Origin of the sequence: Flavobacterium undicola (assembly GCF_009909155.2) — a bacterium.
Classification (GTDB): domain Bacteria; phylum Bacteroidota; class Bacteroidia; order Flavobacteriales; family Flavobacteriaceae; genus Flavobacterium; species Flavobacterium undicola.
The window spans coordinates 1-115343 of sequence record NZ_JAAAPM020000005.1; the positions used below are offsets into that span (position 1 = coordinate 1).

The following is a 115343-nucleotide window of genomic DNA, read 5'->3' on the forward strand; positions in this document are numbered from 1 at the left end:
ATCTGGGGCTACAAGTTCCACTTATTTGCCACCTGCTGGATTAACGACAACAACAAGCTATCAGCGTTATGCGAAAGACGGAACCTGTAATACCACACCAACGGTATCAACAGGAACTTGGACAGTTACAGTACGTTCAGTTTTTACATCAGGTACAATCACTACCACGGGGGAAACGATATGTAACGGTGGTACACCGGTAACTACTATAGGAAGTGCCACAGCATCCAGTGGTGGAGATAATACTATTACTTATAAATGGCAAGCCAATGGAGTTGATATTGCAAGTTCGAATTCGGCTACTTATGATCCGCCAACAGGATTGACAGCTAATACAACTTATACACGATATGCTAAGGACAATACTTGTAATACAACATTCACGGTGTCTTCAGGAAGTTGGTTAGTAACAGTTGATCCTGCATCAGTTGGAGGAAGTATTGCTGGTAGTACTTCTGTGTGTACGGGTACAAATAGCACAACGTTAACTTTAAGTGGTTATACAGGTTCTATTACTAAATGGCAATCATCACCATCGGGTACTTTTGCTTCATCTGTAACTGATATTGCTAATACAACGACGACATTAACAGCTACTAATCTAACTGCAACTACTTATTACAGAGCTGTTGTAACCAGTGGGACATGTAGTGCTTCGAATAGTACAACAGGGACTATAACAGTCAATCCAAACTTAGCTGCTTCGGTAAGTGTTTCAGCTTTTCCTTCAGGAGCAATTTGTTCAGGAACATCTGTGACGTTTACAGCTACTCCAACTTATGGAGGTACAACACCGAGTTATCAATGGAAATTAAACGGTGGAAATGTTGGTTCGGATTCGAGTACTTACACAAATGCAGCATTGGTCAATGGGGATGTTGTTACTTGTGAGATGACATCAAATGCGACTCCTTGTTCAACTGGTTCGCCTGCAATTTCAAATAGCAGTATAATAATGGTTAATTCTTTGCCGTCAACTCCAACTGCAGGAGCTCCAACTAATCCTAATTGTGTTGTGCCAACAGGAAGTGTATTATTAAGTGGTCTGCCAGCTAATGGAACAATTATTCAAACTGGAAGTCATAATGATACTGTTATTATTATTGGTGGAGGAACACAAACAATAACAGGACTTCTTCCTGGGAATTATAATTTCACTATTTCTAATGGAGATTGTACTTCTGCTTCTGTAGATGTTACTATCATTAGTTCAGTTACAAATACTTGGTCATCTGGTTCTTGGAGTAATGGCACTCCAACAATTAATCAAAGATTAGTTTTTGCTTCGGATTATTCAAATTTGAATGATGTTAATCTCGAAGGTTGTTCTTGTCAGGTTACAGGAACAGCAGCTGTTACCATAAAATCAGGACGTACTTTGAAGATTGAAAATGGTGTTGATATAGCTAGTACAGGTTCTCTTATTTTTGAAAACAATGCAAGTTTGGTTCAAATTAATGATGCAGCTATCAATTCAGGAAACATAAACTACAAACGCTATACTAATTATGTAAAACGCTATGATTTTACCTATTGGTCATCTCCAGTAGTGGGGCAAACTTTATATAATTTGTCGCCAAATACACTTTATGATAAATACTATAGTTATAATAATGGATGGGTAATTTCATATTATGGATTAGCTACTATGGTAGCAGGTAATGGATATCTTATCAGAGCTCCGCAGACATTTAGCGTTACTGATGCGGCAATTGATACGAGTCCTGTGTTTATTGGTAAACCGAATAATGGTGTGGTGACTTTGTCATCATTAGTAGGAAATAAATCATATCTTCTAGGGAATCCTTATCCATCAGCTATTAATGCGGATGCGTTTTTGGAAGCCAATTCGGCTGTGTTAGAAGGAACACTTTATTTTTGGACTCATAATACATCTCCAATTAACGCCATTGCTACTAATGCTTATAAGTATAACACAAATGATTATATTACTTATAATAATACAGGAGGTGTTGGTGCTACAGGAATGATTGCTGCGGGTCAAGGTTTTTTTGCGCCAACAAAGGCTGCCGGTAATGTAGTGTTTAATAATAGTATGCGAATTGTAGGAGGGACTTCAGGTGTGAATAATTCGCAGTTTTTTAAATTAAGTACAACTTCTAAATCTATTACTGCTGCTACAACCGAAAAAAGTCGTATTTGGTTGAACTTAACCAATAAGGAAGGAGCTTATAAGCAGATGTTAATAGGTTATATCACTGGAGCAACGAATAATTATGATGCTGGTTTTGATGGAGTTACTTATGATGGAAATCAATATGTTGATTTTTATAGTATAAATAATGCGGTAAATCTATCTATTCAAGGGCGTGCATTACCTTTTGTAAAAAAAGACAGCGTAGCTTTAGGATATAAATCAACGATAAAGGGCGATTTCCAAATTAGCATCGACCATACTGATGGAGAATTAACATCACAAACAATATTTTTAGAAGATACAGTACTGAAGGTTCTTCATGATTTGACTAAATCATCTTATATTTTTAGTACTGAGATAGGAAGGTTTAATACTCGTTTTGTGTTAAGATATGTAGATAAAAATGCTGTTCAGCCGGTGGTTGATACACCACAAGTGGTTGAAACGGTATTTGTTTCAGTAAATAACAATGAAATTGGTGTAAGTTCTATTGAAGATTTGATATCAAAGATTATTATTTATGATATTTCAGGAAATATTCTTTATCAAAAAGAGGGTGTTTCTGCCAATGATTATGTGGTTCAGCATTTGTTATCTAGTCAACAAGTACTTTTTGTAAATGTAGTTTTGGCAAATGGAAAAATAACTTCCACAAAAATAATTTATTAGTACAGAGTCACTAACTAAGTTTTGGATTTATAATTATCCCGATTGCGAAAGTAATCGGGATTTTTTGTCTGTCTCGTTCTGAAAAAAGTTGACTGTAATTATACCATTTAGAATTATAAAACAGTTTTTTGTTTACCTTACCCCAACTCCAAAGGAGAGGGAGTCGGAAAATCGGATTATTTTATATTTCTAAATGGTATAAAGTCTAGGTAAAAGCTCAGGCTTTTTTAAATAAAAAATCCATTAGATTAAGAGCCTGTTTAAATTTATTTTAAAAAAATAAATTTTCTTTTCCCCGTCCCTAAAGGGCGGAAAATTTCTTGAAAATTCATCAAAATTACACCCTTTAGGGATTGGGGAAGTTAATTTTGATGAATTTTAAACAGGCTCTAAGTTTCTAATGGATTTTTTTATGTTTTAAGAATGGTTATTTTCCTTTAACTGATGCTTCTATATTACGCTCAATTGTGTGTCCCGGACGAGACCATTTTGGTTTTTCGCCTAAAGGGGCAAATTGAGAATCGGCTGCTTCAACAGTTTGTGGTTGTGAAACTTTAGTAAATGGTTTTTGCGGATTCAAGCCTAACATTTCAAACATTTTCATGTCTTCGTTAACATCAGGGTTTGGAGTTGTTAGTAGTTTGTCACCAGCAAAAATCGAATTGGCACCAGCAAAAAAGCACATGGCTTGTCCTTCACGACTCATATTAGTTCTTCCTGCAGACAAACGTACTTGAGTTTCTGGCATAACAATACGAGTAGTGGCTACCATTCGAATCATTTCCCAGATTTCAACAGGTTTTTCTTCTTCCATTGGAGTTCCTTCAACGGCAACTAAAGCATTGATAGGTACTGATTCTGGTTGTGGGTTTAAAGTTGAAAGTGCTACCAGCATTCCTGCACGGTCTTCGATGCTTTCTCCCATTCCAATAATTCCTCCGCTACAAACAGTAACATTTGTTTTACGAACATTTTCTATAGTTTCTAAACGGTCTTCAAATCCTCTTGTCGAAATAACATCTTTATAATATTCTTCAGAAGTATCTAAATTGTGATTATAGGCATACAAACCAGCTTCGGCTAAACGGTGAGCCTGATTTTCGGTAATCATACCCAGAGTACAACATACTTCCATATCTAGTTTATTGATGGTACGAACCATCTCTAAAACCTGGTCAAATTCAGGGCCGTCTTTTACGTTTCTCCAAGCAGCTCCCATACAAACACGGGAAGAACCTGTAGATTTTGCACGTAAAGCTTGTGCTTTAACTTGGCTAACACTCATTAAATCGTTTCCTTCAACACCTGTGTTATAACGTGCTGCTTGAGGACAATAGCCACAATCTTCTGGACAACCTCCTGTTTTTATAGATAATAAAGTAGATACTTGAACCACATTTGGATCGTGGTGTTCTCTATGAATAGATGCTGCTTCAAAAAGCAAATCCATCATAGGTTTATTATATATGGCGATAATCTCTTCTTTTGTCCAATCGTGTTTTGTAATACTCATTGTATTGTCTTTTTTGATGGGTCAAAAGTAGTCAAAATGTTCAAAATGGCAATGCGATAGCTTTAAAAAGGAATGGTAACCAAAGAACAGTTGAATTATTAATCAGATGAAAATTGATTATTCCAATACAACATTAATAAAAGAGTGACAATTACTGATGAAGCAATGCCTTCAAACAATAATGATAAAGAGTAGGCATCAATGGTAGGATTGCCCCCAAAAAGGAAAGTTTCTGATAAAGAGGCTACAAATGCATCCCCGCCTTGTAAATAGCTGTAAATAACAAGACCAATGATGCTTAAAACAACACCAATTATTGAGGTTAACATGGCAGAAACTGCATTTGAGACAAACTTTTTTTGGTTTTCTTTTAGATTCATCTGAATGGTTCTATTGACTCCATAAAAAACAAAAAGTACATTTAAAAAGCGTAAATAAAACAAATGAGCCAGATTTAAAGTTTCCATCAAAAGAAAGTAAATACTAATAGCTATGAAAATAATAAATCCGTTTATAATTTCTTTAGATGGTTTCATTTTGGCTGAATTGAAATTAAAAGATGAATTTTAAGATGGTAGGTTTTAGTCTGACGGATATTTTTTCTTCCAATACAACATTAGAGAAAAAGTTACAATTACCGCCGAAACAATTCCTTCAAAAAGTAAAGAAATGTTATAGGTCATTACAGAAGGACTTCCTACAAACAATAATGATTCTGATAATGTTTTAATGTATTCGTCTCCTCCTTTAGCATAGATATAGGCTACTAAGCCCATAATGCTAAAAAGCACACCGGCTAATGCAGTTAATAATGCTGAAATGGCATTATCAGCAAAATCAGTTTTGCCTTCGTTAAAATTAGATTTTAAAGTTCTATTAACACCATAATAGATAAATACAATGTTGAATAGTCTTAAGAAAAATAAATTAGAAAGGTGCAAAACCTCCATTAGCAAAAAATAAAGAGCAATACCTATAAAAATAATAACTCCGTTGTATAATTCTTTTGGCAGTTTCATACGCTTAATTTTTTAAGGTTGATAAAAAATACTTCTTTGATAAATAGGGTATTGTCTATCAAATTTACGTAAAAAACAGGAGTTTGTTTAATAAAATGGACGTTTTTTTATTTGATTCTAAAGTTCTTTGATGTAAGAAAGTGTTTGGATTTTGTCTTTCTCAATTTGGTCTTTCAATAAAGTTATAGAGTCAAATTTTTCTTCTCCACGAATGCGTTTTAAAATCGAAACAGTAATTTTTTGATCGTATAAATCGGCATCAAAGTCTAGATAATGAATTTCTACTGACAGCTGTTCGCCGCCAACAGTTGGGTTGAGGCCAATATTCATCATACCGTACACTTTTTGTCCGTTGATTTGACTGCTTACAATATAAACTCCTTTTAGCGGAATAAGTTTGTAATTTTCCTCTATGTTAAGATTGGCAGTTGGAAAACCGATGGTTCTTCCCAGTTGTTTGCCTTTGATTATGGTTCCGGTTAAAAAATAGTCGTAACCCAGATATTTGTTAGCCAGAAGCATGTTTCCTTCTTGGATAGCATTTCTAATCTTTGTTGAACTTACTGAAATGTCATTGATTTCTTGTGCCGATATTTGTTCTACTTCAAAACCGTATTTTTTGCCAAATTCAATTAAATTATTGATGTCGGCAGTTCTGTTTCTTCCAAATCGATGGTCGTAACCAATGATTATTTTGTGAATTTTAAATTGTTCAACAAGTACCGTTTTTACGAATTCTTCGGCAGTTAATCTTGAAAAACTTTCATCAAAAGGATGGATAACAAGATTTTGTATTCCTAATTGTTCTAGTAGGTTTACCTTTTCAGGAATGGTATTCAGAAGCTTTATTTCTGAACGTTCCTGTAAAATCATTCTTGGATGTGGAAAAAAAGTAAGAACAAGACTTTCGTGTTTTTCGTCAAGAGTGTTTTGAATTACTTTTTCCAGTATTTTTTTATGTCCAATATGTACCCCATCAAAGGTGCCTAAAGTAAGGATTGTTTTTTTTGGAGAACTGAAATCTTTTATAGAATGAAAAATCTTCAAAGCAAATATTTTATAGTAGTGCAAATTTATACTATCTAATTTAAATTTAATGATATGCCGATTCTATTTTTGAAGTATTTCTGTCGAATCTAACAAAAATGAAATCATATTGTGTGAATGAGTTTGTTTTTTAGGTTTAATTAAAAATACATGCTGTTGAATATATTTTGATTTAAATGCTTTATTTTTGAGACATAAAATATAAGCTAGTCATGAAAATAAATAGTGTATTCGTATTTCTTTTGTTGTGGTTTTCAGTTATTCATGCTCAAGATAAAGATCCATGGAAAAGAATAAATCCGTCCGCTACTCAGGCCACAGCCAAATTGTTAGGGAAATTAGAGACGAATGATCCAATTTTATTTCAACTTGATGAAGAGACTTTAAAAGCCAAACTTGAGAAGGTTCAGGATAAGATCCTTTTAAATAATACTATCCAAATTACGGTGCCTAATGTTAAAGGTGGTTTAGAAAAATTTGTTATTCGTGAGGATTCAAATTTCGAACCTGAACTTCAGGCAAAATATCCGGAAATCAGGTCTTATTCGGGAACAGGTATTACAGATCCTACTGCTGTTTTGAATTTTAGTATGTCTCCATTGGGAATACAAACGATGATTATCAGGAAAGGAAATCAGATGGAATTTATTGAAAAAGACACGGGAAATAATGATTTGTATGTGGTTTTTGATTCTAAAGATAAATTAAAAGAGCGTTTGCCTTTTAGTTGTACTACTGCCGATGAATCTGGTTTGAGTAAAAAAACAGCGAATCAAAGTGCTAAATTGGTGTCAAGTGATAAAAAATTCAGGACTTTAAGATTGGCTTTATCTTGTACGGGAGAATACGCTAAATATCATAGTGGCACTGCTACTCCTACTGTAGCTGTGGCTTTGTCGGCTATGAATGCTACAATTACCAGAGTTAATGGAATTTTTAATAGAGATTTGGCCGTGAAATTACTGATTATAGCTAATAATAATCTTATTGTTTATACTGATGCTACTACTGATCCTTATTCTGCAGCAAGTATAGGGGTAGGTGATGAGAATACTGATGGGACTTGGAGTGCTGAACTTCAAAATAATTTGACAAGCGTTATAGGTAGTGCTAATTATGACATTGGTCACTTATTTGGTGCAACTGGTGGTGGTGGTAATGCTGGTTGTATCGGTTGTGTTTGTAATGCCGGAAAAGGAAGTGCTTATACTTCGCCTTCTAATGGAATTCCTAAAGGAGATACTTTTGATATTGATTTTGTGGCTCATGAAATGGGGCATCAATTAGGGGCTAATCATACTTTTTCTTATGATATAGAAGGAGCGGGAGTAAGTATTGAGCCGGGGAGTGGTTCTACAGTGATGGGATATGCAGGGATTACTACTGATTATGATGTGGAGCTGCATTCAAATGATTATTTTTCTTTTGTAAGTATTAGTCAAATTCAGAATAACTTAGCGACTAAAACTTGTCCTGTAACGACTACTATTAGTGCTAGTGCACCAACGGTAAACGCGGGAGCTGATTATACGATCCCAAAAGGAACAGCCTTTGTTTTGAAAGGAACGGGAAGTTCATCAACAGCTGTTACTTATGCCTGGGAAGAAAATGATTCCGCAACTACAGCAAGTGGCGATTTAAGTCTTGCATTGAGTACTAAAACCAATGGGCCACTTTTTAGGTCTTTTCCTCCGGTAAGCACTCCTGTTAGGTACATGCCAGGTTTTGATAATGTTTCAGCAGGAAGATTGACTAGCAAATGGGAGTCGGTGTCTGCAGTTGCCAGGACGCTTCATTTTGTTTTAACTGCCAGAGATAATGCTGCCGAGGGATTAGCTCAAACTCTTTCAGATGAAATGGTGGTTAATGTGAGTGGAACGGCAGGGCCATTTGAAGTGACTTCTCAAAATATTGACAATTTAAGTTGGTTTCAAAATACGAATCAAATCATTACCTGGAATGTAAATGGAACGGATGTTTTGGCTGGTTCTTCAAAAGTTAATATTAAACTTTCTACTGATAATGGAGTTAGCTTTTCAACTGTTCTGGCTTCGGCTGTTGCCAATGATGGTTCCGAAACGATTATTGTGCCTAATGTTTCGTCACAATATTGTAGAATTTTAATAGAGCCAACGGATAATATTTATTACGCTGTCAATAGTAAGACCTTTGCAATTGGATATACGGTTGAGTCAAGTTGTCAAACGTATACTATTTTAACAACTCCGTTTAATATACCTGAACAAGGAAATTTTGTTTCTAAGACAACAACTGTTCCTGCTACCTCTTCTACTATACTTGATGTGAATGTAAATGTTGATATTTCGCATACTTATTTTTCAGATGTACAGATGGAACTTGTGAGTCCGCAAGGAACTGTTGTAAAGTTGTTTTATAATGGATGTGGTACTACTAATGGTCATTTGTTGTTGAATTATGATGATGCTGGAGGGGATTTGTCTTGTGGAAACACTGTTTTGCAAACTGTTGCTCCTTTGGGAGTTTTAGGTGATTTTAATGGCGAAAATCCACAAGGAATCTGGTCATTGCGTATTCGGGATATTTTTACCAATGATACAGGGGTTTTAAATTCGGCTTCGGTTGCTATTTGTACGCAGAACTATACTTTAGTGCCTTATGAAGAAATAACTACGGATTTAAGAGTAAGTTCTAATCCTAACGATGGTAATTTCAATGTAAAATACATTAGTACTTCTTCTAATAATACGATTGAAATTTTGGTTTATAATGTTTCTGGGAAAAGGATATTCGATAAAAAATATCCTAATAATGGTGGTTTTGATGAAGATATTCAGTTACCAAATAAGCCTCAAGCGGGAATTTACTTTGTAACGTTGATGGATGGAGACACCAAAAAAACAACCAAAATGATTGTTAATTAGGGGTTGTGATTTATAGTGGAAAAAGGCTGGAAATCTGTATTTCCAGCCTTTTTTTATTTTCCATTAAATGATGTCATTGTGTTTTCTAGACCAGCAGTTCCAAAAGATTTAATGATTTCAGAAGCTACTTCCAGTCGTTCTGGGAGTGCTTCGTTTTCGGCGGCATTCCATTCTCCTAGTACATAATCTACTTGTCTTCCTTTTTTGAATTCGTCACTTATTCCGAAACGAAAACGGGTATATTGATTGGTGTTTAATACCAGATTGATGCTTTTTAAACCGTTGTGGCCACCATCACTGCCTTTGGGTTTGATTCGGATGGTTCCAAAAGAGAGATTTAAATCGTCAGTAATAACAAAAATATTCTCTAGTGGGATATTTTCTTTTTCCATCCAATATTGAACTGCTTTTCCGCTTAAATTCATGTAGGTATTGGGTTTTAAAAGAAAAAAACTTCTTCCTTTGAATTTGTATTCGGCTAAAGAACCTAATTTCACGGTCTGGAAATCAAGATTCTCTTTTTTAGCGAAATAATCCAATACTTTAAATCCAATATTGTGACGTGTGTTTACATATTCGGCACCTATATTTCCTAATCCTACAATTAAATATTTATTACTCACTTTTTTATACTTTTTTCTGGTGTTCGTGAACCTTTGGTTTCATATTGCTTGTGTTCTCTTCTTTTGATGGTGAAAATAACTGGTTTATCCATTTTAACATTTTGCAAAAGTAAGCTAATTTGTTAATCCAGAAATTTGATGCAAGAAAAATTTGGAGTGAATTTTGGAATTATCTAGGAATGTTTTTTGTAGTTGTTGTTTTAAAAAAAATTAATTAGATATGTATTGGTTTAATATATCAATTAATTTTATTTTGGATATAGGTTTGATAATGTAATCAGAAACTGAGCTTATGTTTTTTGCTCTTTCAACATCATGTGGAGAAATAGATGAAGTACAGATGTAAATTGTTATTTTTTCTAAATGATTTGATTTTACTTCAGTAAATTCATTTAGAAACTGCCATCCATCCATTATTGGCATGAATAAATCAAGAAATAAGATATTTGGTAAGATGTTTTCCTCTTTTGAATGTTGTTTTAGGTACGTTAATGCTTCTAGTCCATTCATAAAAGTATTTATCTGTTCTACATTTTGTTGTTGTTCTAAGATCTTTTTTGTTATGAAGAGATAGGTTGCGTCGTCATCAACCAATAATATTTTTACTTTTTTCATCTTTTTGATTGTTAATTTTTATAAAGAAAGTTGATCCTATTTGTTCTTGGCTCTCTACCCAAATCTCTCCATCCATAGCGTCAATTTGAGTTTTTGTCATAAATAGCCCAAGTCCCTTAGCATCGGGATGTTTATGAAATGTTCTCCGTATTTTAAATATAGAGTCTTTGTGTCTTTTTAGGTTTATGCCTAAGCCGTTATCTTCTATTGAAAGGTGTATGTCATTGTTGATTTGTTTTGTTTTGATTTTTACGACTAAATTTCTATCAGGTGATCTGTATTTTATTGCATTACTTATTAAATTAGAGAAGATGCTATCTAAGTATTTTTCGGGATAATAGACTGTTGGGGCTTCGCTGCAATCTATTTCTGTAGTTATATTGTACTCCTTAATTTGTGTTTGAAAATCTATTAGTGATTTTTCGATACATTTTCTAAAATCTAATTCTTTCGATAGTATTTCTAAATCTTGCTTTACTTGCAATGATTCTACTAATTTGTTGAATATTTCATTGATATGATTGACAACTGGGCCTATTTTTTGAAAAGCTTCTTCTTTTTCATCTTCCTTTTCGGTTTCTTCCATGAAATCTAATAGCATAGAAATGTTTACTAATGGGGCTCTAAGATTATGAGAAATAATGTTGCAAAAATCTATTAGCTGTTTGTTTTGGTATTCAGCTTTGATAAGCATTTTTTTAATTTCTTCTTCTCCCTTTTTTTTATCTGTGATATCAGATCTAATAGCAACATATTGATATGGTTTTCCATATTGATCTAAGAATGGAATAATTGTGGTGTCAACCCAATAGAAAGTGCTGTCTTTGGCTTTGTTTTTTAATTCCCCTTTCCATATTTTACCGTTAGCAATTGTTGTCCATATCTCTCTAATAAATTCCTTAGAATGATGTCCAGAATTGATAATTCGATGATCCTGCCCTAATAATTCTTCTTTAGAATATTTAGATATCTTGCAAAAGTTCTCATTTACATGAGTGATAATTCCTTTTTGGTTTGTTATTGCAACAATAGAAGATTGGTCAAGTGCGTGCTTGTAGTAAGGAAGTTCATTATCTCCTTGTTGTGTTTTTTTTGCTGTACCCATGATTTTTTTCCGTGTTGTCTAATTAGGTTTAGGTTATGGTGTTTAATCAAAAGTCAGAATTGTTATTATTTTGATATGTCAAAAAAGTAGTATAAATATATTAATAAAAATTAATTAATATGTTTTTTTTTGGTAAAATAATAGTAGTTAGATTACATTTTTTTTCTTGCTAAGAATTCAGGTTTTATAATGGATGGGTTCTTTTTGATATTGTTATTTCAGAATGGGGTATAGTAAAAACCAAAAAAAAGCACCAGTTGAAAAACTGATGCTTTTAAATATGATTGAAAAAAGATTATTTTTTCTTTCCTTTTGCAGGTGCTTTTGCAGCTTTTGCAGCCTCTTGAGCCGCTTTCATAGCAGCACGAGAAATCTTCACTTGACAAATTACTGTGTTGTCTGGGTGCATGATTTTGAAGCTTGGAGTTGGAACTTTAGTAACGTATAATTTGTTACCCATGTCCAAAGGTGTAATGTCAGCTTCAACGAAATCTGGAAGATTTGCTGGTAAAGCTCTTACTTTTAATTTACGGTTGTTTAAACGTAAATCTCCCCCTGCCATAACTCCTTTAGAGTTACCAATGATTTTTACAGGAACTTCAATAGTGATTTCTTTGTCATCATACAATTGAAAGAAGTCAATGTGTAAGATTCTGTCAGAAACTGGGTGAACTTGAATGTCTTGCAAAATTGCATTGAATGATTTTCCGTTACCCAATTCAATCACAACTGTGTGAGCGTTTGGAGTGTAAACCAAGTTTTTGAATGCTTTTTCTTCTGCTGAAAAATGAACTGGTTGATCTCCTCCGTATAACACGCAAGGAACCGCTCCAGCATTACGTAAGGCTTTAGTAGCAACTTTGCCTACGCTTTCTCTTTCTGATCCTTTAATTGTAATCGATTTCATTTTAAAAAATATATAGTTATTAATAATACTCTCTTTTTAAGCGGCCTAAGCTGCTTTTTTGTAATAACTCTTGGTTATTACATTATAAATTTTCCGCTGATGGAATTGTTGTGTTGTACCATTTGCATTACTTCTGCAAAAAGTGGTGCACAACTCACTACTCTAATTTTCTTTGATTCTTTCTTTAAAGGAATAGAATCGGTAACTATTAATTCGCTTAATTTTGAATTTTCTATTTTCTCGTAGGCTCCTCCTGATAAAATAGCGTGAGTACAAATGGCTCTTACACTAAGTGCTCCTCTTTCCATCATTAAGTCAGCGGCTTTTGCCAATGTCCCTCCAGTGTCAATCATGTCGTCCACTAAGATTACATTTTTTCCTTTTACTTCACCAATTAATTCCATGGTGTCGATAATGTTAGCTTCTTTTCTTTGTTTGTAACAAATAACTACATCAGATTCCAGGAATTTTGAATACGCATAAGCTCTTTTAGAACCTCCCATGTCAGGTGAAGCTATAGTTAGATTGTCTAATTTAAGGCTTTCTACATAAGGCAGGAATATGGTAGAAGCAAAAAGATGATCTACTGGTTTTTCAAAGAACCCTTGGATTTGATCTGCGTGTAAATCCATGGTCATGATTCTTGTTGCTCCAGCTGCTTCTAATAATTTAGCTGTTAGCTTAGCTCCAATTGGAACTCTAGGTTTGTCTTTTCTGTCTTGTCTTGCCCAACCGAAGTATGGCATAACCGCAGTAATATGTCTTGCAGAAGCGCGTTTTGCAGCGTCAATCATTAATAATAACTCCATTAAATTATCCGCATTTGGAAAAGTAGAGCAAACAATAAATACGCGTAAACCTCTGATAGATTCTTCGTAAGAAGGTTGGAATTCTCCGTCACTGTAGTGTGACATAGAAACTTTACCTAATGGAATACCGTATTTCTCAGCTATTTTTTCTGCAAGATAGACACTTTGTGAACAAGCAAAAATTTTAGCTTCTGGTTCTAGGTGTGACATTTAATATGTTTTTTTATTCCGCTGCGCTCCATACAATTCGGCTTTGTCTTTTTTTTAAAGCCTGATTATGTATAAATGCCTCGGGTGGAGTTAGTTAGTATATTCCGTTTTTACGAGCTGCAAATTTAGAAAATTAATTTGACTGTGAAAGTAAAATTTTAAGAATTTTTCTTAGAATCTTTAAGAATATTTTTTACATTTGCAGCGTGTTAAAGGAAAAGATGTTTGACTACCATTAAATATCTCTTTATTGCGTTGAGACAATTGTTTTTGTCTCTGTCTGCTAAAGCCCGGATGGCGGAATTGGTAGACGCGCTGGTCTCAAACACCTGTGGGAAACCGTGCCGGTTCGACTCCGGCTCCGGGTACAAAAGCCTCTTCGAAAGAAGGGGCTTTTTGTTTTCTGTGTTTATTGCTTGTATTTATGAGCGTGACGCTCGTTGGGGGCAACAAGAAAAAAAATCCAGTTGAAGTTTTGTGGTTTTATAGATTAGTTGAGTGGCTTAATTTTGCGGGCACGGTTTGCAAAACCGCGTTATCGTTGCGACAACATATCAAGGACGTTCAGAGTTAATTTTTTTATTTAAAACCCAATAGCGCTGATTTATCGTTGGAGGTATGGATTATCCGTGCTATTGGATTATACAAACTAGGGATATTTATTCATTTCTAAAATAATGTTATTTCTTGTAAATTCCAGTATCTTTAAGTTTTCCAAAATATTTTTCATATTGTTGAATTGCAAAAATATCCATCATGCCTCCAATATAATCTAATACTGTTCTTTCCCAATTATCTTCATCTCTATAATCAGCAGGAAGCAATATTAAGCTCTTATTATATGATTTGTCCATATACATTTCAAATAAATTCTGTAAAATATGCTTTCCTAAATTTTCATATTCTATTATACTTGTATTTCTTTTAATTGCATGGAATGTTAATTTCTTAAGTCCCTTAGCTAAATTTTCAAGTTTTTTATAGCCAATATAATATTCTCCTTTTTCATCTTGGACTAACTCTACATCATTTATTAGAGAATTTATAATCCCTGAAGTTAGCTCCTTTCTTAGTAAAATACTATATTCTTCAGAAGAATCATAAGTATGTGATTTGCTTGCAAATTTTTGAGCAATTTCAACAAGATTTTTTAAATCGTCATAAGCATCTTTAAATTTACTATTTTTAAATTCATGCAAAAGCTCTCCAACAGTAAAGTATTTTAATTTCAATGCGTCTTCAAGGTCATGTGCTGCATAAGCAATCTCATCAGCAATGTCCATTATTTCACAATCAATAGTTTTCAATTTTATACCGTAATCATCAGACCATTTTTTTACTTTTTGATAATCCTCATCATAGAGAAATTTGTCTTTATTTTGTTGATGATTATTAAAATATTTTATTGTACCAAGTAATGTCCTTAGAGTTAAATTCAGTCCATTATATTGATAATGCTTTTCCTCTAGATGTGTTAGTATTCTGAATGACTGAGCATTTCCTTCATATGGAAAATGAGTATACTCACTTAAAAACACTTCACCTGCATGACCAAAAGGAGGATTTCCTAAATCATGAGCTAGTGAACAAGTTTGAACGGTTAATGTGTCTTTGAGTCTAAATTTCTGTGCAATAATCTTAGATATTTGAGAAACCTCTAAACTATGTGTTAATCTATTTCTATAAAAAACGTTGTCCTTAGGGATAAATAACTGCATTTTACCTTGTAGTCTTCTAGCAGAAGACGAGTATAAAACCCTAGCATAATCTACATCTGCATCGTTTCTATAATATAATGTAGACGCAGGAAAAGCATGTTCTCTTATATTGCTAATTTTTTCTACTTCTGCCTCTTTTTGAGCTACATAATCATTTAGTGTCATAATATGTTAATTCTTTAATTATAAATTATAAGAAATGATACCAAGGAGGTATTTAAATTTAGATTGCCAAAGTAGGATTTATTTTAGCTAAATACAAGTGCGGTATTGTATTTACAAGATTTTTCGCTCATTGACTGTCTCGTTTTTGAGATGACCTCTTTTTTTTTGATTCTTTTTTATTGTCGTTTTTGAAGTGATTTTAGGGGTCAAAACAACACTTCTTTAGGTTTCATTTTTATAAAGAGTATTCAATAGTTTATGGTTTGTTTTTAAAAGGCTTTTGTCTAAATTATTGGGATAAAGGCTGTTTTTAAGCTATTAATATTGATATACCCCTTCTATTGTATTGTAATACCCCTCTTGTCTTTTGAGTTGTTATCTAAATTTGTAATCTAGATTTTGTCATTCCTTATTTTGTGTTGGCTGTTTTTATTTTTTGGTTAATAATTAGGATGGTCTTTTTAATGTGGTGCATTAAGCTAATTTGGAATGACAATTTTCTGTTTTGTTTTAGAATTAAAATTTAGATAATCAAAAATAGTTAGATGAAGAATATTGTTTTAGCACTTGCTTTGTTTTTAAGCTCACAAATTAATTTTGCTCAGACGAATGAATGGGAAAACCCTCAAATTGTAGATAGAGGAAAAGAAGCGGGTAGAAGCTCCTTTCTTTTATTTAGTAATGAAGGGGAATTGAAAGAAAATAATCCCCAAAAATCAACATTGTATCAAAGTCTGAATGGGAATTGGAAATTCAATATTGTAAAAAATCCAACACAAAGGCCGATGGATTTTTTCGCAGCAAGTCTGGATGATACCAATTGGAAAAACATTCAAGTGCCATCCAACTGGGAACTGCAAGGTTATGATATTCCAATTTATACTAATATTACGTATCCATTTCCTAAAAATCCTCCATTTATAGGTGGCGATTATAATCCTGTGGCAACTTACAGACGTAGTTTTGCAGTGGCTGATTCTTGGAAAGACAAAGAAATTATTCTTCATTTTGCCTCTATTTCTGGCTATGCCAGAGTTTTTCTGAATGGAAAAGAGGTAGGGATGACTAAGGCTGCTAAAACTCCTGCGGAATTTAATATTACTTCTTTTTTGAAAAAAGGAGACAATTTAATTGCGGTACAAGTATTCCGTTGGCATGATGGAAGTTATTTAGAAGATCAGGATTTTTGGAGATTAAGTGGTATCGAACGTGATGTTTATTTGCAGGCGATGCCTAAAACTACCGTTTGGGATTATTTTGTAAAGAGTGAATTAGACGGTCAATATAAAAATGGAATTTTTAATCTTGATGTTACTTTAAAATCTTTCGAAAACAATAAAATAAAAAATCCTGCTGTAAAAGTGGAATTGTTTGACAATGAAGGAAAAGTTGTTTTTTCGGAAAGCAAAAAAGTAAGTCCAAAAGAACAAAAAATCAGCTTCGACAAAACAATTGAAAATGTAAAACAATGGAATGCCGAAACGCCTAATTTGTACCGATATACTATTACTTTGCTTGATAATAAAGGGAAAGCATTAGAGGTTATTTCTAAAAAAACAGGTTTTAGAAAAGTTGAAATCAAAGATGCCCGATTGTTAGTTAATGGTAAGGTTGTTATGGTAAAAGGGGTAAATATTCATGAGCATGATGATGTAAATGGGCATGTGCCAAATAAGGAATTAACCATGAAAGACCTTCAGTTAATGAAGGAATATAATGTTAACGCTATTAGAATGAGTCATTATCCGCATGATACCCATATCTATGATTTGTGTGATGAATACGGTTTTTATGTAGTTGATGAAGCTAATATCGAAAGCCATGGAATGGGAGCAGAATGGCAAAATTGGTTTGATAAAACAAAACATCCGGCGTTTTTACCGGAATGGGCGCCAGCTCATTTGGATCGTATCAAAAGAATGTTTGCAGTAGATAAGAATCATCCTTCGATTATCATCTGGTCTTTAGGAAATGAATGTGGAAACGGTCCTGTTTTTTTTGATGCTTACGATTGGTTAAAACAAGTAGATTCTACGCGTCCGGTTCAGTTTGAACAGGCTGGGGAAAATAGTAATACCGATATTGTAGCGCCGATGTATCCGAGTATTAAGAGTATGAAAGCTTACGCCAACTCTGATAAAAAACGTCCTTATATTATGTGTGAGTATGCACACGCTATGGGGAATAGTAGTGGAAATTTCCAGGAATATTGGGATATTATCAATAGCAGTAAACTTATGCAAGGTGGATTTATTTGGGACTGGGTTGATCAGGGAATAAAAACTAAAAATGAAAAAGGAGTAGAGTTTTGGGCTTATGGAGGCGATTTAGGAGCTGCTCATTTGCAAAATGATGAGAATGGTTGTGCTGATGGACTTATATTTTCGAACAGAACTCCAAAACCGGCATTGAATGAAGTAAAGAAAGTATATCAAAATATTCAATTTCAGTTCAATAATGAAGCTGGTTTAGTGGTGACGAATCATTTTAATTTCACCAATCTTTCTAATTATGCCTTCAAATGGGAATTGATTAAAAACGGATTAACAACCAAGTCAGGAGAATTTAATTTGGATGTAAATCCAGAAGAAAGTAAGAAAGTCACTTTAGATTTAGGTTCGATTGATGCGGATTCAGAATATTTTCTAAATGTTTTTGCAGTTTCAAAATACGATACTCCTTTGGTTGCTAAAGGATATGAATTTGCCAGAGAGCAATTTGTAATAGGAAAAGGCAATTATTTTAAAGATAATTCCATGGCTTCAAAAAGTCCGTCTAAATTGAAGTATGTGGTTAAAAACAATGTGCTTTCTTTTGAGACCGAAAGTATTACAGGTGAATTTGATTTGAAAAAAGGCGAAATTTTAAAATATACATCGAAAAATGATGCTGATACAGTGATTTCAAATTTTCCAACGCCTTATTTCTGGCGTGCGCCAACGGATAATGATTTTGGAAGCGGGATGCCAAATAAATTAGTAATTTGGAAAGAAGCATCAAAAAATCCAGCTGTTGTAAGTGTGAATTTGGATAAAAAATCTTCAGAAGGTTTGCTGATAAAAGTGGCTTATCAATTAGCTCAAGCAGATGTTCCTTATACTGTAGATTATTTGATTCAAAATAATGGTTCGATAAAAGTTACTGCAGCTATTGATGTGACTGATAAAAAATTGCCTGAATTACCTCGTTTTGGGATGCGTTTAAAACTAAACGGAGCGTATGATAATTTGAGTTATTATGGAAGAGGGCCTTGGGAAAATTATTCCGACAGAAATACGGCTGCGTTTGTTGGAACTTATTCAGATAAAGTGATGAATCAATATTCTCGAAATTATATTCGTCCTCAAGAATCAGGTTATAAAACAGATGTTCGTTGGTTAAGTTTAAAAAATGCTAAAGGACAAGGTTTGAAAATAGAAGGAATTCAGCCTATTGGTTTTAGTGCGTTGAATATTCCAATAGAGGATTTAGATCCTGGAAAGAACAAATCACAACGCCATCCATCTGATTTGGATTTGAATTCTAAAGATGCAGTTTACTTGCATTTAGATTACAAACAAAGAGGTCTTGGTGGTGATGATAGTTGGGGAAGTTTGCCTCATGAGGCGTATCGATTATTAGATAAACAATACAGTTATTCTTACGTAATTTCATTAGTTAATTAATTTAGTGGTTTTTTGTGTGTTTCTTTAGGAGAACCTGTGATGTTTATTCATGGGTTTTTCTAATTTTAGGGATTGAAGCACTCCCGTGTTTTTTATTAGAATAATTTGATGGCTTATGAATAGTTGGTTTAAATACTATCTTAGCTATTTTAGATTTGATGAATAAATTTGATTAAAAAAAGTTTATACCTAACCTCCAAAAGCATAATGTGTTTTGAGAAATAAAATTCTGTTGTTTTTAACGTTTCTGGTTTTTTTTACGGCTCAATCGCAAGATGTTACGGGCTTGTCTATGTCAAATTATCTCAAGGAAAAATATGATATTGGCTATTTAGGTATCGAAAACGGATTGGCGAATAATGCGGTGACTTCTGTTTACAAAGACAAACGCGGCTTAATGTGGTTTGGAACTTATGATGGAATAAGTAGGTATGATGGATATAATTTTTTGAATTATAGGAATGAACCTCATGATGCTAATTCGTTAATTAATAATAGAGTTGTAAGTATTTGTGGGACTCAAAATGAAGTTTGGATTGGTACAAAAACAGGAATAAGTGTTTATAGTTATTTGACAAATCGGTTTAGTACACGATATTATGTGAATCCTAAAACGGGTAAGAATGAGTTAATAGGAATTGTTATAAACAAGGTTAAAGATTATAAAAGAAGAATGTACATCGCTACCGCTGGTAGAGGATTGCTTTATTGTTCCGAAAAGGGAGGGGAAATAGGTTGTATTCCGCTTTATGAAAATGGAAAATTGCAATGGGATTATCATATTCAAGGAATTGATTTTGATCAATCGGGTAGATTGTGGGGGTTTGTTCAAGGTATGGGGATTGTAACGATGGGGGCAAAAGAAAAAAAACTCTCGGTAGTATTTTCTGAAATTTTAAAAGGAGATTGTGTTTTTTATGATGGCTTTTCAAATGTTTGGGTTGCTATTGATGGAGGTTTGTTAAAATACAATACCGTTGATAAAACGCATCGTATTTATAATAATCAGGAAATACAATATCCTATTGCCGATTTGATGTATAAGCCCGATATGAAGGAGCTTTGGATAGCTACAAATGGGAATGGTGTTGTGAAATATAATTTTACTTCGGATACTTTTTCGTTATTAAATACAAGCTTAAATGATGAAAAGTTAAATAGTAATGCTATTTCGTCTTTGTATTTAGATACTGGAAATCGAGTTTGGATTGGAACTCTAAGAGGCGGTGTCAATAGAATTGAAAAAAAGAAAAGTCCTTTTACTACTATTTCAAAAAATGAGAAGTTAAAAAATACACTACCCAGTGATTTTATTCTTTCGTTATGCGAACAAGACAGTAATCACCTTTGGATAGGTACTGATGGTGGTGGTGCAAGTTTATGGGATAAAAAGAATAATACGTTTACAAATTATTCTTATAGTTTGAACAATCCGAATTCGCTGGCTAATAATTTTGTAACAACAATTGCAAAAGATGCTAAAGGAACTTGGTTTGGAACTTATGGAGGAGGAGTTTGCCTTTTTAATTCTCAGACCCAAAGTTTTAAAAGATACCGACTTTTTAACCTTAAATACAATATAGTTGAAAAGAATATCTGGGTTTTGTTTCGTAGTAGAGACGGTGTTCTGTGGGCAGCTTCTCCTGATGAAGAAGGATTGTACCGTTATAATAATGCTATTGATCAATTTGATTTTGTGGATGCAAAAATTAGAGGCATTATTTCAATGACAGAGGATTTGCAGGGAAATCTTTGGTTGGGGAATTTTACCAAACTGATTAAACTTAACCCAAAGACAATGAAACATCAGGAAATTGATGTAAAATACCCTGTGCGATCTATTGTTTCGATTTCTAATACAAAAATGCTTGTTGGTACCGAAGGAGGAGGACTGATGATTTTTAATCCTCAAACTTCAGCAAAAAAAATCCTGACTCAAAAGGATGGAATTTCTAATAATTCGGTTCTAAATATTATTCGGGATAATCAAGGAGCTTATTGGTGTAGTACCTATAATGGTATTTTTGTATATAATGTTGGGAACGAAAAAATCTCAAGTTATCATGATGCTGATGGGCTGCAAAGCAATCAGTTTAATTACAATGCGGCTCTTAAACTTTCAACAGGAGAAATAGTTTTTGGAGGGATTAAAGGCTTTAATGTTATTGATACAAAAGTAAATAGCCTAATTCATGATTTTCCAAAACTGATAATTACGTCTATAAAAGTAAATAATAAAGCTTTAGAACAATCAGGATTAACCCCTTTTGCAATCGATAAATTAAGACTTCCATACGATGAGTCGATGTTAAACATAGAATATGCGGCTTTAGAGTATAGCTTGCCTGAGAAGATATCCTATGCTTATTTTTTAGAAGGTTGGGATTCTCAATGGCATTATGTCGATAATGTAAGAAGTGCCAACTATTCAAGGTTAACAGAAGGTGATTATACTTTAAAAATTAAATCTACAAATGCTGAAGGAATTTGGAATTCTAAAACCATCTCATTGCCTATTACCATATTGCCACCTTGGTACAGAAGTTCTTTGGCATATTTTCTGTATGTTTTAGCTATTGGTTTTGTGATTTATGTTGTGGATAAATACCAAAGAAAACAGGCTCAGCTTAAGTATGAGGTTCAGCTTTCTCAAAATTTAGCCAAACAGGAAAAAGAATTAAATGAAAAGAAATTAACTTTTTTTACCAATATCTCTCATGAGTTTAGGTCTCCTTTAACGATGATTATTAATCCTCTTAAAGATATCATTTATGGGGATAGTCAAAAAATAGAGCCGGGAGCCATAGAAATGGTGTATAGTAATTCCCGAAGATTATTGAGTTTAGTAGATCAGTTGCTGCTTTTTAGAAAAACAGAAACCGAGACGGGGAAACTTAAAATTGCAAAAATTGATATTGTTGAACTTTGTAAAGAGGTGTTTAGCTGTTTTGTACATCATGCCAAAACTAAAAAAATAGACTATAGTTTTAGTATTTCAGAAGAAAGTATCTACGTTTATGCAGATCGGGAAAAAATAGAAATGGCGTTGTTTAATTTGATTTCGAATGCCTTAAAATTTACCGAAAAAGAAAATGGTGTGGTTGCAGTTCATTTGCGCTCTGTTGGTAATGAGGTTGTTGTAAATGTTGTTGATAATGGCGAAGGAGTTCCAGATGCTGATAAAGACAAAATATTCAATCTTTTTTATCAATCGAATAAAAACATCAAAAACAATCGCAAAGGATTTGGTATTGGTCTTTATTTAGTGAAACAATTTGTTAGTCAGCATCATGGTAAGGTAATCTGTTCTGATAATGAAAAAGGAGGAGCAACATTTGAAATTAGATTGCCTTTAGGACGAGAACATTTTGGAGATATAGAAATACGGGAAGATTTAAGCGATAGAACCTTGTTCTTAGAAGAATTTTTAGAAGACAAAGTGTTAGAAGAAGATATTTTAGAGAAGAAGGAAGAATCAGAAATTGTAGAAGAGTTAATTAAAGATGCAAAAAGTATTTTAATCGTGGACGATAATCCTCAAATAAGAAATTATCTGAAGAAAATATTAGCGCCTAAATACAGTATTACTGCTGCCGAAAGTGCTGAAAAGGCATTGGAAATAATTAGAAAGGTACAGCCTGATTTAATTATCTCTGATGTGGTTATGGGAGATATGAATGGTGTTGCCTTTTGTAAGCATATCAAGTCCGATGAAGAGTTAAAACATATTCCTGTAATATTGCTTACAGGCGGAACTTCGGAAGATGTAAAACTTAAAGGAGCCGAAGTAGGAGCCGATGATTATATTACAAAACCATTTGATAATGATTATTTGTTAGCGCGAATTAACGGAATCCTGACCCGACGTGATAGTGAGCAGAATTATTTGCTTAATTCGGTTACAAAAAAGGTTGTGAGTCCAAAATTATCGGATGAAGACAAAAAACTTTTGGATAAAATTGTCGAAGTTATTGATTCGAATTTGGATGTTGAAAGTTTTAATGTGCAAGATTTAGCAATTGAGTTGGGGATGAGCCATTCTTTGGTTTATAAAAAAATCAAAAAAATAACAGGCAAGTCGGTTTCTGAATTTACACGAAATGTGCGTTTAAGAAAAGTAGCCACCTTATTGATTACAACTGATTTGCAGATTAGTCAGGCGGCTTCCATAGCAGGTTTTGGTGATATTAAATATTTCAGAAAGCAATTCCAGCAATTTTATAATATGAATCCTTCGGAATTTAAGAAGAAGTACCAAAATGTAAAAGATAACAAATACATATTGAATGAAAGTTTTTGGAAATCTACTGAATAGAGTTTTGTATTGTCCAATTTCTTGTTTGAAAATCTATTAATAAATCAAATCATCTTATGAATAATTACCTGAAAAAGGTCTTCTTATTAGGAGCCGTTTTTTTTGTGTCGATAAATAATTTATGTGCGCAGTCTAAAAAGTTACAAAAAGATTCACCGGCAAAAGTTCGAGAGTTTTTCGTGTCTTCTTTGATTAAAATTGGTGATCCGGTTTTAACAGCTTTGAGCAAAAATCAATTAAAAGAACTAATGCCTGTAGAAAAATCTCCTGGAGCTTGGGATGAAAGAACGCATGTGACTTATCTGGAGGCTTTTGGTCGATTATTGTCCGGAATGGCTCCTTGGTTGGAATTAGGAGCAGATGCAACTGCTGAAGGAAAACTGAGGGCAAAGTATATTGATTTGGCTCAAAAATGCATTCATAATGCGACCGATCCGAATGCTCCAGATTTTATGAATTTTGTAAAAGATAAACAGCCTTTGGTTGACGCGGCTTTTTTTGCCCAGGCTTTGCTTCGTGCGCCAAAACAACTTTGGGAACCATTGGATGCTATAACTAAAGAAAATGTAATTAAAGCATTGAAATCATCCAGGGTAATCAAGCCGTATCAAAGTAATTGGTTGCTTTTTGCCAGTATGGTAGAAACGGCAATACTTAAATTTGATAAAGAAGAAGATAAAGAGCGATTGAATAATGCTTTAGAAGAACATAAAAAATGGTATTTAGGTGATGGAACTTTTGGTGATGGTCCTGATTTTCATTGGGATTATTATAATAGTTTTGTGATTCATCCAATGCAGTTAGATATTTTAAAAACACTGAACGAAAAAAATGACAACCATAAAGAAGGATTTAAAACGGAGATAGATCGAGCCAGACGTTATGCCGCTATCCAGGAAAGATTAATTTCTCCTGATGGAACTTATCCTCCTATTGGGAGATCATTGGCGTATCGTTTTGGAGCTTTTCAATTGTTGTCACAAATTGCGCTTTGGAAAGAATTACCAAAAGAAATTACTCCTGCCCAAGTTCGTTCGGCATTATATACAATGATTCATAATCAAATGAATGTCTCAGGAACTTTTAATAAAAACGGTTGGCTTCAAATTGGCTTATACGGACATCAACCTAATATTGGTGAAGGCTATATCTCAACAGGAAGTTTGTATTTGTGCGCTCAAGCTTTTTTAGTGCTGGGTTTACCAGCAACCGATTCGTTTTGGAGTGATGGCTACCAACCTTGGACACAAAAGAAAATTTGGTCAGGACAGGAAATAGCAATTGACCATGCATCGAAATAATTAAACACCTAATCTAACTATATATTTATGAATTTTAAAAACTCATTTTTTATTCTAATGGCTGCTGTTGCTGCAGCAGTTGTTAGTTGTAAAAGTACAGCAGTAAAACAAGGAGTAGCAATAAAGGAATCTAAAGCAGAAGTATTTGCTATTATTGATAACGTTAACAGTCGTTGGCAAAATACGCATCCTGAATTGGGTAACGCATTTTGGAATGTTGCCGCTTATCATACCGGGAATATGGAAGCTTATAAGGTAACTAAAAACAAGAAATATCTGGATTATTCTATGGCTTGGGCTGAGAAAAATCAGTGGATGGGAGCCAAATCGAATGACAAATCGGAGTGGAAATACAATTATGGAGAAACCGATAAGCATGTGCTGTTTGGAGACTGGCAAATTTGTTTTCAAACGTATATCGATTTATACAATTTTACAGGGAAAAAGGATGCTCATAAAATAGCCCGTGCCCGTGAAGTAATGGAGTATGAAATGAGTACTGCAGCAAATGATTATTGGTGGTGGGTAGATGGTTTGTATATGGTTATGCCAGTAATGACTAAGTTGTATAAGATTACTGGGAACGAAATGTATTTAGAAAAGTTGCATACTTATTTAACACATGCAAATGGTATTATGTATGACGAAGAAGCAAAATTGTATTTCCGAGATGCAAAATATGTGTATCCTAAGCACAAAAGCGCTAATGGGAAAAAAGACTTTTGGGCCAGAGGTGATGGGTGGATTTTTGCAGGCTACGCCAAAATTATTCAAGATTTACCGAAAAATGCTAAACACAAACAAGAATACATCAACCGTTTTAAAGATATGGCTAAGGTCTTGGCAAATGCCCAACAAAAAGAGGGTTATTGGACAAGAAGTATCTTAGATGCAGAACATGCACCAGGACCAGAAACCAGCGGAACCGCATTTTTTACTTACGGATATTTATGGGGGATTAACAATGGAATTTTAGATAAAGCAACCTATTTGCCTGTAGTTGAAAAATCATGGGATTATTTAACCCATTTTGCTCTTCAGGCTGATGGTACGGTTGGATATGTACAGCCTATCGGAGAAAAAGCCATTCCGGGACAAGTAGTCGATAAAAACTCTACTGCCGATTTTGGTGTGGGTGCTTTTTTATTGGCAGCGTCAGAAATGTCTCGTTTTGTAAAATGATCTAACAGATTTTTTTAAATTTTTTTAAAATGCGATTGAGTTTTTAAATATAAAACACGATCGCATTTTTTAATGATCTAAAGAACAATAATAAATAATTGCGGTGCCGTTATCAGGTTAATTTGTTTTTTAATCCATTGATTATTAGGTCTTTTTGCTCTTATTTTTTTATTGTGAGTTGAAAATAGTATGTCTTTTTTCAATTAATGCCAATTTACCCCTCTTTTTACTCCAAAACATCCCTCTTTGTGCTAGAAAGCTTGTATTAGATTTGTAGTCATAATATAGATAAGTGAGAGATACTCGTCTTTTTTTGTAAGTGTTAAATAAACATTTATCATTAACTAAACCAAAACCAATAAAATAACCAAATTCATGAAAAAAATTACAATTTCAATTGTGATTCTGTTGCTCTATGGATTCAATCTTAATGCGCAAATTAGCGCAAGTGCTAACTTAGTAGCACAACCGATTCCAGACAGAACAGTATCTTTTAGTGTTTCAGCTTCAGGAGATTATAAGCCTATTGAGTGGGGGTTAGACTTAGCTTGGCTTTCGGATGTAAATATTCGTAGAGGGATTGCTTTTATGGGAGCTGATCGGATAGATGTAGTAAGATCCTCATTTATGCCTACCAATCCATTATTGAATGGTACTCAATTACAAGGCGATGCACTTACAAATACTAATTTAAGAATCAATATTATAAAGCAGTATTTGGGTACAAACTCGAAAGTGGTACTTAATAGTGATCATCCAAAAGTTGATGCTTATTTTTATAGTAATGCCGTTAATTGGGCGAAATTGATTGATATAACTACAAAGCTTCATCAAGATCAAGGACTTACAGTCACTTCCGTTTCTCCTTTTAATGAGCCTGATTATAGTGCTACAGGGCAAGGTACTGTCAACGATTTTTATAATATTGCCGGAGAGCTTAGAAAAAATTCTCGATTTGATAACATTCGTATTTGTGGTGGTAATACCTTAAATAATGATCAGGCCTCGGTTTGGTACAATCAATTAAAGAGTAGATTGGATGAAGGGAATACCCATCAACTTGCAGGTAGTTTTGATAATTATGCTAATTTTTATCAAACGGTGCGAGCCAACGGTCATCATGCTACCAATGATGAATTACATAATGTTATGGAAGCAATGGTTGGTGTAGAATATGGATTGCAAACAGGGATTTGGTGGGGTACAGCGGAACTGGCAAGAGGAGAGTTTGTTAAGGCTAGTGATGGTGTACGATTAGGTTATGCTGAGCATCGACCTAATTGGACTGCAGCTTCAGTTTATAGAAATCTTGATGGTAAAGTGCAACTTTTTGGTGGTACATCAGAACGGCAATCAGCTACGACAACGTATCGATTTGTTTCAAAAGAAAGAGACGTATATTATGATGGTTATGGGCCACAACGCGAATATACTATGGTATTACCTGGTGGTACTGGCTATCAACAAGGACAAACTAATGCCGAGCAAATGGTAAAAGTGAGTTGGGGAGATGATATTCAGCCTGCAATCAACGGTCGTTACGTATTGGTAAACCGTAACAGCGGTAAAGTGATGGAAGTGGCGGGTGGTTCTATAGATAAAGGGGTCAATGTTCAACAGGGTACATATTCAGGTGCTACTTATCAACAATGGGATGTAACTCCAGTTGACTCAAGAGTGGGTGGTGATTTTAGTTATTTCACCCTTTCTTCGGCATACAGTGGAAAATCACCGGATATTAGTAATTTTTCATTGGATAATGGTGGCAATATTATTGTATGGGATAATGTTAAAAGTAGCAACCAACAATGGTTCTTTGATTATGCCGAAGATGGCTGGTTTTATATTCGCAGCCGCCACAGTGCAAAATGCATGGATGTAGATAATGCCAGTATTGCTGACGGAGGAAAGATTCAACAATGGGAAAAAAATGGAGGATCCAATCAACAATGGCGTTTGTTGCCTGTAGGAGCGCCTATTGAATTTGTTTCCCCAAGTGCCCCAAGTAATTTGGTTGCTACGGCAAAAGCCGAATCTATCCGATTGGATTGGTCAGTAAGCCCGGAATCTGATGTAGCTGGATATACTGTTTTTCGTTCAGAATCAGCGGCAGGGCCTTACAATACAATAGCTCGTAACATAACATCTAATGCTTTCGTTGATAATACCGCCACCACTAGTGGATCTTATTTTTATAAAATTAAAGCGGTGGACAAATCCTTGAATCGCTCCGCTTACTCAAATGGAGTTACTGCAACTACTACTGGCAGCAATGATCTTGTAGCTCAGTTGCAATTTGAAGGAAATACCCTAGATCAATCTGTTAACCTGAATCACGGTGCTACATTAGGAGGAGCCACATTCGTTAACGGTGTAAGTAACAATTCCAAAGCAATAGCATTAAACGGTACAAATGCCTTCGTACAAATGCCTTCTACTTTGGTAAATCAGCAAGAGATTACAGTTGCAACTTGGGTTAACTGGCAAGGAGGAGCTAATTGGCAGCGAATCTTCGATTTTGGAAACGGTGAGACAGAGTATATGTTTTTAACACCTAAATCAGGAACGAATCAACTGTATTTTGGTATTAAAAATGGTAGTGCAGAGCAAGGTTTGAATGCACCGTCACTACCTACAGGCAAATGGTCACATGTTGCGGTAACACTAGGAGCAACTGGGGCGCGAATGTATATAAATGGTAAGCTAGTGTCTGAATCACAAACGGTCACCATTAAGCCATTGGATTTTAAACCTGTATTGAATTACATTGGTCGTAGTCAATACACTGATCCATTATTTAATGGTAGTATAGATGATTTCAGAGTGTATAATTACGCATTGTCTGCCAACGAAATTGCTCAGATTTCAAATATTGCCCCAATAGCAGTAACCGAACAAATTATTATTAAGGAAAAAGGTGGTACATCGAATACTTTAGTAGGTGATGCAACCAATGTACTGGCTAATGATACAGATGTAAATAATGATGTATTGACAGCTATTTTAGTGTCAAATGTGACCAATGGTACATTGATATTGAATAGTAATGGAACTTTTAGTTACACTCATAATGGTTCTGAAACGACACTAGATAGTTTTACTTATAAAGCTAATGATGGAACTATTGATGGCAATACCGTTACAGTCAATATAATTATTACTCCGTTTAATCTTCCATACAATAATTTCTCAATTGAAACTAAATCAGAAACCTGTGCGAATAAAAACAATGGGGAAATTATTATTAACGCAAAAGAGACCTATAATTATACCGCTACTATAAATAATGCAAACTATAATTTTGTAAATAATAGTTTAAGTATTCCTAATTTGGCTCCTGGGACTTATGCTGTTTGTATTGGTGTTTCAGGGAAAATATTTCAACAATGTTATACCGTTACAATAGCCAAAGGAGGAACTATAACGGCTAAATCAACAACTGTTTCTTCTAACAAAGTTGCAGTTGAAATAACTGAAGGAACTGCTCCGTTTGAAATTATTATTAATGGTACATCGCAATTTGAAACAAGTGATGTAAGCTTTTTAATAGATGTACAAAAAGGGGATTTACTTGAAGTAAAAACGGCAAAGCCTTGTGAGGGTATTTATGCAAAAAGTATCGAAAGAGAATTGGAAGGGGAAACCGGGATTGTAAGTTATCCAAATCCAACTGCTGGATTGTTTGAAATCACTATACCTGATTCAAAGAAAGAGGTATATGTCGAAATATATTCTTTGAGAGGACAGTTGATTTCAAAAGGGAATTATGCAGTTTTTGATAATAGAGTACAGCTAGATGTTCAAAAAGAAGCAGAGGGGGTTTATATAGCAAAAGTATATTTAGATCCAGTTGTAAGTCTAACTATAATTAAAAAACAATGATGAAAAATATATTTTATAGCCTTATAATGGGTGCGGTTTTATTTTCTTGTAGTAAGGGAGGTGATGATGAAGAATCACAAAATACAGCTCCAACTATTCCAGTATTAGTTTCGCCAACTAATAATAAATTATGTATTGATAATGTAATTAGTTTTCAATGGAATGTTTCAACAGATGCTGAAAAAAATTCAATTAAATATCAACTTCAGGTGGCTACAGATAATCAGTTTACGCAAATAGTTTCTACCAAAGAAGTTACTGATAATAATCAATCGGTGATTTTAGAAAAGGCTAAGGCATATTATTGGAGAGTAAAAGCTATAGATAGTGATAATCTTTCAAGTAGCTATTCTTTGACATACAGTTTTTATACAGAAGGAATAGCGCAATCAAATCATTTACCATTTTTACCACAATTAGTTATACCGGATTATGGCTCAACTGTTTCGTCTACAGCTGTTGTTTTAAAATGGTCAGCAAGTGATTCTGATACAGCTGATAAGCTTTCTTATGACATATATTTGAGTACAACCAATCCGCCAACAACAAAAATTGCAAATACAGTTACTGAGACTTCTTTAAATGTGAACTCTATAGAAATAGCCAAGACTTATTATTGGAAAATTGTTGTAAAAGATGATAAAGGAGGTGAGACTATTGGTCAGGTTTGGAGTTTTAAGTCTAATTAAGATTTAAATAGTTTTTAATTTAGGAAATAGATCTTGTTTATAGAGTAAGTTTTCTTTGAATGTAATCTTAATTTAATGACAAACAGCAATTTCAATTTATTTATTAAAAGGGATTAGATTCTTTTTTTTTGATATTCCAAAAAATAGATAAAAAAGACAGCTCAGATTCTAGAAAAGGAGTCTTTCGTTATAGGTTCAATAAAGACAAGTTTGACAAGTTTATTGCTGAGGGGTATATTTTTTATATTTGGTGTTTTCTTAATATTTCAATATTTGTGTGTTTTATTTTATTAGAAGGAAGTCGTTTCAAAACTGAGATGACTTCCTTCTTTTTTTTGTCTTTTTAGATAAAAAAACAATTGATTAATTATTTAAGGCTTGTGTTTGGGTTCTTAATTAATTGAGTATTGTGTAATTTTATTCTTATTATTTTATTTTGGATACAAAAAACAGTCTGTTTTATGTCGAATAATGCCGATTTGACCCTTTTTTAATGTTGTAATTACCCCCTCTGGACTATTAGTGTTCCGTTAGATTTGTAATGTGAATTATATGTTAATATTAGATATGTTAACCTTAACGGATATTTAAAATAGCTTTTGAGGTGATTATAATTATATCTGGTATTGCTATAGTTTACAATCTAACAAACTATTAATTAATCAAAAATTACAACCAAAGATGACAAATTTTATTAGGATGAAGAAGGTTCCTGATTACGTATCTGGATTTGATTTTAAAAAGAAACTTACCCTATTTTGTGTGTTAATTTCTTTATCTCAAGTGCATGCATACACTATTAGTTTTGCAAGTGCAACAGGGGTACAAAAAGTACAGCAACAAAAAAGCATAAGCGGGCAAGTTAATGATGAAAATGGTATGCCACTTCCAGGTGCATCTGTTTTGATAAAAGGAACTAAAATAGGGACTATAACCGATTTTGATGGAAAATTCACTTTAAAAGCTGATGAAGATTCAGTGTTGATAATTTCTTATATAGGTTATGCAAATAAAGAAGTTGCATTAAACGGGAAAACTACTGTTAACGTAAAAATGCAAAACGATGCAGCTTCATTAGAGGAAGTTGTTGTGGTAGGTTACGGTAAAATGAAAAAAACGGATTTAACGGGTTCAGTTGTACAGGTTAAACCAGATAATTTAGCAAATCAGAATCCACAAACAGTTCAGGATGTATTGCGAGGTGTTCCCGGTTTAAAAGTTGGGTATTCATCTGATGCAAAAGGAGGAGGTTCTTTACAAGTTCGTGGGCAAAATTCGGTTTACAATCCCAATAATGATGGTGTGCATAATTCACCACTTATAATTCTAGACGGAATGCAGTTCTATGGTGAACTTTCAGAAATCAATCCTGGTGATGTTGGCCAGATAGATATTTTGAAAGATGCTTCGGCAACAGCGGTATATGGTTCTAAAGCAGCAGCTGGAGTAATTATTATTACTACAAAAAAGGGTAAAAATGGTAAGCCAGTTATTAGTGTTACATCAAACATGACAGTTAATACTAAAAGTGCCTATAGAGATGTGTATTCACCGGAAGGTTACATAAAATATCGTGAAGATTGGGAAACAGCTAAAACTTATGGTGTCAATACCGCAACTGGACAATACGAAGCTTATGTTGCGGCTCAGGCAGGTCAGCTGGGTTATTTTTCAAATCCAAATGATTTAGCGAAATATGGTATCACTCAGGCGCAATGGTTAGCTTATCAGCCAAGTTCTCAAACGCAGGGTAAAAGTTTGACCGAAGTATGGGGTCTTCGTTTAGGCTTACAAAACGGGCTTATATTAAATAATTTCATAGCCGGGAAAACACACGATTGGTATAATAGTACCTTTAGAACAGGATTTAATCAGGATCATAATGTAAATATTTCCGGGGCTAGCGATAAAGTAAATTATTATATGTCTTTGGGTTATTTAAATGCAGAAGGAGCTATTCAGGGTAATGATTATTCGGCAGTACGAGCTAATATGAAAGTTAATGGTCACGTTGCAGATTGGCTTGAATTTGGAGCAAACGTTAATTTTCAAGATCGTACAGATGGAGATATTATGGTTGGTACAGGTACTAATTATTATGATGCCAATATGTTAAGAAATAGTCCGTTTTCTAATTTTAGAGATGCAAATGGTGACTATGAGAGACAGCCTATGGGGGCAACTATTGGAGGCTATAATTATTACTATAATCGTCAATTTTTGGAACTTGAAAAGGGTTATACTGTATTGAATACCATTTTTAATACAAAAGTAACTTTGCCTTTAGGAATTACTTACTCATTAAATGTTTCGCCAAGATATGAATTTTACTATAATCGTTATTTTGAATCATCGGGCAATAAAGGCTTGAATGCTGCTAACATCGGTGTAGATAGAGATCACAGTAAAAAGTTTGATTGGAACCTGAATAATACATTAGCATGGGATTATACATTTAATGATAAACACCATATTGTAGTCACTTTTGTTCAGGAAGTTGAAGAGCGTCGTTCATGGGCAGATGAGATTAATGCACGTAATATTCAGCCTTCAGATGCCTTAGGTTTTCATAATACTTCTAATGCAACATTGGCAAATAGTTCGTTTTCAACAACAGACACACATCAAACAGCCGATGCATTAATGGCAAGACTTTTTTATTCGTTTGATAATCGTTATATGCTTACAGCGACTGTTCGTCGTGATGGATATTCAGCATTTGGGGCTTCTAATCCTTATGCCACTTTTCCTTCTGTTGCATTGGGGTGGAATTTTTCTAAAGAAAACTGGTTTAATTGGGATGCTATGAGTTCCGGTAAACTGCGTGTATCCTGGGGTAAAAATGGAAATAGATCACTTGCTGATCCTTATATTTCTTTAGCTAACCTAGGGTCAGGTACAGGAGCAACTATGGGTTATATTGATTCTTCAGGGAATGTTGTTGATATGAAGTATTTGGTGATTGATCGTTTGGCAAATCCAAATCTGCAATGGGAAAAAACAGCGTCAACAAATATTGGTCTTGATTTTGGTTTCTTAAATGACCGTATTTCGGGTACTGTAGATGTATATAGATCCATTACCAAGGATATGATTATGAGTCAACGTTTGCCTGGTTTCTCTGGATTTGGATCCATTGCAACTAACCTTGGAGAGGTAGAAAATAGAGGTTTCGAATTGAGTATTAATACTGTCAATATGAAACAGCCTAATTTTGAATGGCGTACTAGTGTTGCATTTTCCTATAATAAGAATATGATTAACAAATTATATGGTAATATGGAAAATATTTTGGACGCTAATGGTAATGTTATTGGTCAAAAAGAGTCTGATGATAAGAGTAATAAATGGTTTATAGGTAAGCCTATCTCTGAAATTTGGGATTATAGGGTAACTGGTATTTGGCAAAAAGATGAAGTAGCAGAGGCTAAAATTTATGGACAACGTCCTGGAGATCCAAAAATAGCAAATAATTATACAGGGGACGATGTTAATGGTACGCCAGTTTATAATGATAAAGACAAAGAGTTCTTAGGACAGACAGCTCCTCCAGTTAACTGGTCATTGCGTAATGAATTTACGATTTATAAAAATTGGGATTTAGCAATTAATATGTATTCGTACATGGGGCACAAATCGCTTGATGGGAATTATATGAACAATTACAATACGGGTAGTTTGTATTCAAACAATTACAATCCATTTGTAAATCCATACTGGACAATTGATAACCCAACTAATGACTGGGCTCGACTTGATGCCAGAGGGCCTTCAAATGCTGGAACTGATAGATTATACAATCGTAATTTTATTCGTTTAGACCATATTTCGATAGCATATAAATTCCCTAAAGATTTGACAGAGCGTTTGAAGATGAGTAATGTAAAGATTTATGCTTCGGTTCGTAATGTGGCAACCTGGTCTGCTGATAAAAATTGGAAGTATTTTGGAGATCCTGAAACTGGAGGTTTAGCTACCAGGATGTTTAATTTAGGTTTTAATTTAACGCTTTAAAAATTAATCAAAATGAAAAGATATATAAAAAATAAAATTTCAAAACTGGTTCCCTTAGTTGTGGTAGGGGCTTTGTTTGCTTCTTGTTCGAAAGATTTCCTTGAACCGGATCCGCTTTCTTTTTACATACCTGAAAGTACATTCTCTACTGAGTCTGGTTTGCAGGCTACTTTGGCAATTGCAGATAAGGGTTTGAGAAATAATTATATCCATTTTAGTTATGCTAATAATAGTGTGCCTATTGGTACTGAGTATGTTTTTTCTGATATGGCAAAGTATGGAAAAACCGATGCAAGTACTACAGCTGCTGATTATGCTAATATTATTACGCCTACAGGTTCTTTTGCGAGGGATCCAAATGATGGTATTTACCTTGGTTTTTTCTGGGATGAGGCTTATAGCGGTATTAAATCTGCTAACACAGTATTGACCTATATTGATAAAATTCAGAATTTAACACAAGATGTTAAGAATAAATACATAGGACAGGCTTATTTTCATAGAGCTTATCGTTATCTGAATTTGGTGTATCAATTTGGAGACATACCATTGGTAACTAAAATTTTAGAAGCACCTAAGCAAAATTATTATTCGACTAAAAAAGAAGCTATCATCGAAATGATTACAGCCGATATGGAGAAGGCTGTTCAATGGGTGCCGGAGCAATCACAATTACCGTATAAAGGGCTGGTAAGCAAAGGTGCTTGCCGTCAGTTGTTGATTAAATGTTATTTGGCATCGGGAAGATTTGCAGAAGCTGAGGCGCAAGCCAATATTTTGATTAATCAGTCTGGCTATTCTTTAATGAAAAATACTTTTGGAACTTTTGATCCCGGAGGAAAACCACAAACATGGACAATTACCAGAAATGTTATCTGGGATTTACACAGACCGGAGAATAAGGTGATTGCTGCCAATACCGAAGCCATTATGATTATGCCTAATAGCGGTGCGCAGTCATTTTTAGGTTTTGCTTCGATGCGTATTTTTGGTCCGCTTTGGTCTTCGGGTAATCTGAGGACTCCGGATGGTAAACAAGCAGGATTGCGTATCGCTTCCAATAATGCTAATTACAATCCGTTGTATGATTATAATAAAGCATTTGGGCGTGGAATTGCCACTATTAGTGCTTCGTATTATTCACAAGTTCCTATGTGGGTAGTAAATGGTGTTGAGGATAAACAAGATTTAAGACACAATAGTACGATGGGTAACTGGGTAAATATGGAAGATTTTAAATATAATGACAAAACTTCTACATTTTTTGGTCAGAATTTTAGAATGAAACAAGGTACTACGTTGTTAGCAAAAGATACCATTCGTGATTATTTTGATTTTCCTTTGTATAAAATTTATATACATGATGTAGTACAGGAAGCTAATCCAAGTTCGACTGATTTTCAAGGTGCTACTACTGGAAGTGTGGCTCACATGTATTTGTACCGTTTGGCCGAGACCTATTTGTTACGTGCTGAAGCCCGTTTTTATCAGGGTAATGTTGCCGGGGCAACTCAGGATGTCAATGTTATTCGTCAAAGAGCAGGAGCTGCACAAATGTATAATACTGTAACTATTGGTGATATTTGTGCCGAGAGAGGAAGAGAGCTTTATCTGGAAGAATGGCGAAATGTAGAGTTAAAACGTATTTCTCACTGTTTAGCTATGAGTGGAAAGCCTGACGAATGGGGGAATACCTATAGTCTTAGCAACTGGGATAAACAAGCTGGAATAGATAATGCAGGAGGTAGTTATTGGTGGCAACGTATTGTTCATTATTCACTTTACAATAAGTATCCAAATGGAATTGTTGTTCCAAATGGTACTAAGATTTATAGCATGAATAAGCGTAATAATTATTGGCCAATACCTAACAGTGCTATAACGGCAAATATTAAAGGCAAATTAAGTCAGAACTTTGGTTATGATGGTTATGATGCGAATGTTAAGGTTTGGGATAAATGGCAGGATGCTGTTGCAGACGAAGATAAAACAGAATAATCTGTTTTTGGATTTAGCGTAATAGAAGCGGGGTGTAAATTAATTTTATATCCCGCTTTTAGATTAATTGGGTATACCAAATTAATTGTCAAAGTTGTAGTTGTTCTTTATTGGCAGTATTTGAGAGGTATCGATAGTAGATGATTTGTTTAATTTTTTTAAGGATCCTAAATCGGCTGTATTTCATCTTGAAATACAGCCGATTTTTTAACTTATATTTACGAATACAGCCATTTTTACTTGTTTAAGTCTTTTAATTTAGGTTTTTAAATAATTGAGTATTATTGAATTTTATTCTAATTTTTTTATCATAGATATAAAAATAAGCTAGATTTTAGCTGATATTGCTGATTAGCCCCTCTTTTTTTGTCAAAATACCCCTCTTTTAACAAGGGTACTTATGTTAGATTTGTAATGTGAATTATATGTTAATATTGCTGAAATTCATCTAATAGAACATTGAAATAGTTTGAAAATATTTTAAACTATATATAGGATGTTTTTTTGGATGGATTAATAGGTGTTGTGGAAAAACATTTAGGGAGTCGCACACCTTTTTTTGCAAGTGTTAAATAAACATTTATTTAGTTAACTATTGATATATTTTTACAGACACACTAACTAATTCTAATCTTAAATTATCAATTATATGAAATAGCCTTTTAAAAACTCTAAAACTTTATCTACAAAGAGTATTTGTAGTAGATGATAATAATTTAACTAACCATTAAAAATTAAAACCACACATGACAAACTTTATTAAAATAAAGAAAAAGACTCATAGCGTTTTAGAATTTGATTTAAAAATGAAACTTACTACAATGTTGATATTGGTTTCGTTATCTCAAATTCAAGCACATGTATTGAATGTTACGAGTGTAACAAAACAAAAAATAGAACAACAACAAAGAACCATTAGTGGGCAAGTAACCGATGAGAATGGAATGCCACTTCCTGGAGCAACGGTTTTTGTTAAAGGGACTAAAAATTCAGTCATGACTGATTTTGATGGAAAATTCTCTTTGAAAATTAACGAAGGAGATAAGCTATTGGTAGTGTCTTTTGTTGGTTATGAACCTACAGAAGTAGCAATACAAAATAAATCAATTTTTGAAATAAGTGTAAAACCAAGTTCAGAAGGATTAAAAGAAGTAGTAGTGGTAGGTTTTGGAACTCAGAAAAAAGCAAGTATGGTGAGTTCTATTACAACGATTAATCCAAAAGAGTTGAAAGGGCCTACAAGTAATTTAACCAATATGTTAGCTGGAAGGGTTTCGGGTATGATTGCTTACCAAAGAAGTGGAGAGCCTGGGCAAGATAATGCGAATTTCTTTATTCGTGGTTTAGGAACTTTTGGTTCAGGAGCCTCTAATCCATTAATTTTAATTGATGGTATTGAATCTACTACAACCGATATGGCAAGAGTGCAGCCAGATGATATTGAAAGTTTTTCGGTATTGAAAGATGCTGCTGCTGCTGCTGTGTATGGTGCTCGTGGAGCTAATGGAGTGGTGTTGATTACTACTAAGATGGGTAAAGACGGAGTTACTAAATTTAATTTTAGAACAGAAACCAGAATGTCTTCTAATACTAGAAATTTTGATTTTGCTGATAACATTGCTTATATGAAATTAGCTAATGAGGCTAGAAGAACTCGTAATTCTCAGCTAGGAGATCTTTATAATCAAAATAAAATTGATAGAACAGCAGCAGGCGATGATCCTTATTTGTATCCAAGTAATAATTGGATTGACGAATTAATTAAAGATTATACTGTTAATGAAGGTTATAACTTGAGTGTAAGTGGAGGTGGACAAAAAGCCAGGTATTATGTAGCGGGTACTTACAATATTGATAATGGGGTTTTAAAAGTAGATGGTTTGAATAATTTTAATAATAATATCAAATTAAGAAATTATTCTTTAAGATCAAATGTAGATATGACACTGACTCCTACTACAAAAGCGATTGTTCGTCTTTATGGTCAATTTGATGATTATAATGGTCCCACGGGAGGATATGATACTAATGGAAATTGGGTAGGCGGAGGAGCGCGTATTTTTAATCTTACGATGTGGTCTAATCCAGTTGCATTTGCTAAAGTATATCCTTCTAGTTATTTGCCATTTATCGATCATCCTTTATTTGGAGGCGCATTGGCAGGTGGAACTACTGGGGCAATTTTGGTTAATCCTTATGCTGAGATGGTTCGAGGTTACGAATCGTCTAAAGCATCAACGATACAAACTCAGGTTGAGTTACAACAAGATTTAAAAGCAATAACTCCAGGGCTTAGTGCTCGTGCAATGGGGTATGTAAGAAGATATTCTTATTTTAACGTTACTAGAAAATATAATCCATTTTATTATCAGTCTTTTATTAGTCCTGTAACTGGAGAGCTTGAGTTAAAAGTACTGAATGATGGAGGTCCAAGTTCTGTAACTACTGATCCATTTATTGTAGGAAGAGAATTTTTAGATTATTCCCAAGGGAGAAAAGACTTGGATTCTCGAATTTATTTAGAAACTGCTATTAATTATAATAGAACTTTTAATGAAAAACATGCGGTAACTGGTATGTTGATTAATTTGTTATCCAGTTATGAACAAGGTAATTCAGGAACTGTAGCAAGCTCTTTGCCTGCAAGAAATCAAGGTGTTTCAGGTAGGTTTACTTATGGTTTTGATAATAGATACCTTGCTGAATTTAATTTTGGATACAATGGTTCTGAACGTTTTGCTCAAGGTCATCGTTATGGATTCTTCCCTTCATTTGGTTTAGCTTATAATATTTCTAATGAGAAATTTTGGGAGCCTATTAAAGATGTAATAACAAATTTTAAAGTACGTTCGACATACGGTTTGGTTGGTAATGATAAAATTGGAAATAATTCAGATCGTTTCTTTTACTTATCAGATGTAACTATTGGTAATTTTAATTATGGGTCTACTTTTGGAGAGCAATATGGTTATTTTCAGCCTGGAGTATCTGTTGGTCGTTATGCTAATGAAAATATTGGATGGGAAAAATCAAAACAAATCAATTTAGGTTTAGATTTAGAATTGTATAAATCATTGAATTTTGTAGTAGATATCTACAAACAAAATCGTACAAATATCCTTCAAACCAGAACTAATATTGGTTCAACAATGGGGCTTACCGCAACTCCTGCCGCTAATTTTGGAGAAATAGAGAGTAAAGGTATGGATATTGCAGTTACTTATAATAAACAATTCAATAACAATTGGTACACACAGTTAAGAGGTAATTTTACTTATGCGACTAATAAAGTATTGGTATATGATGAGATTAATTATCCTGATAATATGGCTTATCGTTCAAGAATTGGTGAAAGTTTCAATCAACAATACGGTTTAATAGCCGAACGTTTGTTTGTGGATCAAAATGAAACTGAAAATTCAGCATTTCAATATGGTGGGCCAGGGGCTGGAATTGTAAGGGCTTATACAGGAGGAGATATTAAATACCGTGATGTTAATGGAGATGGTCAAATTTCTGATGCAGATATGGTACCAATAGGACATCCTACTATTCCTGAAATAGTGTATGGTTTTGGAGGTACAGTAGGTTATAAGAAATTTGATTTTAGTATTTTCTTTCAAGGAGTGGCACGTACATCATTTTTTATTAATCCACAAAATATAGCGCCATTTGTATTAAATGGTCCGTACCAAAATAATTTATTAAATGTTGTAGCACAGGATCACTGGTCTGAAGATAATAGAAATTTATATGCTTTTTGGCCAAGATTAAGTGATACGTTTGTTGATAACAATAATAAAGTATCAACTTGGTGGATGCGTGACGGTGCTTTTTTGAGATTGAAATCGATAGAAGTAGGGTACAATGCTCCTGAAGAATTTATATCAAAAATAGGAGTTAAAGGTTTGAGAGTCTATTTTAGTGGGAATAATCTAGCCGTTTGGAGTAAGTTTAAACTATGGGATCCAGAAATGGGAGGTAGTGGTTTAGGATATCCAATCCAATCCGTTTACAATTTGGGATTAAAAGTCGATTTTTAAAAAATAGAAAGTATGAAAACTAAAAATAGAATTATAGAAAACATGAACTTACAAAAACTGCGAAAAGTTTTTGGGGCATCAATGGTAGTACTTTGTTTATTAGGTTTGGAATCATGTGAAAATAGTTTTTTGGATGTGGTTCCTGATAATGTATCGACATTAGAAAATGCCTTTAAATTAAGAAACGAAGCTCAAAAATATTTATTTACCTGTTATGCTTACATTCCTAAAAATGGAGATGCAGTATATAATATAGGGATGTTAGCTGGTGATGAAACATGGGTAGCAGCCAATCGTGCAGCCGTAACAAGTTATGCGTTTAATATTGCAACGGGTACACAAAGAAAAGCACAGCCTTACATGAATGCATGGGAAGGTTATTATCAGGCAGCAGGTCCTGGAGATCGTTACCCAATTTTTGATGGAATAAGACATTGTAATGTTTTCTTAGAAAATGTTGAAGATAGAGCCAAAGTGCCAGATCTAACTGAAGGAGAACGTTTGAGATGGATAGCAGAAGCTAAATTTCTAAAAGCATATTACCATTATTATTTAATGCGTATGTACGGTCCTATTCCTGTTATTAGAGTTAATCTTCCTATAGATGCTCCTGAGGATCAAATTCAGGTAGCTAGAGAGCCTATTGACCAAACAGTTGATTATTTAGTAAGTTTGTTAGATGAAGCATCAGTGGCATTGCCTCCACAAATTGCAGATACTCAAAATGAGTTGGGTAGAATTACAAAACCGATAGCTTTAAGTATTAAAGCCGAATTGTTGCTTATGGCTGCAAGTCCATTGTTTAATGGAAATGCAGATATGGTAGGTTTTAATGCTAAAGATGGAACGCCTTTATTTAATACGGTTTATGATGCTACCAAGTGGAAAAGAGCAGCAGATGCTGCTAAAGCAGCTATTGATGCAGCTGAAGCTAATGGAAACAAAATATTCTATAAAAATGATGTTGCCTTTACCATTTCTCAAACTGCCAAAACGAAACTAAATATTACACAAGCAGTAACTGAACGTTGGAATAGTGAGTTGATATGGGCAAATCCTAATAGTCGTACGTATGAGTTGCAACGTATTTGTATGATGCCTTTGAATGCTACAGTATCACATTCGCAAGCAAGAAAAATTCTTTCGCCTACTTTAGAATCGGCTATGAATTTTTATACTAAAAATGGGGTGCCTATTGAGGAAGATAAGACCTTGACTTTTGGGGATATTACCGAGTTGAAAGTAGCTACTGCAGCAGATAAATTTGATATTAAAGAGGGATATCGAACCTCAATTATAAACTTTAATCGTGAGCCTCGTTTTTATGCCGATTTAGGTTTTGATGGTGCTATTTTCTATAAATATGATAGTGGTTCTGATGAAACAAAAGAAGTTATAAGAGCTAAATACCAAGATTATGCAGGAAGTTCAGATGCTTTTGATTTTAATGTAACAGGATATTATATCAAAAAACTCATTAACTGGGAGCAACATTTTGGTGGAGGTACCTTATACAAAGAATATGCTTGGCCTGAAATGCGTTTAGCCGATTTGTATTTGATGTATGCTGAAGCACTTAATGAAGTTGACGGAAGATCTACAGCCGAAGTGTTACAATATGTAGATGCTATTCGTACACGTGCGGGGTTAAAAGGAGTTGTAGAGTCTTGGACTAATTTTTCTAGTAATCCAACTAAATATACAACCAAAGAAGGTTTACGTGAAATTATTCGCAGAGAGCGTAGTATTGAAATGGCTTTTGAAGGAAAGAATTATTGGGATATCAGACGCTGGAAAACAGCAACTCAAGAGTTTAATGAGGCTGTAAAGGGGTGGAATGTTTTTGGTGGTTCAGAGAGTAGCTATTATCAAGTAGTAACTTTAAATCAACAACGTTTTGTGTCTCCTAGAGATTATTTCTGGCCTATTGACGAAACAACACTTATTCAAAATCCGAACTTGATTCAAAATCCAGGTTGGTAATAATCATAAAAAACGAAAATTATGAAACGAATTATAATTACATCCATAAGGATATTTATGTTATCTCTACTTGCGATTTTTGTTGCTTGTAGTGAAGATCAAGGTCCTCAACCTTTGGAGCACAATTCAACTCCACCAGCTGAAGTAACAAATGTTACAGTGCAAAATCTACCGGGCAAGGCAAAGATTACTTATACTTTGCCGTCTGACAAAGATTTACTGTATGTTGTTGCCCGTTACAAATTGGAAAATGGAACTGCTATGGAGGTTAAAGCTTCTTATTATTCTAACTCCTTGCTTTTAGAAGGCTTTGCAGGGCAATCTAATAATGAAGTTAAAATTTATGCAGTAAATAGAAGTGAGACTGAGTCTAAGCCTGTTACTGTAACAGTAGCTCCTCTGAAAGCTCCAATTTATGATATATATAAGTCATTAGTTGCTCAGCCTGATTTTGGGGGTATTCGCATCACCGCTGATAACCCTACCAAAGAAGAAATAGGTATTTTAGTAATGCAAAAAAACATTCAAGGAGACTGGGTACCTCTTCGTACAAGTATTTATACTTCTGTTGATCAAATCAAACAAAGTTTAAGAGGTTTTGCGCCAGTAGATCAGGAATTTGCAATTGTTGTTAGGGATCATTGGTTGAATTATACCGATACTTTAGAAATTACAATAAAACCAATATTTGAGCAATTGATGCCTAAATCGGCTTTTGTAGGGGTTCATCTTGCTAATGATGCAAAAACTATAAATAATGCTTATCCAGTTTCAAATTTGTGGGACGGTCAATTTTTAGAATATTGGGGTTCTTATTTTACTGACAGAACTATTGATGTAGGAAATCATTTAGTGACTTTTGATGTTGGAAAAATAACTAAATTAAGTCGTTTGAGACTTTGGCAGTTTTCAGAACCTATAGGTGGACAAAGGATGTACTACTATTTAGGAGCTATGAAAAAGTTTAGGATATGGGGAAGCAATACCTTGAATGATGGTACGCTTAATAGTAATTGGACCTTGTTGGGTGAATATGAAATCAAGAAACCTTCAGGTCTTCCTTATGGTCAGGAAAACAATGATGATCTCATAGCTGCCAGAGATGGTGCCGATTATGAAATAGCTTTAGATAAACCAGCAGTTCGTTACCTTAGAATTGAATGTTTAGAAAACTGGATTGGAGGTAAGTTTATGGCTGTTTCAGAGGTACATGTATATGGTAATCCTAATTTTTAATATTAAATAATAAACAATGAAAAATTTAAGGAATATTTTAGTAACAGCTTTTGTTGTGGTGTTAGTTCTTGTAATACATTCTTGTACAGGAGCTGATGAGTATTTGAAATTTACTGAAGGCGGGGAGATTTCTTACACCGGAAAGATTGATTCTTTAAAGTTCTTCCCAGGAAGGAATAGAGTAAAGATTGAGGGACTTATTATCTCTGATCCTAAGGTTAATCAATTGAGAGTATATTGGAACTCTAAAAAGGATTCTGTTGTAATACCAATAAATAGGACTGCAGGAATAGATGTTGTTTCAAAAATTATAGAAAATCTTCCTGAAAACATCTATAATTTCGAAGTAAAGACTTTCGATGCTAAAGGAAATAGTTCTATTTCTCAAAATGTCACAGCTCAAACTTATGGAGCACGTTACCAAGCAAGTTTAACCAATAGAAAGATTATTGCTAGCACTTTGTCTATTAAAAAATCTCTTACAATTGATTTTGCAACTATGGACTTAACATCTGGTGCTTATACTACTGAAGTGATTTATACAGACAATTCGAATGTGGAGAAAACTGTAACAGTCCCGGTTGCTACTAGCCAGGTAGTTATTCCAAATTTTAAAGAAGGAAGTAAGTTTAAACACCGTTCTTTATTTTTGCCAACTAAGACATGTATTGATATTTTTTATACAGATTATGTTGAAGTTGGACCAATTATTTATCAAGGATGTAATTTCTATGCCCCTACGCAATCAGGGACAAATATAGTTGCTAACCCAACATTTGCAGGTACTTTTGCTCAGGCTACGGGTTGGACTAGAGAGTGGACTAATTTTGATCCAAAATCTACTGAGAACTTTTGCGTTGATAATACAGACGATACAAGTGGAAGTGTGTACTTAAAAGGTAGTTGCTATCCTAATGGAGGTGTTTTGAAATATACTTCAGGTGTCGCTATCATACCTAATCACAGGTATCAAATCAAAGCGATGATTAAAAACCCAACAGCTGGAGATGGTGCTTTTAATTTTGTATTGCCTAACTCGGTATGGAAAAATGTTGATAACGATAATAGTGGTAATAGCCAATATCTTGTAAGTATTCCAAATAGTACAGGTTGGGTTCAATTTAGCAAAATAATTACAGCTGGTGCAGGTGCTAGTGGGACATTACAATTTCTTTTCATGTCTTGTGATGGTTTTGTAAACTCTACTATTTCTAATTTAATTTATTTGGATAATTTTGAGATATACGATTTAGGTTTATAATTAAATTGCAAACAATAATAGGTTCAATTATAGAACTTAAATATCAGTATGGGAATTAACAAAACCCAAATCTGATGCTGGTCAATTTTTTGCAATATGATTTCATTTGAATTAGTTGTTTAATAAATAATTTTTTTGTAAAAAAGACCGTTCGAAAAATTACTTTTCGGACGGTCTTTTTTTTTATAAAATGATTTACGATTCTATTCGTACATAGTAAAAAATCAGGGATATTTATTTAGCTGCTTTAATTTATAGTAAAAGCAGTTTTTTGATTTCGTTTGTTTTTTATGTAATGTAAAAAAATAAAGCTATTTTTTTATTAAATACCAATAAGACCCTTTTAATATATTGTAATTACCCCCTTTTTGCTTAAAGTGATACGTTAGATTTGTATTGGATGATTTGTTATTAGTAAGGTTTTTATGGATAGTTGGTGCATTGTTATCCTTGTTAAAATCCTAATTAATAAGAGTTGTGTGTTTTAAAAATTATTAATCTAAATTAATTTTGTATGAAGAAAAAATACTTTTTTTTATTATTAATGTTATCAGTCTTTGCATGCCAAATATATGCACAGGCTCCAAATCTACCTGTTAAAGCAGGTCTGGTCACAACATTGAGTGGTTCTAAAATTTTTAATAGCAGTACGAGTTCAGATATCGTAACCTTTCCCCTGTCTAATCCAAATGAATTTACCTTAGAGGTCATAGCTAAAATAAATGCAGCTCAGGGTAGAGGTTTAGATGTTGAGGTTAAAAATGCGTCTGGACTTGGGATAAGAACCTCACTGGATAAAACTACGTTTAATAATTCAACAGTTTTATCGTCAATTAGTAATTTAAGTACTTCTGTTGATAACGGACAGGAACAAACGTATCGATATGCTGTGAAAGACGGTATGGCACATATTTATCAAGATGGGCATTATTTAACCTCTAAAGCATTTGATTTAGTGGGTGATGCTAATGCTGGCGCCCAACCAATAGTATATGGGGCGGATAATATGCTTGGTAAATGGGCTGGAATTGTGGGAAATAATTCAGGAAAACCTACTGATTACGGATGGGCTAATACCTATGCGAGTTTACCATGGAATACTGCGAATTCTACAAGTGGTGTCAGATATATAGATGTAACTTCGGGACATACACTTGAATCAGATAATTCGGTTTATAAAGGAAGAATAATGTATATACGTTGGGACGGTAGCGCCTATTCTGCATCTACTTATAGCTATCCGGTGAAATTGGAAAAAGGGTTGCAGTATGAGTTTTCATGGTTGTATGAATATGTAGCTAATGCTGCTGCAGGTGCTAAAATGAATGTTTCAATTACATCTGCTCCTAATGGTACTGGTGGGGTAGTAACTTCAAAAACATTTGTAACAGGGAGTGCTAATAAATTAAGAAAAGGGGATTTCTCCTTTGTGTCTTCGTTAGAAGGGACTTATTATTTGACAATAACTGGGGATTATGCACTTTTTGGAATTGCTAATCTTAAGCTTAAATCGACTAACTTAATTAATCCCTGGGATGGTTTAGCTGAGAATAACGCTGGAAAACCATCGGATTATGGTTGGATTAATCCTAGTGCTGTTACTCTTTTTAATACGGCAAATTCTACTAGCGGTGTAAGATATGTGGATGTGACTTCTGGACATACTTTCGAATCAGATGGGACAAATTATTCGGGAAGACTTATGTATATTAGATGGGATAGCAGTGTTGTTGAAAATTCAACTTATTCTTTTCCGGTACAGTTAGAAGCTTCCAGAGATTATCAGTTTTCATGGATTTATGATTACATTTCAAATGGAGCTCCTAATGATAAAATAAAAGTGTCAATTAGTACTTCTGCTGACGGTACAGGAACTGTTCTTTCGTCAAAAACATTTACTTCAGGAGCTATTAATAAATTGAGAAAAGGGGATTTGTCTTTCCAGTCTCAAACGGCAGGTACTTATTATATTAATATAACAGGGGATAAGGCGCTTTTTGGGATAGGAGATTTAAAAGTTGCATTAGAAAGTGTTCCAAAGATTGTAATTGGAAAGAACTATGCTAATGGAGCTGTGGATATGGTAGTGAGTTCGGTAACTTATGAAGATGCTGCTTATGCTCCGGAAAAGAGTATCGCTCCTCCAACGCAAATTTTAGAAACTACAACGAATTTGAATGTTGGTGCTTTTTCTAAGTCAAAAGTAGTTTTAAAATCCTCGGCTTCCTTGTATTTAAATAATGCATACAATCCTTTGATTAATTCAATAGTAGATTTGAATTCAACGGATGCCCGTGTGTATTTTGAGAATGTTAAACCATCGGGAGTTATAGGTTCATACCTAAACTTAATATCAATAAACGGTGTTGCTGCAAGCAATAATGCCAATGTGTTTGTCACAACTTATGGAAACGGAGCAGTGGTTGTTCCTCATTCATCAGACTATCAGCCCCTGGAAGTGTTTTCGGGAGAAAATTATGGAGGAGATGCTAAACAGTACAACATAGTTACTCCTTATACTAACTTAGGTGCTTTTGATAATACTATAAAATCCTTTAAGTTGAAAAAAGGTTATATGGCAACCTTTGCCTCTAATTCGAATGGAACAGGTTATAGCAGGGTTTATGTAGCCGAAAGCCAGGATTTAATGGTGCCAGTTTTGCCGCCTTATTTAAATGGAACGATCTCTTTTATTAGAACGATGAGGTGGAATGAAGTTACTAAAAAAGGATTAGCAGGTGGTAGTCAAGCGGCTCAGGATGCTTCGAATATTTCTTGGTATTACAACTGGAATACAGGTGGAAATACAACGCCTAATATCGAATATGTTCCTATACGACAAACCCTTTATTGGCCGGATTTTGGACCTGCAAATACTAAAGCAGGTTATACTCACTTTTTAGGATATAATGAACCAGATCGTCCTGATCAGTCCAATATGACAGTTGATCAGGCTATTGGTGGTTGGCCGGGTCTGATGCAATCAGGTTTAAGATTAGGTTCGCCAGTTACATCTGATCCTTTTAATCCTTGGATGGCTAGTTTTATGACCGAGGCAGAGAAACGCAATTATCGTGTAGATTATGTTGTGCTTCATTGTTATTGGTACAAAACTGCTGCTCAATGGGCGAGTGATTTACAAAACATTTATAATAAATATAAAAGACCAATATGGATAACGGAGTGGAATATAGGAGCCAATTGGACAGGGAATTCTTTTCCTGATGGACCTGTTATGCTGACTGATGCCAATGCGACCAAACATAAAAATGATTTAATTTCGGTGTTGAATGTATTGGAAACCGCCGATTATGTTGAGCGTTATTCTATATATAACTGGGTGCAGGATTCCAGAGCTATGTATGTTACTATTGACGATGCTTTTAAAACAAGAAACCCTAACTGGGCTAATTATGCCTGGTTGCAAACAGCTCCAGTAATTGCAAAATCAGGAAATGATAATATCGTTTTGACTCCGGCGGGTGAGTATTATGCTAAAAATGCGTCTAAAAAAGCCTATACTCCAGCCAGAGAATTTGTTAGTGTGTGGAAACCTTTGGTTGAAACCTTAAGTTATAAGTTATCGTCAGATTATAAAAATATCACGATTAATTGGACAGGTGTTAATCAGGATTTAATAAACAGATATGTTGTTGAAAGAAGGTTAGAAGGAGAGACTGATTTCTCCGTTTTTTACGATTCAACTAATCCTACTGTTCTTAGTGTAAATGACGAGGTGCATTCTAAAGCAGAATACCGTATGAAAGTAGTAGGTAAAGATAATACTGAAACGGCCTATTCCCCTGTAATTACATTTACCCAGGCTGTTATTGCGGATACTCCTACCGGTTTAAGTGGTGAAGCAATATCTACTACAATTATTAATTTAAACTGGCCTGCTGTAGATAGGGCTGAAGCTTATAATCTTTGGAGAGCAAACAGTATTGATGGTAGCTATGAGCTTATTGCTTCTTATCTAACCGGAACCAGTTTTCAGGATACCGGATTGGTTAAAAATACCTCATATAATTATGCAATAACGGCTTTAAACTCTGGAGGAGAAAGCGCAAAATCTACTCCGTTCACTGTAAGTACTTTAGATTTAGTGATTCCTAGAAAAGTTTCGAATATTGTTTTGGCTTCTGGTGATGCCAAGGTGAAATTAGAATGGAGCAATATGTATGATGCTAAGTTTTATGTTAAGCGTTCCATTTCTGAATTAGGTTCGTTTACAACCATTGCAATAGCTGAATCAGGAAATTATGTTGATTTAACAGCTCTAAATGGGGTAACTTATTATTATAAAGTTGTTGCGTTTAATGAAATAGGAGAAGGAGCTGAGTCAGAGGTAATTGTCTCCAGACCTAATTTAGGACAACATGCTTATTATGATTTTAGTGAGAATACAGGTTTAAATGCTCATGATCAGTGGGGTAATTATGATGGAACTTTAGCTGACACTACAACTTGGACAGTGGGTAAGGCAGGAAGAGGAGTTGGTTTTAACGGAAGTTCAACTTCTTATATCCAGCTTAAAGAAGGAGTTGTAGAAGGATTGAATGATTTTACAATATCTACATGGGTCAACTTAAATAGTTTATCGAATTGGTCAAGGATTTTTGATTTTGGAGATAGTACGGGAAGTTGGATGGCTTTAGAAGCGGCTAATGGAAGCGGAAAGTTAAGCTATGAGATAGTTACAAGCGGTCAGACTAAAAATACTTTAAGTTCACAATATACTATGCCTCTTAACCGATGGGTACATTTAGCTTATGTACAAGAAGGAAATATTGGTAAAATTATCGTTGATGGAGTGGAAGTAGCAAGTGGGACAGTTACTATTAAGCCTTCTGCATTAGGAAAAACAAAGTTAAATGAACTAGGAAAATCTAAATATGCAGATCCTTATTTAAATGCTTCAATGGATGAGTTTAAGATTTACAACAGAGCATTAAGTGTGGCAGAGATTGCTGAAAGTGCTAAATTAAGTCAAAGTATAACACTTAGCCCGGTTGTTCAAAAAGAAATGGGCGATGCCGATTTTTCTCCTGCAACAGCCACTTCAGGACTTGCTATAGCTTATAGCAGTTCGGATGAATCAGTTGTCAATATTGTTGATGGGAAGCTACACATTCTTGCAGCTGGTACAACAACAATTACTGCGACTCAGGCAGGTAATGCCGATTATAGTACTGCAGCTCCTCAGACACAGTTAGTAACGGTTGTGAAAAAGAATCAGACTATTGATTTTGCTTCAATTGAAACAAAAATGATTGGAGATCCAGATTTTAATCCGGCTGCGACAGCTATTTCAGGACTTGCTGTTACTTATAGTAGTTCAGACGAATCGGTGGCTAGTATTGTTAATGGTCAAATTCATATTGTAAGTGCTGGTTCTTGTGAAATTAGTGCTTCACAACCTGGTGATAATGTCTATAGTTCTGCACCAGTTGTTAAACAACAACTAATAGTTAATAAGGAATTCTATTTTGATGGAGATCATGATGGATTTGGATCTTCTATTGTAGCTTTATTGCCGGTAAACGAGACACCTGAAGGTTATGCGACAAACAATACTGATTGTGATGATAGCGATGCGAATGTTCACGAACCAATTCAATACTATGTAGATGCAGACAAAGACGGTTTTGGATCAACTGCAACTGAAATGTTATGTTCGTCTGTTGCTCCGGAAGGTTATGCTACCAACAATACAGATTGTAATGACGGTGATGTCACTGTTCATGAGCCTATTCTTTATTATGTAGATACAGATAAGGATGGATTTGGATCGACAGCAACTGAAATGTTATGTTCGTCTGTTGTTCCGGAAGGTTATGCTACTAACAAGACTGACTGTAATGATAATGACAGAACCGTTCATGAGCCTATTCTTTATTATGTTGATGCAGATAAAGACGGATTTGGATCGAATGTAACAGCAATGTTGTGCGCATCAGTTGCACCTCAAGGATATGCGACAAACAACACCGATTGTAATGATAGCGATACCACTGTTCATGAGCCTATTCTTTATTATGTGGATGCTGATCATGACGGATTTGGATCGACTGCAACAGCAATGTTATGTTCGTCTATTGCTCCAGAAGGTTATGCTACTAACAGTACCGATTGTAACGACAGTAAATTTTTATATGCTGATAATGATGGTGATGGTTTAGGTGCTGGTTCAGTTGTAGCCTGTGGTGTAGAAAATAATGATGATTGTGATGATACCAATGCGGTACAATTGACAGCAAGGATTCCAGCTGTTTATGCACTTAATGCTGCAGTAGATGAGAAAAACACCATTTATATTGGCTACGCATCATCATCTCTTAATGTTAGTGTGGCGCCAGCAGGAGGAACAGCGCCTTATGCCTATGTTTGGAATACAAACCAAAATACGCAAAGTGTTTCAGTATCAGCTGCTGGAACTTATACAGTATTGGTAACAGACGCTAAAGGTTGCCAGACTTCGGCTTCTATTGTGATTAATGCAATAAATGTACAGTGTGGTAATTCTAATGATAAAGTTGTAGTTTGTCATAATGGTAAAGAAATTTGTGTAAGTCCTAATGCTGTTCAAACACATTTGAATCACGGAGATAAACTGGGTTCTTGTAATAGAACAGTTAGTAGAAACAATGCAGCGGATAAAACTTTAATTGTTAATGAAGATACAGATGTAACGGCGTATCCTAACCCAGTTGTAAGTGAAGTGAATGTAAAAGTAAGTGAGGTGCATACTGGTGCAAAACTTGTATTATACAATGTTTTAGGTGTAAAGATGAAGTCTATTTCTTTGACAAGTACTTTACAACTGATGTCTTTAGAAGGATTGCCTTCAGGAAACTATTTGTTATATATTTTTAACGGGAATGATATTACTGTGAAGAATATTATCAAGCAATAGGTGAAAAAAAAGGATTAAAAGAGCCGGCTCCAGTCTAAAAATTGGAGTCGGCTTTAAATATTTTAGGGGGATTTTTTAAAAATGTATTTAAAATGAAAATTTTCACTTTCAAATTTTTGGTTTTAGGAATAGTATTAATACTCATTTCGGGTTTTGTGTCAAACAAGGAAAAATTTTCTAAGTATAAGGAGTATCGGTTAGTTTGGAGTGATGAATTTAATGTTAATGGTGCTCCGGATAAAAAGAATTGGAATTACGAAACAGGTTTTGTGAGAAATCTGGAAAGTCAGTGGTATCAAAAAGAAAATGCCTATTGTGCAGCTGGTTTTTTAATTATTGAAGCCAAGAAAGAAAGTAGAGCTAATCCAAATTTTGTGTCTAAAAATCATCACGATTGGGTCAAAAATAGAGATTCTATAAAGGTAACTTCTTCCTGCTTAATTACCCGGGGAAAACATTCCTGGCAATACGGTCGATTTGAAATGAGAGCTAAAATTCCAGTTGCAAAAGGAATGTGGCCAGCATTTTGGACTTTGGGTGTAAAAGGAAATTGGCCTGCTAATGGTGAGATTGATATTATGGAATATTATACAGGAAAAATATTAGCTAATGTTGCATGGAAATCAAATAAGCCAGATACAGAATGGGATAGTGCGACGGTGATGTTGAGTGATTTTAAAGAGGATTCCTGGGCTGATAAATTCCATGTTTGGAGAATGGATTGGGATGCTTATTCGATTAAATTATATGTTGATGACCAATTGTTAAATGAAACTAGTGTGAAAGAGATAGTTCAAAGAGTCGATCAAAAGATAATTCCATTTCAACAACCCCATTATTTATTAGTGAATCTGGCAGTAGGAGGGATTAATGGCGGCGATTTTACAGCTGCTAGTTTTCCATCAAAATACATGATAGATTATATCAGAGTTTATCAAAAAAAGCAGTAAAATGAAATTAATAAATTCTATAGTTTTAAGTTTAGTATGTTCTTTGGTTTTCAGTCAGAACAATTCTTTCATTCCCGGAAAACAATGGAAAGACACTAATGGAGTGCATATTAATGCTCATGGAGGAGGTGTCACTTTTGTTGATGGGGTTTATTACTGGTACGGAGAGTATAAAACTGCTGGTCGTGGCGGAAATACATCCTTGCAAGGTGTCAGCTGTTATTCGTCAAAAGATTTATACAATTGGACTAATGAAGGTATCGTTTTAAAGGTTGAAAATAATCTTAGTTCGGAGATAACAAAAGGCTGTATTATAGAACGTCCGAAAGTAATTTTTAATAAGAAAACGGGCAAATATGTAATGTGGTTTCATTTGGAATTAAAAGGCCAAGGTTACGATGCCGCCAGAGCAGCTGTTGCTGTAAGCGATAATCCAAGAGGACCTTTTCAATTTAAAAAATCATACCGACCGAATAAAGGAGTTTGGCCAATGAATTTTGATGATAAATTCAAATCAGCATTAATTGGTGAGAATAAATTAAAATCTTGGACTTCCGAATGGTTGACGGCAATCAAAATCGGAATGCTTGTTCGTCGGGATTTCGAAAAAGGACAAATGTCTCGAGATATGACTGTATTTGTGGATGACAACGATAAAGCTTATTTGATACACGCTTCAGAAGATAATTTGACGCTTCACATATCAGAACTTACAGATGATTATTTAGATTTCACAGAAAAATGGACCAGAATGGCACCAGCAGGTCATAATGAAGGACCTGCAATTTTTAAAAAAGATGGTGTTTATTATATGATTACTTCAGGATGCACAGGTTGGGATCCGAATGAGGCACGATCGTTTAGTTCAAAATCAATTTGGGGACCGTGGAAACCTCTAGGAAATCCGTGTGTTGGGAAAGACGCTTCGCTTACATTTCATTCACAGAGCACTTGTGTTTTGCCTGTGCAAGGAAAAAAAGATCAATTTATTTTTATGGCTGATCGATGGAAACCGGATAACCCGATTGATGGGAGTTATGTTTGGTTGCCAATCGAAATGATTAACGGTAAGCCTGTTTTAAAATGGCAAGACAAATGGAATTTAGAATTTTTTATAAAATAAATCAAAATGATAAATATGAAATTTAGATTAAATACGATTTACTTCAAATCATTGATGATGTCAATAGTAGTAATTTGCTCTTGCTCTTCTGCTGGTACATCTGAGGCTACTGTTATTGAGGAGCCAGTAAATGACATTAAATTAGCAAGTTTACAAACAAATGAAGCTCTGGATGTAACTGGAGTACTCGCTACGGTATGGGGTAAGATAAATGATAATGGTGGAAGCAGCGTTTTTGAGCGAGGTGTTTGCTATGGAACAACTGAAAATCCTGTATATGAAGGGACGAAGAAAAAAGCTAGTTCTGCAACAGGTTCAGGTGATTTTAAAACAGAACTTTCGGAGCTCCAATCAGAGACAGTGTATTATGCAAGAGCTTATGCTGTAAATAATAAAGGGGTTGCTTATGGCAATCAAATAAGTTTCAAAACTTTAAAATTAGCTTCTCCATTTCTGGTGATAGGTGAGATAAAAATTGCTGGTGCTCAAGATCTTTTTTTGGATGTAACATTGAAAGAACATGGAGACTTAAAAATTCAAGAAATAGGTTTGGCTTACAATACTGTTACGAAACCAACAATAGCTAATAACAAAATAGCTAGAAGCAAGGTAGAAGATAAGTTCAAAGAACGTATTCGTAATTTAAAGCCAGAAACATTATATTATGTTAGGCCTTATGCGCTAACGTCAGAAGGTGTTTTGTATGGAGAAGAAATAGTGATAAGTACTATAAAAAAAGGAAATTTCACTTTTACGTTGAATGAAGATTCTAATGCAGATGCCAATACTAAGGCTGCTTATGTTAGAATTAGAGCGGCTTTTGATGGAGCAACTGCATACTACAATAATTTTACTTCGATAGTAAAACATATAACCGTAAACTATTCACCAGGGACACCAACGGCCGATGCGAATTTCGCAGGAAATGTGAGAGTTGGGTCAGATTCGAGATACCAACAAATAGGAACAGCCATGCATGAAATGGCTCATTCTGTAGGCGTGGGACAGCATTCGAAATATTGGGAATTGATGGTAAACGGGAAATGGAACGGGAAACGTGCTAATGAAATTTTACAGATGATGACAAATGATCCTGCTGCTTTTGTAAAAGGAGATAGTCAACACTTTTGGCCTAATGGTATTAACGGATATTGGGAAGACACAGGTTCGGAAGATTTGTATATTTTGCACGCCTTAATATTACAAGGAATGAAAGCCGATGGATTGCCAAGTAATTAATATAGAATAAGATAATAATAGGGTGTGTGTAAACAAGGCATAAATGGAGTAATTCATTTATGCTTTGTTTTTATCTAGTAGTTTCATAGTTTATTAAGATGATTATCAAAAAAATACTTGTAATGAAAATTCAAAATACAATAAATATCTTTTGCAGCCTAATAGTAATTTACTGTTGTGCGACTTCTTGTGATTTTAAGAAACCTAACAAACAAAAAATCATTGATCAATATGGATTGGAGGTTATTAATTATTTTTATGAAACGGCTTTTCATCAAGACACAAGTAAGGATGTTTTAAACAATGTTTACAAATGGAAAGATGATATTAAGGTTTCTTTACAAGGTAATTTGTTGAAAAATGATTCTTTATTTGTAAAAGAAGCACTCGCTAAAATAAATGCTCTTAATATCCCTATTTCAATAAATCTTGTTACAGATTCCAAGAAAAGTAACTTAAGAATAATTTTTGGAAATTTTAAAACCCTAGAAGATTCTCTAAAATTTAAACTTGAACCTAAACTCTTAGGTGTAGGTTATATAAAAAACAATACTAAGCATCTTACATCTGGAATAATAGGTATTCGAAACGACCCAAAAGTTGATGCTCTTGATACTAATGAGTCTTCCTATTTAATGAGAAAAAAAATGATTTTAGAAGAAATAACTCAAGCTTTGGGGGTAATTGGAGATAGCTATACCTTTTATGAAAGCCTCTTTTTTGAAGCTAATAATAATATTGCGGATTTATCTCATATAGATAAAAAAACAATAGAATTTTTGTACGATAAAAATGTATTTAAAGACTATGAAATTAAAAGAAAAGATTTTGAAAAAATGTTTTCTAATGAACTTTATTCCTCTTTGAGTACTAATAAACTTTACAATTTAGCTGATGAATATGGTTTAGATAATAGTGATCTCTATAGTTTGAAAAAAATAATCTTTAGCGTTAAAAGTAAAGAAAAGGATGTTTTTACAAAATTTGCTAGAAAAAATTTTTTAAAAATTTATGGAGATTCAACAAAAGATCAACTCGATTTTTGTAAAGCTTTTGCTGTAGAGTTAAGTAGTTTTTCACCCTATTTTCAATTAGAATATGCAGAAAAAACTACAGCGTTTAATAAGATCCCTCCTATTGTTATAAATTATAAAGAAGGCGAAGAATATAAAGGAGGAGTTACGGTTGGGTCAGATTATCACACAAGTAAAAATATGATTTTTCCTTACAAAATAACAGGAGGAATATTTGTTAATTATTGTAACCCAAATAAAGAAATAATGACATATTCAAGAGTAACGTTAGTGCATAATCTAAGTATTGTTGCTTCAATTTTTAATATGTTAGGGCTAAATTTCTCTAAAGAATCATTACTTGATAAAAAATTAAATTTAAAGATTAGCAATAAGCAAAAAAGTTATTTCAAGCTTGTTTACGACCCTCGTTTCCCGAGTCGCATTACCAAATTAGATTATGAAAAGTTATTAAGAAAAGTTAAATAACATGAAAGTAGTAATATTACCTTGTACAAACAATATACATTCCAGAGTTATACATTTTACATTTATGCTTTATTTTTTATCTAGTGGCTTCATTTGAAAAACTGGTAGGAACTGGTATTGAAAATTGGATTTAATACATAGATTTGAATTTAACATTATAGAACTACTATTCTAATTTATATATTTAATGAAATTCTTTAAATTAATCTTCTTCTTATTTCTGGCTGTGCCTAGTTTTCTTTTTGGTGCAGATATCCAAATCACGAATCTTAAGGTAGAAAATGCCGTAACTCCTATAGGTCTTGATGTGCCTCAGCCCGTTTTTAGTTGGCAAATGGAAACATCAAGTAAAAACAGAGGTTATTATCAAAATGCCTATCAAATTATTGTAAGCAATAATCTGGGGCAAGAGATGTGGAATACAGGCAAAGTGAAAAGTGGAGCATCCATTAATATTAAATATAAAGGTAAAGACTTTAAGCCCACAACGTTGTACAATTGGACGGTAAACGTTTGGGATCAAAAAGGGAAAAAATATTCCGCAAAGTCGTGGTTTGAAACCGGTTTGTTGAACCACAAAATGGTAACGAATATAGATTCAGATAAAGAAATAACGGCTTGGTCTGGAGCAAAATGGATTGGTGGTAATGCCAATGATATGGTTTTGTATTCCCAATATCTTCCTGTTTTTATTATCAATAGTACGATACAGCTTGATCAAAAGTCACATTCGACCAAAGCGTCTTTAATTTATGGCGCTAACGATCAGCGTTTAATGGATCGAAATAAAAACCAGTACAAACTGGAGAACAAGAATGGTGAGAGTTACATTCAGATTGAATTAGATATTCCCTCTTTAAATTCGGATGCAAATGCAAAGCTGAATATTTATAGAGTAGGTTATCATCCAAATGATAAAAAAGAAATTCCTTTTAAAAGTTTTTCTATTCCGAATTCGATTATTAATAAAGACAACAAGTACAATCTGCATACTGTAAGTGTTCGAAGCTGTTTGGGAGTTACTAAAATTTATATTGATGGAAATTCAAAAGAAAATCTGGTGGCTAATCTCAATTTAAATCCGTTAGGAGCTGGAGGTGATTTTATAGCTTTTCCTGTAGTAGGCGATATTGGTTTTTCAGTACCTAAAGGAGAAAAAGCACAGTTTTCTAAAATTGAAATTAAAAATTACCGAAGTCCTTCGAATGTGATTTTTTCTGATAATGGTAATACTTCAGGTATATTCTCGTCATTTAAAGAAGTAACTGTTGAAAATCATAGTTACGCTGTAAAGGGAGGAAATAATGGAGCTATTATTCTGGCTAATCCAAGTCAGAATTCCATGCCGATGTTGCGTACCGTTTTTGGAATCGATTCACCTAAAATAAGTAAAGCGAGATTGTATGTTACGGCACGTGGTATTTATGATGTTTATTTAAATGGTAAAAAAATAGGAGACGATTATTTTAATCCGGGGCTAACACAATACAATAAAACCCATTTGTATCAAATCTATGATGTAACGGCAAATATCCAGGAAGGAAATAATGTTTTGGGAGCCATTCTAGGAGAAGGCTGGTGGAGTGGCGGCAGCACATTTGTTGGCGAAAACTGGAATTTTTTTGGTGATCGTCAATCGATGCTGGCTAAACTGGTAGTTACTTATGCTGATGGAAGCGAAAAAATTATCACAACTAATCCTGAAACATGGATCTATTTTAATGACGGATCTGTAAAGTATAGTAGTTTTTTTCAGGGTGAAGTTTATGATGCTACAAAAGAAAAAGCAATTGAAGGCTGGAGTACTGCAATATATGATGCGTCCCGTTGGCATCAGGCGGTAGCTATAGGAACTAATGGAGTTGTAAGTTCGGAAGGAACGGCTAATTTGCCCAACTTTAATAATTTTAACGATGCTCAATTAGTGGGGCAGTTTGGTGCCACTGTTAAACCCATCAAAGAATTAACGGCTCAATCGGTTACAGAAGTTCGTCCGGGTGCATTTGTTTATGATATGGGACAAAACATGGTAGGCGTACCAAAAATTATGCTGACCAATGTAGAAAAAGGAAAAACCATCACATTGCGTTATGCCGAAGTTTTGTATCCAAATTTACCTGAATATAAAGGAAATGAAGATTTACTGATGCTTGAAAATGTAAGGGCAGCTATGTCACAAGATATTTATACAACTAAAGGAGGTAACGAAACCATAACGCCACGATTTACATTTCACGGATATCGTTATATAGAAATAACGGGAATAGATAAACCTTTATTGTTAACCGATGTGAAAGGAACGGTGTTGAGTTCTATACATCAATTGTCTTCTCATTACCAAACCTCAAATCCTTTGGTAAATAAATTATGGGAAAATATTACATGGTCAATGAGAGGGAATTTTCTATCAATACCTACTGATTGTCCTCAGCGTAACGAACGTTTAGGATGGAGTGGCGATATTTCGGTTTTTTCGCGAACTGCAGTTCATTTATCAGATGTGAAGCAATTTCTGAAAAGACACATGCTGGCGATGCGAGATATTCAAAGGGGAGATGGACGTTTTCCGGATGTAGCTCCTATAGGGGTGGGATTTGGAGAAACCATGTGGGGAAGTGCGGGAATTACAGTTGCTTGGGAAAACTATTTGCAATATGGAGATACAAGTTTGTTAGAAGAGCATTATGAGGCTATGAAAAATTATGTCAATTACCTTATAGCCGATATTGATAAGCAAACGGGTGTTTTCAAAGAAAAAGAAAGAAACACTTGGGGCTCTTTAGGAGATTGGCTGAGTTTAGAGGATTCTAAAAATGAAAAAACACTATTTTGGGAAGCCTATTTTATTTATGATTTAGAAATTCTGACTAAGGTTGCCACGATATTAGATAAAAAGAAAGATCAGGAGCATTTTTCAGAATATTACAAACAACGAAAGGAGTTTTTTAATAAAACTTACATTGATAAAGCGACAGGGAAAACCTCATTTAGAGGTAAAATTATAGATACACAAACGTCTTATGTGTTGCCTTTTGCTTTTACTATTTTGGATAAAGAGAATTCAGATTTAGCTATAAAGCAGTTTATAAATTCTATACAAAGAGAAAACAAAACAGATCAGGGTGTCGTATGTCCGCCCTATTCCTTAATGACTGGATTTATTGGTACTGCCTGGGTCAATAAAGCGCTTTCGGATAATGGATATTCGAATATTGCCTATCAATTATTACAAAATAAATCATATCCTTCGTGGTTGTATCCTGTCACCCAAGGAGCCACAACTATTTGGGAACGCTTGAATTCGTATACTCATAAAGACGGATTTGGAGGAAATAATAATATGAATTCTTTTAATCATTACGCTTTTGGTGCGGTAGGAGCATGGATGTATAATTATTCGTTAGGAATTGTAAGAGATGATAATTCACCTGGATTTAAACATTTTGTGTTACAACCAGAACCTGATACTACTGGACAAATGACTTTCGCAAATGGATATTACGATTCGATGTACGGACGTATTGAAAGCAGTTGGGAAAGAAAAAATGGCAAATATGAGTTCCGTTTTGTTGTGCCTGCAAATACCAATGCAACACTTTATTTGCCCGCTTTAAAACAAAGTGACGTAACGATAAATGGTAAAAAGAACGGAATCAAATTTTTGAATGTTGAAAACAACAAGGCTGTTTTCAAATTAGAATCAGGAGAATATAGTTTCGAAACAGTTATGGGCAATTAAAATAATCCCAAATTGAAAAATGTGAATAATAGTTGTATATTTGACAAGTGTTGATTTGACACTTTTAAAAATGTTTTAATTTATTAGATAAAAAATGAAGGCCAAAAAAGTATCCATAGCAATTGTGTTTGTTTTCTTAATATTATTTTCATGTAAGAGTATAAAACAGGAAGTTGTTGAGAGAAAACAAGATTTTAATAGCGATTGGAAATTCTCTTTAGGCGAATCTTCTACAGCAAATACTATAAACTTTGATGACAGTTCCTGGAGAAAATTAGATTTGCCTCACGATTGGAGCATCGAAGGAAAATCAGAAAAAAATAATCCAAGTGAAGGCGATGGTGGGTTTTATCCAATGGGAATGGGATGGTATAGAAAAACATTTTCAGTACCCGCTCAATGGAAAAATCAAAAGGTTGCTATTTATTTTGAAGGCGTTTATATGAATGCTGAAGTTTTTGTTAATGGAAAATCAGTAGGAATGCAGCCTTATGGCTATACTTCTTTTGAGTATGATTTGACTCCTTATTTAAAATTTGGGCAACAGAATAGCATTGCTGTGAAAGTAGATAATTCGAAACAAAAAAATAGCAGATGGTATAGCGGTTCTGGAATTTATCGTCATGTTTGGTTAAAGGTGAAGAATCCTATTCACATAAAAAACTGGGGAGTTGCTATTAGTACGCCAGAAGTAACTAATGAAAAAGCAAAAGTTCAGGTTAAAACTATCGTGAAAAATGAAACTACAAGTTCTCAAAGTATTTTGCTTGCAACAAATATTACTAATAAAAAAGGAAGTGCTGTAGCTAATGCTGATATTAAAATCGAATTGCAAGCGAATGAAGAAAAAGAGGTAACTCAAAATTTAGCCGTTGAAAATCCTGCGTTGTGGTCACCAGAGACACCTAATCTTTATACTGCAAATGTTAAGATTAAACAGGGAAATACAGATTTAGATGTAATTACGAAGGATTTTGGAATTAGAACTATTGAGTTTACTTCCGAAAAAGGATTTGTATTAAACGGAAAAAAGATAGAATTAAACGGAGGTTGCGTGCATCATGATAACGGAGCTTTGGGAGCTGCAGCTTATGACCGTGCCGAAGTAAGAAAAGTAGAATTGTTAAAAGCAGCAGGATTCAATGCGCTAAGAACATCGCATAATCCTCCTTCGGAAGCTTTTTTAGATGCCTGTGACCGTTTGGGAATGTTGGTGATAGATGAAGCTTTTGATGGCTGGAAAGAGAAAAAAACAACCTATGATTATGCCAGTATTTTTGATAAATGGTGGAAACATGACGTAGAATCGATGGTGTTGCGTGATAGAAATCATCCTTCCATTATTATGTGGAGCATTGGTAATGAAATTATAGAAAGAAAAGAACCGGCAGCGGTTGAAACGGCAAAGATGTTGGCTAATGCTGTGCGAAATATAGATCCAACACGTCCGGTAACATCGGCAATGACTACTTGGGATAAATCATGGGAAATTTTCGATCCTTTAATGGCGGCACATGATGTGGCCGGTTATAATTATCAGTTGCATCACGCTGAGTCAGATCATGCCAGAGTGCCTTCGCGAATTATAGTGCAAACGGAGTCTTATCCTAAAGATGCTTTTTCGAATTGGAATCTGGTTCAAAAACACAATTATATCATTGGCGATTTTGTGTGGACAGCGATGGATTATTTAGGGGAATCCGGTATTGGTCGTTATTTTTATCCGGGAGAACCGGCTGGTGAACATTGGGAAGCGAATTTGTATCCTTGGCATGGTGCTTATTGTGGTGATGTGGATTTAACAGGATGGAGAAAACCCATTTCTCATTATCGAAGTATGTTGTATAACAACACCGAGAAAATTTATATGGCGGTGCGTGAACCCAATCCCGAAAATGGTGAAATTAAATTGACTTCCTGGGCAGTTTGGCCTACATGGGAAAGTTGGACCTGGCCTGGTCAGGAAGGGAAAAATATTCAGGTAGAAGTCTATTCGAAATATCCTAAAGTAAGACTCTATCTGAATGATAAAGTTATTGGTGAAAAAGAAACAGGTTTAAGTCAGGAGTTTAAAGCAACTTTTGCAATTCCGTATGCTAGTGGCGAATTAAAAGCGGTAGGCATAGAAAATAATAAAGAAGTAGAATCGGTTTTGTTGAAAACAGCGCAAAAAGCGACTAAAATAAAATTGACAGCCGATCGAAATGAAATAGCCGCTGATGGACAGGATTTGACCTATGTTACAGTCGAAGTTACAGATGATAAAGGAGTTTTGAATCCAAATGCAGCAAACCAACTTACATTTAATGTTTCAGGAGCTGGAGTTATAGTGGGTGTTGATAATGCTAATTTAAAAGACACCGATTTGTATGTTGCGAACAATCGTAAAGCTTGGCATGGACGTGCTATGGTAATTATTAAAAGCACAAAGAAATCTGGAGCTATTAATCTTGAAGTTACTTCGCCAGGTTTAGAAACCGCAGTTGTAAAATTGAAAACGATTAAAGGTAAATAACATAGTATATGGTTGCTAGATTGATTCATTTTAAATTAATCTAGTGGCTATTTTTAAAAACTGGTAGGCTCTGGTCTGTATCGATAAAGTTTCTTTCTATTTTTACTTTTAGATATTAATTTAAAAATCAATTAATGGTGGGAAAAAATATTACGATGCTATTTCTAGTTTTGTCAATTACATTCGGAGTCAATGCTCAGAAAGTAACTTGGAAATATACTACTGAAAAAGAGCCATGGAAAAAAGGGACAGATTTAAGTTTTAAGAATTCAAGTGAAAAAGCTGATATTGCTATTTATCCTGACAAAAAGCTGCAAAAAATGGATGGATTTGGAGCTTGTTTTAACGAGATAGGTTATGAAGCCTTACTTAGTTTAGATGAAAAAACAAGACAAAATATAATCACAGATTTTTTTACTAAAGAGGGTATGAATTTTAATTTATGTAGAATGCCTCTAGGTTCTAATGATTATTCATTAAGTTATTATTCCTATAATGACGTATATGAAGATTTTGATATGGTGAATTTTAATATAGATCGAGATCGTTATATTTTAATTCCATATATAAAAATGGCAATGGCTAAAAATCCTAATTTAAAGATTTGGGCTTCGCCTTGGACTCCACCTGCTTGGATGAAAGTAAATAATCATTATGCTATGGGAAAATATAATGATGCGATGCCAATTGATGATAAAGGAAAATTTATTCGTAACAATGCTACGGCTTTTAAAATGGAGGAACGCTATTTGCAGGCATACGCCTTGTATTTCTCAAAATTTGTACAAGCCTATGCTAAAGAAGGAATTGATGTTTCAATAGTTCAGGTACAAAATGAACCGGTATATCAGCCACAATGGCAAAGTTGTACTTGGCGTCCTGAAGATATTGCTTATTATGTGGGAAATTTTCTAGGGCCCCAATTTAAAAAAGACGGTTTAAAAACAGAGATATGGTTAGGGACTGTTAATACTTCTAATCCTAATTTCACCCGTACTGTTTTAAATGATGAAAAAGCTTCTCAATACATTAAGGGAGTTGGTTTTCAGTGGGATGCCAAACATACAATAGCAACATTAAACAAAGAATATCCTGGATATAAAATAATGCAAACCGAATCGGAGTGTGGTAATGGAGAGAATAATTGGGGAGCTGCAGAATATACATGGTCTTTAATGCATCAGTATATTGCTAATGGAGCAAGTAGTTATATGTATTGGAATATGATTCTTGATGAAAGTGGAAAAAGCACTTGGGGATGGAAACAGAATATGTTAGTAGCTGTTAATAAAGAGACAAAAAAAGTGACCTATAATCCTGAATATTATTTAATGAAACATTTAAGTCATTATGTATTGCCTGGGGCTTACAGACTTGAAACTTCTGGAGGAAAAGATCATTTGGCTTTTGTAAATCCAAATGGAGAAATTGTTTTATTGGTAATGAATCAGGATGAAAAAAATAAGATTGTTACATTGGCTGTAAATGATAAACAGCTTTCATTACAATTAAATGGAAAGTCTATTAATACATTCACATTTTAAATATAAAAGTCAATTTTACGTACTTATATTTGGTTTTTTTAGAAAAAAAAATAAAAGTATTAGAAAGGTAGTATATTATTAAACGAGGCATAAATGGAGTCATTCATTTATGCTTTTTGTTTTAGTTTGTCTAGTAGCTTTTTTAAATAACCATAGGTACTGGTGTTGTTAGTTTGGTTTAATGTATAATTTTGGATTTAATATTTTAGTTTTAGAATAAAAAATAATTAACCAATAAATTAACTTAATAAATGATTTCAATCAATAAATTTTTGACAGTTAAATGGATTATAGTCTTACTTGTAAACGGTGTTCTTTGTGCTCAGGAAGCCAAGTCGCCAATAATGGGTTGGAGTAGCTGGAACAATTTTCGTGTTCATATCGATGAAAAAATGATCATGGAACAGGCTGATGCAATGATTAGTTCTGGATTATATGATGCAGGTTATCGCTATATTAATATTGATGACGGTTATTTTGGAGGCAGGGATTCTTCAGGAAACCTCTATCCGGATAGTGCTAAATTTCCATCAGGGATGAAAGCTTTGGCAGATTATATCCATAGTAAAAAACTTAAGGCAGGAATCTATACTGATGCTGGAATAAACACCTGTGGTTCTATTCATGATAAAGATGAAAAAGGTATTGGAGTTGGTATTTATGGACATCTGGATGAAGACTGTAACACTTTTTTTAATACATGGGGATATGATTTTCTAAAAGTGGATTGGTGTAGTGGTGAAAGAATGAAACTCAATGAAGAAACCGAATACACTAAAATTAGCAATAAGATTAAAACGTTTAATAAAGCGATTACTTTTAATATTTGCAGATGGCAGTTTCCAGGCGAATGGGCAATAGATAAAGCCGATTCTTGGAGAATGTCCTCCGATATCAGAGAGAAATTCTCATCAATTCTCAAAATCATAGATTTGAATGCCGATTTATATAAATATGCATCTGCCGGGCATTATAACGATATGGATATGCTACAGGTAGGTAGAGGTATGAGTTATGATGAAGATAAAACCCATTTTTCTATGTGGTGTATGCTGAATTCTCCTTTGTTAGCGGGGAATGACCTTAGAAAGATGTCTAAAGAAACTATAGGAATTCTGACCAATAAAGAAGTAATTGCGTTAAATCAAGACAGGGGATTTTATCAGGGCAGAAGAATATTTAAACAAGGAAGTATCGAGGTTTGGGAAAAATTACTGGGTAAAAATGGACAGGATGGTAAAGCTGTTGCTTTGATGAACCGTGGCGGTAACGTTGTCAATTTTGTTTTAAAACCAGAATTAGTAAATCTTAAAAAGTCGAAAGAAATACGTGATTTGTGGCAGCATAAAAAGTTGGGTGAAATAAAGAAGGGGATGAAATTTAAAATTCCTAAACACGGTATAGTGGTGTTGCGTACAGAATAATAGCAATAGATTATATAAATTATTTATCTAGTGGCTATTTTTAAAAACTGGTAGGTAGTGGTATAGTTTAATGAGGTTTATTTCTATTTTTGCTATCGAAATCAAATAAATGAAAAATAAACCACATTATGTCTACTTCTGAAAATAATTTATCCCATTTAGAGTCTGCTGTTACTTCTTTTTATGAGTTAACAAATAAAAACGGAGCGCAACTTAAAGTAATTCCTTTTGGAGCTACCCTTACAGCATTGAAAATTCCGTTGAAAAACGGCGAAATTGTCGATGTAGTTTTAGGATTTGATACTGTTGAAGGTTACGAAAAATCATTTCAATTAGATGGTTCTCCTTATATGGGAGCTACTGTGGGGCGTTATGCAGGGAGAATTAACGAAGGTAAATTCGAATTGAATGGTAAAAACTACCAATTGAATATCAATAATGGAGCTAATTCTTTACACGGTGGTATTGCTAATTTCAGTAAAAAAACATGGAATGTAGATGCGGTAACAACAGGCGAGAATCCGTCGATTACGTTGAGCTATGTTAGTGCTGCTAACGAAGAGAATTATCCAGGAGAACTTTCGGTAAGTTTGACTTATACTTTGTCTGAGGAAAACGAATTGATTCTTGAATACAAAGCAACCACTACCGAAGATACGATTATCAATTTAACACATCACAGTTATTTTAATTTGGACGGACATCAATCGGATGTTTCTGGACAGGATTTAATTGTTCATGCACAAAAAGTAGTGGAAACTAAAGAAGATTGCATTCCAACAGGAAATATTCTGGAAGTTGTTAATACTGCATTCGATTATAGAACGGCTAAAAAATGTCCTAAAAGTATCGACAACACTTTTGTAGTGGAGAATAATAACGAAGTGAAAGCTACTCTTTTTAGTCCTGTGACTAATTTAAAAATGGATGTGTACACAGATCAGCCTGGAGTTCATATTTATGTGGGAGGAAATTGTGGTCCTGATTTAAAAGGAAAAGAAAATGCAACGTATCACGCTTTAAGCGGAATTTGTTTTGAAACTCAAAATTTCCCGGATGCTCCAAATCACGCTCATTTTCCAAGTGCTGTTTTGAAGAAAGACGATGTTTACAAGCATAAAACAACTTATAAATTCGAATCACTATAAAGAGTGAATTTTCAATAAAAATAAATTTAATACTACTTCAAATTCTAACCAATGAATGATATTTTAATTAATAAAACAACTAGCTATTTTAAGGAAACTTTTGGTTCTGAGCCAACAAAAATAGTGCTTTCTCCAGGGAGAATTAACATCATCGGAGAACATATCGATTACAATGATGGTTATGTTTTGCCTGCTGCTATCGACAAAATTATTTGTTTTGCTTTTGCAAAAAACAATACAAATACTTCCAGGGTGATTGCTTTAGACCTTAACGATGAGTTTGAAATTGATGTTACGGCTGAGGTGAAATTAGACGATAATGATTGGACAAACTACATTAGAGGTGTAATCAACCAATTAAAAATCAACGGATTTCAATTAGAAGGTGTAAATTGTGTTTTCAGCAGTAATATTCCTGTGGGTTCCGGATTGTCTTCTTCTGCAGCTTTAGAATGTGGATTCTTATTTGGAATGAACGATTTATTCAATTTGAATATCAAACCAATTGATATTGCCTTGTTAGGACAAAAAGCCGAGCACTGGGTGGGAATTAAATGCGGAATTATGGATCAGTTTTCCAGCGTAATGGGACTGGAAGATAAAGTAATCAAAATTGATTGCCGCACTTTAGAGTACACTTACCACGATGCTAATTTTAGCGATTATTCATTGATTTTGTTTGATTCGAATGTAAAACATTCGTTGATGACTTCGGCTTATAACGAAAGAAGACAACAATGTGAAGAAGGAATTGCGATTGTAAAAGCAAATTTCCCAGAGATAAAAAGCTTTAGAGATTGTACGGAACAAACCATAATTGATTTGAAAGACAAAATGAGTCACGACGTTTTTAGACGTTCTCTTTTTGTAGTAAAAGAAATCAACCGTGTGATTCAGGCTTGTGAAGCATTAGACAATGGAAAAATTGAATTGTTAGGCGAACTAATGTTTGCTACTCATGACGGATTGTCTAAAGATTACGAAGTAAGCTGCGAAGAGCTGGATTTATTAGTAGATTTGGCAAAAGAAGAAACAGCAGTTATTGGTTCAAGATTAATGGGTGGCGGTTTTGGCGGCTGTACCATCAACCTGGTTAAAAAAGGACAAGAACAACAAATCAAAGATAAATTTTCGAAATTATATAACGAAGCTTTCGGAATCGAATTGAAAATTTATGACGTTAAAGTAAGTAACGGAACATCACTATACACTAAATAATGACTATGAGAAAGTTTGATATCAACGAAGATCCGCATAGAAGATACAATCCTTTAATTAATGAATGGGTTTTAGTTTCACCACACCGTTCAAAAAGACCTTGGCAAGGACAAAAAGAAGCAGTAAATACTATTGCTTTACCAGAATATGATCCGGAATGTTATTTGTGTGCTGGAAATGTTCGTGCTAATGGCGAAGTAAATCCGGCTTACGAAAGCAGTTTTGTTTTCGAAAATGACTTTGCTGCGCTTAAACAAGAACCAATTGATTTTGGAGGAAATGCAGAAGGAAGTTTCTTTAAGGCACAACCTGAAAGAGGAATCTCCAGAGTGGTTTGCTTTTCGCCAAGACATGATTTGACTTTACCGGAAATGGATGTGGATGGTATTGTAAATATTATTCATACCTGGCAAAAAGAATACACTGATTTGGGTAATGTTGATTACATCAATCACGTGCAAATTTTTGAAAATAAAGGAAGTGTAATGGGATGTAGTAATCCGCATCCACACGGACAAATCTGGGCTCAATCTTCATTGCCAACACAGGTTGAGAAAACCCAAAACAATTTGAAAGCGTATTTTGAAAAAAATGGAACAAATTTGCTTCAGGATTATCTAAAAGAAGAATTAAAAGTAAAAGAACGCGTTGTTGTTGAGAACGATCATTTTGCAGCCATTGTTCCTTTTTGGGCAATCTGGCCTTTTGAAACCATGATTGTCAGCAAACGTCATATTACTAAAATCACTGATTTTACTGAAGATGAGGTAGCTGCTTTTGCTGTTATTTTGAAACAATTAACAACAAAATACGACAACCTTTTCGAAACATCATTCCCTTATTCTTCAGGAATTCACCAGGCTCCAACAGATGGTGAAGAGCATCCGGAATGGCAATTTCACATGCATTTTTACCCACCATTGTTGCGTTCGGCTTCAGTTAAAAAATTCATGGTAGGCTATGAAATGATGGGAGAATCTCAGAGAGATATTACACCAGAGAAAAGTGCTGAAATGTTGAGGAATTTATCTGATGTACATTACAAACAAAAATAACTAAACTGATATTTAAAAAAAACATATTATGAAAATACTTGTTACGGGAGGTTTAGGTTTCATAGGTTCGCATACGGTAGTCGAATTGCAAAACGAAGGTTTTGAGGTGGTTGTTATTGATAATTTATCAAATTCATCTGAAGACGTTTTAAAAGGAATTGAAGCTATAACAGGGAAAAAACCACTTTTTGAAAAACTGGATTTAAGAGAGAAATCGGTAGTTCAGGATTTTTTCAAACGCCATTCGGATGTAAATGGAGTAATCCATTTTGCAGCTTCAAAGGCAGTAGGAGAGAGTGTTGGAAACCCTTTGTTGTACTACGAAAATAACATTAATTCCTTAGTGTATTTACTTCAGGAATTAGAGAAAAAAGAAAGTGCTAACTTTATTTTTAGCTCTTCTTGTACGGTTTATGGTCAAGCCGAAACAATGCCTATCAACGAAAATTCAGCGGTTCAAACTGCGATGTCTCCTTATGGAAATACCAAACAAATAGGAGAAGAAATTATTACTGACGTGGCTAAAATAAGCGGTATCAATGCTATTTTGTTGCGTTATTTTAATCCAATTGGTGCACATCCATCTGTTGAAATAGGTGAATTACCAATAGGCGTTCCACAAAATTTAGTGCCATTTATTACACAAACAGGAATTGGTTTGCGCAAAGAATTACTGGTTTATGGTAATGATTATCCAACGTCTGACGGAACTTGTATTCGCGATTACATTCATGTAGTGGATTTAGCTAAAGCGCATGTTATTGCTCTGCAACGATTGGTGAATAAAAAGAACGAAGAAAAAGTAGAAACTTTCAATTTGGGAACTGGAGTAGGAAGTACAGTATTAGAGGTTATCAATGCTTTCGAAAAAGCAAGTGGTCAAAAATTAGCGTACCGAATTGTTGACAGAAGAGAAGGTGATATTACTTCGGCTTACGCCAATACCGATAAAGCAAATAAAGTACTGGGCTGGAAAACCCAATTAACCCTGGAACAAGCTATGGAAAGCGCTTGGAAATGGGAACAAAAAATCAGAAGCTAGGCATTCGTTAGGAATGACTGTTGAACCAATTACTAATTTTAAATAAGAATTTATGAGCTCAAGTCTCGAATTTGCAGATTATGCAGTATTTATCGTCTACTTTTTAGTAGTCTCAATCTACGGATATATTATCTATCGCAAGCGCGAAAAAAACGAACACGATGCTAAGGCGTATTTCTTGGCAGAAGGTACATTAACATGGTGGGCTATTGGAGCTTCACTTATCGCTTCAAACATTTCTGCTGAGCAGTTTATCGGAATGAGTGGTGAAGGGTTCTTTTTAGGAATTGCTGTTGCTGCTTACGAGTGGGTTGCTGCGATTGCGTTAATTATAGTGGCAGTTTGGTTTATTCCTGTTTATTTAAAAAACAAGATTTACACCATGCCTCAATTCTTGAAAACACGTTACAATGATTCAACGGCTTTGATTATGGCTGTTTTCTGGTTGTTTTTGTATGTTTTTGTAAACTTAACTTCAATTCTATACTTAGGAGCGGTTGCTATTAACGGATTAGCTGGAGGGGAATACCTTCATGTTATTATGTTAGGATTAGCAGTATTTGCTTTAATTATCTCTCTTGGAGGTATGAAAGTAGTTGCTTATACTGATGTTATTCAGGTTGCAGTATTGATTATTGGAGGTTTGGTAACTTCTTATATCGCTTTAACAACAGTAGGACAATATTTTGGAGTAGGTCAGGATGCTATTGCTGGTTTCAAAGTATTGATGGAAAAAGCGCCAGAGCATTTCAAAATGATTATTCCTAGACCAACAGCTACTTCTACTCAATTAGAAATTGATAAATACCTTACTTTCCCAGGAATGTTGTCTTATTTAGCAGGTATCTGGATTATCAACCTGAACTACTGGGGATGTAACCAATACATTACTCAAAGAGCTTTGGGAGCTGATTTACAAACGGCTCGTACAGGAATTTTGTTTGCAGGTATGTTGAAATTATTAATGCCTGTAATTGTAATGTTGCCTGGTATTGCTGCTTATGTTTTATACGAAGGAGGACATTTACCTCAATTAGTTGGTGGAAAAGACGGAGCTTATTCAGCTATGTTGACTTTCCTGCCAACAGGATTAAAAGGATTATCAGTTGCGGCTTTGACTGCGGCTATTGTGGCTTCGTTAGCGGGTAAAGTAAACAGTATTTCTACTATTTATACCTTAGACGTTCATAAAAAATACATTCAAAAAGAAGCTTCAGACAGAGCTCAGGTAAACATTGGTAGATATGCCGTTTTTGCTTCTATGGTTCTTGCAGTATTGTTTACTTGGAATGATTTACTTGGAATTGGTGGAGTTGGTGGATTTACTTATATCCAAAAATACACTGGATTTATTAGCCCAGGAGTATTTGCTATGTTCTTCTTAGGTATGTTCTGGAAAAGAACTACAGGAACAGCTGCTATTGTGGGTGTAATTGCAGGTTTCTTATTGTCAGTTTTATTCAACGAATTTGCACCAACATTGTTTGGAAACGAAACTTTCTTATACACGGCTTGGCCAAATGGTAAAGGTGGTTTTGAAATTCCATTCCACATTTGTATGGGATTATCATTCTTGTTTACAATGCTACTTATGGTTGGAATCAGTTTTGCTGGACCAAAAGTAAATCCTAAAGCTTTTGAATTAGATACTGAAATGTTTAAGGTAAAACCACAAACTACAGTATTAATCATTATTACATTATTAATTATCGCTGCTTTGTACGTGAAGTTCTGGTAAGATTAAAATAATAGTTTTAAATGTGAAAATGTGGAATCGAATTCGTTTGATTTCACATTTTTTTATTTGAATAAGGTTAAAACATGATTTGCTTTATCTTCTTAACATAGATTAAGATGTTTCTTTTTTTAGAATCGTAAATTTGTTAAACAAAATATGATATATAAAGATCGATTCAAAACAGCAAGCTAACCAATAACTTGTTGTTTTTATCTAATAACCGTTTAATTATCTAATAATCTGAGCATGAAACCAGAATTCGAAAATATCCCTCTTGTCAAAAATGAAGAAGAGCAGCAGTTTGAAATTACTGTTGAAGGACATAAAGCCTTTATCGTTTACAAAGAACAACCCAATGTTATTGCTTTAATCCACACCGAAGTAGAACCCGAATTGGAAGGAAAAGGCGCGGCTACAGCTGTAATTGAAAAAACATTGGCTTATATTGAAGACAACAATTACAAACTCATCCCTCTTTGTCCGTTAGTGTTTGCTTACATCAAAAGACATCCGGAATGGAAACGCATCGTTGATGATAGTTTTCATGGATTCAAATTTTTATAATTATTCAAATTAACCTTTTTTACTATTATTATGAGCAGTATATCACCTATTCGAGACCCCAAAAACGATCATTTGCTAAGTCCTGAAAATGCAGCACTTATTATTATTGACTATCAACCCATTCAGGTATCCTCAATCAAATCGATGGATCAGACCCATTTAGTGGAGCAAATTGTACGTCTGGCCAAAACGGCAAAATTGTATAATATACCTGTAATTTTATCAACTGTAAATGTCCAAACGGGTAGAAATAAGGATACTATTGCCCCTTTAAAAGAAGTTTTAGCCGATACCGTTTCTTATGACCGCACCAGTATTAATGCCTGGGAAGACAAGGAATTTTATGAAGCTGTAAAGGCAACAGGAAGGAAAAAACTAATCATGGCCGCACTGTGGACAGAAGCCTGTTTAACGTTTCCCACACTGGATGCTTTAAAAGAAGGTTTTGAAGTCTTCCCTGTTGCTGATGCTGTTGGCGGAACTTCAGCTGAAGCACATAACATTGCATTGCGAAGAATAGAACAGGCGGGGGCTCAACTCATTTCGGTAAACCAACTGCTTTGCGAATTACAGCGTGATTGGAATCGTGAGGAAACCGTTCCCGGCTTTTTTCAGGTTTTATTTAAAGATGGGAAAATTTAAAAGTCCTATTGTTGTAAACCAATAACAGGACTAAAAATAAGTTGTAAATCTATTTATGATTAAGTTTAAAAATGGAAACTTTTTTAGGACGAGACAAGTTTGTGTGCACGAGCAAGATGCTCGTGCGAGCTGGAGAGACAGGACTTTCTTTTATATGTATACGAATCAGTTTTCAGAGCTATTTAACCGGTTAAAATAGATTTGCGTATTAATATAACTTTCTTCAGTTATATTATCGAATTTTTTTAATTCGGGTAATATAATATTATTAAACTGTTCTTTTAAAAGGTTGAATTGGCTAACATTTTCGATATAAAATCGATATTTATTTATTTTTCCGTTATGAATAAATTTAATAAAATTCTCAATTCCTGTGCATAAATAATCATTATGATAATGTCTACCACTATAAGCGTATATTTTAATTTCAATTTCTTCTAAATCACTCCAGTTGAAAATTATAATATTTTGATTTTCAAATAATTTAATGTCTGTTTCAGAAAAACTAATTGACTTTGTTTTCTGAATAATTTTTGAATGGGTGAATTTATTATCTGTAATTTGGTTAAATAATTTAAAACAAATAATTCCTAAAATTATACTTAATAAATATATAGGTTGATTTGTCCTTATTCCATAAATAAAAGGAACAAAGGTAAATGCAATTAAAATTACAGTAAAAAAACCTTCTAGAATAGTAGGTTTTTGATAAATAACAATTGGGAATTTTGATTCGTTCATCTTTCGTTTATTATGATGAAATAGTTTTATGATTTAATATTATTGTAAGTTTTACATTTTTTTTATCACATAGGTTACAATTCCCCAAATGATGAGTTGGTTTTCTTCGGTGACTTTTATGGGAGTGTAATTGCTGTTTTCGGGCATCAGGTAGAGGCAGTCTTTTTCTAATTTAATGCGTTTTACGGTGAATTCTCCGTCGATAAAGCAAATAGCAATTTTGTTGTCTTGTGGTTCGATACTCCGGTCTACAATCAGTACGTCTTTGTCGTTGATACCGGCGTCAATCATCGAATTTCCTTTTACCTTAATATAAAAGGTAGCTAAGGGATTTTCGCTCAACTCTTTATTCAAATCGATATTATTCTCCATAAAATCAGCTGCGGGAGAAGGAAATCCTGCCGAAACACCATCAGGGATGAAAGGAATTCGCAGTTCACTTTCGTAATCCGGTTTGTAGAAGCTGAGTTTTTGGTCTTTTTTCATTCGCATCGTATTTCGAGAATATCTTTAAATTTAGTGGTGTATTTTGGCGATAAATGATTCTGATTCATGTTCCAGGTCAGATTTAAATTTTGGCTGGCCAATTTTACTTTGGTATCACCAATTTTAGTATTGAGATGATCCATTGCTTTCATTAGTGCCAAATGCTTTGGGTTTTCTTCTTCGAATAATTGAAATTGTTTTTGGTTTTCGCCAATGAGTTCGCTAACAATTACGCCTGCCTTTTTAAATTTTAAATGTTTGTTACCCTGGTGTATTTGTTTCAGTAATTCGATAGCTGTATTGGCAATAGTTAAAGTCGAATTGGTAGCATACGGCAAGGTGATTGCTTTGTTGAAATAGTATTTGGATGTTTTCACGGTATGTTTGTCAATAACGAGTAGTACTATTATAGTATGGCAACAGGATTGTTGTTTGCGTAATTTCTCGGCACAAACAGCTGCAAAAGTAGCGATACGCTCCCGGAGCAAATCAAAATCGGAGATTTGTTTGGGGAAACTCCTTGTAATGGCAATGCTTTTCTTTTGCTCGGCAATAGGTTCTAAATCTAAAACTGATTTTCCTTCTAATTCTGCTTTTAGACGAAGACCAATAACACCCATTTCTCTTTTTATCCAGGCTTCGTGTTGCGGTTGTATAAAATCTAAGGCAGTATTGATGTTTCTCAGTTTTGCTTTTTTACGTGTTCGGTAACCAATACCCCAAACATCTTCAATTTTAGTCCATTTTAAAGCTTTGATACGTTTTTCTTCCGAATCAATAACATAAACACCCTGGGTTCGATCCTGGAATTTTTTGGCAATTTTATTGGCTACTTTCGATAAGGCTTTGGTTTCTGCAAATCCGATACAGGTAGGAATGCCAACCCATTTTCGAACACGAGCCTTCATTTGAAGACCATAATCGTGGTAATCTGTAATATTTATGCCGTCAAAGTTCAGGAAGGCTTCGTCGATGCTGTAAATCTCCACATTGGGCGTAAACTGATTTAGGATTGCCATTACACGCTGACTTAAATCACCATAGAGCGCATAATTAGACGAAAAGAGTTTTACGTTTTTCTCTTTTACCAAATCTTTAATTTGGAATGCTGGCGCGCCCATAGGAATTCCTGCTGCTTTGGCTTCATAACTTCTTGAAATCACGCAACCATCATTGTTAGATAATATTGCAACAGCCTTGCCGTTGAATTCCGGTTGGAAAACACGTTCGCAAGAAGCATAGAAATTATTACAATCGACTAAAGCATACATGATGCAAAATTACGTAATAGACTTGTTGCCGAATCCTGTTCTAAAGTTAATTTTTAGAAATTTTAGAAAGTATTTTGATTTTTGCGAAAGATAATAAAGTTGTGTTTTTTGCTATAAACTATGCTATATTGTCTTTAAAATGTTTAAAATTACCATTTTTTAACTAAAACGTTTTCGTAAAAGGTAATATAGCATATAAATATGAAAAACCACTGAAGTTTAATTCTATGTTAGCATACTATCTTTGACCCAGTTAAAAGAATTATAAATCTAAAAAATTCTAATTATGAAAAAGATTGTAAAACTTAGTTTCGTATTAATGGTAGTTCTAATTGCTATGAATACTCGTGCAACTGGCGTTAAAATTTCTAAAAATGAAAAAGCTAGTTCAAAAAAGATGGTAACCTTTGCTGTAAATGATATAAACAAAGCCAATGTTTCTATTTATGATGCAAATAATAAACTGTTACATACAGAGAAAGTGTATACATTGAATTTGAATCCACTTAAATCAGATGAAAAAATCGTTAAAACATACGATTTAAATCCTTTAGCAGACGGGGTTTATTACCTGGTTGCTGATTCTAAAACTAAAACGGTGAAATATGAAATTCTTGTAGTGAATGAAACTGCAACTATCATGTCAGATCCTTATTCAGAAGTGCATAAAACGGTTGCGGTTAAATAATTAACTTTTGGTTAGGTTAGTGGTTAGAAAGACTCCTTTTTAGGAGTCTTTTTTTGTTTTATCATCTATATCCTCTTGATGGAAGAAAGTTAGAAGTTGTAGAAAATCAACTTGCTAATGGAAGGAAGTAATTCTTTTTCTTTCAATGTTTAAAATTCAAAATTAAACCCTTTTTGAGTAAGTAGATCGTATATTTTTTGGTCAAATTGGTATAGTTTAGCGGCTCTGTGCGATACATCTTGTTGTCTTTCATCTAAAGGTTTTAGTAGTTTCATTCGTAGTATTTTTCTTCTAAAATTAGATTTGTCCATTTCGATTCCTAATATTTCTTCGTAAAGATGCATTAATTGCAATAATGTAAATTTCTCGGGTAAAAGATTAAAGCCGATAGGAGCTTGGCGTACCCGATTGCGTAATTGCATCAAACTAAAGTCTAAAATTTCGTTGTGGTCAAAAATTAAATTTGGTATGTCATTAATTTTATACCATTTAGCTTCCCTTAAGGTAAAACTGGCTTTTATGTTATAGTCTTCCCTGTTTACCAATGTATAGTAGGCAATGGTTACAACTCTTCTTTCGCTTACACGATTTGGATTGGTAAAAGCTTTTAATTGCTCTAAATAGATGTTGTCAAGACTGGTCAGTTCATGCAATATGCGTTGAGCAGCGTCATCAGCACTTTCATCTTTTCCTAACCAGCCTCCAAGAAGCCCCCATTTCCCTACGCTTTCTCCTTCTGCATGTTGCACTAAAAGTATTTCAAGACTTTCTTTGTTAAATCCAAATATAACACAGTCAATCGAAATTCCATCATTCGCTGGTTGTTTAATGTCTGTAGCTATATTGCTTTTATTTTCGGGATTATTTTTGGAAGTGGAGAATGTCATTTTTTAATTATATAAGCTATTGTTAAAATTCAAAATTAAATCCTTTTTCGGTAAGTTTAGTATAAATTTCAGGATCAAATTTATACAGCTTTGCCGCTCGATGAGAAACATCCTGCTGCTTTTCATCTAAGGCAAGTAATAATTTCATATGCAATATTTTTCTCCGAAAATTAGACTTATCCATCGCCACACCCAAAACCTCCTCATAAAGATGCATGAGCTCCAATAACGTAAATTTTCCGGGTAAAAGATTAAAACCGATAGGAGCCTGACGAACCCGATTACGCAACTGTTTTAAGCTGTAATCTAAAATTTCATTATGGTCATAAATTAAATCCGGTATTTCATTAATTTTATACCATTTTGCATCAGACGCAGTAAAACCAGCCTTTACATCATAATCTTCTCTTTTAATCAAAGCATAATAACCAATTGTGATAACCCGCCTTAGCGGGAAACGATCAGGATCTCCAAAAGCCTTCAATTGCTCTAAAAATATATTATCTAATCCTGTAAGCTCTCCCAGCAATCGATGGGCAGCATTATCTATACTTTCTTTTTTCTTGATCCAACCACCCGGAAGCCCCCATTTTCCTTTACTGATACCTTCAGCATGTTGCACCAACAGAACTTCTAAAATTCCGTTGTCAAAACCAAATATTGCACAATCAATTGTAATCGCGTTCATGGCTGATTGCTCTACTATTTTTAAGGAAGCGGTATCGGTATGTTTTTCAAACATGGTATAGAAATTTGAATTAAATATTAAAAAAAATCATTGAATTTATTAACAGATTATTTTAAAAAACGTTATTTCCTTTTAAAAATATTAAAAAAATATCAGACAACACTGTGCTTATTTAATGCAAATGTATAATAATACCCTCAAATAATTATTAATTGCAAATTTTTAAACATAAAATATTGTTAATATAAAAAAATGTCTTATACTTGTGGTCAAATTTACTATAAGCATAAAGTTAATTTGACTATAAGTTTAAAAAAGAAACAAACATAAACAATAAATACAACCTTTTAAAATCGAGTATATGTATTTTTTAGGAATAGATTTAGCAAGTAATTCGATAAAATTATCGGTATTTGATCGAAAAAGGGATCGTATTTTAAAAAACACGAATTATAAAAATTTACGCAAACAGCGTTACGGATCATTTGACAATGGTAATGGAGCTAAGTATGAAAAAGGAGCGCTCTCTTTAGAGGGGCTTAGCGAAATTGCACGTGCAAACGGAGAACCTCAACAAATAAGTGGAAAACAAGAATTATTTGAACAAATTATTGCCAACACCTATTAGTACATTAAAAAAAACATTAACCAAAACATTAACCAATTCTTAAATTATTATGAAAAGAAAATATTGTATTTCGACAATGCTTCCCTTTTGTATAGCAATCTTGTTCAGCATGTTTATGCTGCAATCAGGTTTTGCGCAACAGCGATCCCTTTCTGTGAGTGGAAAGATAACATCTAGTAACGACGGTATGGGAATTCCCGGTGCAACTGTTAAAGTAGAGTCTACCAATAAAAGTACTACAACCGATTTTGATGGTAGATATCAAATTAATGCGGAATCTGATGCTGTGTTATTAATCAGCTATATGGGTTATAAAACACAACGAGTATCGATAAAAAATCAAACAGTAATAAATATTGCCATGCAAGCAGAATCAGCAGATCTTAAAGAGGTAGTTGTGATAGGGTATGGCTCTCAGAAGAAAAAAGTATCAACAGCTGCTACTTCTTTGGTTTCGGGAAAAGACATTCAACAAGTTGCCAGTCTTGATGTTGTTAATGCTTTACAGGGACAAAGTTCAGGAGTGTCCATTACTTCTACATCAGGACAACCGGGAGCTGGAATGGCGGTAAATATACGTGGTGTTGGAACCGCAGGAAACAGCTCTCCTCTTTATGTTGTTGATGGAGTTGTTGTGGATAATGGTATTGGGTATCTTGATCCATCTACTATTGAAAGAGTCGATGTTCTTAAAGACGCTTCGGCTGCATCTATCTATGGAGCCAGAGCTGCGAATGGAGTTATATTAGTGACGACTAAAAAAGGAAAAGACGGTAAGATGAATGTGTCTTTAAATAGTTATACAGGATATCAGGAAATTGCCAAAAGATTAGACCTGCTTGATTCAAATGAATATGCAGTTATCATGAATGAATCAAGGGTGAATTCCGGCTTTACACCTTTGTATACTGCAGCGCAAATAGCAGCACTTCCTAACCACGATTGGCAAAAAGATTTATTCAATAATGGAGCAGCAAAACAAAATCACTCCTTAATGATTACAGGTGGGGATAAAAAATCGACTATTGCTACAGGATTATCTTATTATGGACAGGAAGGTCTTATAGGAAGTCAAAACAATCAATCACAATACGATCGTATAACATTCAATGTCAATACTACATCTGAAGTTATAGAAAATCATTTGAAAATTGGAGAAAATTTTTCTTTCGCCAATATCAAAAGTAATGGTGTTTCTGACCAGGGTCTTTACAATAACAGTATAAGAAGTTTTTTAAATGCCTCTCCGTTAGACGCGGCCTATGATGCCAATGGTAATTTTGCAACTTCAATTATTGCGGCTGATGTTTTTAATCCCGTGGCTTCTTTATATCATAATAATTTTAAAGAAGATAAAATAAATCGTTATGTAGGGAATGTATTTGCAGAAGCAAAATTCTTAAAAAATGTTACATTCAAAACGAGTTTTGGAGTGGATATATCGGATAGTTCATATCGTTCTTTTAAACCGGTTTATAACGAAACACTTTTTGATAATAATCTAATCTCAAGCGTTTCACAAAGTTCCAATAAAAGTTTGGGCTGGTTATGGGAAAACACATTACAATATAAAGCTTCTATCAATGATATCCATCACTTTGATGTGTTGTTAGGAACTTCTGCTAAGTCAAATACTTCAGAAAGTATGGGGGCTACAGGTAAAAATTTAACTTTTAATGATTTTGACCATGCTTATTTAAACAATGCAACAGATAAAACATCAAACACAGTTTCAGGTGAAAGATATGATTATAGACTTCAATCTTATTTTGGTCGATTGTTATATGATTACAACAATAAATATTTATTTACTGCCACACTAAGAAGAGACGGTTCTTCGGAGTTCGGATCTAATAATAAATACGCTTACTTCCCTGCGGTATCGGCCGGATGGAATGTAGATCGCGAAAGTTTCTTTCCACAAAATAGTTTTATAAAATCTTTTAAAATTAGAGCCAGTTGGGGACAAAACGGTAATGATCAATTTTCAAAACGATTTGCTTACATGTCTACCATAAATTCGTATGATAAAAACTATCATTTCGGTACAGGTCCTAATGAAACATTGTACACAGGTTCTAGTCCGGATGCACTTTCAAATCCTGATTTAAAATGGGAAACATCTGAGCAAACTGACTTTGGTTTTGATGCTGCATTATTTTCAAACCTGACTTTGACATTCGATTATTATAACAAAACAACCAAAGACTGGTTAGTACAGGCAGCTATTCCTGAAATTGCCGGAGCTACGCCTCCTTATATAAATGGTGGAGATGTTAATAATAAAGGAATTGAATTAGGATTAGGATATAGAACTAATTTTGGAAAAGACTGGTCATTTTCTATAAACGGAAATATATCCCATAATAAAAACGAAGTACTTCGTGTTGCTAATTCTGAAGGCATAATCCATGGTGATACTAATCTTCTTTTTCAAGGTTTGGATGAAATGAATCGTGTAGAAGTAGGACAACCAATAGGTTATTTTTATGGACTTAAAACAAATGGTATTTTTCAAAATGCAGCCGAAGTTGCTGCTGGAGTTCAACCTAATGCGATGCCAGGTGATGTTAAGTTTGTGGACTTAAATGGTGACGGAAAGATTAATGCAAGTGATAAAACTAATATTGGAGATCCAAATCCTGATTTTACTTATGGATTAAACATGGAACTATCTTACAAAGCTTTTGATTTCTCGATTTATACCTATGGAGTTTCAGGAAACCAAAATGTTATTGGGCTTCGCAGTATCGAACGTCCTTACTCTAATTTCACAACGACAATCTTGAATCGTTGGACAACAGAAGGAAGTTCTAATTCTATACCAAGAGTTACTTATGGTTCAGATGCGAATGGAAATTATACTAAGATGTCAGATTTATATGTTCAAGACGCTGGCTTCTTTAGAATTAAATCGGCTACGTTAGGTTGTGATTTGACAAAAGTAACAGGCATGTTAAATTTCTTTTCTAAATTCAGATTATATGTTGCCGCCAACAATCTGTTCACTTTTACGAAGTATAGAGGAATGGATCCGGAAATTGGGTTTGGAAATACAAACCAATCATGGGCAAAAGGGATTGATGTGGGGTATTATCCACAGCCAAGAACTTATATGATGGGACTTAATGTTAACTTCTAATTATCAAAAAAATGAAAAATTATATTAAACTATTTACGGCATCAACCCTATTAATATTAAGTTCTTGCTCGAATGATTTTTTAGACACCACACCGGTAACTGAAAAGGTTTCGGAAAATTTTTATAAAACTCCGAAAGATGCTTTTGAAGGACTGATTTCTATATATGATGTATTGCAACAAGAAGGCGGCTGGGCAGGATTTCAAATGATTACCGAAGAAGCTTCAGATAATTGTTTTGGAGGTTTTGGAACCGCTGATGGGATAGCTGTTTTAGACTGGGATCGTTTTAAAAACAGCTCAGATCCAGAAATGAATAACGTTGTTTGGCAAAGCTGCTACAAAGGGATATACAGAGCCAATATTTTATTAGAAAATTTAGATAAAGTAAATTGGGGTACTGATACTGCGCTTAAAGCAAAATATGAGGCGGAAGCTCGTTTTTTAAGAGCTCATTTCCATTTTGAATTAGCGAGAATTTTTGGGGATATTGTTCCGCTGGATCATTCTATTAACACCAGTGAATTTAATTCTCCAAGATTGGCTCCGGAAGTTACTTATGCTTTAATCGCCAATGATTTAAAATTTGCTGTAGAAAATCTAGGTACTGAGAATTATTCTCAAGTAGGAAATCCAAATTACGGTCGCATCACTAAATGGGCTGCAGAATCTTATTTAGCGAAAGCTTTTATATTCTATACAGATTATTATACTAAACCAGATTTAGCTGGAGTAGTGACCAAAGCTCAGGCAGTAACTTATATTAATGATGTTGTAAATAATAGTGGCCACGCGTTGATTACTGATTATTCTCGTCTATGGCTTGCTGCATCACTTGCGAATTATGCAGGTGAAGGTAATACAGAAATGGTTTGGGCTATTCGTTATAACGGAAGTGGAAAAGGAGATTGGAATCTTCATGAAGGAAATCGTTTGTCAGTATTAATTGCGCCACGTGGTGGAAATATAGGTAGATATGCTTACGGTTGGGGTGGACTTCCTGTTACCCCAAGTCTTTATGGTGCATATGAAGTTGGAGATACTCGTAGAAATGCCACCATCATCAATTTTGCGGGAGAAGGATTGAATTTTGATCCGGCACCAAATAAAAGAGACCAACGTCAATATACAGGATACGCTTGGAAAAAATATTGCCCTGTTACCAATGAAGCCGGAATTGCAGACGTAACTGCCAATGGTGGGAATTTCCAAATTGACAATATCGAAGATTATGCTGTAATACGATTTTCGGATGTATTGCTAATGGCAGCAGAGCTTAATCTTGGTACAAATGATGCTTTTGCAAAAACTTGTCTTGATAGAGTTCGTGATCGTGCATTCCAAAATGCCAGTCACCGTGTTGCGGCAACTTTACCAAATATCATGAAGGAACGTCAATTAGAACTGGCATTAGAGGGACAACGCTTTTTTGACTTAATCAGACAAAGTCCAGCTGTGGCTAAAGCTGCTATTGACAATGTAAATAATAGTGATTCTCAATTTAACGTAACATTTAGAACTGAAACACTAGGATGGTTTGCAATACCTCAGTCACAAATTGTACTTTCTAACGGAGCAATAAAACAAAATCCAGGTTGGTAATAACCTTAAAAATAATAACTATGAAAAATATATTTTTAACAGTAATAGCTATAATTGCAATGGGTTCGTTATTTTCTTGCGAACCAGTAGAAGACCGTAACAGTCTTCCTGCGATGTCACTTATGTCTACAGACCTGAATTTTACGGCTGTAGTAAATGGAAATACCATCCAATTAAAAAACCTAACTCCGGACGTTATACCTTATTGGAGTTACGTTGATTCAAAAGGGAATGAATTAGGACATTCAAACCTAAATGAAACAAGTATTCCAATGCCATTTGCGGGTACTTATACCATTAATTTTTCAGCTTATACACAAGGCGGTTCAGTAACAGCTACAAAAACGGTAACTATTTCAAAAAATGATCAAACTTTATTTAGTGACCCTAGGTGGGCAATGCTTACTAACGGTGTAGTCGGAAAAACATGGGTATTTAATATGGTAACGGAAAGTCCATTTGCATTTGTTGGTGGTGGATATATAAACAAGACAGTAGAAGGAGATTGGGCTTGGTATCCAGGGAGTATCAATGATGTTTCATGGTCAGGTGTAGAAAACAAAAATTGGGGAGAAGTTACTTTCGACCTGAATGGAGGTTATAATGTTAAAGTAACACAAACTTCATTGACTACAGGAAGTACCGTAAAAACTACTAAGTCCGGAACGTATAATTTTAGTCTTACAACTGGTTCTACAAATGACAGAATCATATTAAATGGAGGAATAGAAATGCTACATCTTAATGCCTATTATAACGATGTAATGTCAGGATTTTCATTTTCTAATGTTAGGTTAATTGAGCTTACGGCAAGTTCTTTAAGATATGCTGCGATTCGTAATGACGGTGTGCAAGTAGTTATGAATTTAGTGCCTAAGAGTTAAATAGAAAATCAGGAAAGTTATTTGAATCGTATTGATTGATGTGTTTATAGTAATTCAAACGTCTAACAAAGTAGATAATTAGAATTAGTGGTAAGTTTCAAAGAGCTGAAAGTAATACTATATTTACATCAGTCAAATGATTCAATTAAAAAAATAATAAATATAAATTTCCATTAAAATGAAGAAAACTCAAATAACCGCACTATTTTCAATCTTTGTTTTTGGATTTCTGGCTATTCCAAAAGCAACAGCACAGATTCAAAATGCAGATGTGTTAAATGCGCCGATGGATATCAGTAAAGATTTCCAGAATTATCTCAATACGTTTTATTTTGCCGATGAGCTTACAGCCTTTGATCCTCAAACAGGAAAAGGGACAGTAAAATACCTCAGATACAATTACAAAACGCGTCAGGCTTTCAACAATATGATGATGAAACCTGATATGGAGAAAGCGAACGAATTTCCGGCTACCGAGTATGAGGTTTCTCCTGAATTGCCTTTCCAAATTCAGTTTATTTCTGATCGTACGTTGAGAATTAAGACAATTTCAGGGCCACAATTTCGCCCTCAAAAAGAATCCCTAATGTTGGTTGACGGAGTAGCTCCGAATCACCCGGAATTATGGAAATATTCTAAAATTGAAGGAGGTTATAAATTTATCAGCAAACACGGTTCGGTCGAAATTCAGACGAAGCCTTGGCATGTAAAAATTTATGACGAAAAAGGAAAATTGTTGACAGGAACCTTACATGATTCTGATTTTAAAAATACGTATACACCAACACTTCCATTTTCTTATGTTCGTAGAAACAGTGATTATTCCAGAAGTATGGGAGCTGCTTTCAGTTTAGAACCTGACGAAAAAATATTTGGTTGCGGGGAATCATTCACACAATTTAACAAACGTGGTCAAAAGGTGGTTTTATGGACCGATGATGCCAATGGAATCCAAAACGAAACCATGTACAAACCTGTTCCGTTTTATATGAGTAGTCGTGGTTATGGTGTATTCATGCATCATTCAACCCCTATTACCGTTGATTTTGGAAAATATTTTGGTAGTGCCAATGAAATGTATATTGGTGATGATGAAGCCGATTTGTTTTTCTTTATTGGAGAACCAAAAGAAATATTGGATGAATATACTAATTTGACTGGGAAAGCAGCCATGCCGCCACTTTGGTCATTTGGTTTCTGGATGAGCCGTATCACCTATTTTTCTGAAAAAGAAGGGCGTGATGTAGCAAGAGATTTGCGTAAGTATAAAATTCCAACCGATGTGATTCACTTTGATACCGGATGGTTTGATGTAGATTGGAGAAACAACTATGAGTTTGCGAAATCTCGTTTTCCTGATGCAGAAAAAATGATGTCGGATATGAAAGAGGAGGGTTTTCATGTGTGCTTATGGCAATTGCCTTATTTCACTCCAAAAAACACCTTGTTTAATGAAATCATGGATAAAAATTTGGCTGTAAGAGATAGAAAAGGAAATCTTCCTTATGAAGATGCTGTGCTGGATTTTTCAAATCCTGAAACGGTAACTTGGTACCAAAGTAAATTGAAACGTTTATTCGATCAGGGGGTAAGTGTATTCAAAGTTGATTTTGGAGAAGCTGCTCCGCCAGACGGAATTTACCATTCAGGACGTACGGGTTTCTATGAACACAATTTATACCCTTTGCGTTACAACAAAGCCGTTGCCGAAATTACTCAAAAAGAAAAAGGATATACTTTAATTTGGGCCAGAAGTACTTGGGCTGGTAGCCAACGCTATCCATTACACTGGGGCGGTGATGCCGAAACAAGTAACGGTGCAATGTCTGCAGAATTGCGTGGCGGACTTTCATTAGGATTAAGCGGATTCAGTTTTTGGAGTCATGACGTAGGAGGATTTGCAACTAAATCTCCAGAGAACTTATACCGTAGATGGGCGCCATTCGGGATGTTTACTTCACATGTGAGAAGTCATGGTGAGCCTCCACGCGAACCTTGGTTGTACAGCAAAGACTTTTTGGAAGGATTTAGAAACGCCGATAATATGCGTTACGAATTGATGCCGTATATCTACGCACAAGCCAAAGAAAGTTCCCAAAAAGGATTGCCTATGATGCGTGCTTTATTTTTGGAATATCCAAATGATCCTGGTGCTTGGTTAGTTGATAATGAATACTTATTTGGATCCAGTATGTTAGTGGCTCCTTTATTTGAAGAGGTAACCGAAAGAGATGTCTATCTTCCTGAAGGAACGTGGATTGATTACCAAACCAAAAAAGTATACCAAGGAGGATGGCATAAAATAAAAGCTGGTGCTATTCCAATCGTGGTTTTGGTTAGAGACGGTTCGGCTATTCCTCACATTGCATTGGCACAATCTACAAAAGACATGGATTGGAGTAAATTAACTTTAAAAGTATATGCTACAGATGCAACTACAACAGCTACTGCAAAAGTATTCTTGCCAGAAGGAGACGCAGTACAAACCATTGCAGTTTCTAAAAAAGGAAACAATTTTGAAGTGGCTCCAAATGCATTAAACGGAAAAACCACTTTTAAAACGGAGTGGATAAAATAACAGTTTGGTTAGTTTAAGTTGGGTCTTTTTAAATCGGATGCAGTTTAGCGGCATCCGATTTATAAAAGGCAAATTAAGAAAAGAAAACATGAAAAAATACCTTGTACTTCCCGCTGTACTGCTTTCAATCACGATTGGATATAGTCAGAAAAATAAAAATGCTTACCAATTGGCTTCGCCAAACGGGCAAAACAAAATCAAATTTGAGTTAGTAAAAAATGCTCCAAAATATGCGGTGTCACACGGAAAAACCGAAGTGATTGCCCCATCGGATATGGGATTTTTACTAAAAGGAAATGAAAATTTAAGTACTGATTTCGAAATCAAAAGTGTAAAAAAATCCACTTTCGATGAAACTTGGGAGCAAGTTTGGGGAGAAAAGAAAAACATCAGAAACCACTACAATCAATTGGTGGTTGAATTACAGCAAAAAGGAAAAAATAAGCGTAAACTGCAGATTCAGTTTCGTGCTTTCGATGACGGAATCGCTTTTAGATATGTGTATCCAAAACAAAATGTAAAAGACAGTATTTTCATTATGGATGAAAAAACAACTTTTAACTTAAAAGAAGATGGAAAAGCATGGTGGATTCCGGCAAACAGAGAAAACCGTGACGAATATCTTTTTAAAGATGCACCCGTAAGTACACTTGATACCGTTTTGACTCCACTTACTATTGAAAGTAAAAGCGGATTAGCATTGAGTTTTCATGAAGCAAATCTGGTAGATTTTGCCAGTATGACTTTGGTAAACACAACCGGAACGCAACTTAAATCTGATTTGGTGCCTTGGTCTGACGGTGTAAAAGTTCGTGTCAAAGATACTTTTACTTCTTCTTGGAGAACGATTCAAATTGGAGAAAAACCAGCAGATTTAATTACTTCGTATTTGATTTTAAACCTGAACGAACCAAATAAATTAAAGAACACAAGCTACTTCAAACCGTACAAATATTTCGGTATTTGGTGGGGAATGCACATCGGGAAATATACATTTTGGGAAAGCGACAAGCAAGGCGCAACAACCAAACATGCTGAAGAATATATTGATTTTACTGCCAAAGAAGGATTTCATCATTTATTGATCGAAGGCTGGAACAAAGGCTGGACACCAGCTTGGTATGAAAACAAAATGCACATGTTCAGTTTTACAAAAAGTGCTGACAATTTCGATTTAGAAAAAGTAGTAGAGTACGGAAACAAAAAAGGTGTAGCACTTATCGGTTACCACGAAACAGGTTCCAACTTAATTAACTATTTAAAAGAAGTTGACGAAGGTTTTGCATTGTATAAAAAACTGGGAATGCATTCGGTTAAAATTGGTCATGTAGGTTCTAAATTAAATATGAAGGAAATGCACTTTGGACAATTTGGAGTGAATTATTTCAGATATATTTTAGAGAAAGCAGCCGAGTATGATTTGGCCGTATTATACCACGAGTCCATAAAAGATACAGGAGAACGCCGTACTTTTCCAAATATGGTTTCGAGAGAAGCGGCAAGAGGACAGGAATATAATGCCTGGAGCGAAGGAAATCCCCCGAATCACTTGACGATTATTCCGTTTACAAGATTGCTTTCAGGACCAATGGATTTTACACCTGGAATTTTTGATGTTGAGGTAAAACAAGGATATCCCGGAAAAAGAGTGCACGGAACTGCGGCGCAGCAATTGGCATTATATGTAACTATTTATGCTCCAATCCAAATGATGGCCGACCTTCCGGAAAATTACGAAGGGAAACCAGCATTGCAATTCTTAAAAGACGTTCCTACAGATTGGGAAGATACAAAAGTATTAGAAGGAAAAATTGGAGAATACATCACCACAGCCCGTAAAGACAGAAACAGTGCCGATTGGTTTTTAGGAAGTATTACCAATGAAAAAGCAAGAGATGTAAATGTTTCATTGTCCTTTTTAGATGCTAAAGCGACATACGAAGCACAAATTTATGCCGATGCAATAGGAACAGACGAAACACATAATCCATCAGCCGTTGCGATTTCGAAGAAAACGGTTAAAGCTTCAGATGTATTGAAATTGCATTTAGGCGGAGCAGGCGGAACAGCAATAAGATTCAAAAAAATATAATTATGGATATTCAAGCCCGATAGGTTTTAAAAACCTGTCGGGTTTACTAACTCGACGATTTAAAAATATAATTTTCAGATGAAAAGAAATTTAAAAATACTGTTTGCCTTCATAAGTCTAATCAATATTAATTTGTTTGGACAAAATTCGAATGTAGTAAAATCTGAAAACAGAATTATAAAAGTCGATTATAATAAATCTGCCGGTAAGTTAAACACCATGTTCAAAGAATGTATTGGTGCAGGTCGTGCCAATGAAGGTTTGCGAGCCGATTGGCAACAGCAGTTGGCAATGACCAAAAAAGAATGTGATTTTAAATACATCAGAATGCATGGTTTACTATCTGATGATATGGCGGTTTACCGTGAAGATAAAGATGGAAATCCTGAATACAATTATCAATATATAGATGCTTTGTATGACTTTATTGTAAGCATCAAGATGAAACCTTTTGTTGAATTAGGCTTTATGCCTTCAGCATTGGCAAGCGGTCCTGAAACTATTTTTTGGTGGAAAGGAAATGTAACCCCTCCAAAGGATTATAAAAAATGGGAAGACTTAATTCGCAATTTAACCGCTCATTTTACCGAACGTTACGGAGCTGAAGAAGTAAAAACATGGTATTTTGAGGTTTGGAATGAACCAAATTTAACACCAGGTTTTTGGACAGGTACTCAGGATGAATATTTTAAATTATACGAATATGCTGCGCGTGGCATAAAAGCTGTAAATAAAGATTTTAAAGTGGGCGGACCTGCAACAGCCGGTGCTGGCTGGGTTCCTGAAACAATTGAATTTTGCGCCAAAAAGAATGTTCCGTTAGATTTTATTTCAACACACACTTACGGTGTTAACCAAGGATATTTAGACGAGTTCGGAACTTCCGGAACAGTGCTTAGTCCAGACGAGAATAGTATCAGTGGTGATGTTATTAATTCGCGAAAGCAGATTGATAATTCGGCTAAGCCAAATCTCGAATTGCATTATACAGAGTGGAGTTCGTCTTATACTCCAGCTGACCCGATTCACGATAGTTACCATTCTGCGGCTTATATTTTGCAGAAATTAAAACAAGTTGGCAATGCAGCGAATTCAATGTCATATTGGGTTTTTACCGATATTTTTGAAGAACCGGGGCCCCGATTTACTCCTTTTCATGGAGGATTTGGATTGTTGAACACACAAGGAATTAAAAAGTCAGCCTATTTCTCTTATTACTTCATGAATAAATTGGGAGAAACAGAGCTTCAAAATACTGATAAGTCATCTTGGGCATGTAAAAATGCAAAAGGAGATGTGCAGGTTTTGTTTTGGGATTTTATCTACACCTTGCCCGATTCTACAAATAATCAGCAATATTATATAAAAGATTTACCATCAAAACCAAAGGGGAGTGTCAAAATTGAAGTTGCAGGACTTCAAAAAGGCATCTATAAATTAGAGGTTTACAAAGTAGGTTACAAAGTGAATGACGTTTTTACCGATTATTTAGGAATGAATAAACCCAATCAATTGAATAAACAACAGGTAAATACACTTAAAGATAAAAATAATGGTGCGCCAATTGCCACGGAAATAGTGAAAATTGATGCAAAAGGAATCTTTAGCAAGGATTTTAAGATTAATGAAAACGATGTGCTGTTGCTGAATTTTAGAAAGCAATAGTTTAAAAAAAATAAAATAAATTTCTCTATTTATGAAAAATAAAATAATCACCTTATCCATTTTTTCAATGTTACTGTTTAAGGGATACAATGCAAATTCTCAGACGGTTAAAGCAAAAAAACAAAATAAAACTACTAGAGTAAAGTCTTTAAGTTCTGAATTTGATGCGAAAATTGACAAATTGGTAGCCCAAATGACTCTTGAAGAAAAAATAGGGATGTTGCATGGCAATAGCATGTTTTCTACCGGAGGTGTAAAACGCTTGGGAATTCCAGAATTGAAAATGGCCGATGGTCCGTTAGGCGTTCGAGAAGAAATTTCCCGTGACAATTGGTCTGCGGCAGGTTGGGACAACGATTTTGCGACTTATTATCCAGCCTCTGGAGCTTTGGCAGCTACTTGGAATACGAAAATGGCTTACACTTTTGGGAATAGTGTTGGTCAGGAAATGCGTGCCAGAGACAAGGATATGCTTCTTTCGCCAGCCATCAACATTGTTAGAACACCACTCGGAGGTAGAACGTATGAATATTCGACTGAAGACCCTTTCTTGAATAAAAAAATGGCCGTGCCGTTGATTGTTGGTTTACAAGACAATGATGTTATGGCTTGCGTCAAACATTTTGCTGCCAATAACCAAGAAACCAATCGTGATTTTGTTGATGTGCAAATTGATGAACGTACACTGCGAGAAATTTATTTACCGGCATTCGAAGCTGCTGTAAAAGAGGCTAAAGCTTATAGTATAATGGGCGCTTACAACAAGTTTAGAGGTGAATATTTATGCGAGAACGATTATATGCTCAACACCATTTTGCGTGACGAATGGGGTTTCAAAGGTGTCGTTGTTTCCGATTGGGCAGCGGTGCATTCTACCGTAAAAACCTTGAAAAACGGATTGGATATCGAAATGGGAACACCAAAACCGTTCAACGAATTTTTCCTGGCCGACAAACTAATCGCGGCTGCGAAGGCGGGCGAAATTTCGGAAGCAGAAATTGATAAACACGTAAAAAGAATATTAGGTGTTTTGTTCCAAGTAAAAGCAATGGGTGGAAAAGATCGAGTGAAGGGAAGTATTGCTACAGAAGCGCATTATCAAGATGCTTATAAAATTGCAGCAGAAGCAATTGTATTGTTGAAAAATGATCATAACGCATTGCCTCTACAGTTGAATGGTGTAAAATCGATTGCGGTCATTGGAAATAATGCCACAAAGAAAAATGCTTTAGGTGGATTTGGAGCCGGAGTAAAAACCAAGAGAGAAATCACTCCTCTTGAAGGTCTGAAAAACAGATTGCCTTCTTCTATTAAAATTAATTATGCAGAAGGATATTTAGAGCGTTATGATAAAAAAAATAAGGGAAAACTAGGAGATATTACTTTAAATGGGCCAGTAACTATTGACAAACTTGATCCGGAAAAATTAGAAGAAGCCATTAATGCGGCAAAAAATTCTGATGTTGCTATTGTTTTTGCCGGTTCTAATCGCGATTATGAAACGGAAGCATCTGATCGTAGAGACTTAAAATTACCTTTTGGACAAGAAGAATTAATTAAAAAAGTACTTGCTGTAAATCCTAGAACTATTGTGGTTATGATTGCAGGTGCCCCTTTTGAAATCGAAGAAATCAGTAAGGAAACAAAGGCTTTGGTGTGGAGCTGGTTTAATGGTTCCGAAGGAGGAAATGCTCTAGCTGATGTATTATTAGGAAAAGTAAATCCATCAGGAAAATTACCTTGGACGATGCCTAGAGAAATTATGGATTCTCCGGCTCATGCTACCAAAAGTTTTCCTGGAGATAAAACCGTTACTTACGCTGAAGGAATTTTGGTAGGTTATCGTTGGTTTGATACTAAAAATATTGCACCAATGTATCCTTTTGGTTATGGACTATCGTACACGACTTTTGCTTTCGAAAATGCTAAAGCAGATAAAAAGGAATATGATAATGATGATATAATTACGGTTTCTGTGGACGTTAAAAATACGGGTAAAGTTGATGGTAAAGAAGTAGTTCAATTGTATGCTTCTAAATCAGATTCAAAAATTCAACGTGCTGCTCAAGAGTTAAAAGGATTTAAAAAAGTATTGGTTAAAGCTGGCGAGAATCAAAAAGTCACCATAAATGTTCCCGTGAAAGAATTAGCATATTACAATGTTACATCAAAAAAATGGGTTGTAGAACCGGGAAGTTATACGTTGAAACTAGGAACATCTTCCAGGGATATAAAGAAAGAAGTTGTTGTACTTATTAAATAAAAATAAAATAAAGAAGCTATGAAGGAAATAATTAAAAGTTACCTGTTGAGTTCTGTTTTGTTACTGGCTTTTCTAAGTGCCTGGGCTTGTAGTTCTGATAAGGAATCTGAACCAAATAATCCAGTGCCAGTTGTAAAAACACTAACGGCAAATGTTAATCATATTGATTTTCAGAATGCCGGAAATGAATCGAATGTGTCGATAACAACAAATACAAAAGCATGGACAATTAGTTCTTCAGATGCTAGTTGGATACAGTTGAGTCAAAATTCAGGAATATCAGGTACTACTACAGTAAAAATAACTGCATTAGCAAATACCAGCAATGCTACTAGAACTGCAGTTATTACAATAAGTTCAACTGAAGTTTCTTCGGTACAAGTTTCAGTTTCTCAAGAAGGAATAACTCCTGTTGTTAATTTGTATCCAAGTTACAATACAAATCCAGTTGTAGCCGATGCAACAGGAATGAGCAGTTCCGCCCTACAATTAGCAGCAAAAATGAAGTTGGGTTGGAATATTGGGAATACAATGGAAGCGATTGGCGGAGAGACAGCTTGGGGAAACCCAAAAGTGACCAAAGCGTTGATTGATTTGGTTAAAGCAAATGGCTTTAATGCTATTAGAATTCCGTGCTCTTGGAATCAGAATCTGGCCAACGCTACAACGGCACAAATTAAAACAGAATGGCTGGACAGAGTAAAAGAAGTTGTTCAATATTGTGTTGACAATGATATGTATGTAATTGTGAACATTCACTGGGATGGTGGATGGTTAGAAAATAATTGTACCGAAGCCCAAAAAGAAGCTAACAATGCCAAGCAAAAAGCCTTTTGGGAACAAATTGCAACTCACTTGAGAGGTTTTGATGAGCATTTGCTTTTTGCCAGTGCCAATGAACCAAATGTTGAAAATGCAACCCAGATGGCAGTTTTAACTTCTTATCATCAAACATTTATTGATGCTGTTCGTTCTACCGGAGGTAAAAATGCCTATCGTAATTTAATCGTTCAAGGGCCATCAACAGATATCGAAAAAACAAATAAATTGATGACTACTTTGCCAACAGATAAAGTAGCTAATCGAATGATGGCCGAGGTTCATTATTACACTCCGTATCAATTTTGTCTTATGGATAAAGATGCTAACTGGGGTAAAATGTTTTACTACTGGGGAGCCAATTATCACTCAACTACAGATGTTACCCGCAATTCATCCTGGGGAGAAGAAGCTGATTTAGATAAGTTTTTCGTTTCCATGAAAACACAATTTGTAGATAAAGGTATTCCGGTAATCTTAGGTGAGTTTGGAGCTATTAGACGTGATTTAACTGGCGATGCTTTGACTTTACATCTCAATTCAAGAGCTTATTTTCTAAAATATGTTGTAAAACAAGCTAAGGCTAATGGTCTGATTCCGTTCTATTGGGATGCTGGAAATTTGGGAGTAAATACGATGTCTTTATTTAATAGAAGCAATAATACGGTATACGATAGTCAGGCTTTGAATGCTTTGCTGGATGGATTAAAGTAAAGTAAAGATGTCTTGACTATTTCCTTAATAGCTTACACTTATTTAAAACTAGCTTTCGAATCGTTACCGTTTTAGAAAGCTAGTTTTAAAATAAAAAAACGATTGCTAGTGGTCGATTTTAATACAAATAGATGAAAAAAATATTTTATTTAGGAGCATTATTTTTATTGGTAATTAATATAGTGAACGCACAAGACAGTTCCCATTTTTTTCCGAAAAAAGATTTAATGACTTTTGGAATTTACTATTATCCTGAACATTGGGATTCGTCAGAATGGGAACGGGATATCAAAAACATATCGGATTTAGGATTTCAATTCATTCATGTTGCCGAATTCGCCTGGATTGATATGGAGCCCGAAGAAGGGAAGTATGATTTTAAGTGGTTGGATACCGTTATTGGTTTAGCTACAAAATATCATTTGAAAGTTGTTTTAGGTACGCCCACGTCTATTTCACCGGTTTGGATGGGAATAAAGTATCCCGAGATTTATGTTTTGAATTCCAATTATCAAAGAGCGGAACACGGCACAAGAGGAGTGCAAAGCTTGTCTAATCCTGTTTGGAGAGATTTTTCTAAAAAAATCATCACACAAATGGGGCAACGATATGGTAATAATGCTGCGGTTATAGGCTGGCAATTGGATAATGAACCCGAGGGTAAGGAAGATTATAGTCCGTCCTCACAACTAGCCTTTCAACTTTGGCTTAAAAATAAATACCAAACCATTGCAGCATTGAATAATGCTTGGGGAACTGCTTTTTGGAGTCAAACCTTCAGTGATTTTAGTCAGATTAAAATTTATAATGCCAATCTGGTAGGCTGGTGGGGAACCAATCCGCATGCATTATTGGATTTCAAACGTTACACCGCTGATACGCAGGCTGATTTTTTGGATTTTCAAGCTGCAATACTTCGTTCACTAATTTCTAAAAATCAGTATGTTACGACTAATTACACCGCTACATCAGCTGGTGCAGATCCACGAAGAACCCATAAATTAGATTTTAATTCTTTTACATCTTACCCTAATAAAGGAAATGCTAATATTGGAAACAAAGGTTTTAGATTAGGCGATTCTAAAGAGCTTTCTTTTGCGCTGAGTTTTTTTAAACAAGAGCATACAAATGCAGGAATTATGGAGCTTCAGCCTGGTTATGTAAATTGGGGAGCCATCAATCCTTTATTGGAGCCGGGTACTGTGCGGATGTGGTTGTATCATTGTTTTGGGGGCAATTTATCCTTTGCCTGTTCGTATCGTTATCGCCAAATAAATTACAGTTCTGAACAGTATCATGCTGGAATTATGAAACTTGACGGAGTAACGCTTTCGCAGGGTGGAAAAGAGTACCAACAAGCGATAAACGAAATGAAAATCTTGCGAAAAGCATACAATCCCGAAGCCAAAAGACCTAAGGAAATAGAAGCTCGTAAAACGGCTCTGTTGTGGAATTATGATAATTATTGGAGCATGGGAAGGCAAGGCCAAACAACACAATGGAATACGTTGCCGTTTTTTCAAAAATATCTGGAAATAGCCAAATCGTTCGGTGCTCCGGCTGATATCGTATATGAAAAGGATGATTTGAATGAATATAAAGTAGTAATCGCTCCAGCATTTGAATTGGTTGATAAAGCTCTTATTGCTAAGTGGGAAAACTATGTAAAACAAGGAGGGAATTTAGTGCTAACGGTTCGAACAGGAGTCAAAGACCGCAACGGACATATTTTCAGGTCTGCATGGGGTGAAACAATTTCGCCTCTTATTGATGCTAAAATTGATAATTTTGACCATTTACCAGCTAATGTTGAAGGTAAAATAACAGGTTTAGGCAAAACGTATTCTTGGAACAATTGGGCCGATTTAGTCGAAGCCAATCAAAAGAAGAATGTTTTGGCGACTTATGCAGATCAGTTTTATGCAGGAAAGGCAGCCGTTGTTATCAATACCATTGGAAAAGGAACCGTTACATATATTGGAGTGGATACAGATGATGCCAGTTTAGAGCGTGATGTTCTGAGAAAAGTTTACGAACAGGCGGGAGCAACTACCGAAAATTATCCAGAAGGAGTTTATGTGCAATGGCGTGATGGATTTTGGGTAGCGGTAAATTATTCATCAAAGGATTATCAATTGGAAATTCCTCCAAAAGCTGAAATTCTTATTGGCAACAGTACTTTAAAGCCTCCAGGAGTTACGGTTTGGAAAGAGTAGTGATAGCTTTTTTAAGAATTACCGGAGGATTTTCTATAATTTAAAATAAAAAAATATGAAAAAAAATATAGCCTTTCTTTTTTTGATTTGTAGTCTGATTGCAAACGCTACTGTTCGAATGCCTTTGTTGTTTTCTGACGGAATGGTGTTGCAACGCAATAAGGCAATTCCGGTTTGGGGATGGGCAGATGCCAATGAAAAAGTGGTAATTCATTTTAACAAGCAAACTAAAACTATCCATGCCGATATAAACGGAAAATGGATGGTAAAATTAGATTCGGAAAAAGCGGGAGGTCCTTTTGAATTAACTATTAGCGGAAAAAATAAAATTGTCATCAAAGATGTTTTGGTTGGTGAAGTTTGGATATGCAGCGGACAATCCAATATGGAATTTCAGATGTATAAATTGCCTGATTTTGAAATTCAAAAACAGCAGGCAAATAATCCTATGATTTGTCATTTTGGTGTGGCGCAGGACTTAAGCGGTTTACCAAAAGACGATTTAAAAGCAGGAAAATGGGAAGCAAGCAGTAAAGAAACCGTTGGGAACTTTACCGCAGTTGGTTATTATTTCGCTAAAAAATTATATGCCGAATTAAAAATTCCAATCGGAATCATCAATACGTCATGGGGCGGAACCTGTGTAGAAACCTGGACAAGTCGGGACGCTTTTGAAAAAAGTGATGACTTTAAAGACATGATTGCCGAAGTTCCTCAAGTTGATATGGATGCGGTTTTTGAAATATACAAAAAGTCACTTTTAGAGAATATACAAAAAATCCAAGGTTTTGAAGTAACTACGACTAACGAAAATCAATTTGCAACGTTGGATTTTAAGGATGCCAACTGGCCTGAAATAAAAGTGCCTTCATTATGGGAGAATCAGCAAATAGGAAATATTGATGGCATAGTCTGGATGAGAAAAACGATTGTTTTATCAGCGGAACAAGCCAAAAAAGAGGCTGTTTTGCATTTATCCAAGGTTGATGATGAAGATGTAACTTATGTAAACGGAGTTCAAGTAGGTACTAACAACATTTGGGAAGCAAAAAGAATCTACAAAATTCCTGCGGGTGTTTTAAAAGAAGGAACGAATGTAATCGCAGTTCGAATTGCAGATTATTCCGGAGGTGGTGGAATTTATGGAGATGCAGCCGATTTGAAAATCGATTTCAAAGATGGCAATATCCCGCTGGAGGGACTTTGGAAATTTAATGTAGTGCAGCTAAAAATAGCTTTGTCACCTAATAGTTATCCATCGTTGTTGTATAATGCGATGGTAAATCCTTTAATTCCGTATGCTTTTCAAGGTGTTTTATGGTATCAGGGCGAAGCCAATGTGACCAGAGCCCAACAATACAAAACAGCATTTCCTTTGATGATAAATGATTGGAGAGCAAAATGGCTCTCTGCCGGACAGGCAGGGGATCAGGGTAATTTTCCTTTCTATTTTGTGCAATTGTCAACCTATGATGAGTTTGGTGGAAACAGTACAAAAGGAAGTCGCTGGGCAGAACTTCGCGAAGCGCAATCACAAACGCTGAAATTACCAAACACCGGAATGGCAGTAACTACCGATATCGGGAATGCAAAAGATATTCACCCAACCAACAAAAATGACGTAGGTTTGCGTTTAGCTGCGATTGCTTTAAATAATGTGTATGGTAAAAAAAGAGTGTACAGCGGACCAACTTTTAAATCTCAGGAAGTAAAAGGAAACCAAATCATCCTGACTTTCGATAATACAGGTTCAGGATTATCAACATCAGATAATTCAGAAAACCTAAAAGGATTCGAAATTGCAGGTGCTGACAAAGTTTTTCATTCTGCAAAAGCGATTATCAAAAATAATAAAGTTATCGTTTCCAGCGAAAATGTGCAAAATCCGGTTGCTATTCATTACGGCTGGGCTGATGATGATACTGAAATCAATTTGTACAATAAAGAAAAATTTCCGGCATCTCCTTTCAGGACTGATGATTGGGAAATGATTACGGCTAATGAAAAGTATAAGGTCAGCAAATAATTTTATGCAATTTTAATTATGAAAAAACCAATTTTATTATTCCTGTTTTCCCTGTCGTTTGTAATCAACGCACAGCAACAAAACAGCCCGAAAAACAATGAATCTTATAGCAATCCAATATTTGCCGGTGATTATCCGGATCCTTCGATAATTAGAGATGGAGAGGATTACTATATTGTGCATTCTTCATTTAATTATTATCCTGGTTTGCTAATTTGGACTTCTAAAGATTTAGTGAATTGGAAAGCTGTTACTCATGCGCTGAAAAAAAGTGTAGGTTCGGTATGGGCTCCTGATTTAGTTAAATACAATAACAAATTTTACATCTATTTCCCTGCCAATGAAACTAACTATGTGGTTTGGGCAGATGATATAAATGGTCCATGGAGTGATCCTATAGATTTAAAGATTGGGAATATTGACCCTGGGCATTTTGCTGATGAAAAGGGGAATCGATTCCTTTATTTTAGCAATGGAGGTTATGTGCCATTGTCTAAAGACGGTTTATCTGTAGTTGGCGATATAAAGCATAGTTATGATGGTTGGAAAATACCTAGCGAATGGTCTATTGAATGTTTTTGTATGGAAGGGCCAAAAGTTTTAAAGTATAAAGATTACTATTATCTTACAGTTGCAGAAGGTGGAACCGCTGGTCCGGCCACAAGCCACATGGTAATATCTGCAAAATCTAAAACACCTTTTGGACCTTGGGAAAACTCACCCTATAATCCAATTATCAGAACAAAAGACAGTTCCGAAAAATGGTGGTCAAAAGGTCACGCAACTTTGATTGATGATACTAAAGGAAATTGGTGGATGGTTTTTCATGGTTATGAAAACGGCTATTACAATATGGGGCGTCAGACACTTTTGCAAGCTGTAGAATGGACTGCTGATGGCTGGTTCAAAATGAAAACAGGTGGTAAAACAGAAGATGTACTAAAGAAACCTACAGGCCAATCTGTGAAAAGTAATTTCACTCTTTCGGATCCTTTTACAGCTACGGAACTTCAGGCTCAATGGCAGTTTTATAATCAATATGAGGCAGATAGAATTCAATTTTCTAAAAATGGATTAAAAATTAAAGGCAAAGGAAACAATGTTGGTGAAAGTTCTCCATTATTGTGTACTCCTTCGGATCATTCTTATACAGCTGAAGTTGAAGTAGAAATTGAAGGGGATGCATCTGCAGGACTTATTTTGTTTTATGACACCAAAATTTATACAGGTATTGCAGCTGATAAAGAAAATATTTCTGCTATACTCAGAGCGTGGCAGTTTCCAACTCAAAAAGGAGTAAATAAAAATCATTTATTTCTTCGTTTAGATAAGAAAGAGCAAATCGTTAATATGTTTTACAGCATTAACGGCAAAGATTGGTTAAAAATTGAAAATTCTGCAGAAGTTTCATCATTCAATCATAATGTATTGAGTGGTTTTATGAGTTTGAAATTGGGTCTTTCTGCTGTTGGGAGTGGTCAGGTTATTTTTAAGAATTTTAGATATAATGCTTTACCATAATTAAGCATTCTTTTTTTATAAATTTGAATCAAACATAAATCTTACGAAAGGAAATTGGATTTAGTTGTTGGTTTTTTTACTCCAAAAACGATTTTAATTCATGTCTGTATTCAGAAGCATTTTTTCCGGTAAATTCTTTGAATGATTTATTAAAATGACTGAAATTATTAAAGCCGCTTTCAAAAGCAATTGCCGATATGCTTATGGGTTTTTCGGCTAATAATTTACAGGCATGAACCAGTCTATAATCGTTTACGAATTTGGTAAAGGTTTTATGGGTTATTTTTTTGAAATAACGGCAAAATGAAGGCACAGTCATACTTACCTTTTCTGCCATTTCTTCCAGTCGGATAGGCTCTTTAAAATTATCCTTTACATGATTAAAAATGTAATTGATTCTTTCATTATCCTGTACATGCATTTCCATTCGAAAACCTTGGGCGTTTAATACCGTAGCATCTTCGGTGGCTAATTCTAACTCATTGAAGATTTCGATAATGCTTAATAGACGTTCAAACGGAGTTTGGTCTTCCATTTTTCCAATTTTCTTCCCAATTTTTCTCTTCGTTTTTCCACCAAAAGTAATTCCTGATTTGGCTTGTTGTAATAAATCTTTAATGTTTCGCATTTCAGGAATGTTGAAAAAATGTTCTCCCAGAAAATCGGGTTTCATTTGGATTACAATTTCATTTTTGTTTCCTGTTAGTTCGTCTGTAAAACCACAGTGCGGTAAATTGCTACCTATTAAAGTCAAATCGCCATTAGAATAATAAGAAATATGACTTCCTACTTGGCGTTTTCCTGCTCCACCATTTACATAAATCAATTCTATTTCCGGATGATAATGCCAGAAATGAGAGTTGTAATTAATATCGTATTTGGTCAATGTGAACGAACTTCCAAATGAAGGTTCTATGATTTTGAGTGTTGGTAGGTTTGATTTCATTTTTTTAGTTTTTAATTTGGCTATACTAAATTAACAAAAAAATATGTAATATTATCTATATAGTACTAAAACGTTTTCGTAAAAGGTAAAATAACATACTAATTGGAAAATATACAGTTCTTTTTGAGTTAAAGCTTGTAATACCTTTGATATTGTTAAATGATTATAAATCTAAAAACATATATTATGAAAAAGATTTTAAAAATTAGTTTAGTAGTAGGAGTAGTTTTATTAGCTATGAATGTGTATGCAGTGGCGGTTAATTTTTCATTACATAATAAATTTCGACAAGAAAAAATGATTTCATTTGGTCTAGAGGATAAAGATCAAATTAAAATAAGTATTTATGATGCTGATGATAAGTTAATCCATACTGAGAGCCTTGCGGTCGATGGAAAGGTAGTTAGAAGTTATGACTTAAATAACTTTAACGAAGGGGTGTATTATTTAGTTGAGGAATCTAAAACTAAAACTACAAAATATGAAGTTTTAGTCTTAAATGATTCTGCAACCATTATGTCTGATCCTCTTTCTGAAGTGGTGAAACCAGCTTTGTAATTAATATTGAAAGAGGTATTTTTTAATAATTATTTTAAATAAAAAAGTTTCAATTTAATTTTTTGGCACGAATTATGTTAATAGAACAGTGGTTAGAAATTTGCTATTAGTTAGTAATTAATTAGTTTGTGTAGTGAAAAAAGAAAGCTTCAATATTTGAAGCTTTTTTTTATTTTATAGAGTTCCCATTATTTTATCCATAATCCAGCTGGTATGCGTAGCTGATTTTCCGCTAGAGGGATGAATTCCCTGATCAAATAAATGTTCTTTCATTTGTTGCACATGATGAAGTTGTACGTTTTCCGGATGTTCTATTTCAAGCGGAATTATCCCGTTTTCATTTGTTAGGATTATTGGATCTTCATTGAATATTGAAAATTCTATTGTTCCCTGGCTTCCATAAATAATTACTTTGTCTTCTCTTGTAGCACACCCAAAATTCCAACTACCAGTTCCTGTAACACCACTTTCGTGTTTCCAGCAGGCAACTAAGGCATCTTTTGCAGAATATAAACCTTGCTGATTCAGACTCATTCCTGAAACTTCTGTGATATCTCCTAATAGATAATTGAATAAATCCAATCCATGACTGGCTAGGTCATCAAAATAGCCTCCTTTAGCAACTTCGGCATCGGTACGCCAATTGTACAAACCTGATAAATCCTGAGGAGATGCTGGTTTGCTTAAATGCCAATTGATATGTCTGATTTGTCCAATGCTATTGGCTTCCAGCCATTTTTTAATTTGCTTAAAGCGGGGTAAAGTACGTCGGTAGTAAGCGGTAAATAGCGGAATATTTTTAGTTTTGAAAGCCTCATAAATGGCTTTGCTGTCTTCATAGCTTGGAGCCAATGGCTTTTCGATACAGCATATTTTTCCTGCTTCGGCTACTTTTAATCCGTATAATTTATGCGAATCAGGAGGAGTTGCTATATAAACAGCGTCAATTTCGGGGTCATTGATTAATGCATCAGCGTCCGAATAGAATTTTTGGATTCCGTGTCTTTTAGCATAATCAGCTGCTTTTTTAGCATCTCTTCTCATCACAGCTACGATTTTGAAACCTGCTGTCTTTTGATATGCCGGACCACTTTTCTTTTCGGTTACATCTCCGCAACCTATAATTCCCCAACGAATAATTGTATTCTCTTTATTTATAGCACTCATTATTATCTTAATTAATTACAACCATCAATACCACAGCTATTTTCTGAAGTAGCGTTCAAGATAGTAATTTTTGATTCGAAATCTCCTTCTTCCCAAACTTTTTCCAGTGTTTTTACAAAGGTTTCTACATGTTGCGCTCCCGAAATAGCATATTTGTTTTCGAAAACAAAAAAGGGAACTCCCTGGACTCCGATTTTTTGTGCGGTAAGCATGTCCTGTTGTACTTCTTTGGAATAAAGATTCGAGTTAAGTACTCCGTCTATTTTGTTAGCATCAAGTCTTGCATAAATCCCTAATTGCTTTAAAGTTTCTTTTTTATTTACATCTTCTCCGTCTGTTAAATAGGCTTTAAAGAGCAGTTCTTTTAATTCGTTTGCCAGTTGATGTTCTTTTGCTAAATGCAATAAACGATGGGCATTTAATGAATTGGCCATAATGGCTTTTTCAAAATGAAATTCCAATCCTGAATTCGCAGCATTTTGAGTCATGTTTTCTAAGGATTCAATAGCCCAATCTTTATCTTTTCTATATTTTTCGGCAAGATGGTCGACTAGATTGTCGTCTTCCGAAGCTATGAAATTGGGATCTAGTTGAAAACTTTTCCACTCGATTTCAATGGTATCCTGATGACCAAATTGGGTAATAGCATTTTCTAATCGTCTCTTTCCTATATAACAAAACGGACACATAATATCCGACCATATTTGTATGTTTAATTTATTTTCCATCTTTATTTTTTAAAGTGAATAAATTTTTATTTGTATATACAAATGTAGTCAAATGATTTTGGAAAAGTTGAGCTTTTATGTTTTTATTTGGAAAAGGGGATTCAATAAAAATGTTTTAAAAACAAAAAAGCCATCAAAATATCACTCTTGATGGCTATTGTATAATTTAAAAATAAAGTTTTTTATCCTAATAGATCCAAAACAAAGGATGGGAATAAACCTAAAGCGATATTTAAAACAATCGAAATAACTGCTACAACATAAATAACTGCTGGAGTTGGAATTTTAGCTTCGTTTGGTTCTTTGGTGTACATTGCCAAAATCAATTTGAAGTAGTAACCCACACTTATAATCGAATTGGTTACAGCAACAATAACTAAGGCAATAAATCCAGCTTGGATAGTTTGATTGAATAAAAACAATTTAGCGAAGAAACCACTAAATATAGGAATACCAGCCATAGAAAGTAATGAAGCCGTTAAGATAGCTGCCATTAATGGATTGTTTTTCCCTAAACCGTGGAAATTAGTGATGTCTTCATTTTCTTTGGTTTTACATACATATAAAATCACGCTAAAAGCGGCGATTCCCGCTAAGGCATAAGCCGAAGTATAATACAATAAAGTTCCGGAAGATTTGGCTGTGCTTAATAATGTCATCAACATAAATCCGGCATGTGAAATACCAGAAAAAGCCAACATACGTTTTACATTTACCTGACGTAAAGCCATGATGTTTCCAACGGTCATCGAAGCAATTGATATAATTACAATTATTAGTTGGAATGAAGGAGATATATCAGCATTCATGGTTTTAACCAATTTGTATAAGGTGGCAATGGCTACTACTTTTGCCAACGTACTCATTAAAGCTGTTGTTAAAGCTGGAGAACCTTCGTATACATCAGGTGCCCAAAAATGAAATGGTACAGCTGCAATCTTGAAAAGCATTCCAATAAAAACCAAAACAATTCCAATTGGGAACCAAATTGGTAATTCGGCAGAACGCGATAATTCGCTAATTTCAATAACATCAAAACTTCCCATAGCACCGTAAATTAAACAGATACCAAAAAGGATAATTCCTGAAGCAAATGAACCCATCAGGAAATATTTCAATCCGGCTTCGTTGCTTTTAATGCTCAATCGGTTGCTTGACGCCAAAACATATAAGGCAATAGATAAAACTTCGATTCCTAAAAAGAACATCGCTAAGTTTCCAAATGAAACCATGGTAACCGCTCCCGCTAGCAAGAATATTTTTATGGCAATAAAATCGGAGATTTTAGTTTGATGATTTTCATAAAATTTATGACCTAAACTCACTAAGAAAATAGTTAGTATGATAAATAACGCTGAAAATGCAGACGAAAATTTACCTACAATAATCATGTTGTTGTAGTAGGCGTTAGGGCTGTTAAATTCAGAAATATCTAATCCCAGTACAGCCAATAATCCAATAACTACAACTGGAATAATTGCTTTTCTAGCATCAAAAATTTCTAATATAAGGCATAAAATACCTAATCCTATTATTGCTATTAATGTATTCATATTTTATTTAGTGATTCAGGATTTAAGATCAAAACACTTAAATCTTTAGTGTGATTTATTACTGAATTTTATTTATTGTTCTTAAAATCTGATCCAAACAAGGAGTGATTAACTCATTAATTGGCCTTGGATACAATCCAAAAAAGAATAAAACTGCAATTATAATAACCAAAACTAAGCCTTCGTGGGAAGTTACATCGGCAAATACTTTTGTATTCGTTTCTCCAAGCATTACTTGTTGGTACATTTTCAACATATAATAAGCGCCTAAAATAATGGTTGTTCCTCCTAAAAGAGCAAACCATAGATTGATTTGAGAAAGACTGTATAAAACCGTGAATTCTCCAACAAAGTTAAAAGTAGTAGGCAAGGCTACAGATGCTAAAACCAAAATCATAAACATAGAAGCAAATTTTGGCGCTTGAGTTCGAATACCACCCATATCAGCAATGGTTCTGGTTTCGTATCTTCTATAAACAATTTCGGCAGCAAAGAATAATCCAACAACAACAAAACCGTGTGCAATCATTTGTAAAACCGCTCCTCGTAAACCGTCAATTGTTAGAGTGTAAGCTCCTGCAGCAATTAATCCAACGTGTGCCAATGAAGAATAAGCCAATAATTTTTTCAAATCTTTTTGTCTTAAAGCTACAATCGAACCATAGATTACACCTGCAATTCCCAAACCAATCAGTATAGGCAAATAAGTTCTTGCGGCAATAGGAGTTAATGGTAATTGCCAACGCAACACGCTATACAATCCCATTTTTAGCATAATACCTGATAAAAGCATGGTTCCCACTGTTGGTGCTTTTTGGTACACTTTTGCCTGCCAGGTGTGGAAAGGGATGATTGGGATTTTGATAGCATAGGCTAAGAAGAATGCCCAGAATATCCAGAATTGTTCCATTCGGCTTAATTCCAATTTGTATAAATCCTGAATCAGGAAACTACCTGCTTTTTGATATAAATAGACAAAAGCAATTAACATGAATAAAGAACCTGCAAGGGTATAGATAAAGAATTTAACTACTGCTTTTTTGCGTTCTTCAGTATCTCCATTACCCCAAATTAAAGCAATGAAATAAATAGGAATTAATGATAATTCCCAGAAGATATAGTATAAAAGCCCATCTGATGCTAAGAACGTTCCAGACATAGCAAATGTCATAAACAGTATTAGCGCATAAAAAGATTTAGCATTTTTATATTCGTTCCCAAAAGAAGAATAGATGATTAAAGGAGTCAATGCTATAGTTAATAATAACATGATTATTGATAATCCATCGGCTGTTAACGAATAAGAAATCGAAGGATTGTTAATCCAAAATTTAAAACAACTGATGTTTTCACCTGCATTATAAATATTCAATAAAGCAATTGAAGTTCCTAAGGCGAATAAGCTGAATAATAATGCCACTTTTGAAGCTAGCTTATCACCGGCAAAATAAGTAGCAAATGAGCCAACAAGAAGTATAATTAATAGTACTGATACGTTCATGATATAAAATTATTGAGCTAAAAATAAATAAGTTACTATGCTGCAAAGTCCTAGAACAAATACAAACAAGTAAAAACCAATACTTCCTGTTTGTAATTTCTTCCCTTGGTAACTTAATTCGTTGGTTACTTTTCCTAATCCAAAAACTGCAGCTGATAAAGCAGTTTCTACATAATCTCTAAAGAATCTAGACAAGCCGTTTACTGAATTTACGAAGATAGCATCATAGATTTCATCTACATAATATTTGTTGTAAAGCACTTTTGCAAAACCTGTAATTTCGGCATCTTCGGCTGGAACCTGATTTTGTTTGATGTATTTTACAAAGGCAATTGTAATTCCGATTAATCCACCAAGTACGGCAACAGCCATTAAAGTGTATTCTGTTGTGCCAAAATGATGTGCTTCGTGAACTTCTTTCGAAAATAAAGGTGCTAAATAACCACTCAACCAGCTATTCGTTGGTAAACTAATTAAACCACCAATAGTTGCCAAAATAGCCAAAACAATAAGTGGAAAAGTAATTAATGCCGGGCTTTCGTGTAAATGATTTTTTTGGTGTTCTGTTCCTCTGAATTCCTTAAAGAAAGTCAAGTATAACAAACGGAACATATAAAAAGCAGTCATTAATGAAGCTAGCGAAGCAATAACCCAAAGCGCTATGTTGTTATGAAAAGCAGTCATTAAGATTTCATCTTTCGAGAAAAATCCTGAAAATGGAGGGATTCCTGAAATAGCTAATGATGAAAGTAAGAAAGTAATAAAAGTGATTCCCATTACTTTTTTCAATCCACCCATTTTGCGCATATCTTGTTCTCCGTGTAAAGCATGAATTACCGATCCTGAACCTAAGAACAAACAAGCTTTAAAGAAAGCATGTGTGATTACGTGAAAAACGGCAATTTCATAAGCTCCAAAACCTAAAGCCAAGAACATTAACCCTAATTGGGAAACCGTAGAATAAGCCAATACTTTTTTGATATCGGTTTGAACTAAAGCAATGGTTGCGGCAACTAATGAAGTTACAGCTCCTACAATAGCAATGATATTTTGTACTTCCGGAGCTAAATCGAATACAAAATTCAATCTTGTAACCATGAAAATACCAGCAGTAACCATCGTAGCGGCGTGGATTAAAGCCGAAACAGGCGTAGGTCCAGCCATCGCATCAGGCAACCAGGTGTACAATGGAATTTGTGCCGATTTACCACAAGCTCCAATAAATAAAGCAAAAGCAGCAACTGAAAGCATTGTGATGTCTAAATTACTAGAAGTAGCAATAGCTGTTTTTAAAGTAGTATAATCTAAAGTAGAGAATAAAGAACCGATGATGAAAATACCAATCAACAATCCTAAATCTCCAATTCTGTTCATGATGAAAGCTTTCTTAGCCGCATCATTGTATTCTTGATTTTTATGCCAAAATCCGATAAGCAGGTAAGAACAAAGTCCAACGCCTTCCCATCCGATGAATAGTACTAATAAGTTGCTTGCGATAACTAATGCAATCATGAAGAAGATAAACAAATTCAAGTAAGCAAAGAACTTGTGCATATTCTCATCATCATGCATGTAGCTGATAGAGTAGAGGTGGATCAAAGAACCAATTCCTGTTACAAAAAGCAACCACAAAATTGATAATTGGTCTAACAAGAAACCAAAATTCACACGGAAATTGCTAATTTGAATCCAATTGAATAATTCAATTTGGATAGCTTCTTTGGTTTCGTTAATTTGCAGTAAAAAAACAAGAGTAGCTACAAAAGATACTACAACGGTTAATGTTCCAATAATTCCTGAAGCCGATTTTCCAATCTTTTTCCCAAAGAAAATATTAAATAAAAATCCTAAAAAAGGAGCTAATAATAAGAGTAAAGCTAAATTCGTATTCATTATCGTTTATCCTTTTAAGTTTTTTAAATTATTAATATCAATCGAACCTAAATTTCTATAAATCGATACCAAAATTGCTAAACCTACTGCAACTTCGGCAGCAGCTACAGCCATAGAGAAAAATACAAATACCTGCCCTTGTGCATCCTGATGATAGGTTGAAAATGCTACGAATAAAAGGTTTACCGCATTCAACATAATTTCTATCGACATAAATACGATGATAGCATTTCGTCTGTATAAAACTCCAAATACTCCAATACAAAAAAGTATTACAGAAAGGAAGATATAGTTCTCGATGCCTATTTCATTTAAAATATTTGTCATTTTATTTCTCCGTTTTTTCTTTTTTAGACAATAATACAACTCCAATCATCGCAGTTAAAAGCAAGATAGAAGCAAATTCAAAAGGAACCATGTATTCGTTTAGCAAAACACGTCCTAAAACTTTAATCGATTGATAATCCTCACCAGTTGCAATGTATTCTCCGGCTATCGGTTTTGAATTGATAAATACTAAAATCAAAACAATACAGATTAAACAAAAGGAAACTATAGCTCCTAATCGGGTTATACGAGGTTTGTGGACTTCATTTTGCTTATTCAAATTCATCAACATGATGGTGAAAAGGAACAAAATCATAATCGCACCCGAGTACACTATAACGTGAACAATAGCTAAAAACTGAGAGTTCAATAACAGGTAATGGCCGGCTATAGAGAAAAAGCTAATAACCAGGTAAAGCGCACTATGAATAGGATTTCTACTAAAGATGGCTAAGAAAGCGGTGATTACCGTGATAAACGCTAAGAAACAAAATATAATTTGTACAGTAGATGCGTGTGCAAAATCAGGAATATGTATCATTTAGTTAGCCTTTTTAAGTTCAGTATTCTTGATAGCCATTTCTAAAGGCATCAATAATTTATCTTTTCCAAAAATAAAATCTTCTCTTTCATAACTGGAAGGAACCAATACTTTTGAAGTGGTCAAATAAATCGCGTCTTTTGGACAGGCCTCTTCGCACAATCCACAAAAAATACAACGCAACATATTAATCTCATATATTTCGGCATATTTCTCCTCGCGATACAAATGTTTTTCGTTGGGTTTACGCTCGGCAGCTTTCATGGTGATGGCTTCTGCAGGACAAGACAAAGCGCATAAACCGCAAGCAGTACAGTTCTCTCTTCCTTGTTCGTCACGTTTCAACATGTGTTGTCCGCGATACACAGGACTCATCGCACGAACTTGCTCAGGATACTGAATGGTAACCTTTCTTGAAAACAAGTGTTTAATGGTAATGAATAATCCTTTTACAATCGCAACAAGATACAATCGCTCTAAAAAAGTCATCTCTTTATTAGAGACTTGTACTTTTCTTCCCGATAAGGATATGGTTTCTATTGACATCTTTATTTTATTTTTTATTTGAAGCTAATCCTGCTTTCCGTTTCAATCTTTTAAGTTTTTAAAGAAAAAACTTAAAAGGATTTCCACTGCTATCAGGGCTAGGGATTTTGGTATTAATGTTGTTATTTTTTATAGCCTATTTTTGTTCTTTCAATTTTATTGTCTTGTTTGTCCATTAACTCATCAAGATAAGTAAAGACTAATTCGATGTTTTTATCGTGATTAATTAATTTTTTCTTAATCATATCGACTTCCATTTTTAAATTCAAATTATCAGTCAGGAAATCTCTTAAACTTACAAAAACTTCAATGATTTTGATACTCATTTGAGTTGCTCTTTCACTTTTCAAAACATTAGATAATTGTAAAACACCGTGTTCTGTAAAAGCATAAGGTAATCTTCTTGATCCTCCCCAACTTGAGGTCGCAATTTGCGACTTCAAGATTTCAAATTCACTCTCACTCAATTGAAACATAAAGTGATCAGGAAATTTGGCGATATTTCTTTTGACTTACTCATTAATTCTTTTAGTTTCAACATCAAAAAGTTCTGCTAAATCTTTATCGAGCATCACTTTTTGATTTCTAATAAAATAAATTTTATTACTTATTATTTCGTTAGGAATGATTATTTGACTCATTATTAAAATTTATAGCATAAAATATAATTTCTTTTCTAAGGTGTCGCATTTTGCGACACCTTAGAATTTTGTTATTATAGGTGGTCACAAATTGCGACCACCTCGCTTTTAATGTTAAGATGCCAATTTGGCTCCTTAAGTTCAATAATCTTAAAATCCCAGAAAAACTGCTATTTCATGTCTCAAAATTACAATTCCTGTAATCATGATATTTACAATCGATAACGGAATTAATATTCTCCATCCTAAATTCATCAATTGATCGTATCTGAATCTTGGAATGGTCCATCTTACCCACATATAGAAAAAGATGAAGAAACATATTTTTGCAAATAAAACTCCAATTCCTATTACGTTTGCCAAATTTACACCCACGTTTTCTACCATCCAACTCATTCCCGGATAATTATAACCTCCAAAGAATAAAACCGCAATAATGGTAGAAGAGATAAACATATTAGCATATTCAGCAAATAAGTAGAATCCCATTTTCATCGAAGAATATTCGGTGTGATAGCCACCAATTAATTCACTTTCGCATTCCGCTAAGTCAAAAGGCGTTCTGTTAGTTTCTGCAAATGCACAAATCAAAAAGATTAAGAAAGAAAGCGGTTGGTAAAACACATTCCAGTGCATTCCTGATTGTTGTAAACTAATTTCTCTTAAGCTTAAAGTTCCTGTCATCATCAACAAAGCAATCATTGATAATCCCATGGCTACTTCATAAGAAACCATTTGCGAAGCCGCACGAACCGCTCCCATCAAAGAGAATTTATTGTTAGATGCCCAACCTCCAATCATGATTCCGTAAACGCCTACCGAAATAACTCCAAAAACATACAATAAAGCCACATCAATATCGGCAGCTTGCAGGATAATATCTCTTCCAAAAAGGTGAAAATGATCTCCCCACGGAATTACTGCACTGGTCATTAAAGCCGTACTCATGGCTACAGCTGGGCCTACAAAGAATAAAAATCTATTGGGGGTATCAGGTTCAAATTCTTCTTTCGAAAATAATTTTAAACCATCAGCAAGTGGTTGTAAAAGTCCCCCTTTTCCAGCTCTGTTTGGACCGATACGATCTTGTAACCAAGCTGCAACTTTTCGTTCTGCAAGTGTAGAATACATTGCCATAACCATCGTAATGGCAAAGACAACGAGAATGATAACACTTTTTTCTATAATAATTGTACTGTCCATTTTTTATAGATTACCATTGTTAAATTCTTCTTGCTCTTCTTTATCCAACGGGATCGCTGGCATACTGATTTTTTTACGGTCTTGCTCTCTTCCTTTAAGAATTCCTTCTTCGGTATCAATATGAACTGTATCTAATTTTTGAGTATAGTTATTTTGATTGATAACCGAATCTTTGTCAAATTTTCTTGGCCCTTCAATTACCCAGTCAGCTGGATCTTTGTGGTCAAAACGACATTCGTTACAAATAAAATCTTCTACTTCATGGTAAACATCTTTTCTGCCTGTAACTCTTTGGATTTCGTCTCCAAACATCCAAACAGTTGTTTTTCCACAACATCCCGGAGTAGTACATTCTCTGTGTGCATTGTATGGTTTGTTGAACCAAACTCTCGATTTGAAACGGAAAGTTTTATCAGTCAATGCACCTACAGGACACACATCAATCATATTTCCAGAGAATTCATTGTCAATAGCTTTCGAAATACAAGTCGAAATATTAGCGTGATCCCCACGGTCTAAAACCCCATGAACTCTCTTGTCTGTTAATTGATCAGCAACTTGCACACAACGTTGGCATAAAATACAACGGTTCATATGTAATTGAATATTTGGACCAATATCTTCCGGTTCAAATGTTCTTTTTTCTTCTATAAAACGTGTTTTAGATTTTCCGTGTTCAAAGCTTAAATCCTGCAAATCACATTCTCCGGCCTGATCGCAAATAGGACAATCCAGCGGGTGATTGATCAATAAAAACTCAGTAACTGATTGACGCGCTTCACGCACTCTATCTGAATTTTTACTGTTGATTTCCATACCATCCATACATCCTGTTACACATGATGCCATTAATTTTGGCATTGGTCTAGGATCGGCATCGCTACCTTTTGCAACTTCAACTAAACAACAACGGCATTTTCCACCGCTTCCTTTTAGTTTAGAATAATAGCACATCGCAGGCGGAACTGATTCTCCTCCTATCATACGAGCCGCTTGCAAGATGGTTGTTCCTGCTTCAACTTCAATTTCTTGACCGTCTATTGTTACTTTCATCTTTTCCTCTCCCCAACCCTCTCCAAAGGAGAGGGAGTCATTGGGTTAATTATTAAGTTATTACTTTCTCCAAACATTCCTCCTCGCCGAGGCGAGAGGCTAGGTGGGGATTAAACTGTTTGCTTGCTTACCAAATGTCTTACTTTGTCAAAAGGCTCAGCAACAAAATGATTTCTGTTCTTTATTCTTTCCGGGAAACGAATGTGGTATTCAAATTCTTCTCTAAAATGACGAATTGCTGCTGCCACTGGCCATGATGCTGCATCTCCAAGTGGGCAAATAGTGTTTCCTTCAATTTTACTTTGAATACTCCACAACAAATCAATATCTTCTTCGCGTCCCTGACCGTTTTCAATACGCCACAATACTTTTTCTAACCATCCTGTTCCTTCACGGCAAGGGGTACATTGTCCACAAGATTCGTGGTGGTAAAAACGAGAGAAATTCCAAGTGTTGCGTACAATACAAGCCGTATCATCATAAACAATAAATCCACCGGAACCTAACATAGAACCTGTTGCAAATCCGCCATCACTTAAAGATTCATAAGTCATTAAACGGTCTTCGCCATTAGCAGTTTTAAAAATTAAATCGGCTGGTAAAATTGGCACTGATGAACCTCCTGGAACTAAGGCTTTCAATGGTCTGCTAGAACTCATTCCTCCCAAATATTCGTCAGAATTCATGAATTCGTCTACACTTAATCCTAATTCGATTTCGTAAACTCCAGGGTTTTTAACGTGACCAGAAGCCGAAATTAATTTGGTTCCTGTTGATCTTCCAACCCCAATTTTTGCATAATCATCACCTGAATTGTTTACAATCCATGGCACTGCTGCAATAGTTTCTACGTTGTTTACCACTGTTGGGTTTGCCCAAAGTCCTGAAACAGCCGGGAAAGGTGGTTTGATACGTGGATTTCCTCTTTTGCCTTCTAACGATTCGATTAAAGCGGTTTCCTCACCACAGATATAAGCTCCAGCTCCACAATGAACGTGTAATTCTAAATCGTAACCTGTTCCTAAAATATTTTTTCCTAACCATCCGGCAGCCTTAGCTTCGGCAATGGCTCTTTCTAAAATTTTATAAACCCACATGTATTCTCCACGAATGTAGATATAAGAACGGTTTGCACCCAATGCAAAACTGGAAGTAATCATTCCTTCAATCAATAAATGAGGAATAAATTCCATCAAATATCGGTCTTTGAATGTCCCAGGTTCTGACTCATCGGCATTGCAAACTAAATGTCTTGGTTTTCCTGATTTTTTGTCAATAAAACTCCATTTCATTCCAGCTGGGAAACCTGCTCCACCACGACCACGAAGCCCTGATTTCTTTACTTCCTCAACTACTTCGTCCGGAGTCATTGATTTCATGGCTTTTTCTACTGAAGCATAACCTCCATGTTGGCGGTATACTTCATAGGTTTTAATCCCTGGAACGTTTATTTTGTCTAATAATATTTTTTTTGACATCTTATTTATCGTGTAATATTATTTTATTATCTCGGCAATCAGCAATTAACTGATCGATTTTTTCTTTAGTCAAATGTTCTTTGTAGAAATCGCCCAATTGCAACATTGGAGCGTATCCGCAAGCGCCTAAACATTCTACGCCTCTTACTTCAAAAAGTCCGTCAGCTGTAGTTTCGCCAATGCCTACGCCTAATTTTTCGCAGGTATAATCCATTAAATCTTCGGTTCCTCTTAGGCAGCAACATGAAGTTTGGCAAAATTCGAACATGTATTTCCCAATTGGTTTTAGGTTGTACATGGTATAGAAAGTAGCTACTTCGTAAACTTCAATAGGTAATATTCCAAGAATTTCGGCAACCTTATCCATTAATTCAATGCTCATCCAGTTGTCGTGAGCGTCTTGAACTTCGTGCAAAACAGGCAATAAAGCTGATTTTTTCTTGTCTTCAGGATAATGACTAAGTAATTCATTGATGCGATTCATCAATGTTTCTGTCATGTTTATTTCTTGTTCGTAATGTTTTCTTTCCATTTTTTCTTCTAAATCTGAAATCTTTATGCGTCTAATTCTCCGGCAATTACATTTAAACTGGATAAAATAACAATGGCATCTGATAGTAATGCCCCTTTTGTCATTTCTGGATAAGCCTGATAGTAGATAAAACAAGGTCTTCTAAAGTGAAGTCTGTATGGAGTTCTACTTCCGTCAGTAATCAGGTAAAACCCTAATTCTCCATTTCCTCCTTCTACCGGATGGTAGATTTCGGCAACCGGAACGGGAACTTCTCCCATTACAATTTTGAAATGATAGATTAAAGATTCCATATTATTGTAAACATCTTCTTTTGGAGGCAGGTAATAATCAGGAACTTCAGCATGGTATTCGTTTCCTTCAGGCATTTTGTCTAA

Annotated in this window: 72 protein-coding genes, 1 tRNA gene and 2 pseudogenes (1 of these 75 running past the window's edge); 45 read left to right on the forward strand and 30 right to left on the reverse strand. The window is 34.6% G+C overall.

The genetic code is table 11. From position 1 onward, the window contains the following. A partial coding sequence (locus tag GTZ96_RS04370; protein ID WP_161641376.1) for a T9SS sorting signal type C domain-containing protein occupies positions 1-2827 on the forward strand: 2827 nt, incomplete at its 5' end. 427 nt (positions 2828-3254) lie between these two features. Here the strand turns inward: GTZ96_RS04370 and bioB are convergent. From bioB to GTZ96_RS04390, 4 genes are all read right to left on the reverse strand, one after another. After that, a complete protein-coding gene (gene bioB / locus GTZ96_RS04375) occupies positions 3255-4340 on the reverse strand; it encodes a biotin synthase BioB (RefSeq protein WP_161641377.1) in 1086 nt (361 codons plus the stop codon). Positions 4341-4438: 98 nt separating this feature from the next. Beyond that, complete coding sequence (locus tag GTZ96_RS04380; protein ID WP_161641378.1) at positions 4439-4876, reverse strand: hypothetical protein; 438 nt, start codon at positions 4874-4876, stop codon at positions 4439-4441. A gap of 45 nt (positions 4877-4921) precedes the next feature. Further along, positions 4922-5359 carry a hypothetical protein gene (locus GTZ96_RS04385; RefSeq protein ID WP_161641379.1) on the reverse strand — a complete coding sequence of 146 codons (438 nt, stop codon included), beginning with the start codon at positions 5357-5359 and terminating at the stop codon, positions 4922-4924. Between the two features lie 117 nt (positions 5360-5476). Then, a complete protein-coding gene (locus tag GTZ96_RS04390) occupies positions 5477-6406 on the reverse strand; it encodes a bifunctional riboflavin kinase/FAD synthetase (protein WP_161641380.1) in 930 nt (309 codons plus the stop codon). 212 nt (positions 6407-6618) lie between these two features. On the opposite strand from GTZ96_RS04390, the gene GTZ96_RS04395 reads away from it, so the two are divergent. Then, positions 6619-9309: a reprolysin-like metallopeptidase gene (locus GTZ96_RS04395; protein WP_161641381.1), complete on the forward strand. Its 2691-nt coding sequence runs from the start codon at positions 6619-6621 to the stop codon at positions 9307-9309. A 53-nt stretch (positions 9310-9362) separates the two neighbouring features. On the opposite strand, the pseudogene pth reads toward GTZ96_RS04395, so the two are convergent. The 5 genes and pseudogenes from pth to GTZ96_RS04420 form a co-directional block, all read right to left on the reverse strand. Next, positions 9363-10032, reverse strand: a pseudogene (gene pth / locus GTZ96_RS04400) (aminoacyl-tRNA hydrolase). Positions 10033-10142: 110 nt separating this feature from the next. After that, positions 10143-10547: a response regulator gene (locus GTZ96_RS04405; RefSeq protein WP_161641382.1), complete on the reverse strand. Its 405-nt coding sequence runs from the start codon at positions 10545-10547 to the stop codon at positions 10143-10145. Beyond that, positions 10519-11652 carry a PAS domain-containing sensor histidine kinase gene (locus GTZ96_RS04410; protein ID WP_161641383.1) on the reverse strand — a complete coding sequence of 378 codons (1134 nt, stop codon included), beginning with the start codon at positions 11650-11652 and terminating at the stop codon, positions 10519-10521. Before GTZ96_RS04410 ends, GTZ96_RS04405 begins: the two co-directional genes overlap by 29 nt. A gap of 295 nt (positions 11653-11947) precedes the next feature. Beyond that, the gene (locus GTZ96_RS04415) at positions 11948-12559 is read right to left on the reverse strand and encodes a 50S ribosomal protein L25/general stress protein Ctc (protein WP_161641384.1); all 612 of its coding nucleotides are present in this window, start codon (positions 12557-12559) and stop codon (positions 11948-11950) included. Between the two features lie 77 nt (positions 12560-12636). After that, a complete protein-coding gene (locus GTZ96_RS04420; RefSeq protein WP_161641385.1) occupies positions 12637-13578 on the reverse strand; it encodes a ribose-phosphate pyrophosphokinase in 942 nt (313 codons plus the stop codon). Positions 13579-13866: 288 nt separating this feature from the next. On the opposite strand from GTZ96_RS04420, the gene GTZ96_RS04425 reads away from it, so the two are divergent. Continuing rightward, positions 13867-13946, forward strand: a tRNA-Leu gene (locus GTZ96_RS04425). 312 nt (positions 13947-14258) lie between these two features. Here the strand turns inward: GTZ96_RS04425 and GTZ96_RS04430 are convergent. Then, positions 14259-15461, reverse strand: a complete 1203-nt coding sequence (locus tag GTZ96_RS04430) for a deoxyguanosinetriphosphate triphosphohydrolase family protein (protein ID WP_161641386.1) — start codon at positions 15459-15461, stop codon at positions 14259-14261. Positions 15462-16006: 545 nt separating this feature from the next. Here GTZ96_RS04430 and GTZ96_RS04435 point away from each other — a divergent pair. The 28 genes from GTZ96_RS04435 (at position 16007) to GTZ96_RS04570 (ending at position 73389) form a co-directional block, all read left to right on the forward strand. Then, positions 16007-19126 carry a glycoside hydrolase family 2 TIM barrel-domain containing protein gene (locus GTZ96_RS04435; protein WP_161641387.1) on the forward strand — a complete coding sequence of 1040 codons (3120 nt, stop codon included), beginning with the start codon at positions 16007-16009 and terminating at the stop codon, positions 19124-19126. A gap of 214 nt (positions 19127-19340) precedes the next feature. Further along, a complete protein-coding gene (locus GTZ96_RS04440) occupies positions 19341-23441 on the forward strand; it encodes a hybrid sensor histidine kinase/response regulator transcription factor (RefSeq protein ID WP_161641388.1) in 4101 nt (1366 codons plus the stop codon). 56 nt (positions 23442-23497) lie between these two features. Beyond that, a complete protein-coding gene (locus GTZ96_RS04445; protein WP_161641389.1) occupies positions 23498-24742 on the forward strand; it encodes a DUF2264 domain-containing protein in 1245 nt (414 codons plus the stop codon). Between the two features lie 27 nt (positions 24743-24769). Beyond that, positions 24770-25924, forward strand: a complete 1155-nt coding sequence (locus tag GTZ96_RS04450) for a glycoside hydrolase family 88/105 protein (RefSeq protein ID WP_207720141.1) — start codon at positions 24770-24772, stop codon at positions 25922-25924. A 375-nt stretch (positions 25925-26299) separates the two neighbouring features. Then, entirely contained in the window at positions 26300-29806 is a 3507-nt protein-coding gene (locus tag GTZ96_RS04455) for a LamG-like jellyroll fold domain-containing protein (RefSeq protein WP_161641390.1), read from the forward strand. Beyond that, entirely contained in the window at positions 29803-30495 is a 693-nt protein-coding gene (locus GTZ96_RS04460) for a glycoside hydrolase family 78 protein (protein WP_161641391.1), read from the forward strand. The genes GTZ96_RS04455 and GTZ96_RS04460 overlap by 4 nt, the downstream gene beginning before the upstream one ends. 681 nt (positions 30496-31176) lie before the next feature. After that, positions 31177-34509, forward strand: coding sequence for a SusC/RagA family TonB-linked outer membrane protein (locus GTZ96_RS04465; protein WP_161641392.1), 3333 nt, complete (start codon positions 31177-31179; stop codon positions 34507-34509). A 12-nt stretch (positions 34510-34521) separates the two neighbouring features. Beyond that, positions 34522-36507: a RagB/SusD family nutrient uptake outer membrane protein gene (locus GTZ96_RS04470; protein WP_161641393.1), complete on the forward strand. Its 1986-nt coding sequence runs from the start codon at positions 34522-34524 to the stop codon at positions 36505-36507. Positions 36508-37313: 806 nt separating this feature from the next. Then, positions 37314-40550, forward strand: a complete 3237-nt coding sequence (locus GTZ96_RS04475) for a SusC/RagA family TonB-linked outer membrane protein (RefSeq protein ID WP_235972851.1) — start codon at positions 37314-37316, stop codon at positions 40548-40550. Between the two features lie 12 nt (positions 40551-40562). Next, the gene (locus GTZ96_RS04480; protein ID WP_161641394.1) at positions 40563-42533 is read left to right on the forward strand and encodes a RagB/SusD family nutrient uptake outer membrane protein; all 1971 of its coding nucleotides are present in this window, start codon (positions 40563-40565) and stop codon (positions 42531-42533) included. Positions 42534-42554: 21 nt separating this feature from the next. Further along, positions 42555-43769, forward strand: coding sequence for a DUF4959 domain-containing protein (locus tag GTZ96_RS04485; protein ID WP_161641395.1), 1215 nt, complete (start codon positions 42555-42557; stop codon positions 43767-43769). A 16-nt stretch (positions 43770-43785) separates the two neighbouring features. Then, positions 43786-45030, forward strand: coding sequence for a DUF4998 domain-containing protein (locus tag GTZ96_RS04490; protein ID WP_161641396.1), 1245 nt, complete (start codon positions 43786-43788; stop codon positions 45028-45030). A gap of 514 nt (positions 45031-45544) precedes the next feature. Continuing rightward, positions 45545-51946, forward strand: coding sequence for a glycosyl hydrolase (locus GTZ96_RS04495; RefSeq protein WP_161641397.1), 6402 nt, complete (start codon positions 45545-45547; stop codon positions 51944-51946). A 92-nt stretch (positions 51947-52038) separates the two neighbouring features. After that, positions 52039-52896, forward strand: a complete 858-nt coding sequence (locus tag GTZ96_RS04500; RefSeq protein ID WP_161641398.1) for a glycoside hydrolase family 16 protein — start codon at positions 52039-52041, stop codon at positions 52894-52896. Position 52897: 1 nt separating this feature from the next. Continuing rightward, positions 52898-54019 (forward strand): glycoside hydrolase family 43 protein, encoded by a 1122-nt coding sequence (locus GTZ96_RS04505; RefSeq protein ID WP_161641399.1) that lies wholly within the window; start codon positions 52898-52900, stop codon positions 54017-54019. A gap of 15 nt (positions 54020-54034) precedes the next feature. Next, positions 54035-55258, forward strand: a complete 1224-nt coding sequence (locus GTZ96_RS04510; protein ID WP_161641400.1) for a hypothetical protein — start codon at positions 54035-54037, stop codon at positions 55256-55258. Between the two features lie 122 nt (positions 55259-55380). Continuing rightward, the gene (locus GTZ96_RS04515; RefSeq protein WP_161641401.1) at positions 55381-56760 is read left to right on the forward strand and encodes a DUF2927 domain-containing protein; all 1380 of its coding nucleotides are present in this window, start codon (positions 55381-55383) and stop codon (positions 56758-56760) included. A gap of 187 nt (positions 56761-56947) precedes the next feature. Beyond that, on the forward strand, positions 56948-60499 hold the full coding sequence (locus GTZ96_RS04520) for a family 78 glycoside hydrolase catalytic domain (protein ID WP_161641402.1): 3552 nt from the start codon (positions 56948-56950) through the stop codon (positions 60497-60499). Between the two features lie 94 nt (positions 60500-60593). Then, entirely contained in the window at positions 60594-63014 is a 2421-nt protein-coding gene (locus tag GTZ96_RS04525) for a sugar-binding domain-containing protein (RefSeq protein WP_161641403.1), read from the forward strand. Positions 63015-63169: 155 nt separating this feature from the next. Then, positions 63170-64558, forward strand: a complete 1389-nt coding sequence (locus GTZ96_RS04530) for a glycoside hydrolase family 30 protein (RefSeq protein WP_161641475.1) — start codon at positions 63170-63172, stop codon at positions 64556-64558. 251 nt (positions 64559-64809) lie between these two features. Next, complete coding sequence (locus GTZ96_RS04535) at positions 64810-65982, forward strand: glycoside hydrolase family 27 protein (protein WP_161641404.1); 1173 nt, start codon at positions 64810-64812, stop codon at positions 65980-65982. 128 nt (positions 65983-66110) lie between these two features. Continuing rightward, positions 66111-67130, forward strand: coding sequence for an aldose epimerase family protein (locus GTZ96_RS04540; protein ID WP_161641405.1), 1020 nt, complete (start codon positions 66111-66113; stop codon positions 67128-67130). A gap of 51 nt (positions 67131-67181) precedes the next feature. Then, complete coding sequence (gene galK / locus GTZ96_RS04545; protein WP_161641406.1) at positions 67182-68348, forward strand: galactokinase; 1167 nt, start codon at positions 67182-67184, stop codon at positions 68346-68348. Positions 68349-68353: 5 nt separating this feature from the next. Continuing rightward, positions 68354-69403: a UDP-glucose--hexose-1-phosphate uridylyltransferase gene (locus GTZ96_RS04550; protein ID WP_161641407.1), complete on the forward strand. Its 1050-nt coding sequence runs from the start codon at positions 68354-68356 to the stop codon at positions 69401-69403. Between the two features lie 28 nt (positions 69404-69431). Beyond that, complete coding sequence (galE, locus tag GTZ96_RS04555) at positions 69432-70445, forward strand: UDP-glucose 4-epimerase GalE (protein ID WP_161641408.1); 1014 nt, start codon at positions 69432-69434, stop codon at positions 70443-70445. A gap of 52 nt (positions 70446-70497) precedes the next feature. Beyond that, positions 70498-72183, forward strand: a complete 1686-nt coding sequence (locus tag GTZ96_RS04560) for a sodium/sugar symporter (protein WP_161641409.1) — start codon at positions 70498-70500, stop codon at positions 72181-72183. 246 nt (positions 72184-72429) lie between these two features. Then, positions 72430-72747: a GNAT family N-acetyltransferase gene (locus GTZ96_RS04565; RefSeq protein ID WP_161641410.1), complete on the forward strand. Its 318-nt coding sequence runs from the start codon at positions 72430-72432 to the stop codon at positions 72745-72747. Between the two features lie 30 nt (positions 72748-72777). Beyond that, complete coding sequence (locus GTZ96_RS04570; protein WP_161641411.1) at positions 72778-73389, forward strand: hydrolase; 612 nt, start codon at positions 72778-72780, stop codon at positions 73387-73389. Positions 73390-73554: 165 nt separating this feature from the next. Here GTZ96_RS04570 and GTZ96_RS04575 read toward each other — a convergent pair whose 3' ends face one another. Genes GTZ96_RS04575 through GTZ96_RS04585 form a run of 3 tightly spaced genes read right to left on the reverse strand, consistent with a single transcriptional unit; the run spans position 73555 to position 75887 of the window. Beyond that, positions 73555-74130, reverse strand: a complete 576-nt coding sequence (locus tag GTZ96_RS04575) for a hypothetical protein (RefSeq protein WP_161641412.1) — start codon at positions 74128-74130, stop codon at positions 73555-73557. Positions 74131-74181: 51 nt separating this feature from the next. Continuing rightward, a complete protein-coding gene (locus tag GTZ96_RS04580; RefSeq protein WP_161641413.1) occupies positions 74182-74622 on the reverse strand; it encodes a LexA family protein in 441 nt (146 codons plus the stop codon). Further along, positions 74613-75887 carry a Y-family DNA polymerase gene (locus tag GTZ96_RS04585; protein ID WP_161641414.1) on the reverse strand — a complete coding sequence of 425 codons (1275 nt, stop codon included), beginning with the start codon at positions 75885-75887 and terminating at the stop codon, positions 74613-74615. The genes GTZ96_RS04580 and GTZ96_RS04585 overlap by 10 nt, the downstream gene beginning before the upstream one ends. A 286-nt stretch (positions 75888-76173) precedes the next feature. Between GTZ96_RS04585 and GTZ96_RS04590 the strand changes: the two genes are divergently transcribed. After that, positions 76174-76575 carry a hypothetical protein gene (locus GTZ96_RS04590; RefSeq protein WP_161641415.1) on the forward strand — a complete coding sequence of 134 codons (402 nt, stop codon included), beginning with the start codon at positions 76174-76176 and terminating at the stop codon, positions 76573-76575. Positions 76576-76724: 149 nt separating this feature from the next. Here GTZ96_RS04590 and GTZ96_RS04595 read toward each other — a convergent pair whose 3' ends face one another. Continuing rightward, positions 76725-77462 carry an NUDIX hydrolase gene (locus GTZ96_RS04595; protein WP_161641416.1) on the reverse strand — a complete coding sequence of 246 codons (738 nt, stop codon included), beginning with the start codon at positions 77460-77462 and terminating at the stop codon, positions 76725-76727. A 22-nt stretch (positions 77463-77484) separates the two neighbouring features. Continuing rightward, positions 77485-78204, reverse strand: a complete 720-nt coding sequence (locus GTZ96_RS04600) for an NUDIX hydrolase (protein WP_161641417.1) — start codon at positions 78202-78204, stop codon at positions 77485-77487. A gap of 307 nt (positions 78205-78511) precedes the next feature. Between GTZ96_RS04600 and GTZ96_RS04605 the strand changes: the two genes are divergently transcribed. The 12 genes from GTZ96_RS04605 to GTZ96_RS04660 all read left to right on the forward strand — a co-directional run bounded on the left by GTZ96_RS04605 (position 78512) and on the right by GTZ96_RS04660 (position 100299). Next, a complete protein-coding gene (locus tag GTZ96_RS04605; RefSeq protein ID WP_317168877.1) occupies positions 78512-78778 on the forward strand; it encodes a hypothetical protein in 267 nt (88 codons plus the stop codon). A gap of 49 nt (positions 78779-78827) precedes the next feature. Then, complete coding sequence (locus GTZ96_RS04610) at positions 78828-81920, forward strand: SusC/RagA family TonB-linked outer membrane protein (protein ID WP_161641418.1); 3093 nt, start codon at positions 78828-78830, stop codon at positions 81918-81920. 11 nt (positions 81921-81931) lie between these two features. After that, positions 81932-83521, forward strand: a complete 1590-nt coding sequence (locus GTZ96_RS04615; protein ID WP_161641419.1) for a RagB/SusD family nutrient uptake outer membrane protein — start codon at positions 81932-81934, stop codon at positions 83519-83521. Between the two features lie 20 nt (positions 83522-83541). Then, entirely contained in the window at positions 83542-84405 is an 864-nt protein-coding gene (locus GTZ96_RS04620; RefSeq protein ID WP_161641420.1) for a hypothetical protein, read from the forward strand. A 178-nt stretch (positions 84406-84583) separates the two neighbouring features. Then, entirely contained in the window at positions 84584-86983 is a 2400-nt protein-coding gene (locus tag GTZ96_RS04625) for a glycoside hydrolase family 31 protein (protein ID WP_161641421.1), read from the forward strand. An 88-nt stretch (positions 86984-87071) separates the two neighbouring features. Next, positions 87072-89075, forward strand: a complete 2004-nt coding sequence (locus tag GTZ96_RS04630; RefSeq protein WP_161641422.1) for a glycoside hydrolase family 97 protein — start codon at positions 87072-87074, stop codon at positions 89073-89075. A 78-nt stretch (positions 89076-89153) separates the two neighbouring features. After that, positions 89154-90740, forward strand: a complete 1587-nt coding sequence (locus GTZ96_RS04635; protein WP_161641423.1) for a GH39 family glycosyl hydrolase — start codon at positions 89154-89156, stop codon at positions 90738-90740. A 31-nt stretch (positions 90741-90771) separates the two neighbouring features. Further along, positions 90772-93003 (forward strand): glycoside hydrolase family 3 C-terminal domain-containing protein, encoded by a 2232-nt coding sequence (locus GTZ96_RS04640; RefSeq protein WP_161641424.1) that lies wholly within the window; start codon positions 90772-90774, stop codon positions 93001-93003. 18 nt (positions 93004-93021) lie between these two features. Further along, a complete protein-coding gene (locus GTZ96_RS04645) occupies positions 93022-94536 on the forward strand; it encodes a cellulase family glycosylhydrolase (RefSeq protein ID WP_161641425.1) in 1515 nt (504 codons plus the stop codon). 131 nt (positions 94537-94667) lie between these two features. Then, positions 94668-96752, forward strand: coding sequence for a beta-galactosidase (locus tag GTZ96_RS04650; protein ID WP_161641426.1), 2085 nt, complete (start codon positions 94668-94670; stop codon positions 96750-96752). Between the two features lie 55 nt (positions 96753-96807). Further along, complete coding sequence (locus GTZ96_RS04655; protein WP_161641427.1) at positions 96808-98778, forward strand: sialate O-acetylesterase; 1971 nt, start codon at positions 96808-96810, stop codon at positions 98776-98778. 18 nt (positions 98779-98796) lie between these two features. Continuing rightward, positions 98797-100299, forward strand: coding sequence for a family 43 glycosylhydrolase (locus GTZ96_RS04660; RefSeq protein WP_235972854.1), 1503 nt, complete (start codon positions 98797-98799; stop codon positions 100297-100299). Between the two features lie 76 nt (positions 100300-100375). On the opposite strand, the gene GTZ96_RS04665 is transcribed toward GTZ96_RS04660, so the two are convergent. Further along, the gene (locus GTZ96_RS04665) at positions 100376-101245 is read right to left on the reverse strand and encodes an AraC family transcriptional regulator (RefSeq protein WP_161641428.1); all 870 of its coding nucleotides are present in this window, start codon (positions 101243-101245) and stop codon (positions 100376-100378) included. Between the two features lie 186 nt (positions 101246-101431). Here GTZ96_RS04665 and GTZ96_RS04670 point away from each other — a divergent pair, with 186 nt between their 5' ends. Next, the gene (locus GTZ96_RS04670) at positions 101432-101803 is read left to right on the forward strand and encodes a hypothetical protein (RefSeq protein WP_161641429.1); all 372 of its coding nucleotides are present in this window, start codon (positions 101432-101434) and stop codon (positions 101801-101803) included. 174 nt (positions 101804-101977) lie between these two features. On the opposite strand, the gene GTZ96_RS04675 is transcribed toward GTZ96_RS04670, so the two are convergent. From GTZ96_RS04675 to GTZ96_RS04740, 14 genes and pseudogenes are all read right to left on the reverse strand, one after another. Continuing rightward, positions 101978-102970: a Gfo/Idh/MocA family protein gene (locus tag GTZ96_RS04675; protein WP_161641430.1), complete on the reverse strand. Its 993-nt coding sequence runs from the start codon at positions 102968-102970 to the stop codon at positions 101978-101980. 11 nt (positions 102971-102981) lie between these two features. Then, a complete protein-coding gene (locus GTZ96_RS04680) occupies positions 102982-103698 on the reverse strand; it encodes a DsbA family oxidoreductase (RefSeq protein ID WP_161641431.1) in 717 nt (238 codons plus the stop codon). 182 nt (positions 103699-103880) lie between these two features. Next, positions 103881-105251 carry an NADH-quinone oxidoreductase subunit N gene (locus tag GTZ96_RS04685; protein WP_161641432.1) on the reverse strand — a complete coding sequence of 457 codons (1371 nt, stop codon included), beginning with the start codon at positions 105249-105251 and terminating at the stop codon, positions 103881-103883. Between the two features lie 58 nt (positions 105252-105309). Then, positions 105310-106752: a complex I subunit 4 family protein gene (locus GTZ96_RS04690; protein WP_161641433.1), complete on the reverse strand. Its 1443-nt coding sequence runs from the start codon at positions 106750-106752 to the stop codon at positions 105310-105312. A 9-nt stretch (positions 106753-106761) separates the two neighbouring features. Continuing rightward, positions 106762-108645, reverse strand: coding sequence for an NADH-quinone oxidoreductase subunit L (gene nuoL, locus GTZ96_RS04695; protein ID WP_161641434.1), 1884 nt, complete (start codon positions 108643-108645; stop codon positions 106762-106764). A 6-nt stretch (positions 108646-108651) separates the two neighbouring features. Then, positions 108652-108972, reverse strand: coding sequence for an NADH-quinone oxidoreductase subunit NuoK (gene nuoK, locus GTZ96_RS04700; protein ID WP_128193036.1), 321 nt, complete (start codon positions 108970-108972; stop codon positions 108652-108654). Between the two features lies 1 nt (position 108973). After that, on the reverse strand, positions 108974-109513 hold the full coding sequence (locus tag GTZ96_RS04705) for an NADH-quinone oxidoreductase subunit J family protein (RefSeq protein WP_128193035.1): 540 nt from the start codon (positions 109511-109513) through the stop codon (positions 108974-108976). After that, entirely contained in the window at positions 109514-110059 is a 546-nt protein-coding gene (locus GTZ96_RS04710) for a NuoI/complex I 23 kDa subunit family protein (protein ID WP_181033141.1), read from the reverse strand. It lies immediately after the preceding gene. Between the two features lie 122 nt (positions 110060-110181). After that, positions 110182-110700 (reverse strand): annotated as a pseudogene (locus GTZ96_RS04715) (ORF6N domain-containing protein). Positions 110701-110850: 150 nt separating this feature from the next. Next, on the reverse strand, positions 110851-111903 hold the full coding sequence (nuoH, locus tag GTZ96_RS04720; protein WP_161641435.1) for an NADH-quinone oxidoreductase subunit NuoH: 1053 nt from the start codon (positions 111901-111903) through the stop codon (positions 110851-110853). A 3-nt stretch (positions 111904-111906) separates the two neighbouring features. Continuing rightward, positions 111907-112956 carry a 2Fe-2S iron-sulfur cluster-binding protein gene (locus GTZ96_RS04725; RefSeq protein ID WP_161641436.1) on the reverse strand — a complete coding sequence of 350 codons (1050 nt, stop codon included), beginning with the start codon at positions 112954-112956 and terminating at the stop codon, positions 111907-111909. A 110-nt stretch (positions 112957-113066) separates the two neighbouring features. After that, positions 113067-114434 (reverse strand): NADH-quinone oxidoreductase subunit NuoF, encoded by a 1368-nt coding sequence (nuoF, locus tag GTZ96_RS04730; RefSeq protein ID WP_161641437.1) that lies wholly within the window; start codon positions 114432-114434, stop codon positions 113067-113069. A gap of 1 nt (position 114435) precedes the next feature. Beyond that, entirely contained in the window at positions 114436-114966 is a 531-nt protein-coding gene (locus tag GTZ96_RS04735; protein ID WP_161641438.1) for a complex I 24 kDa subunit family protein, read from the reverse strand. Between the two features lie 23 nt (positions 114967-114989). Then, positions 114990-115343, reverse strand: the 3' end of a protein-coding gene (locus GTZ96_RS04740) for an NADH-quinone oxidoreductase subunit D (RefSeq protein WP_161641439.1). The gene runs 885 nt beyond the window's last position; the window shows 354 of its 1239 coding nt (coding positions 886-1239); the start codon falls outside the window, past its right edge; its stop codon occupies positions 114990-114992.

Bases quoted from the DNA above. Each gene is read 5' to 3' on its own strand.
- GTZ96_RS04435 (WP_161641387.1), top strand. From the start codon at position 16,007: ATGAAGAATATTGTTTTAGCACTTGCTTTGTTTTTAAGCTCACAAATT.
- GTZ96_RS04625 (WP_161641421.1), top strand. From the start codon at position 84,584: ATGAAGAAAACTCAAATAACCGCACTATTTTCAATCTTTGTTTTTGGA.
- GTZ96_RS04640 (WP_161641424.1), top strand. From the start codon at position 90,772: ATGAAAAATAAAATAATCACCTTATCCATTTTTTCAATGTTACTGTTT.
- GTZ96_RS04660 (WP_235972854.1), top strand. From the start codon at position 98,797: ATGAAAAAACCAATTTTATTATTCCTGTTTTCCCTGTCGTTTGTAATC.
- GTZ96_RS04685 (WP_161641432.1), bottom strand. From the start codon at position 105,251: ATGAATACATTAATAGCAATAATAGGATTAGGTATTTTATGCCTTATA.
- GTZ96_RS04635 (WP_161641423.1), top strand. From the start codon at position 89,154: ATGAAAAGAAATTTAAAAATACTGTTTGCCTTCATAAGTCTAATCAAT.
- GTZ96_RS04550 (WP_161641407.1), top strand. From the start codon at position 68,354: ATGAGAAAGTTTGATATCAACGAAGATCCGCATAGAAGATACAATCCT.
- GTZ96_RS04610 (WP_161641418.1), top strand. From the start codon at position 78,828: ATGAAAAGAAAATATTGTATTTCGACAATGCTTCCCTTTTGTATAGCA.
- GTZ96_RS04525 (WP_161641403.1), top strand. From the start codon at position 60,594: ATGAAGGCCAAAAAAGTATCCATAGCAATTGTGTTTGTTTTCTTAATA.
- GTZ96_RS04465 (WP_161641392.1), top strand. From the start codon at position 31,177: ATGACAAATTTTATTAGGATGAAGAAGGTTCCTGATTACGTATCTGGA.
- GTZ96_RS04495 (WP_161641397.1), top strand. From the start codon at position 45,545: ATGAAGAAAAAATACTTTTTTTTATTATTAATGTTATCAGTCTTTGCA.
- bioB (WP_161641377.1), bottom strand. From the start codon at position 4,340: ATGAGTATTACAAAACACGATTGGACAAAAGAAGAGATTATCGCCATA.
- GTZ96_RS04580 (WP_161641413.1), bottom strand. From the start codon at position 74,622: ATGCGAATGAAAAAAGACCAAAAACTCAGCTTCTACAAACCGGATTAC.
- GTZ96_RS04570 (WP_161641411.1), top strand. From the start codon at position 72,778: ATGAGCAGTATATCACCTATTCGAGACCCCAAAAACGATCATTTGCTA.
- galE (WP_161641408.1), top strand. From the start codon at position 69,432: ATGAAAATACTTGTTACGGGAGGTTTAGGTTTCATAGGTTCGCATACG.
- GTZ96_RS04475 (WP_235972851.1), top strand. From the start codon at position 37,314: ATGAAACTTACTACAATGTTGATATTGGTTTCGTTATCTCAAATTCAA.
- GTZ96_RS04520 (WP_161641402.1), top strand. From the start codon at position 56,948: ATGAAATTCTTTAAATTAATCTTCTTCTTATTTCTGGCTGTGCCTAGT.
- GTZ96_RS04665 (WP_161641428.1), bottom strand. From the start codon at position 101,245: ATGAAATCAAACCTACCAACACTCAAAATCATAGAACCTTCATTTGGA.
- GTZ96_RS04410 (WP_161641383.1), bottom strand. From the start codon at position 11,652: ATGGGTACAGCAAAAAAAACACAACAAGGAGATAATGAACTTCCTTAC.
- GTZ96_RS04460 (WP_161641391.1), top strand. From the start codon at position 29,803: ATGATGAAAAATATATTTTATAGCCTTATAATGGGTGCGGTTTTATTT.
- GTZ96_RS04405 (WP_161641382.1), bottom strand. From the start codon at position 10,547: ATGAAAAAAGTAAAAATATTATTGGTTGATGACGACGCAACCTATCTC.
- GTZ96_RS04515 (WP_161641401.1), top strand. From the start codon at position 55,381: ATGAAAATTCAAAATACAATAAATATCTTTTGCAGCCTAATAGTAATT.
- GTZ96_RS04415 (WP_161641384.1), bottom strand. From the start codon at position 12,559: ATGAAATCGATTACAATTAAAGGATCAGAAAGAGAAAGCGTAGGCAAA.
- nuoK (WP_128193036.1), bottom strand. From the start codon at position 108,972: ATGACAAATATTTTAAATGAAATAGGCATCGAGAACTATATCTTCCTT.
- GTZ96_RS04650 (WP_161641426.1), top strand. From the start codon at position 94,668: ATGAAAAAAATATTTTATTTAGGAGCATTATTTTTATTGGTAATTAAT.
- GTZ96_RS04395 (WP_161641381.1), top strand. From the start codon at position 6,619: ATGAAAATAAATAGTGTATTCGTATTTCTTTTGTTGTGGTTTTCAGTT.
- GTZ96_RS04490 (WP_161641396.1), top strand. From the start codon at position 43,786: ATGAAAAATTTAAGGAATATTTTAGTAACAGCTTTTGTTGTGGTGTTA.
- GTZ96_RS04615 (WP_161641419.1), top strand. From the start codon at position 81,932: ATGAAAAATTATATTAAACTATTTACGGCATCAACCCTATTAATATTA.
- GTZ96_RS04565 (WP_161641410.1), top strand. From the start codon at position 72,430: ATGAAACCAGAATTCGAAAATATCCCTCTTGTCAAAAATGAAGAAGAG.
- GTZ96_RS04530 (WP_161641475.1), top strand. From the start codon at position 63,170: ATGCTATTTCTAGTTTTGTCAATTACATTCGGAGTCAATGCTCAGAAA.
- GTZ96_RS04595 (WP_161641416.1), bottom strand. From the start codon at position 77,462: ATGACATTCTCCACTTCCAAAAATAATCCCGAAAATAAAAGCAATATA.
- GTZ96_RS04500 (WP_161641398.1), top strand. From the start codon at position 52,039: ATGAAAATTTTCACTTTCAAATTTTTGGTTTTAGGAATAGTATTAATA.
- GTZ96_RS04455 (WP_161641390.1), top strand. From the start codon at position 26,300: ATGAAAAAAATTACAATTTCAATTGTGATTCTGTTGCTCTATGGATTC.
- GTZ96_RS04735 (WP_161641438.1), bottom strand. From the start codon at position 114,966: ATGGAAAGAAAACATTACGAACAAGAAATAAACATGACAGAAACATTG.
- GTZ96_RS04600 (WP_161641417.1), bottom strand. From the start codon at position 78,204: ATGTTTGAAAAACATACCGATACCGCTTCCTTAAAAATAGTAGAGCAA.
- GTZ96_RS04680 (WP_161641431.1), bottom strand. From the start codon at position 103,698: ATGGAAAATAAATTAAACATACAAATATGGTCGGATATTATGTGTCCG.
- GTZ96_RS04470 (WP_161641393.1), top strand. From the start codon at position 34,522: ATGAAAAGATATATAAAAAATAAAATTTCAAAACTGGTTCCCTTAGTT.
- GTZ96_RS04450 (WP_207720141.1), top strand. From the start codon at position 24,770: ATGAATTTTAAAAACTCATTTTTTATTCTAATGGCTGCTGTTGCTGCA.
- GTZ96_RS04485 (WP_161641395.1), top strand. From the start codon at position 42,555: ATGAAACGAATTATAATTACATCCATAAGGATATTTATGTTATCTCTA.
- GTZ96_RS04605 (WP_317168877.1), top strand. From the start codon at position 78,512: ATGTATTTTTTAGGAATAGATTTAGCAAGTAATTCGATAAAATTATCG.
- GTZ96_RS04510 (WP_161641400.1), top strand. From the start codon at position 54,035: ATGAAATTTAGATTAAATACGATTTACTTCAAATCATTGATGATGTCA.
- GTZ96_RS04620 (WP_161641420.1), top strand. From the start codon at position 83,542: ATGAAAAATATATTTTTAACAGTAATAGCTATAATTGCAATGGGTTCG.
- GTZ96_RS04655 (WP_161641427.1), top strand. From the start codon at position 96,808: ATGAAAAAAAATATAGCCTTTCTTTTTTTGATTTGTAGTCTGATTGCA.
- GTZ96_RS04385 (WP_161641379.1), bottom strand. From the start codon at position 5,359: ATGAAACTGCCAAAAGAATTATACAACGGAGTTATTATTTTTATAGGT.
- GTZ96_RS04445 (WP_161641389.1), top strand. From the start codon at position 23,498: ATGAATAATTACCTGAAAAAGGTCTTCTTATTAGGAGCCGTTTTTTTT.
- GTZ96_RS04675 (WP_161641430.1), bottom strand. From the start codon at position 102,970: ATGAGTGCTATAAATAAAGAGAATACAATTATTCGTTGGGGAATTATA.
- GTZ96_RS04540 (WP_161641405.1), top strand. From the start codon at position 66,111: ATGTCTACTTCTGAAAATAATTTATCCCATTTAGAGTCTGCTGTTACT.
- nuoL (WP_161641434.1), bottom strand. From the start codon at position 108,645: ATGAATACGAATTTAGCTTTACTCTTATTATTAGCTCCTTTTTTAGGA.
- GTZ96_RS04430 (WP_161641386.1), bottom strand. From the start codon at position 15,461: ATGACACTAAATGATTATGTAGCTCAAAAAGAGGCAGAAGTAGAAAAA.
- GTZ96_RS04710 (WP_181033141.1), bottom strand. From the start codon at position 110,059: ATGTCAATAGAAACCATATCCTTATCGGGAAGAAAAGTACAAGTCTCT.
- nuoH (WP_161641435.1), bottom strand. From the start codon at position 111,903: ATGGACAGTACAATTATTATAGAAAAAAGTGTTATCATTCTCGTTGTC.
- GTZ96_RS04420 (WP_161641385.1), bottom strand. From the start codon at position 13,578: ATGTCACACCTAGAACCAGAAGCTAAAATTTTTGCTTGTTCACAAAGT.
- GTZ96_RS04705 (WP_128193035.1), bottom strand. From the start codon at position 109,513: ATGATACATATTCCTGATTTTGCACACGCATCTACTGTACAAATTATA.
- GTZ96_RS04690 (WP_161641433.1), bottom strand. From the start codon at position 106,752: ATGAACGTATCAGTACTATTAATTATACTTCTTGTTGGCTCATTTGCT.
- GTZ96_RS04645 (WP_161641425.1), top strand. From the start codon at position 93,022: ATGAAGGAAATAATTAAAAGTTACCTGTTGAGTTCTGTTTTGTTACTG.
- GTZ96_RS04505 (WP_161641399.1), top strand. From the start codon at position 52,898: ATGAAATTAATAAATTCTATAGTTTTAAGTTTAGTATGTTCTTTGGTT.
- GTZ96_RS04480 (WP_161641394.1), top strand. From the start codon at position 40,563: ATGAAAACTAAAAATAGAATTATAGAAAACATGAACTTACAAAAACTG.
- GTZ96_RS04380 (WP_161641378.1), bottom strand. From the start codon at position 4,876: ATGAAACCATCTAAAGAAATTATAAACGGATTTATTATTTTCATAGCT.
- GTZ96_RS04670 (WP_161641429.1), top strand. From the start codon at position 101,432: ATGAAAAAGATTTTAAAAATTAGTTTAGTAGTAGGAGTAGTTTTATTA.
- nuoF (WP_161641437.1), bottom strand. From the start codon at position 114,434: ATGTCAAAAAAAATATTATTAGACAAAATAAACGTTCCAGGGATTAAA.
- galK (WP_161641406.1), top strand. From the start codon at position 67,182: ATGAATGATATTTTAATTAATAAAACAACTAGCTATTTTAAGGAAACT.
- GTZ96_RS04630 (WP_161641422.1), top strand. From the start codon at position 87,072: ATGAAAAAATACCTTGTACTTCCCGCTGTACTGCTTTCAATCACGATT.
- GTZ96_RS04560 (WP_161641409.1), top strand. From the start codon at position 70,498: ATGAGCTCAAGTCTCGAATTTGCAGATTATGCAGTATTTATCGTCTAC.
- GTZ96_RS04725 (WP_161641436.1), bottom strand. From the start codon at position 112,956: ATGAAAGTAACAATAGACGGTCAAGAAATTGAAGTTGAAGCAGGAACA.
- GTZ96_RS04585 (WP_161641414.1), bottom strand. From the start codon at position 75,887: ATGTATGCTTTAGTCGATTGTAATAATTTCTATGCTTCTTGCGAACGT.
- GTZ96_RS04535 (WP_161641404.1), top strand. From the start codon at position 64,810: ATGATTTCAATCAATAAATTTTTGACAGTTAAATGGATTATAGTCTTA.
- GTZ96_RS04590 (WP_161641415.1), top strand. From the start codon at position 76,174: ATGAAAAAGATTGTAAAACTTAGTTTCGTATTAATGGTAGTTCTAATT.
- GTZ96_RS04575 (WP_161641412.1), bottom strand. From the start codon at position 74,130: ATGAACGAATCAAAATTCCCAATTGTTATTTATCAAAAACCTACTATT.